This is a genomic window from Corynebacterium lowii (assembly GCF_001412085.1).
In the GTDB taxonomy this organism is placed as follows: domain Bacteria; phylum Actinomycetota; class Actinomycetes; order Mycobacteriales; family Mycobacteriaceae; genus Corynebacterium; species Corynebacterium lowii.
In genome coordinates, this window is the sequence record NZ_LKEV01000004.1 from 115,343 (window position 1) to 217,217 (window position 101,875).

Below are 101,875 nucleotides of genomic sequence, written 5' to 3' on the forward strand. Positions count from 1 at the left end.
CGCGGTGCGCGCGGAGTCCAGTGCCTCCTGGGAGTGTTCCTTTTTCCGGTGCTGCGCGTTTTCCACGTCATCGAGGGCGGAGCTCAGTGCGCGGGCGGTTTCCTCGAAGGAGGAGTTCGTATCCTCAATGCTCTGGCGGCGCACCAGGGCCAGGGTTTCCGTGGTGCGCGCCTGCTGCGCGGAAATCCGGGAGGTGGTGAGCGAATCCCAGGGCAGCGCCGCCTGCTCAAAGCTGCGGTTACCGGCCTGCCAGGTGGCAAAGTTTGAGCCGGAGACCCACAGGATAGCCAGGAACATCATGGCGGTGGCGGCCAAGAATCCCTTGTTGAGGCGGCGTCGAGTAATGCGCCACAGCCACCACTGCGCGATGAGCAGGAAGATCACGGCGGCGATCAAGCCGGAAAGCGGCACCCATTGCGGGCGCATGGCCTGATACTGCTGGGCGGAAACGTTATGGCTGGCGCGATCAAAGATCGCGGAGGCGTCCTCCAAAATCTCATCGCGCATGAGCGCGGAGGCCTCCGCCATATAAGAAACGCTCACGGGATTGCCCTGGCGATTATTGGACCGCGAGGTTTCCACCAGGCCTGCGTACACGGGGAGTTGGCGCTGCACCCTGGCGATGAGTTCTGCCGCCTGGGCGTCCTCGCCAATGCCGGCCGCCACCTCGGAGGCGGCGGTGGAGGCGCGGTCGAGCGCCTGGTAATACGTGCTGAGGGATTCCTCCGGCATCACCCCGGATTGCACCATGCCCGTGGTGGCCATCGTATCGGCCAGGGAAAGGGAGGTGTAGAGGTTATGCGCCGCGGAGCTCGTGGGCTCGGTGGTATCGAGCATTTCTGTGAGGGATTGCTGCCGGGCGGCGGAGTAATCGCTCATGGAATATCCGGCGGCAAAGATGGCGGCGGCCAGAATGATGGTGAGGGTGACCATTTTTCCCGGCGTGGTGGAGATGAACCGCCAGATCACCCGCGCCCGGTAGAGCGGCCCGGAGGAGGCGGTAATCCACCACGTTTTGAGGGAGTTGCGCGGGGTGGATTCGGTATCGTCCACTCGATCCAGCCAGTGATCCTCGGTATCGTGAGGCAGTTCCGAGGAGTTGAACAGGGGAGCCTTGCGCTTGGCTAAGGCTCGTTCCCAGGGTCCGCGCAGCCGCTGGCGCAGGTATCCCTTGGGGGAGTGTCCCGCATCACCAGTCATTTCTTTAGGATAACGCCTGAGCCCACGGTCTGGCTAGCACTAGGCTGGTGAGGCATGAAGGGCGATGGCAACGGATGGGCGGCGGGACCGCACGGCAGCACGTTATGGGGGCGCTTCGGGGCGGCGGGCCTGATGCTCGTGGCGCGCCGGGAACGCACCGTGCTCATGCAGCATCGCGCCCTATGGACTCACCACGGTGGAACCTGGGCGCTGCCGGGAGGAGCGCGGGATTCCCACGAGACGGCTACCGACGCCGCCCTGCGCGAGGCTCACGAGGAAACGGCTATCGACGCCACCTCGCTCCGCGTGGTTGGAGAATACCTCACCGCTGGCCCCTTCCCCGGCGATCCCGAGCGCCCGGATTTAGCGGAGCAGTGGAGTTATACCACCGTGCTTGCGGAAACCCACAGCGGTTGTTCCCTGTCCAGCCAGCCCAACGAGGAATCCGCGGAGCTGCGGTGGGTGCACGTTGATGAGGTGGAGAACCTTTCTCTGCTGCCAGCCTTTGCTTCCGCGTGGCCGCGCCTGCGCCGGGAAATTGTGGCACGCTTGTGGCGTGATTGAGGCAAAGGGACTAACTAAGCGCTATGGCGGCACTCTCGCCGTGGACGATCTCAGCTTCTCCGTGCGCCCTGGGGTGATTACGGGATTCCTCGGCCCAAATGGGGCGGGGAAATCCACCACCATGCGCATGATCGTGGGCCTGGATCGACCCAGCGCGGGCAGCGCCACCATCGGCGGAAAAAACTACACGGAACTCACCCACCCGCTACGAGAAGTAGGGGCGCTGCTCGACGCCAAGGCGGTGCACCCTAACCGCTCCGCGATCAACCACCTGCGCTGGATCGCCGCTGCCAATGGCATCCCTCGCTCCCGCGCCGAGGAGGTGCTGGCTACGGTGGGGCTTAGTGACGTCGCTAGTAAAAAGGCCGGGGGATTCTCCCTGGGCATGGGGCAGCGCCTGGGCCTGGCCGCCGCGCTGCTGGGCGACCCGCACACGTTGATCCTCGACGAGCCGGTGAATGGCCTTGACCCCGAGGGAATCCGCTGGGTGCGTAACTTCCTGCGCGCCTTTGCCGCGCAGGGGCGCAGCGTGCTGGTGAGCTCCCACCTGCTCTCCGAGATGGCTCTGACCGCCGATCACCTGGTGGTAATTGGCCGCGGAAAGTTGATCGCGGATACCTCCACCACGGACTTTGTGCGCCAGTACTCGGGCACTAACGTGCGGGTGCGCGTGGCCTCCGAGGACCTTGAGGCCCTGGCGGGTGCGCTGCGAGCCCAGGGCTACCAGGTAGAGGGTGGGCGCGATGAGGAACAGCGCGCCTATCTTGCGGTGCAGGGGGCAGAAACCGATGAGGTGGGGCGGCTGGCCTTTGACCACGGCATTGCGCTGAGCGAACTCACAGCCCAGCAAGCCTCCCTGGAGGATGCCTTTATGGAAATCACCGGCAATGCCGTGCAATACCGCACCGGCGGGGAAGGGGAATAGTAATGGAAACAATGCTCAATGCCTGCCGGGCGGAATACTTGAAGCTGCGCACCACGGCCTCGCTGTGGTGGACCAGTGGCATTTTCCTGTTGCTTGCCCTCTCGGTGCCCACCCTTCTCGGTCTAACGATCTCTCCGGCGGAGACGGATGCTGAATACCTTACGTCCGTGGCGAACCCGGAGATGATGCTGGGCACTATTCCCTTCATATGCCTACCCGTGGTGGTGGTTCAGGCCGCCATGACGGTGAGCACGGAGTACCGCTACGGTATCCAGGCCACGACCTTGCTGGCCACCCCGCGCCGGGGTGTGGTGGCCGCCGCAAAATGGCTGGTGTACTCGGCGCACGTCGCCGTGCTCACCCTGATCGCGGTGTTTCTCACTTACGTGATCTTTGGGGCACTCACCACCGGTATCTCCCCCTCTACCTTCCTAAGCGATGGCCACGCGCTGAGTTACCTTCTGGTGATGCCGCTCGGCATGATTCTCATTGTGACCTTCACCCAGGGAATCGCCATGTTGGTGCGCAATACTGCGGGGGCCGTGGTGCTCGTGCTTGCCTGGAAGTTGGTCATTGAGTCCGCCCTGGAGTTCCTTCCGAAGATCGGTCACGTGGTGGCGGACTACCTGCCTTTCAAGCACTTTGATCTGTTTATCGCGCAGAGCGAGCTGAGTGAGTGGGGAATGTGGGGTGATGGCGCGTACTTCACCCTCTGGGCCGTGGTGGTGTGGGCCGTGGGTTTTGCGTCCTTTGCCCGCCGCGACGCCTAGCGGGTAGCGGTTTCAGGAAAGCGTAACCCATACCCCCAGGATGAGCGCGGGAACCGCGAGGTAAGCCGCGATGAGAAACCCCAGCGTGGCTAAGGCGCTGCGCTGGGCCAGCCGGGCGCTCAGCGAAGCTAGAACGATAAGGCCGCGGTAAGCCCCGGGGACGATGAGGACGAGCGCCACCCCGAGGACATTAAAGAAAATGTGAATGAGCGCCGCCTGAATAGCAAAGGCATTGAGCTGGCTTTCCGGGAGGGCGAAGGAAGCCAGCAAGGCCCCCACCGTTGTACCCGCATTGGCTCCCAGGACCAGGGATAGAGCCTCGCGCCGTTTGAGCGTGTGCGTGGCGGAAAAGGGCAGCAGGGAAACAATGGTGATGGTGGAGGATTGAATAACCGCCGTGCCCAATGCACCCGTGGTGATTCCCACTGCGGTAGAGCCACCAAACATATTCTCTAAGGCGCTTAGCGTGGTGGCGGCAAAAAGGGAGCGCAGCAGGAGGCGCATGGCGCGCAATCCCAGAAACATCAGCAGCGTGCCGATGATAAAACAGCTCAGGCCCGTGGTGGAAGAGTTCATCCAGCCAATGAATCCCTGCCGCCCAATGGCCTCCACGAGGGGCTGGAAAAGCAACTCTATGGGCAGGAGCAGGGCCACCATGAGGGTGTTAAACCAGAAGTGGAGAAAAGCCGTGGTTAAGGTGCTGCGCAGCGCCCGAGGATCGCGGGCATAGCCCAAAGCGTCGGCGAGGGCGGTGAGCGTGGTGCCGATATTGGAGCCCATGATGAGAGGGATGGCCACGGGAACGGTAATGACCCCGGTGCCCACGGCGGTGACGGTCAGGGCCGTGGTGGCGGTGGAGGATTGTAGCAGGGCGGTGGCGAGAATCCCGATGACGAGCCCCAGGATGGGGTGGGTGGCGGCCTCAAAGATGCGTTGGGTGTAATGAGCGTTCATCCCGTACATGCCATCGACGATCAAATAGAGGCCCAGGAAGATGGCGAAGATGCACGCGATGACCCCGGCACATCGCAGGAGTTTTCCCGCGGTGGAGAGCATGACCATGTCCTCACGCTCGGGGATTTTCTTGGGATTCATAAAGTGCTGGGTACCCAAGAGAGAGGAGAGGCTGTGGTGGCGCTTACGGTCGTGGGATAAGGGGGATTGGGATACCACGACACCTCCGGAAAAGCAGACCAACCAGCAAAAGTTTGCGCACTGTTTTCTTAAAAGTAACCTAGCAGTTACTTGGGGGGAGAACGTAATCAAAAAAGTCTTACGCCCCACTTTTGTGTGGGGCGTAAGACTTAAAGAATGATATAGGCAGTTAATTACCAGAAACGCTGAACAGCGTAGGTGCCCTTCTCGGGGTCCTGGCTCCAGCCCACGCCGATGATGGAGACGTCGGAATCCAGCATGTTCGCGCGGTGACCAGGAGATTCGATCCAGTCATTGACCACCTGGTTCGGGGTGGCTTTGCCGCCGCGCCAGTCGATATTCTCGGAGAAGTTTCCGCCGTTGTAGTGCTCAAATTCGCCGGTTTTGCGCATGTGATCGGCCCATTTCTGGGAGTCCCTGGTCATGCTTTCATCGCACTCTACGGCGCTCAGGCCGTTGGTGGCTCGGTATTCGTTAGTGAGGCGCACAACATCGGAGATGTTACTGTCGGAGCAGCTAGCGGCTGAAGCGGCGTGTGCGGGGGTGGCTATGAGGGCGGCGGTAAGGGCGGTAATGGAGAGGGTCTTGGTGGCGGTGCGCAGGGAGAACATGGGGCGGCCTTTCGGTATGGGGTGTTGTCGCTTTGTTGTCCCCAACGTTATGGGGTGAAGGGGGAGTGCGCGAGTTGTGCTGCTTTGGTGCGAGATCATACATATTGCTGAAATTAGTAAAAGTTATAAAAAACCGTTCACTCACCTTACGTCGGAGGTGAGACCTCCCATGAAAAAAGGTCTCACATGTGGCAAATTGTGCACATCGTACGTCGGCTAACCGGCAAAAAGTGCGGAGGTAGGTCAACTGACGTGGGGTCAAAGGTATATTTTAGTGATACTAGACACATTTTATGGTGAACTAAAATCCTATACCTTTTTCTGTCCGCTCACCTTAGTTTTGCCCTCTGGCCTGCTATTTGTTGGTGGTACGTCTGAGGTGCTACGTCTGAACCTATTGGGGGTCAAAGGTTACCGCTGGTGGTATGGCTGATCGGATGTCTGCACAGCCTGTGATAAGGGAGGTTTTATTGCAGCGCGGAGGTCAAACGCATGACGTTATCCACGTAGCGCCTCATAAAACCGCGCTGATTCCAGTGGCGTAGCGTGAGCTCCGTAGAAACGGATTGGTAGGCCGTGGTGAGCTCGCCCAGTTGCGTGATGAGATCACCGCGCACCACCATGAGGGAGACCTCATAATTTAGGCCAAAGCTGCGCATATCCATGTTGGAGGAGCCGAGAACGGCGATGGGATCGCCGTCTGTGGCATCGGGATCGGCCAGCAAATACTTGGTGTGCATGACGTAGGGGGCGGGGAACTGGTAGATATGCACCCCGGCCTCTAAAAGAGCCTGGTAATAGCTGGATTGGGCGTGGTGCACCATGAACTGATCTGCTTCCTCGGAAACCAGCAGTTCCACCCGCACCCCTCGGTAGCAGGCCGTGGTTACGGCGGAAAGCAACGATTCATCGGGGATGAAGTAGGGGCTGCACAGCACCAGTCTTTCCTTGGCGTGATGCACGATGGAGGTGAACATGCGCAGATTGGGCTCGGTGGTATACCCCGGCCCCGAGGGGAGTACCTGGGCCACATTGGTGGAGGAGGAAGGCAAAGCGGAAAGGGGTGCGGGGTGCGTGGTGTTATGAAGCTCCAGGTCCTCGCCCGATTCTAAGTACCAATCCACCGCAAAAATCATCTCTAGGGAGTCCACAATGGGGCCTTCGAGCTCCACCATTGCATCGATCCACTGGCGCCCCTTCTTGATATTGGCGGGCATGAGATAAGAGCGGTCGATGGCGTTCATCGAACCCATGAAACCGATCTTGCCGTCCACCACCAGAATCTTGCGGTGATTGCGCAGATCGGGGCGTCGGAAGCGGCCCTTCCAGGGCTGCAAGGGCAGCATGAGCTGCCACTCCACGCCGATCTCGGTGAGCCTCTTACCTAGCTTGCGGTAACCGGGATATTTGTGGCTGCCCACGTGGTCAAAGAGCAGGCGCACCTGCACCCCGCGCTGGACGGCCCGCTCGAAGGCGCGGAAGAGCACGTCGGTGGTGTCATCCCAGGCCATGATGTAGATTTCCACGTTCACGTGTTCCTGGGCCTGATCCACCACCTCGGCCATGCGGCGCAGCGTGGCATCGTAATCCGTGTGCAGCCCGGCATTGACGGCGGGCACGGCGGGGAAGTTCGTGAGGCTGCGGTTGAGGCGGATGAGCGAGGTGATCTCGGGGGAAAGCGTCGCGTTCGGGGGATAATCGGGGGCGCTTTCCTGAATATCCTCGATCATCGCGTTGGCCTCCTGCTGAATACGGTGGCGGCGGCGATTGATATAGGGGCTGCCCATGAGCAGGAAGAGCGGCAGGCCCACCACCGGGAGGAGGAGAATAACGAGCAGCCAGGCCGTAGAGGAACTGGGTCGGCGGCCCTCGGGAACGTAACCGATGGCGATGAACTTGATGGTGTAATCCACCACCAGGCCGATGAACTGCCAGGTATCCAGGTTGAAGTTAAAAGAAAGCACGTTGTTCTGCCGGGGGTTTAGCGCACGCTGTCAAAATCTGGTCCGAGGGAGTAATCCACCACCACGGGGGCGTGGTCGGAAGCTCCCTTGCCGGAGCGTTCCTCCACGTCCACGAAGCCCGCCGTGGCGGTTTCAGCCAGCGCGGTGCTCGCCAGCTGAAAATCAATCCTCATGCCCTCGTTCTTGCCAAAGCGCCCGGAGGTGTAATCCCAGTAGGTATAGCGGGTATCCTCCGTGAATTGGCGGGTGACCTCGGTAAGTCCCGCCTCCTCTAAGCCCTGGAAGGCGGCGCGCTCCGGCTCGGTCACGTGGGTGCGGCCCTCAAAGAACCCCATATCCCACACGTCCTCATCGCGCGGGGCGATATTGAAGTCCCCCATGAGCAGCAACTTTTCCGCCGGGTGGGCGGCGAGGTGTTCGCTGACCTGGTTGCGCAGCGTCCACAACCAGCGCAGCTTGTAGTCATAGTGCCGATCGGCAATCTCGCGGCCATTGGGTACGTACAGGCTCCACACCCGCACCCCGCCGCAGGTGGCTCCCACGGCGCGGGCCTCGCGTTGCTGCTCAGCAGAGGGGTCCTTATCAAAGCCCGGTTGGTGCTCAAAGTGCGTGGATACGTCCTCTAGACCCACGCGGGAAAGGATCGCCACGCCATTCCACTGGTGATAGCCCACGTGGGCCACCTCGTAGCCGATCTCCTCAAAACGGGAGTAGGGGAACTTATCGTCGGAGCATTTAGTTTCCTGCACAGCCAGCACGTCTACCTCGTGGCGGAGGAGGAAGTCCGCCATCCGATCCGCGCGGGTGCGCGCGGAGTTTACGTTCCAGGTGGCTATGCGCATGGCTACGAGGATAGCCGGTAGCGCGCGTATCGGTGCCGATGGTGCTCGATGAAGCCCTGGGAGGCGTAGAGCCCCACCCCGGCGTCGTTGCTTTCGAGTACTTGAAGATAGGCCTGCTTCGCGCCCTGGGCGGCACCCCAGCGCAGCATTTCCCGGCCCAGCCAGGTGGCCAGCCCGCGGCGTCGATAAGCGGGAGCGACCTCCACGGCGGAATACCCCAGCCAGGTGCGCCCATCGGGGGAGGAGGTGATGGTGCCCCTGGTCACGGCCACGGTGCGCCCCGCGGTATCGAGCAGGCGCCCAAAGCCCAGGGTGCCCTCGATGGTGGCGCTGAGCAGGCGCAGCGCGCGCGGGGGCAGGGGAGTGCCCCGGAAGTGATACATGGCCAGCCAGGCATCATCGGGGCGATCATCCACGCGGAAGGAGAATCCGGGCACGGGGCTATCGACGCCCTGGGAGTCCTCTACGGAGGGAATATCCCTGGTCATCACCAGAATCTCCGGGCCACGTTCCCACTGCGGGCCGGTACACAGGGCCTCGGCGGGGCGGCCGATGCGCTCGGGTATGTGCAGCCGCACCGGCATGTGGTGGGCGGCATAAAAGGCGGCGATCTCTTCCAGAGGCACGGCACCAAGCCCCGCGCTGGCACCCAGCGGGGTGGCGGAGTTGGAGCGTTCCGTGATCCCATCGCCGGCGCGTAGCAGCCATTGGCCGTCCTCGCTCCACCGGTGCTCCAAACCGGGAAAGGCGGCGGCGGTGGCGTATTCAATGGCGCGAATATCGGAGTTGAGCACGCGCCGGGGGGAGAGTTTGCGCACCACCTTGATCTGGGCGGCGGGAATCTCCACGGCGGGGGCCTGGGAGGGCAGCCCGCCTACTTTTTGCGGGCGCACCGTCAGGGGGTCAAGGTGGAGCACATGGCCCACCACGTCGCTGAGGTGGCCGGGGGTATCCGGCAGGGTGCGGCGCACCACCACGCGGTCGCCCACCGCAATCTGCTGGCTGCGGAACCACCTGCTCATGGTGGGTGCTACTCGGTGTCGCCAGCCGGGGCGTCGGCAGAGGCATCATCGTGACCGAAGGGGTCCGGGTCCACGCCGGGCATCCAGGTATTGCCCGCGGTATTCCATTCGTGGGCCTTGATGGCCTTCTTGGCCTGGCGCTTGTAGCGCCCGATGAGGGTATCGGTGTACACGTAACCGTCCAGGTGCCCCACCTCGTGTTGCAGGCAGCGGGCAAAGAAGCCGGTGCCCTCCACCTCGATGGGGTTCCCGTCCAGGTCCACCCCGGTGACCTTGGCCCAGTGGGCGCGTCCGGTGGGGAAGCCCTCGCCGGGCACGGAGAGGCAGCCCTCGTCGTCGCTGCCGTCGTCGGCGGGCATGGTGGTGGGAATCTCGGAGGTTTCCAGCTGCGGGTTAATCACGTAGCCGCGGTGCCAGTGGCCCTCATCGTCGGGGCAGTTATATACAAAGAGGCGTAAACCCAGGCCGATCTGATTGGCGGCCAGCCCCACACCGTGAGCCACCTCCATCGTCTCAAACATGTCCTCGATGAGGGCTTCGTGCTCGCGGTAGGGGGCGGGTACGGGCTGCGTGGGGTTATGCAGCACCGGGTCGCCGTAGATCATAATGGGGCGCACAGTCATGAAATACAGTGTAGGCATGAGCCTGAGTGACTTCGACGCCCGCCTGCTGAACTTCGCAGAACGGGCCCCGCGCTCCCTCGGCGCGCGGGAGGAGGCTATTCGGGCGGAGCTGGGGATCAGCCCCGTGCGCTACTACCAGCGCCTCAACCTGCTTATCGACGCCCCCGAGGCCCTGGCCGAGCACCCCTTGCTGGTGCGCAGATTGAGCAGAATCCGGGAGACCCACGGGAAATTGTAATTTTTGATATGTAAAGTGGCTAGTGTGTCTGATGTGAATAAAGATCAAGATAGCTACTCCTCCTACGACGAAGAGCCTTATGAGGACTCCTACGACGACGCTTATGCCGCGGGTGCGGCTGGCGCCGCCGGTGGCGCGGAGATAGAAGCCGCCGAGGATTCCGAAGAAGGCAGCGGTATCCCCCTGCGCGGCCTGGCTATGGTGCTGGTAGCCGTGGCTATTCTGCTGGCTATATGGGGCGTGTGGGCCCTGGTGGGTGGCAGCGATGATGATTCCTCCTCCAACTCCGAGGCCTCCACCGAGGCGAGCGCGCCGATGACCCAGCCCGCCGTGCCCAATGCCCCGGCGCAGCAGGGCCAGCAGCCCGCCGTCACGGGTGCCCCGCAGCAGGTACCCACCGAGCAGCGGCCCAATGAGGTCAACGGCGTCGTGGGCGATAACCAGGCCACCACGCCTGCGGCTCCGGCCCCGAACGATCCGGCGGCCGCTCCCAGTGCTGCGGCCCCGGCCTCCGGTGAGGCCGCGCGCCCCGCCGGCGATAACGCGGCGGCCAATACCGCTGCGAACAATGCGGATAATGCCAACGGCGCTAACAACGCGAACAACGCCCAGGCGGGCCGCGTGAACGTGCTGAATAACTCCACCGTGCAGGACCTCGCGGCCAATACTTCCCGCCAGCTCGAAGGCCAGGGCAACCAGATCGGCCAGGTGGGCAACCTCCCCGAGGAGCAGTACAAGGTCGATGAGACCACCGTGTTCTACCAGCCCGGTGGCGAGGAGCGCGCGCGTCGATTGGCTGAGCAGCTGGGCGGCGTCGCTCGCCCCTATGATCCGAACCTCCCGGATAACACCGCGGGCCAGGGTGACCTCACCGTAGTGTTGGCTGGCGCTGTGGCGGCCCCCACCCGGTAGGATGCTTTCAGGTCCACCTCCCCAACCCTGAAACGGAGGCAAGCGCCCGCTATGCCTGAGATTCCTTTTAAACGCTCACCGCACCCCACCCTGGGCGTGGAATGGGAGGTGGCGTTGATCGACCCCGCCACCTATGACCTTGCGCACAAGGCCGCCGAGGTCATAGAGATCGTGGAGCGCGAACACCCCGAGATCCACCTGGAACGCGAGTTCCTACAAAACACGGTGGAGCTGGTCACCGGGGTATGCGAGAGCGCCCCCCAGGCCGTAGCCGAGCTGGAACAAGGCCTGAGTGCCGTGCGCGAGGCCGCCGCCAGCCTGGGCCTGCGCGTGTGGTCCTCCGGCTCCCACCCCTTCTCCGACTTCCGCGAGAACCCCGTGTCCGTCAAAGGCACCTACAACGAGATCATCGAGCGCACCCAGTACTGGGGCTCGCAGATGCTCATTTGGGGGATACACGTGCACGTGGGCATCAGCCACGAGGACAAGGTGTGGCCCATCATCAACGCGATCATGACCAAGTACCCACACCTGCTGGCACTCACGGCCTCCTCCCCCGGCTGGGACGGCGTGGATACCGGCTACGCCTCCAACCGCACCATGCTCTACCAGCAGCTTCCCACCGCCGGCATGCCCTACCAATTCGGCTCCTGGCAGCAGTGGGAAGAATACATGCACGATCAGGGCATATCCGGGGTGATTAACCACACCGGCTCCATGCACTTCGACGTCCGCCCTGCCGCCAAGTGGGGCACCATCGAGGTACGCATCTCCGACGCCACCTCCAATCTGCGTGAACTCTCCGCCGTGGTGGCGCTTACCCACTGCCTCGTGGTGCACTATGACCGCATGTACGAGCGCGGCGAGGAGCTACCCACCTTGCAGCCCTGGCACGTGGCGGAGAACAAGTGGCGCGCCGCCCGCTACGGCATGGAGGCCCTGGTGATTACCTCGCGGGCCACCGATGAGGCCTGGGTGCGCGATGAACTCGCGGGCCTGGTGGAAGAACTCATGCCGCTGGCCGAGGAACTGGGCTGCGCGGAGGAACTGGCCCTGGTGAGTGAGATTCTGGAACGCGGGGCGGGCTATGCCCGCCAGCGCGCTCTCTACCAGGAGACCGGATCCTGGGTGCCCGCCGTGAAGGCGGCCTGCGATGAGATGGATGGGTTACTGCCGGGGTAGGAGGTAGGCGCGGTTGCGGCTCGTGGGCGGGGCCGTGGCGAGGACGAAACCGCTATCGACCAGATCGCGGAGCAGGGGGCGCAGCGAGCCGAGGGAGCGCTGCGTGGCGGCTGCGATCTCTTTACTAGTCATGGGGGTGTTCTGGGAGAGTGCGGCCACGATCTCCCGCTCGGCGGGGCTGAGGTGATCGCTGGGCTCGGGCAGACGGAAGTGGTCGGGGGAGACTTCCACGAGTAGCCCTTTCTCTTTGAGCGCTGTGAGCTGTTCTCGAATGTCGTCGCTATCTTGCCCCGTTTGTATGCGTATGTCCTTCGTGTTCACCGCGCCGAGGTCGCGGGCGAGCACGAGGGCTATCCCATCCGTGGTGCTATATCCCTCACTGAGCAGACCCGTAAGCCACTCATTGGTCTCCGGGTCCATGAGCCCAAAGCGCTTGAGAACAACCCGCACTTGGGCGATGTCCACGTGATACTCCGGAGTGGGCAGCCCAGCCTCCCGCATGGCGGAGAACATGCGCGGTATGCCGGAGCCATTACTTTCCGCGAGCACACCACCGCCTTCGCCCGGCCACGGCACCTCCGCCAAGAGGCGGGTGAGCAGGCGATTCTTGGCGGCGGGTATGCCGTCCATCAGAGCCTCGGCATGAGAGGGCTTCGCGCCGGGAAAGCCACCGGGGCTGATGATCTCCACGCGGTCCTGGTAAATATCCACGTGAATTGCTCTGCCCTGAGCATCGGGTGCGTATTCCCGGTGCATGATGGCATTGGCGACGGCCTCGCGCAGGACGTCCTCGGGAATCTCCAGCAGGTCTCGCCCCTGGGTGCCGGAGATAACCCGCCGCACGCGCAGATTCTTCCGAATGGCGTGTAGGCAATCCTGCGTCATGGCGAGGAGATTGCCGTCGCATATCCTTCTATCGAGAAAGCGTGCATTGGAGGTTTCCCCTTTATTGATTCCGGGGTGCACCGCAACGTCAATGAGAAGTTTAGGAAAGTACTGCTGCGGGTACGTGCCTAGGGCCAGCAGCCCGGCGAGGGTGAGTTCGCCGGAGTCGGTGGTGATATTGAGGCGGCGCAGCCATTGATTCTCGGCGCCGGTGAGTGCGCGGCTGCCTATGGCCCGAAGGTGCCCTTTTACAGACTCAAGCAACTCCGGGTCCAAATCCTCAATGCTGCTATTGGGCACGGGAGTGGCGTCAATAGTTAGTTGGTCAAAGCGGTGTTGAAGCTCGTAGATTTCCAGTTGGCTGAGGTGGCGATCCGCCTCCCACACCCTTTTGTAGCTGCCTCGGGCTACTCCCTTGGCGGTGACGTAGCAGGGGCCATTAACGCTCAGTGGCTGCACCACCATGATGACCACGGGGGAGCCGTCAAGGTATTCGGTGGTGACCTCATAAGGAGGAACTGGCTGTACTTTGAGCCCGGCGGGGTCGGAGGCATTAAGGCCTTGGTGAATCTGCTCTATCACCTCACCGGGGCGGAAACCGGGGGTGGGTGTGAAGCCGGTATCTTCGCTCAATCCCAGGAAAAGAAGCCCGCCCTTGGTGTTAGCGAAGGCGCTCACGGTTTCCCACACGCTCTTGAACTCGGGAGACGTTCTTTTTCCCTCGGGCAGAGCTAATGCCTTTACCTCTACCTGGTCATCATCGGACTTTTGACTGCGTAGCCGACGCAGATGAGCGTGAAGGATGGAGTCCATGCCCCTCAGTGTACTTCACTGAGGGGCTCACTATATACAGTGACGGCCTCACTTTCTTCACTGAGGGGCTCAGTATATGTAGTGAGGATTCACTGACGCCGCTCTATCGACACCGCCTACCGCCGCTTGTTGAGGGAGCGGTCCGCCGGGGCGTCGTTACGCGACATCCGATCCTTCTCCGCATACAGCCCCTCACGGCGGGCCACGCGGCCGATGCGCTGCGCGGTGACGGGGGAGGTGAGGAAGGAAAAGACGATGAGGAGCACCAAAACTCCCATGTCGCCGCGTTCTCCGGCGCTCAGGTGGGGGCTGCCCGCCACGCGGATAATGGCCCCCACGATGGTGAGCACCAGGCCCGCCGTTTGGGGTTTAGCCACCGCGTGAATACGCGACATCGTATCGCCAAAGCGCACCAATCCCACGGACCCGGCGAAGGAGAGCACCGCGCCCACCAGAATGAAGATGAGGGAGATAATGTCGGTGATGAGTTGAATATTCATATTAAGAGCCGTCCCTTTTGCGGAAGCGCGCCACGGATACCGAGGAGATGAATCCCAGGAGTGCAATAACGAGCATGGCGTTGGACACCGTGGTATCCAAAGTCCAGCAAATATATACCGCGAGCGCGCATTGCATCATGGCCACGAGGCCGTCGAGCCCCACCACTCGGTCGAGGGAATTGGGTCCGGCGAGAATGCGCCAGCTCGTGAGCAGAAAAGAAGCACAAAAGAGTATGGCCGCCACGGTCAAGATGGCATCGTAAATAGCGGGATTCATTGGTTATCTCCCCTCAAAAATGTCGATCATGCTCTGCTCTAGGGAGCGAATCTTGCTTATCTCATTCTCGATTGCCTCGGGGGTGGGGGCATTGACGAGGTGAATTGTCCACATGCGGTTGGCAATATCAATATCGGTAATGGAACCGCCCGGTTGCAGGTTATATAACCCGGTGGCCAGGCTGAGAATGAACTCATTATTCACCCGCATGGGAGCCTTAATAATGGCGGTTTTGGGCAGGTTTTCCGGGCGCAGCGCCAGGGCGGCCACCTTGAAGCTGGATCTAAAGAGTTCACCCAGCCAGGCCCAGAGGAACTTATTGAGGGCCTTCCACTCCACGGTGAGGTGGGCGATGGGCAGCCGGGGCAGCGGCAGGGTAAAAATCACGCCCATGCCCACAAGGAGGCCCGCGATCACGTTGGCCCATGTGACCTCGCCCATGAGGCCGCACCACAGCAGGGTGATCCACAGCAGGGTGAGGGGGCGCATTCTATTGCGTGCACCTTGGTACATTTAGCGCTCCTCCTCGGTCGCGGTGGCGGTTGCGGTTTCTGTCGCTGCATCCTGGTCCGCAGGCGCTGCACCCGCGTCCGCAGTAGCCGCCTCGGAGGTACTGGCCGTGCGGCTTTCGTAACTATCCTGCCCCTCATCCAGGCGTACGGAGGGGTCGAGGGTGCGGCTGGGGTTGGAGTAGTCGCTGCCGAGCACGGCGGAGCGATAGATGCTCACGTCCGAGGCGGATTCCGCCGCCCGCTGAGCGACGCCCACTAGTGGCCCGGCAAAGACCGTGAGCCCCAGGGAGGCCACCACCAGCAGCGCGGTGGATTCCACCATGCCGATGGGTATGCGCCCCACATCGTCGCGCTCGGTCATCTCCACCTCATCGGTGACGTCCACCAGCGGGGCGGGCCGCGCCATCGCCAGGTGGCCCTCGGGGGCATCCTTACGGTCGCGCCAGAAGCCCTTGGACCACACAATCACCATCACGTAGAGGGTGAGCAGGGAGGTAGCCACTGCGCCGCCGATGAGCAGCCAGGCCATGAAATCTCCGCGCTCGGCGCCGGCCTGCATGAGCATGATCTTGCCGATGAAGCCGGAGAAGGGTGGGATACCGCCCAGGTTAATGGCCGGAATGAAGTACAAGATGGCGATGAGCGGTGTGGTGTAGAGCAGCGAGCCCAGGCGGCGCAGCGAGGAGGTGCCCGCCTGGCGTTCGATGAGTCCCACCACGAGGAAGAGGGCCGTTTGCACCAAAATGTGGTGAATGGCGTAGAAGATCGCGCCGGAAAGGCCTTGGGCGGTGCCCAGGGCGAGGCCGAAGATCATGTAGCCGATGTGGCTCACCAGCGTGAAGGAGAGCAGGCGCTTAATATCACTCTGCGCCATCGCGCCCAAGATACCCACGAGCATGGTGGCTAGGGCCACCCACAGCAGCAGGGTATTGAGCGAACCATCGGTGAAGATCACCGTTTGGGCGCGGATGATGGAATACACACCCACCTTGGTCAGCAGGCCCGCGAACACAGCGGTCACCAGGGAAGGCGCGGTGGGGTAGGAATCGGGAAGCCAGGCATCGAGGGGGAATACGGCGGCCTTAATGCCGAAGGCCACCAGCAACACCGCAAAAATCGCCGCCCTGGTACCCGAGGGAATGTCCTCCATGCGCATGCCGATCTGCGCCATATTCAGGGTGCCCACGGAGGCGTACACCAGGGCGAGCCCGAAGAGGAAGATCATGGAAGAGACCATCGAGACCATCACGTAGCCCACGCCCGCGCGCACGCGGGAGGCCGAACCACCCAGGGTGAGCAGCACGTAGGAGGCTACGAGGAATACCTCGAAGCCCACGTAGAGGTTGAAGAGATCCCCGGCCAGGAAGGAAATGTTAATTCCCATCGAGAGCAGCAGGTAGGTGGGGAGGAACACCGCCACGGGGTCCTCCTCGCTGCCATCACGCACACCCTGGGCAATCGCGTACCACATCACGGCAAAGAGGACGAGGCCGGAAACACTGAGCATGAGGGTGGAGAGGCGATCGGCCACCAGGGTGATACCCACGGGGGAATCCCAACCGCCGATCTGGAGGGTGTGCGTGCCCTCCTGGTCCACCACCAGCACCATGAGGGCGGAAACGGTGATGGTGCCCAGTAGGGAGAAGAAGGCCACCAGGCGCTGTATGGGGGCGAAACGAACGAGCACGAGGGTCAAGGCCGCCGCCACCGCCGGAGCCAGGATGGGCACGGCGATGAGGTAGGGCATGGCGGGGGAGAGGTGCGAGGCGAAATCAGTCATCTTCCTCCCCCTTCACCGGAGACTCAAAGGAACGCAGGCCAAAGCTATCGCCCTCGGAGGTCATGCGGCCGGTGGCGGGATCATTCGAGGCGTCGTGATCCGGGGCCGCCGAGGCCACGGTGGGGCGCGCGACGATCGCGGCATCCTCGCTATCGTCCTCGATCACGTCGGCCGCGCGGTAGCGGTACTGGCGGTAGGCCAGGGTGAGGATAAAGGCCACCATCGCCATAGAAATCACGATGGCCGTGAGGATCATGCCCTGAGCCAGGGGGTCGGCAATCTGTTCCCCGTGCAATTCCGATTCGCGGCCAATGATGGGCGGGGAGCCCGCGGCACCCCCGGCCTGAAGAATGAGCAGGTTCACCCCATTGCCGATGAGCATGAGGCCCAGCATCATTTTCGTCATCGCGCGATCTAGTACCAGGTACACCCCGGCGGAGATGAGCGTGCCTGCCGCGATGAGCAGGAAGAGATTAGCAACCATTCTCAGCGATTCTCCTTTCCGGTGGCAGAGGCGGCGGCCGCAGGCTTGCGACGCGCCATCGAGCGGGCGCGGTCACGCGCGCGCTGGCGGCGGGCGGCCTCGTCCTGGTCGATCTGCCCGCCCAGGGAGGTCAAGATGTGCATGATGAGGCCGATCACGATGAGGTACACCCCGGCGTCGAAAAGCAAGGCGGAGGGCAGGTGCATCTCGCCCACGAGGGGAACGTGAAGATCCCATACCTCGGTGGTCAGCGGCGGGCGGCCCAGGAACATCGGCCAGATCGCTGCGAAGGCGGAGAGCAGCAGGCCGGAACCCAGGAGGCGCCCGGCGTCGATGGGCAGCGCCGCCTCTAGCTGCGGTTACCCGCCTGCCAGGTAGCGCAGGCTCAGCGCGAGGGCCGCCACGAGGCCACCGGCGAAGCCGCCGCCGGGGGCGTTGTGGCCCACGAAGAAGAAGTACATGGAGAGCACGATCATGGAGGGGAAAGCCACGCGGGTAATCACGTCCACCATGAGGGAACGGTTCTGGGCCTTCTCCGAGTCAATTTCTGCGGAAAGCCAGCGCCTTCCCACCGCACCCAGGGTGGGCCTGCGCGAGGCGCGAGCAAAGGAGCGCGTGCCGTAAATCAGGGAGGCCACGCCCGTGGCCGCGATGACGAGCACGGATATTTCGCCCAGGGTATCCCAGGCGCGGATGTCCACCAACAGCACATTCACAGCGTTGGCCCCATGCCCAATCTCATAGGCCAGATCCGGGATGTATTGGGCTATCGACGTCTCCTGCCGGGCGTTGATGGCAAAAAGCGAGATGATGGTGATGGAAAGACCCACGGCGATGGAAAGCCAGGCTCGGTTGCGGTTGCCCTTGGGGTTACCGCGCCATTCCGTATGCGCGGGGAGTTTACGCAGCACCAGCATGAAGATCACCATGACGATGGTTTCCACCAGCACCTGAGTAAGGGCGAGATCGGGCGCGCCATGCAGGGCGAAGATCATCGCCAGGCTGTAGCCGGTCACACCCACCATGATGACGCCCGAGAGGCGATTATGCGTGAGCGTGGCACCAATGGCCATGACCACGATGATGGAGGCCAGCACCGCCTGCCACGGGGTGCCCCAGAGCTCCATGCGGATGTCATTGCGCTCTCCCATAATCAGCGCGGTGAGGGGCAGCAGGGTGAGAACGACGAAGATGATTCCGAGGTTCACCATGAGGGAACCGCGCTGCGTGGAGGCGGTGAGCCGCAACGAGATGCGGCGGAAGAAGTCCAAGACGGCGTCGTAAGCATCATTGGCGTTGCCCAGCGCGGGCTCTTCCAGCTGGAAGTGCCGCAGCAGGTGACGCTGCCAGAAGAGGATGGCCCCCAGGCCCACGATGATCGTGGAGAGCAGCAGCGGTACGCCGAAGCCGTGCCACAGCGCGAGGTGTGCCACGTATTCACCCTCCGGAACGGGGAAGGCGGCGTCCAAGTATTCATCAATGAAATCACCGATGAGCGAGGGGTATAGACCCAACGCGATGGTGAGCGCCATGAGAATGGTGGGTGCGGCATAGAGCTTGGGGCCAATGGAGTGCATGGCCGCCACGGCGGGCGAGGTGCCGCCACCGCTGAGGTGCTGGTGAGGCTTGGTAGCAAAGGCGCCGTAGAGGAAGAAGCAACTGTAGGTCATCGTCAGGACGGAACCGAGCACCATCCCTAAGAGCATGAGCTGGCCGGGCATGCCCACCAGAAGTTCCTCATGCAAGATGGCCTCCAACGCGGCTTCCTTGGCCACGAAGCCGAAGAGCGGAGGGATACCGGCCATCGAGGCCGCCGCTAAGACCGCGATGGCAAAGATATAGGGCTGCTTGCGCCACAGCCCGGAGAGTTCCTGGGTATTGCGGGTGCCCGTGGTGTGGTCAATGGCGCCCACCACCATGAACAAGGTGGCCTTGAACAGGGAGTGTGCACAGGTCAGCGCCAGGCCGGCCATCGTAGCCTCGCGGGAACCCACGGAAACCACCGCCATGATGAAGCCCAATTGGGAAACCGTGCCATAAGCCAGAATGAGCTTGAGGTCCTTTTGCCGCAGCGCCACCCAGCCGGACATCAGCATGGTGAAGATACCCACCGGGATAATCACCAAATGCCACGTTTGCACCACGTGCATATCCGGGGCCAGGCGCGCCACCAGATAAATGCCGGCCTTGACCATCGCGGCGGAGTGCAAATAGGCCGATACCGGCGTGGGGGCGGCCATCGCGCCGGGAAGCCAGAAGTGCGCCGGGGCGATGGCGGACTTGGAGAGCGCACCCGCCAGAATCAAGATGATGGCGATGGTGATATGAGGCACCGCGGTGAGATCGGGCACCGAGCCCAGATCGGAGAAGTACCACACCCCCGAGGACTGGCCCAGCAGAAGGAAACCCACCAACATGCACAGCCCGCCCAGGGTGGTGACCATGAGCGCCTGGCCCGCCGAGCGGCGGGAAGAGGCGCGCTCCCCGTAATAGCCGACCAGCAGGAAGGAGAGCACCGAGGTGATCTCCCAGAAGATGTACATGAGCAGGAAGCTATCGGCGGTGACCAACCCGAACATGACCATAGAAAAGGCCACCATCTGCGAGCCGAAGAGGGCTAAGCGGCGCGGGTTGGAATCAAAATAGCCCCAGCAATAGAGCAGAACGAGGGCCCCCACCCCTAGCACGATGAGGCTAAAAATACCGGCCAGGCCATCCATGCGGAACACGATGTTCATGTTGAGCGAGGAAAGCCAGCCGGTATGGGAAACGAGGGTTTCGCCCCGGCTGAGGGGGCCGCTGAGGAATTGCTTGAGCACCCACGCGAAACCGGCGAGGGGCACGAGGGCAAGGAGACCAAAGGCGGGGCGGCCCAAAGCCCTAATGAGCGGTGGGGCGAGGACAGAGGCGAGGGTGAGGGCGCCCAGTATAACTAACACGTGGTGGTCGCTCTCCTTTGTGCTGTGAGCGGGCAAGGGCAAAGGTGGGCGCCCCTTCATCTGCCCGTTACTGCACTACCAGCACATTCGAAATACGGGTGCGCTGTGTACCCCTCAAAGTGATGATGGTCGAACGCGCTGGGCGGTAACGCGGTGCACTGATAGGAGGCAACCTCGTATAACAGCGGCATCTATGGGTGCGGCCAACAACGTAGAGTCTACCTATTAATCATGCCGGGCGGTAGCAGCGCGGTAGCCGGATGCTCGCTGTGCTGCACATAGGACGCGCATAGGGGAGAGGTAGCGGAGACTAGTGGCGGGTGATCCATTCCTGGATGAACCCGGCCACTTCTTCCCAACCTGTTTGGCGCACGATGTTGTGCGTGCGCCCGGCGAACTCCTCGTAATCGCACACGCTGCCGGCATCCGTATAGGCCTGGTGATTCTTTTGGTTGATGATGGCGGGCTGGGAGCGGTCCTTGGAGCCGGCGATGAAAAGAATCGGGGGATGGGGCTTGGTGAAGTCGATAACCCCATCCTCTCCGATGGACTTGGCCACGAGTTTGCTGGATTCGATGCAGTGCTGATCCATGAAGGCCACGGTCTCCTCGTAGCTCATCTCATTGGTCACGTACTTGTGGTACCAGGTGGGCGGCATGAGAACCAGGGGCTTCTTATCCAGGGGGTTGAGCATCTGGCCGTTAGAGACCAGCCAGTCCTTATTAAAGGCCGCAATCCCCTTGGGTGGCCCGCTGGTGAGGCACACCGCCATGCTGCCGTAGCCCTGTTCCAGGAGCTTTTGCACGATGACCCCGCCGAGGGAGTGGCCGATGAGGATGGGCTTTTCCGGCAGGGAGTCGATGAGCTCGGTATAGCCCTTGAGCACATCGCTCAGGGTGATCTTTGCGCGCTCCTCCGGGGCGTCGTTGTGGGTGTGCCCCACCCAGGTGGGGGCGTGGCAGGTGTATCCGCGCTGTTCAAAGAAGGTGACCCACTCGGAGAAGGTATCTCCGGTGGTCATAAAACCATGAACAAAAACGATGGTTTGTGTCATGGGGGCGACACTACATGTGCAGGCGTGCCGCCGCGCAGCTCAGCGCCTGTGCCAGGGAGGACTCCGGGGTGGCGCCCAGCCCCACCGCCCACTCGGTGCGGCTGCCGTGGTGGCCCAGGATGAAGGTGGCGGTGGCCTCAAAAAGCGAGTGCTGGTGGAAGCACAGAATCTCCACCGGATAGCCCTCCTGGGCCAGTAGCGTGGAGCAGGCCCCCGCCGGGCCGGAGGCGGTGATGGCGTGGGTACCGCGCTGCGGCGGGTGCGTCTTGGAATGGCGCGTGGTGGTGAGCGTGTAGCGGAACTCGCGGTAGTTGAGCTTGGTCTCGCTCAGCGAGGTGATGGCCAATTCCGGGGTGGGGTTGTAGGTGGCGCGAAAGAGATTCCAGCTCATTCCAGTCGATTCCTCGCGCAGGCCGCGCGGCAGCAGGTTCAGGCCGTAGCGGCGCTGGAAGGGATCGGTGGTCTGGGTGGAAGAAAGGTGGAGGGTACGCATCGGAGTTCGGTCCTATCCGGGAGGGGATTGATGGGGGTGGACCGACTCTCTTCAAGGTGCGGGTGGATTAACGACTACTTCCCCAGGTGCGGGGGTCAGTCCCTATCCCGCACTGGGGTACGTAGCCTTGGCTACTCGCTGAAGAGATACGTTGATGCGAAGCATGTGGCACAACTTACATCATGTTGTGCGGGGTTGCAAGCGCTACTGTGCGTAGCGCAACAAGAACAGCGCCTCCGCGATGGCGATGTGCTCGATTTCCGTGGGGTCTACGGACTCATCGGCGGAGTGGATGAGGCACTGCGGCTCCTCCACGCCAAAGAGCGCGATCTCCGCCTGGGGGTGCGCCTCGTGCAGCTTGGTGGTCAGCGGAATGGAGCCGCCGGAGCCCAGCGTGGCGGAGTGCTCGGTGCCGTAGGCCTCCGCCAGACATTCGCGCAGCAGGCTCAGTGCGGGAGCGTGGACGTCGGTGGCAAAACCGTCGTTCACGTCGTCAATCTCCACCTCGATGTGCGCGTCCCAGGGCACGTGGTTACGCAGGTGCTCGGCCAGGGCGTTGGCGGTATCGGCGGCGGACATCGCGGCGGGCACGCGCAGGTTGAGCTTGGCCTGGGCCACGGGGGCCACGGCATTGACGGCCTTATCCACCGGGGTGGAGGTCAGGCCGGTGATGCTGATGGCGGGGCGGGTCCACAGGAAGTCCGCGGGGGCGTCGAGATCGCTGCCGCTGAGCCGCACCCCGTCGAGCACCCCGGCATCTTTGCGGAAGTCCTTAGGCGTATAGGGCTCCCCCTCCCATCGAGCGGAGGTATCCACGCCCTCGATGACGGTGCGGCCGTCTACATCGCGCAGGGAGTTCAGCGTGCGCAGTAGGGCAAAGGCGGCGTCGGGAGCAGCCCCGCCAAAGAGGCCGGAGTGTACGGGGGCTTCCAGGGTGCGCACGGTGACGGTTAGCTGTGCGCCGCCGCGTAGCGACGTCGTGAGTGTCGGCGTGCCCACGGCGGCGTTGCCGGTATCAGCGATCATGATGGCGTCGGCGGCAAAGAGCTCGGGGCGCTCCTCGATGAGGGTGTCCAGCCCCTCGCCGCCCTTTTCCTCGGAGCCTTCGACTACCACGGTGATGCCCACGCCGCTGCCTCCGGCGGCGGCCACGGCGCGCAGGGCGGCCAGGTGCATGACGAGGTTGCCCTTGCAGTCCGCCGCGCCGCGTCCGTACCAGCGCCCCTCGCGCTCGGTCAGCGTGCAGGGGTCGTTGGTCCAGGCGGCGGGATCGCCCGCGGGAACGACGTCGTGGTGGCAATAGAGCAGTACGGTGGGCTGCCCCTCGGCGGGCTTCCGAGTACCGATGAGGGCCACGGAACCATCGGCGGTGGTGATGGCCTCGACGTCGAGCCCGGCTTCTTCGAGCGCTGTGTGGACCCAGGAGGCGGCACCGGCGGCCTGCTTGGCTAATTCGGGATCGCCATGCACGGAGTGGAAGGAAACGATCTCGCTGAGTTGGCGGAAGATGGTGGCGCGATCGCCCAGGACGCTGCTGCGGACGGCTTCTGTATTAATCATGGCCCCCAGCCTAACGCCCTTGCACTCGCGGGGGCAGACTGCTAAAACGGGATCTAGCACTTCCGCTTGGTGAGTGCCAGAAATAAACAGAGCGCATCCCCGGGTGAGGGTGGAACACACTCACCATCCGTGCCGTCGCGGGCGCCCGCCGAGATGTGTTGACGAGGGTGTCGTCCCTAATAAAACGCGTTAAGGAGTAACCGCATGTCTAAGATCATCGCTTTCGATGAGGAAGCCCGCCGCGGGCTGGAAAAGGGCCTCAACACGCTTGCCGACGCCGTGAAGGTCACCCTGGGCCCCAAGGGCCGCAACGTTGTCCTGGAGAAGTCCTGGGGCGCGCCGACCATCACCAACGACGGTGTTTCCATCGCTCGTGAGATCGAGCTGGAAGATCCTTATGAGAAGATCGGCGCCGAGCTGGTCAAGGAAGTAGCCAAAAAGACCGATGACGTAGCGGGCGACGGCACCACCACCGCCACCGTGCTGGCGCAGGCCCTGGTCAAGGAGGGTCTGCGTAACGTGGCTGCGGGCTCCAACCCGATGGGCATTAAGCGCGGTATTGAGAAGGCCGTGGGCGCGGTGACGGAGAAGCTGCTGGCCTCCGCCAAGGAAGTAGAGACCGAGGAGCAGATCGCCGCTACCGCCGGTATCTCCGCCGCCGACCCTGAGATTGGCAAGCAGATCGCCAAGGCCATGTACGCCGTGGGCAATGGCCAGGTGAACAAGGATTCCGTGATTACCGTGGAGGAGTCCAACACCTTCGGCGTGGAGCTGGAAGTCACCGAGGGTATGCGCTTTGATAAGGGCTACATCTCCGGTTACTTTGCCACCGACATGGAGCGTCAGGAGGCCGTGCTGGAGGACCCGTACATCCTGCTGGTTTCCTCCAAGATCTCCAACATCAAGGACCTGCTCCCGCTGCTGGAGAAGGTCATGCAGTCCGGCAAGCCGCTGCTCATCGTGGCCGAGGACGTCGAGGGCGAGGCCCTGTCCACCCTCGTGGTGAACAAGATCCGCGGCACCTTCAAGTCCGTGGCCGTGAAGGCCCCCGGCTTTGGTGACCGCCGCAAGGCTCAGCTCCAGGACATCGCCATCCTCACCGGCGGCCAGGTTATCTCCGAGGAGGTGGGCCTCTCCCTGGAGACCGCGGACCTGCCGCTGCTGGGCACCGCCCGCAAGGTCGTGGTGACCAAGGACGAGACCACCATCGTGCAGGGCGCTGGCTCCTCCGAGCAGATCGAGGGCCGCGTGAAGCAGATCCGCGCCGAGATCGAGAACTCCGATTCCGACTACGACCGCGAGAAGCTCCAGGAGCGCCTGGCGAAGCTCGCCGGTGGCGTGGCCGTGCTCAAGGTGGGCGCCGCTACCGAGGTGGAGCTTAAGGAGCGCAAGCACCGCATCGAGGACGCCGTGCGCAACGCCAAGGCCGCCGTGGACGAGGGCATCGTGGCAGGTGGCGGCGTGGCTCTCTTGCAGGCCGCCCACGTGCTCGACGGTGACCTTGACCTCAGGGGTGACGAGGGCACCGGCGTGAAGATCGTGCGCGAGGCGCTGTCCGCCCCGCTCAAGCAGATCGCCTTCAACGCCGGCCTGGAGCCCGGCGTGGTGGCCGATAAGGTTGCTGGCCTGCCCGCCGGCGAGGGCCTGAACGCCGCTACCGGCGAGTACATCGACCTCATGGCCGCTGGCATCAATGACCCGGTGAAGGTGACCCGCTCCGCCCTTCAGAACGCGGCCTCCATCGCCGCGCTCTTCCTCACCACCGAGGCCGTGGTGGCCGATAAGCCGCAGCCGGCTTCCGCCGCCGCCCCCGGTGCCGATGAGATGGCGGGCATGGGCGGCTTCTAAGCCCCCTCGCTTTTAGTGCCGATGAATCTGGCGCTGGCAAAGAAGAGCCCCCGGTGCTGTGTTGAAAAACAGCCACTGGGGGCTCTTTTTTGCGCTCTTATTGCGCCGCTAGATCGGCGCGCAGCCCCTTGAGCAGCAGGTCAAGCCCGGTGTGGAACTCCCTATCCAGGGGCAGGGGGAGCATGCGTGCGGTGGCGGCAATGCGGGGGAAGGCCGCGGGATCGACCTCGCGCAGGGTGGTGCCAGCGGCGGCGGAATCCTCCTGGGCGGTGGGCATCTGCATGGCAAAGCCAATGGTGTAGCGCGCGAGCGTGGCCATAGCGTAGGCCGCATAGTCCGGGGGGAAACCCGCGCGCAGCAAAATATCGAGCAGCAATTCCCGCAGGGCCATGCCCTTGTGTCCGGTGGGAATCGTATCGATGAGCAGGCGCGCGGCGTGACGGTGCTGATAGAAGGTCTCAAAGATCGCGGTGAGCACTCCCCGGCATGCCTCCTCCCAGGGCAACTCCGCGCTGGGTTGCGCCTGTTCCAAGGCCTGACCTAGCAGGTGCTCAATGACCATGCCGAGGAGTTCGCCGCGCCCGGAGACGCGCCGATACAGCGTGGAGGTGCTTGATGAAAGGCGATCGGCCAGGTTGCGCAGGGATAGTGCTTCGGCCCCCTGCTCATCAATGATCTCTAGCGCGGTGAGCAGGATTTTCTCCTGCGGCACGGGCGGGCGGCCGGGGCCTTTGCGCTGGGTGCTCATGGATTACGTTTCTCCTGCTGTGCTGGCGGTTGTGGGTTCGGGCCAGCCGATCCACTGCGAGATTCCCCGGCCCAGTACAAACTCTAGGTCATCGGCGCTGAGCCACGGCAGTTCCCTCATCATGTCCAGGGCTTCTGCCCAGGAACAGTGCAAGCGCGTGATGTCCGTGCCCCAGAAGGTGCGCTGCGGACCAAAGGCCTCCACGGTGCGGCGCAGTATGAGGTGCGTGCTGCGAAAAGGGTAAGCATCCGTGGCCATGCTGGGAACCCCCGTGGCCTTGACCGCCACGTTCGGAAAACGCGCCAGGCGAAGCAGCCCGTCCAGGTGTTCCGCCGCGCGCGGTAGGGTGAGGTGCGGGCCAATGCACAGGTGATCGAGCATGAGCCGCATATTCGGATAGCGCTCCGCAATGCGCTCGACGGCTCCGAGGTGTTCCGGCATGACCATCAAGGCCACGGGGAGGCCCCGCCGATGAGCGATCTCCCAGAGACAATCGAGCGCCCCGGATTCAAGAGCCGCGCCCCCGCGCGAGGAATAGAGCACAAAGCGCAGCCCCAATACTCCGGGTTTGCTCAGAGTGCTTTCGACGCGCTCCGGGCCAGCCTTATCGTCCAGGGGAAACCATCCCAGGGTGGCAAAGCGCTCGGGGTGCGCGCTGGCGGCCTGCGCCGCGTAGTCGTTAGCCTGATCGTCCCAGATCGCGGGGCAATTGACGGCGCGATCAATCCCGGCGGCGTCCATCATGGCCAACGCCTCGTCAATGCGCAGCGGGCCGCGATGATGGGCCGGGGCTTGGTCGTTTTCCCAGAGGTGAATGTGGGCGTCGGTGATAAGCATGGGCACTAGGCGTGGGGAAGCATGGTGGATAGAACATCGTCGGAGGCCACGTAGCCATCGGGACGAATGAGAATCTGCGCGGTGGGTTCGGTGACCCCGTAGGTGCGGCAGAGTTCCTGGTTGCGCGCCGGGTCGAGGTGGAGGATACGCAGTTCGGCTCCCTCGTTCGGCCAGGTGGGGCGGTAGGCATCACCGATGGTGAGGAGGGTGAAGTGAGGGCCGCGCAGGGCGTCGAAAAGCGTGCCGGTGCTGCCATCGGTGGCGGTATAGGGGGCATCCGGGGCGCGGTCACCGGGGCGTACCCTCTCTCCCTCGGCGGCGGGGGCCAGCGGGCCGCCGCGGTAGGTGAGGGTAAGTTGGCGCTCCTGATCGCCGCGCGACATCGAGGCGATGGGGTTCGTACTGGTCTCGCCGTAGAGCTTGGCGGCCAGGCCCAGCACGCCCGCGGCCACGGGGCGTCGCTCCGCCTCGTAGGTGTCCAGGAGGGCGTCGGGAGCACCAGCGAGTACCTGCGCGAGCTTCCAACCCAGGTTGTAGGCATCCTGCGTGCCGGTGTTGAGCCCCTGGGCGCCGGTGGGCGGGTGCACGTGGGCGGCATCACCAATGAGGAAGGCGCGGTCCTTGCGGTATTGATCGGCCAGGCGGATATTCGGGCGCCACACCGAGGACCAGTGCACCTCGCTCACGTGGATCTTGGAGGTGCCGGAGTAGGCGTGAATCCTCTCTTCCAGGTGCGCGGCGCTCATGGTCACCTCGTCCTCGGGGCGGATCTTGTACATGAGCTGGAACTTTCCATCGGGCAGGGGGCACAGCGCCATGAAGTGGCCGCGCAGACGGGGCCAGATGTGCCAATGCTTGTCGGAAAGGCCGGTGAGGGAGAGATCGGCCACGATCATTCGGTCGGACTCATCGGTGGTGCCGGTGAAGCCGATTCCGGTCTGCTTGCGCACCGCGCTGCTGCCTCCGTCCGCGCCCACGATGTAGCGCGCGCGAATCTGCCGCGTGCCTTCGGGGCCTTCCACCTCGGCGGTCACGCCCTCCGCATCCTGGGAGTATCCGAGGAGTCGGGTACTGCGTTCGACGCTCCCCCCGAGTTCTTCTAGCCGGGAAGCAAGAGCGGCGTCGGTGGCGTACTGGGGTACGAGCAGGGTGTTGGGGTGAGGGATGTCCGAGGTGGGTTCGTGCACCTCCATCATGCGGCGGGGAATGGTGACGGGGCCGAAGTGAAGGCCAAGCGTCGGGTAGAGAGTGCCCGCGCTTTCGATGCGGCCCCGCACGCCGAGGTCGTCGAACACTTCCAGGCTGCGCGGTTGGATGCCCTTGGCGCGGGAACCTTCAAAGCTGTGCGCGGCGGCGTCGATAAGCAAGTACTCGACGCCGCGACGCTGAAGATCGCAGGCCAGGGTGAGGCCGGCGGGGCCGGCGCCGACGATGAGGACGTCATGAGTGTTCATGGTGGAACCTTTCTTCCTGTGTGGCGGGCACCGGGTGTGCCGCGTCTTAATTACGGATACAGTGTATCCATAATTGGGGAAAGCGTGCAACACGAGCATGTGAGCAGGGGAAACGAGGAGGGCGTGGGGTGGGGAGGGGGTAGGGAAAGGGATATTTTTTCCATACCAAGCCGTGCCGTGAAATAGCCGATAAAATGGGGAGTATGGCTGAGCACATTGAGGACGACCTGCCCGTTATCGACCTGGCAAAAACCGAAGGTTATGTTGTGGACGATTCCGACGAGGACGATCCGGCGCTGATTCGCCCCGACGGAACCCCCGTGGAGACGTGGCGCGAGAATTACCCCTACGATGAGCGCATTACGCGCGAGGAGTATGACCACATCAAGCGCTCCCTCCAGATTGAGCTGCTGAAGTGGCAGAACTGGACGAAGGAAACCGGGCAACGCCACATCATCCTTTTTGAAGGCCGCGACGCGGCGGGTAAGGGTGGCACCATCAAGCGCTTTAACGAGCACCTCAACCCCCGTGGAGCCCGCACCGTGGCTCTAGAAAAGCCCAGCCCCAGGGAATCGACCTCCTGGTATTTCCAGCGCTACATCCAGCACTTTCCGGCGGCGGGAGAGATCGTGTTCTTTGACCGCTCTTGGTATAACCGCTCCGGTGTGGAACGGGTGATGGGCTTTTGCACGGAATCGCAGCACGCGGAGTTCCTGCGCGAGGTGCCCATGCTGGAAAACATGCTCCTGGCTTCCGGTATCTCGCTCACCAAGTTCTGGTTCTCGGTGAGTAAGAAGGAGCAGCGTACCCGCTTTGCTATTCGGCAGGTAGACCCGGTGCGCCAGTGGAAACTCTCTCCGATGGATCTGGCCTCCCTGGATAAGTGGGATGATTACACCCGGGCCAAGGAGGAGCAGTTCCGCTACACGGATACCGATGAATCTCCGTGGATCACTATTAAGTCCAACGATAAGAAGCGTGCGCGCATCAATGCCATGCGGTATGTGCTGAGCAAGTTTGATTACACGGACAAGGATTATGAGCTGGTGGGGCAGCCCGATCCGAAGATTGTGCTGAGGGGGCGCGATCAGATCGGAGACTAAAATCCGTGCGGCTGGTCAAAGAGAGGGCCTTCTGTGATGAGTATGTCACAGAAGGCCCTCCATCTTTTTAGGTAGATGTAGAACATCCGACGTCGTAGATGCTTTTCTCCTGGTGAGAGATTTGTACAGGAAAAATCCGTATTTTAAAGGTCTAAGATTTTTCCGGGGTTCCTATATGTGACACAAATCATAAAAAGATACCTTCGTCTATCTTTCTTTTGAGAAACTATTGCGGTTCGGGCGCAAAACGGGGACGTATGATGAGTGTCACCCTGTGGTTTTCATGTCCGAGGGTGTGGGAAACGGGGGTGCGGGACCTGTCGGGCGGTTTTCGGATAGGTTTTGCCTATTTTATATATTGTGTATTGTATATACTATTAAAGGTTCGGCTGGAATTTAGGGAAAACGCTGTTAGGGTAAGCCTCGAACTGATTGAGGGAATACACAGAAAGGCGTGCATCATCATGGCTCGCAATCGTATCGGCGCGAAGGCACTGGCAGCTAGCACGGTGTTGGCTTCCGCTTTCATTGGCGTTTCCGCCCAGGCTGCGCAGGGTACCGACTGCACCGATGAACACGTTGTGAGTGTCGTGCGGTTGACCAACGAGGAGCGCACTTCCCGTGGGCTGACCGAGGTGCACTGCGATGACCACCTGGTGAAGGGCTCTCAGGAATGGGCCGATCACATGCGCAAGACCGGCGAGTTTGAGCACTATGATGGCGGTAACTTCTCCGAGAACATCGCTTGGCGCAGCAACAAGGCCACCCCGAACCAGATGGTGAAGGATTGGATGGATTCCTCCGGCCACCGAGCCAACATCCTGGATTCCGATGTCTCCATCATGGGTGTGGGCTGGAGCTACAGCGAGAAGAACGGCACCTACGCCGTCCAGCGCTTCTGGTAAGAAGAGAAAACTAAGGCCTCCGCGCAAAGCAATGCGCGGAGGCCTTAACTTATGTGTGCCTGTGGTTTTGAACCAGCTTGCGGGGGTGGGAGTTACCTCTGAGTCCGAGCCTTAGCACCCTCTGCCCTGAGAGCGCGTGCTGCCCACCACGCCGCGCTCACCGTGGCGGCAACGATCAAGATATTGCGGAGGCTGGCGATAATAACCACGCTGAGGTGGGAGGCCAGGAACCCCTCGAAGAATACCGGGTAGACCAGGCAGGTAAGCCCCGCGGCGCCCAAGAGAAAGGCGGCGCACCAACGCAGGGCTCGGGAAGAATCCAGAGCCAGCATGACGGCCAAGAGTGGCCCCACCCACAGCAAGTACTGGGGCGAAAAGACCTTGGCGCTCACCAGAATCAAGAGCACCGTGAGCAGCCAGAAGGCGCGGGTGGCGGTGGGGTCATTGCCTCCGGTGAAGAAGAAACGCCAGAGCGTGATGCCGATGAGTAACAGTGCCGTTGCCCCCACCATGATGGTTGAGGCGAGGAGCCCTATGGAGACACCGGGGCCAAAGACCTCGTAACTTTGGGATTCCGCGTAGTGGATACTCCACCGATCGGGGTTAAAGGCGCGCAGCCACAGGAAGGGGGTGGCGGCGATGGTCTCCGATTGCAGTCCGCGCTCATCCTGGTACGTCAGCGGGGAGAGCACCCGCCACCACCCCTGGGTGAGGGCGCTCAACAGGGATAGGGCGATTATGGTGCCGCCGAACCACGCGAGCCGTATCCAGGTGCCTGCCGAGCGCACATGTCCCACGAGCCCGGAGGCCAGCGCCAGCGGCCAGAGTTTGAGCGCTGTGGCCACGGCGAGGAGGGCGGAGGCCGCCCGCGGGGAGCGGCCCAACCATAATGCTGCGGCCGCTACGGCGAGGCCCGGCAGAATATCGAGGCGTCGGGTAAAGATGGGGGCCAGGGCCAGCCCAAAGAGGAGCCAAAAGCCGAAAGCCCACCAGGCGCGGCGGCGCGCGAGGCCGTAGGAGAAAAGGGCATCCAAGCTGAGGATGAAGAGCAGGAGTGCCACGGCAAAGGCCTGTTTATCCTCACCCACGAGGAAGTGGAGGAAGCGCAGGGGAATGACGGAGGCGTCGGGATACTCGGTGAGCGCGCGCTCACCGGCTGCCTCCGCAGCGAGGCCGCGAAAATAGTAATCGACGTCCCCGCGCGGCACGGGCTGGTGCACCGCATAGAGCAAGAGTGCCACGCGGGTAACCCACCAGGCCGTCACCGCGCGGAAAGAAGAGGAGGAAAGCACGGGGGCGATTCTAGTGGATAGGTCAGCGGCTATTCGTCCTCCACCGCGATGATGGATTTGGCGAGCTTACGCAGGTGCTTGAGCTGCTTGGAGGTGGATTCATCCAGGGCGGCGTCCTCCCCCTGGGCCACGAGATCGGCCATTGCGGTACGGGCTTTACGGCCCTTTTTGGTGATCGCCACGATCTGGCGGCGGCGGTCCTTGGGGTCGCGCTCGCGGGCGGCCCAGCCCTGATTTTCCAGGGAATCTACCAGGCGAACCATGTCAGAGGCATCAATCATCAGCATGGAGGAGAGATGAGACTGACTGGCGGCGTCGCCGGAATCTAAGCAGGTGAGCACCCAGTACTCCCGGAGGGTGGCCTGGGCCTCCCCGAGGCGGCTTTCCACTTCGTCGCGCGTGCGACGCCGCAGCCGCTCTAGCTGAAACGAGGGTGATTCCAGCAACGCCGTGGGGATGGCGGAATGGTCTATTTTAGAGGCCATATCCCCATCATACGCAGCCTTCTGCGCGGCGAAATGATGGGATCATTCCACCATAGGAAGGGCCTGCTCACGCCAGGCTTCCGTGCCGCCCTCCACGTTGATAACGTGCTCGCCGCCGCGGGCCTGTTCCAAATACTCGCCGCACTCGCGGGAGCGGCCGCCGAGCTTGCAGATGAGGTACACATCGCGCTCGGTGTCAATCTCCCCGATGCGTCCCACGAACTCGGACATGGGGATATTAACCGCGCCACGCGCGTGGCCCGCGGCGAACTCGTCGGGCTCGCGGACGTCGATAAGCTGGGCGTCGGCGGGCACCTCGGTGACGTTGACGGAACGCATGATTACTTCCCCGCGCGCTCGATGGCCTCGGCCAGGATCTTCTCGGCCTCGTCCTTGCCGGCCCAGCCGGAACCCTGGACCTCCTTGCCGGGCTCCAAATCCTTGTAGTGCTCGAAGAAGTGGGCGATCTCGTCCTTGGTGAAGTCGGAGATGTCGGTGATGTCCTGGAAGGCGTCGTAGCGCACGTCGTCGATCACGCAGAGCAGCTTGTCATCGCCGCCGGCCTCGTCGGTCATCTTGAATACGCCCACGGGACGGGCCTTGACGATCACGCCGGGGAACACGGACTCGGGCAGGATCACCAGGGCGTCCAAGGGGTCGCCGTCCTCGCCCAGGGTGCCCTCGATGAAGCCGTAATCGGCGGGGTAGGCCATCGGCGTGAACAGGTAGCGGTCAAGGTAAACCTTGCCGCTTTCATGGTCCACCTCGTACTTGTTGCGGGACCCCTTGGGGATTTCGATGGTCACTTCCACGGACATTGCCTACTCCTTCATCCATGACAAACGGGCGTTGAACTCCACCCATCCTAGCGGGATAGCTAGGGTGATAAGCGATGGTGATACACGATGAGTAAAAAGGCATGGATAGCTGCGGCCGCTGCCGTAGCTGTAGTGGTGGCGGGCGTAGCCGGAACGGGAGTGGCTTACCAGGATAAGTATTCCTCCCTCAGCCACGCCCCGGCACTAACTATCGACGCCCCCGCGCCGCTGCTGGAACCCGCCGCGGCTTCCGGCCCCGTGGACAATACCGCCCTGGGCGCGCGGCTGGCCTCCCTCACGGAGGAACAGAGCAAGGCGCTGGCGGACTTCGGCGCCCAGGTGACCGACGCCGTGACGGGGGAGAAGGTGTGGAGCCATAACGCCACCACGGCCCTGCGCCCGGCCTCCTCCACCAAGGTGCTCACCGCCGCCGCGGCGATCGCGGCGCTGGGCCACGACGATCGCATCACCACCGCCGTGGTGCGCGGGGAATTGCCCGGCACGGTGGTCATCAAGGCCGCCGGGGATGTGTGGCTTACCCCCGAGCGCATGGATGACCTCGCCGCGCAGATCAAGCAAGCCATGCCGGAGGTCAGTGGGGTATTCATCGATACCTCTGCGTGGTCGGGGGAGGCGATCTTGGAGGGCTGGAATCCCGAGGATGTCGATGCCGGATTCGTGGCCCCGCTAGAGCCCGCCATGATCTATGGCGCGCGCCTGGGGGCCACCACGGGCGATGTTCCCCGCAGCCACACCCCGGCCCTGGACGTGGCCCAGGCCCTCGCGCAACGCCTGGGAGTGAGCACGGTGGGCCAGGCAGAGGCTCCCGCCAAGGAGGAGAAGGTGGCGGAGGTTAGCTCCCCCACGCTGGTAGAGCGCATCGCAGCGATGATGGAGGATTCCGATAACGTCATGGCCGAGGCCATCGGGCGCGAGGTGGCCCTGCACCGCGGCTACAAGGCCGACGCCGCCGGTGCCACCCAGGCCACGCTGGCGACCTTGAAAGAGCAGGGGCTTAATACCGCCGGGGTGGAGATTTTTGATAACTCCGGGCTCTCGGTGAAAAACCGCATTACTCCGGCCCTGCTCGACGCGATTTTGCACGAGGCCGCCGCCGAACCCCTCCTGCGCCCCATCGTGGCCTCTCTCCCCGTGGCGGGAGGCACCGGCACCCTGGCCGAGCGCTATGGCGATCTCCCCGGCCGTGGCTGGGTGCGGGCCAAGACCGGAACGCTGGATGAGACCTCCGCGCTCGCCGGGGTGGTCACCGCCACCAGCGGGCGGGTGTACTCCTTTGCCATGATCTCTAACGGCTCGGATGTGCTGGAAGCCCGCCGCGCGATGGACACCCTGGCGTCTGCGATCAGAGAGAACTAGAGCGTGGCCCCTCGCCTCGGCGCCTTCGACGTCCCCCACGACCCCCCGCACTTTCTGGTGCTGCGCCGGGCGCTGCGCCGCCACATTGCCGCACACCTGCGGCCCGGCGAGCAGGTGGTGGTGGGACTTTCCGGGGGAGCGGATTCCACCGCGCTGCTGCTGGCCTGCCTGATGGAGGGGCTGCGCGTGCACGCCGTGGTGGTGGACCACGGGTTGCAGCAGGGTTCGGCCGCCGTGGCGGGGGCCGCCGCCGATACCGCGCTGCGCCTGGGGGCCACGTGCTCGGTGTTGCGGGTGCAGGTCACGGGTGCTGGGGGCATGGAGGCCGCCGCCCGCGAGGCCCGCTATCGAGCGCTTGCCGACGCCGCTGGTGCTGCTGCTGGCGGTGCCGGGGCTGCCCAGCCCCGCCCCATCCTGGTGGGGCATACCTGCGAGGACCAGGCGGAAACCTACCTGCTGGGAGCCCTGCGCGGGAATCCCGCGGGAATGGAACCCGTGACGGGAAACATTCATCGGCCCCTGCTGCGGGTACGCAGGCGCGATACCCAACTTGCCTGCCGGGAATGGGGAATCACCCCCTGGCAGGACCCCCACAACGAGGATTCAGCCTTCCGCCGGGTGGCGGTGCGCCGCGAGGTTATTCCCGGCCTCGCCACGGCTACCGGCATCGACGACCCCGTTCCCGCCCTGGCCCAGGCGGCAGCGAGGGCGGCGGCGGATAATGCCGCCTTGGAGGAGTGGGCGCGCCGGGTTCACACGGATTCGGCGGTGGACCTCGCGGGCCTTCCCGCCGCCGTGCGGGGACGGATATTGGCCCGCATGGTCCACGAGGCCGGGGGGCGGGCCACCGGGGCGTCTATAAGCACCCTGGACGCCCTGGTGACGGATTGGCACGGTCAGGGGCCGGTGGCGGTGGGGGCGGGGTTGGTTGTGACACGCGCTAATGGCAAACTTACGGTGACAAGGGAGAAAGGGGTGCGCGATGCACGATAAAGAGGATTTCAACGTTCCGGACGGGCCTTATGGCTCCGATGTGGCCTCCGTGTTGGTGACGGAGGAGGAATTACAGGCCCGGATTCAGGAGATGGCGGATATGGTCTCCGAGCGTTACCAGGACGAGGAAGAGGACCTGCTGCTGGTGGGAGTGCTCAAGGGGGCGGTGTTCTTTATGACGGACTTTGCCCGCCGCCTGAGTATCCCCGCGCAAATGGAGTTCATGGCCGTTTCCTCTTACGGAAACTCCACCACCTCCTCCGGGGTGGTGCGGATTCTCAAAGATCTGGACCGCGATATTTCCGGGCGCAACGTGCTCATCGTGGAGGACATTATTGATTCCGGTCTCACGCTTTCCTGGCTCATGCGCAACCTCAAGCACCGCAACCCGAAGTCCCTGGAAGTGGTCACGCTGCTGCGCAAGCCCGAGGTGCAAACCGCCAAGGTAGACCTGCTGGACGTGGGCTTTGACCTGCCCAATAAGTTCCTCATCGGCTACGGGCTGGATTATGCGGAGCGCTACCGCGACCTCCCCTACGTGGGAATCCTCAACCCGGACGTGTACGCGCACGAAAAATAGGGCCAAAGTAGGGCCTCGGTGCTCTCGGGGCGGGCTCGCTCAGGGAACGAAAAGGCCGCGCCCCACGTTATGTGGCAAGAAGTTATGTGACAAGAACGTGCTTATGGGGCGTCACCCCAGGAAGATCGAGAAAGGGTTTGAGCTAGGTGCCCGCAGTTATGGTGCCTAGCCTGCACATATGAAAAACAAGCGCATCCTTAGATTCGGCGTCATCGCCGCCGTTATCCTGGTCACCTTCTTTGTGTTCTCCCTGCTCACGGACGATACCCGGGGCTATCAGCGGGTGGACACCTCCGTGGCCATGAAGCAGCTGGACGATAAAAACGTCAGCAGCGCGCAGATCGACGACCGCGAGCAGCGGCTCCGCCTCACCCTCAAGGAGGGCATTGAGGTGGATTCCCGCGAGGGGGTCACGGAGATTCTCACCCAGTACCCCGCGCGCACCTCGCCGGATATTTTCGACGCGGTTAATAACGCCGAGGTCGATGAGTTCGATACCAGGGTGACGCAGGAGAGCTTCCTGATGTCGATGGTCAGCTTCCTGCTGCCTATGCTGCTGCTCTTCGGCCTGCTCATGTTCTTCCTCACCCGCATGCAGTCCGGCGGGATGTTTGGCATTGGGGCCTCCAAGGCCAAGCAACTCACCAAGGACATGCCCACCAATACCTTCGAGGACGTGGCCGGCGCGGACGACGCCGTGGAGGAGCTTCAGGAGATCAAGGACTTCCTGGAGGACCCCACCCGCTACTACGAACTGGGTGCCAAGATTCCGCGCGGCGTGCTGCTTTACGGCCCGCCTGGCACGGGTAAGACTTTGCTGGCCCGCGCCGTGGCCGGTGAGGCCGGGGTGCCCTTTTACTCCATCTCTGGCTCGGACTTCGTGGAGATGTTCGTGGGCGTGGGTGCCTCCCGCGTGCGCGACCTCTTCAAGCAGGCCCGCGAGAGTTGCCCCTGCATCGTGTTCATCGACGAGATCGACGCCGTGGGCCGCCACCGCGGCAGCGGCATGGGTGGCGGACACGACGAGCGCGAACAAACCCTCAACCAGCTTCTGGTGGAGATGGACGGCTTTGGTGACCGCGAGGGCGTGATCCTCATGGCCGCCACCAACCGCCCCGATGTGCTCGACCAAGCCCTGCTGCGCCCGGGCCGCTTCGACCGCCAGATTCCGGTGACCAACCCCGACCTCGCGGGCCGTGAGCAGATCCTCAAGGTCCACGCCAAGGGCAAGCCCTTTGCTCCCGACGCCGACCTCAACGCCCTGGCCAAGCGCACCGCCGGCATGTCCGGCGCGGACCTGGCCAACGTACTCAACGAGGCCGCGCTGCTCACCGCGCGCATTGGCGGCAACGTGATTACCGCTGACGCCCTGGAAGAGGCCACCGACCGCGTGATCGGCGGCCCGCGCCGCTCCACCACGGTGATCTCCGAGAAGGAAAAGAAGGTGACCGCCTACCACGAGGGCGGCCACACCCTTTCCGCCTGGGCGCTCAAGGATATTGAGCGCGTGTACAAGGTGACCATCCTGGCGCGCGGGCGCACCGGCGGACACGCCATGACCGCCGCCGAGGACGATAAGGGCATGTACAACCGCGACGAGCTCTTTGCCCGCTTGGTCTTTGCGATGGGTGGCCGTTCCGCCGAGGAACTGGTGTTTGGCGAGCCCACCACGGGAGCCAGCGCCGATATTGAGCAGGCCACCAAGATTGCACGCGCGATGGTGACGGAATACGGAATGTCGCCCACCCTGGGCACCGTGAAGTACGGCGCGGAGCAGGGCGATCCCTTCTCCGGGCGCGGCGGTGGCGGTACCCTGGAATACTCCCCGGCGGTGGCGGCCAAGATCGACGAACAGGTGCACTACCTCATTGATAAGGCGCACCAGAAGTCCTACGAAATCCTTTCCCGCCACCGCGATTACCTCGACCGCCTGGCCGAGAAGCTGCTGGAAAAGGAGACCCTGCGCCGCCCCGATCTGGAAGCGCTCTTTGATGGAATCGAGCCGGTTTCTGCCGGTGAGGTGTTCCCCGAGGAATCGGCGGAGTTCCCGCTCCAAGAGGGGCGCGACCCGGTGAAGACTCCCACGGAATTGGCTCTTGAGCGCGGCGAGGAACCGCCCAAGCCCTTTAGCCTCCTAGAGGCCTCCCGTGCCGCGCGCGCTAAGCGCCTGGCGGAGAAGAAGGATAAGGAGAAGCAGGGCCTACCGGGCACGGCGGGCTCCCAGGGCTCCGATTCCCAGGCGGCCCCGCGCTACGCGGGCACCCCGCCCCCGGAGGGATGGACGGTGCCGGGCTGGCCGCCGAAGGACTCCGAGAAGAAGGGTGCCGCTAACGCCGAGCAAAAGGACGTCGAAAAGCAAGGTGCTGAGAAGCAGCCCCAGGAGATGATCGGTTTCCGCCTGCCCGAGCGCGAGCGCCCGGACCACCCGGAGCGTGAAGAGAAGCCGGGCGAGACCGAGCAGCCGCAGCGCACGGTGGGCCCGGAGCACATGGAGCAGCCGCAACAGGAAGAAGGCGAGCAGGGTGAGCGCTGAGAAGAACTTTGACCAGGCGCGCGCCGAGGCCGCCGTGCGCGAACTCCTCCTGGCCGTGGGTGAGGACCCCGACCGCGAGGGCCTGCGCGAAACCCCCGCGCGGGTGGCGCGCGCCTACCGGGAAACCTTTGGTGGCCTGCACGCCGATCCCACCGAGGTGCTGGATAAGGTCTTTCATGAGGACCACCAGGAGCTCGTGCTGGTGCGCGATATTCCGGTGTATTCCACCTGCGAGCATCACCTGCTGCCTTTTCTGGGAAAGGCGCACATCGGCTATATCCCCAATAAGCAGGGCATGGTCACGGGACTTTCCAAGCTCGCCCGCCTGGTGGACCTCTACGCCCGCCGCCCGCAGGTACAGGAGCGCCTGACCTCCCAGGTGGCCGATGCCCTGGTGGAGAAGCTGGGTGCGCAATCGGTGATCGTGGTCATCGAGTGCGAGCACCTGTGCATGGCCATGCGCGGTATCCGCAAGCCGGGGGCGGTGACCACCACCTCGGCGGTGCGCGGGGGGTTCAAGGCCTCCGCGGCCTCCCGGGCCGAGGTGCTGAGCCTGCTGAAGGGGTAGACGGCGATGTCCCTGCGTGTATCCGATCTCACGGTGCCGGGCCGATGCCTGGTGATGGGGATTCTCAATGTCACCGAGGATTCCTTTTCCGACGGAGGCCGCTACCTGGACGTGGACAAAGCCCTAGAGCACGCCAGGGGGTTGGTGGCTGCGGGGGCGGACATGATCGACGTCGGCGGCGAGTCCACCCGCCCCGGCGCTACTCGCGTGGACGCCGAGGTGGAGCGGCAGCGCGTGGTTCCCGTGATTCGGGCGCTGGCCCGGGAGGGGATTGTGACCTCCGTGGACACCATGCGCGCGGCCACCGCCGAGGCCGCCGCGGGGGCCGGGGTGTGCATGATTAACGACGTCTCCGGGGGCCTGGCCGATGAACGCATGTTGCCGGTGATGGCGCAGGCGGATATTCCCGTGTGCCTCATGCACTGGAAGGCGGTGCGCTTTGGCGACGCCGCGGGGCAGGCTCAGCACGAGGGCGGCGTGGTGGCCGATGTGCGAGCCACGTTGAACCGCCTGGTGGAGCGGGCCGTGAACGCCGGGGTGGATACAGGCAATATCGTGCTCGATCCGGGCCTGGGCTTTGCCAAATCGGCGGAGGATAACTGGGCTCTTTTGGGCGCCCTGCCGGAGTTCATCGCGGGCGAGTTTCCGCTGCTGGTGGGCGCCTCGCGCAAGCGGTTCCTCACCGCAGTGCGGGCGGAACGGGGATTGAGCGCCACTCCCGTGGACGCCGACCCCGCCACCGCCGCCGTCACCGCCATCTCCGCTCAGTTGGGTGCCTGGGGTGTGCGGGTGCACGAGGTGGGGGTATCGCGCGATGCCGTGGACGTGGCCGCGAAGTGGCGGGCGGCGGCCCTCGATGAGATAGCACAAAGTGAGGGAGAAGATGGCCGATAGGATCGTGCTCACGGGCCTGCGCTGTTATGGCTACCACGGGGTATTCCCGGAGGAAAAGCGTGAGGGCCAGGAGTTTTTGGTGGACGTCACCTGCTGGGCGGATCTCCGCCCGGCAGCGGAAAGCGATGATCTCAGCCTCACCCTCAACTACGCAGAGCTGGCCGAGCTCGCCCACCAGGTGCTCACCGGGCCGCCGCGCGATCTCATCGAGACGGTGGCCGCCGAGGTGGCCGAGCGCGCGATGGCGCAGTTCCCCCTCCTGCATGCGGTGGAGGTAACGGTGCACAAGCCCCAGGCCCCCATTCCGCTGAACTTTGGTGATGTGGCCGTGGTGGCGCGGCGCTCCCGCAAGAACATGGGGAGTGCCCGTGACTAGGCTGCGCGCGGTGCTCTCGATCGGCTCGAATATGGAGGATCGCTGGGCGCTCCTGCGCACGGTGGCCCGCGAGTTCGCGGCCGAAACCGTGGCAGCCTCCCCCGTGTATTCCACCCCGCCCTGGGGAGTGGAGGACCAAGAGGAGTTCCTCAACGCGGTGCTGATCGTGGAGGTGGAGGCGGAGCCGATGGAGTTGCTGCGGCGTTGCCAGCGCCTAGAGGAGGCCGCCGAGCGCGTGCGGGTGCGCCGCTGGGGGCCGCGCACCCTCGACGTCGATGTGGTGCAGGTACACCGCGAGGGCACGGAGGTGCTTTCCGACGACCCCGTGCTCACCCTCCCACACCCGTGGGCACACCAGCGTGCCTTTGTGCTCGTGCCCTGGGCGCAGGTGGACGGGGAGGCGCGGTTGCGCGATAAACCGGTGGCACAGTGGATTGAGGCGCTGCCGGTGGAAGAGGTGCGCCAGATCGTGCCGCTGGGGCCTCTGGTGGAGCCCCTGGTGCAGAGCCCTTTGGCGGAGCAGGAGGAAAGCTAAATGAAAAGGACCTCCCTGAAAGCCCTCGGCGCGGCGGGCGTTTTCGTCGCGGCGCTGGCCGCCATTGCCACGTGGCGCTTTTATGGGGTGCTGGGAGCAATCCCGGTGACCGTTTCCGTGACCCTGTGGGTGATGGCGGTGGTGTGCCTGTACTTGGCGTTGAAGGTGCGCTCGCGGCGCAAGGACGGGCGCATTGGCATGGATCGCAGCCAGCTCAATCCCGTGATGGTGGCGCAGTTTTTGGTGGTGGGCAAGGCCTCCGCGTGGACGGGTTCCTTAGTGGGCGGGGCGTATGTGGGAATGGGAATCTATATTCTTCCCCAGGCCGGGCGGCTCGTGGCCGCCGCCAACGATGTTCCTGGGGTGGTGGCCTCCGCTCTGGGCGGGATAGCGCTGGCGGCGGCCGGAGTATTCTTGGAGCGCAATTGCGAGGTGTCGCCTCCCCCTGGTTCTGAGGGCGTTAGGTAAGTTAGACGGCATGAGTACGCCGCAGTCGGACCGTCGCCAGGAACCCACTACGCGCCGCGCCGCCTCGCACGGGGCAGGCAAGCGCCGTCAGCACGGTGGGGGCGAAGGCTCGGGGACCGATGGCGGCCAGATTCTCTTGGTGGTCCTGGTGGTGCTGGCTTTGGCGGCCAGCGTGGTCATGCAGCTCACCGATTCCAATGCGGCGTTAAAAATCGCTCTTCTGGCGGCCCTGTGGGCCTCCATCATCGGGTTCTTTCTGGTGAGCCGGTATCGCCGCCAGGTGCAGCGCTCCCGCGAGCAATTAGCCTATGAGCAGCGCTTGCACCGCTCCGAGATGCGCGAGGCTCAGGCCCGCGCCGAGGCTGCGGGAGCTCAAAACCAGCAACCACGCACCGGGGGCGGCCTGAGTGAAGAGGACGTGGCGCTCCTCAGCGAGATTCGCGCGGGATTAGACGAGGTGCGCAGCCAGCTGGAGGATCTTCAGGGCCGGGCCTTTGAATACGAGCCCGCCGCGTTGCGCGCACAGGCCTGGCGCCTCCAAGAGCTAGAGGAGCGCACGGAATCCGTGGAGGCTCCGGAGAAAACCGGCCATATCGCCGGTGCCCCCTCCTTGGACGCCGTGGCGGGCCGCCTGGGCCAGTCGGAGCGCGGCGCGGAAAGCCCGCGTTCCATTTCCCCGGAATTGGCGCATTTGCTGGAATCGGAGGAGGGCCACCACCGGGGCAGCCACCGGGCCGATGATCGGTGGGAGCAGGCGGAACCCGCCGCTGCGAGCACCCCGAGCGTGGAAGATACCGCCGAGATCGCCGCGGTGGCCCCCGAGGTCCCCGAGCCCGTGGAGCAGGAGGCCCCGGCGCCGCGGCGGGGGCGTCGCCGCGCCGATGAGCACTCCACGGGCCTTTCCGTGGCCGAGCTGATGGAAAACATGAAGAAGGGCACGCGGTGAAGCCACCGCGCATGCGGGTGGGGGTATTCCACGGCCCCGGCTATGCCGGGCGCATGGCGGAATACGTTGCCTCGCTTTTAGAGAAAGCGGGGCACACGGTGGTGTCTCTTTTTGAGCCCTCCGAGGTGGCCGAGGTGCAGGCCGTGGTGTTGGGGACGGGGGATGTGCCTGCCCTCGTGGAGCAGGTGAAGGGCCATATCCGCCCGCATCACATCGTGATGCACGTGCTGCCGGGGCAAAGCCTGGAACCGCTGGCACCGTTGTGCGGCGCGGGGGCCGTGGTGGGCAGCGTGGTGCCGGTGTGGGAAACGCGCTGGGCCGTGGAATACACCGATGAGGTGAGTCAGACCGTGCTGGAACTCCTGGTGCGGGAATGTGGGGCGGAGGCGGTGCTGGTTCCGGCGTCGAAACGCGCCCTCCTGGCCACGGGGCTGAGCTGGTTGCGCTTTGCCGAGGACGTCGGGGCGGAGGCCTATGGTGCGCTGAGCGCGGCTTTGGAGGATACTAATTTGGGTGACGGGCTGCGCCGGGAGCGACGTACCATGAGGGTGCTTGCCGACGTCCCGGTTTTAGAACAACAGCGCGCCGGTATCGTGGACCCCGGAAAGGCGCGTATTTTCAGGCAGCTCGCGCGCCGCGCGGCGGAGCAGGATGGAAGAGAAGAAGTGGAGCTGTGGGCGATGCAGGAGGAGGAGCGTTAATGTTCCAAAGAGGAGAGGCCACCGAGGTACGTTCTGCGGAGAAAGTGGCCACCATCGCGCGGGCCTTCCGTAAGACCGGGAAGCCCGTGGTGCTGGTGCCCCTGGGTTCCGCGATTCACGCCGGGCACATCTCTCTGGTGCGCACGGCGCGCCGAGTGCCGGGAGCCGTGGTGATCGTGGCGGTCTCGGGCAAGGTGGATCGTTCCCGCCTCGCGGTGCTGGACACGGACGTTCTGTACCGCTATTCCGAGGAGGACCTGCACCCCCAGGGCGTGCGCACCGTGGTGTATCCGCGCGATTGGGGCTTGGAGTTCGTGGACGATTTGGCCATTGATCTCACCCGCATCGTGATTCTCACGCAGATCACCCAGGCCACCGATGTGATGGTGGGTGAGAAGGATTATGAGTTGGCGGTGTGCGTGCAAACCGCCATGACGGACTTCCACATGGGGGTGCGGGTGCACGGCGTTCCCACCGTGCGCATGCCCGATGGCCTGGCGGTTTCCCTGCGCAACGTGCGCGTGCCGGAAAAGGATCGCCCCAAGGCTCTGGCTCTTTCCGCGGCGCTGACGGCGGGCGCGCACGCGGCCGAAAAAGGCGGGGAGGCGGTGCTGCAAGCGGCCCGCGATGTGCTCGACGCCGCCGGGGTGACGCCGGAATACCTGGAACTGCGCTCCTTGGGAATGGGGAAGGCGCCGGAGAAGGGCGACGCGCGCCTTTTGGTGGCGGCGAAGTTTGGCAAGGTGCGGTTGATTGACAACGTGGGGGTGCCGGTGGGCATCGGTTTCCGCAACCTGGAGGCCCACGCGCAGGAAGAAGAGGACGCCAGCGGGAAGCACGCGCGCCAGCAGGGCGCGCACGACGTGCTATCGGCTACCCTTGACAACCGTGACGAACGCTAAGGACAACAAGGATCACGTGGAACTTCCCGAGCAGGTACGCATCCGCCGCGAAAAGCGCGAGCGCCTGCTCAGCCAGGGCCGGGAGCCCTACCCGGTGGAGGTGGATCGCACTACCTCCATCCGCGACCTGCGCGCCGGATACCTGGTGAATACTGGCGACGCCGCGGTGGAGGCGTCGCCAAGCGTGACGGTGCTGGCACCGGGCGATGAGACGGATAACGAGGTGGCCGTGGTGGGTCGCCTGATGTTCATGCGCAACACCGGCAAGTTGTGCTTTGCCACCCTGCAAGAAGGCGATGGTTCCCAGATTCAGGCGATGCTCTCCCTCGCGGTGGTGGGCCAAGAGGCCCTGGATTCCTGGAAGTCCGATGTGGATTTGGGCGATTACGTGTCCATCCGGGGGCGCGTGGTGGCCTCGCGGCGCGGGGAGCTTTCCGTCATGGCCGATCGCTGGGCGATGGCCTCCAAGGCGCTGCGTCCGCTGCCCGTTTCCTTCGCGGAGATGGCCGAGGATACCCGCGTGCGCCAGCGCTATACCGACCTCATCATGCGCGAACAGGCGCGCACCAATGCTTTGACCCGCATTAAGGTCATGCGGGCGCTGCGCAATTACTTGGAGGGCCAGGGTTTCTACGAGGTGGAAACCCCGATGCTGCAAACCCTGCACGGGGGCGCGGCGGCCCGCCCCTTCATCACGCACTCCAATGCCCTGGATATTGACCTCTACCTGCGCATTGCCCCGGAGCTGTACTTGAAGCGCTGCGTGGTGGGCGGCATCGAGCGGGTTTTTGAGGTGAACCGCAACTTCCGCAACGAGGGCGTGGATTCCTCCCACAGCCCGGAGTTCGCCATGCTGGAGACTTACCAGGCCTACGGCACCTACGAGGACGGCGCGCGCCTGACCCGCGAGCTGATTCAGTCCGTGGCTATGGAGGTCTTTGGCTCCACCACCGTGACCCTGGCCGATGGCACCGAATATGACCTCGGTGGACAGTGGCAGGAAATGGAGATGTACCCCTCGCTCAACGAGGCCCTGGCGCGCAAGCACCCCGGCCAGCCGGAGGTCACGGTGGATTCCACCGTGGAGGAACTGCGCGCGCTTGCCGACGCCATCGGGCTCGCCTGGCCGGAGAAGGGCGGCTGGGGCCACGGCAAGTTCGTGGAGGAGATTTGGGAGCACCTATGTGCCGATCAGCTCGAAGGCCCGGTGTTCGTTAAGAACTTCCCCGTGGAGACCTCCCCGCTGACCCGCCAGCACCGCAGCCAGCCGGGAGTAACCGAGAAGTGGGACCTCTACGTGCGCGGCTTTGAGCTGGCCACCGGCTATTCCGAGCTGGTGGACCCGGTGGTGCAGCGCGAGCGCTTTGAGGATCAGGCGCGCCTGGCTGCGGGCGGCGATGATGAGGCGATGGTGCTGGACGAGGACTTCCTGGCGGCGATGGAACAGGGTATGCCGCCCACCTCGGGCACCGGCATGGGCATTGATCGCCTGCTCATGGCGCTCACGGGGTTGGGCATCCGGGAGACGGTGCTCTTCCCGATGGTCAAACCGGAGGCTTAATGAGCTAAATACTTATAAGGACCTCTGCCCGCGCGGGCAGAGGTCCTTTATTGTGCGGTTTAGGCAGCGGCCTCAACCGTGGTCTCAACCTCGGCCGCGTTATCCTCCTTGGGCTTGCGCAGCTGGCTGGCGGCCAGGCAGAGGAGCCCGAACCCGGCCCAGCAAGTTAGGGCAATCCACGCGGAGGTATTCGAGGCCTCGGGGAAGTAGCTCAGGTTGCGCAGCAGCACCTGGGTGGCACCGGGGACGAAGCTCTGCCCGATGACATCGAAGTGCCAGGGAAGGAACTCGAAGGGCATGGCGCTGCCGGAGATGGGGTTACCGATGAACATGGTGGTGATAGCACCAAGGGCGATACCGGGAGTGCCGAGCAGGCTGTGCAGGCCAATGACCAGGCTAGAGGTGGCGCCGATGCTGAGGGCAAAGGCGGCCCACAGGGCGAGGCTGGCCGTGGGGAGCAGGGCGAACCAGGTGTGCAGCACGAGGAGGATCATGCCGGCTGCCGCGGCGGCGTAGACGACGAGTGCGCCGAGCTTACGCCACGCGCCGCGCACGGTGAAGCTGATGAGCACGCCGCCGATGATGCCGCCGAGGGTGAGCGGAAGGGCCGCAACGCCGAGCCCGGCGCCTTGGGGATCATCCTGGGAGAGGGGAGCCACGGCGGTGATGGTGGGGCCTTCAAGGGCCTGCTGAGTCAGAGCGGTGAGCGCCTGGGGATCGGTGACCTGACCGCTGGCGAGGGCCGTTCCGATCTGCGCCCTGTACATCCCAGTACCGGCGGTGGTGAGCATTTGGGTAATGGCGTTATTGGCCGCCGGTGCCGTGAGTATTTCTAGGCTCTGGCCGGGTTGCGCGGGCAGAACGAGCGCGCCGTAGGATTCGCGCTGCTGAATGTGGGCGGTGGCCTCTTCCTGGGAGTCCACGCGGTTGAAGAGGAAGGGGCTTTCTTCTCCCGCCTGTTGAGTGAGGGCGTCGAAGGCCTGTTGCTCGGCCACGACGTCCACGGGGACGTCCTTGGGCTCCGAGGTGACGGTGGGCCAGGAGAAGGCCAGCAATGCCAGGGTGACGATGGTGGTGGCCAGGAGGCTGATGGTCAGCGCGCGGGGCCAGGGGGTGCGCTGTGTGTTCTCAGGTATGATCTTCCTTCCGATCTATGGAGAATGTTCGTTCTGTATGGCAATGATGTACCCGTTCGTGAAACTTGTCAAACGGAATGTTCATTTTTTATTATTGGCCCATGCCAAAACTCAGCAAGGAACGCCGCCAGCAGCAAAGACAGCGCATTATCGACGCCACCGTGGCGATGGCTCTAGAACGGGGCATAGCCAATGTGTCGATGGCGGACATCATCAAGGCCTCGGGAATGTCTGCTGGGGCTATCTACGGTTATTTCCCCAGCAAGGAAGATGTTTTTCTGGCTATGGCGGAGCAGGTTCTGCGGCACAGGAGAATGGCCTTGAACGACGTCATGGAGCAAGAAGTCATCCCCTCCCCGCAGGAGCTTTTTCCCACTATGGTCTATAACCTCGTGGAATCCGGTGCCGGGTTGGTCCTCCAAGTATGGGGTTATGCGCTGGGGGACGAGAGAATCCGCGAGGTGGTAGGTGGGCTGCTCAATGAGGGGCTGGAAGCCCTAGAGAAGTACCTTGCCGCCTGGTACCGCCAGGAGGGGAGGGAGGATATGGCGGCGTCGGCAGGTGAACTCGCCTCCGCGGCTTTTGCGATGGCGCAGGGAATGTTGGTGCAAAACGCCATCGGAGGAGTGGACCCCACGAACATAGAATTGGGGCTGAAAAAAATGCTAGAGTAGCGATTTTTGGTTTAGTGTTCTTAGAAAGGATCGTCCTTTGGTATCTAGCGATTCCCCTGGTGGACCTCACCGCAGCCCGGAAGGAACAACCGAGGAAACCTCGGCCGAGGAGGCGAAACTCCCTGGCTCCGTGATCGTGGTGCTGGTGCTGCTTGTTTTCGCTGCCATGATGATGTTTCTCAATGAGACGATCCTCTCCGTGGCCCTGCCCGCCATCATGGCGGACTTTGGCATCACCGCAGACATCGCCCAGTGGCTCACCACCGGGTTCATGCTCACGATGGCCATTGTTATCCCCACCACCGGGTACCTGCTGCAAAGGCTGAGTACCCGCACCATCTTCTTCACTGCGCTGAGCTTCTTTCTTACCGGTACCGTGGTGGCGTCGATAGCCCCCGCCTTTGGGGTACTGCTGGCGGGTCGCGTGCTTCAGGCGGTGGGCACGGCGCTCATTATGCCGCTGCTGATGACGGTGGCCATGACCGTGGTGCCCCCGCAGCGGCGTGGCACGGTGATGGGCACCATCTCCATCGTGATGGCCGTGGCCCCGGCGCTCGGCCCCACAATCTCCGGGCTGATTCTGGACGTGCGCTCCTGGCACTGGCTCTTCCTGGTGATGATTCCGCTGGTGGTTGTGGTGCTGATCTGCGGCATGATTTTCCTGCGCAATATCGGAGAAACCGCCAGCACCCCGCTCGATGCCCTCTCCGTGGTGCTTTCCGCCGTGGCCTTCGGCGGTCTCATCTATGCGTTGAGCTCCCTGGGCGAGCTCTTCGATTCCCAGAGCACCCAGCGCGGCACGGTGCTGGCGATCCTCGCGGTGGGCCTGGCGGCGCTGGTGGCCTTCGTGCTGCGTCAGCGTTCCCTGATTCCCTCCGGGCGGGCGCTGCTCGACCTGCGCGTTTTTGTGCTGCGCGATTTCACCATTCCGGTGGTGGTGATTCTCATGGTCTTTGGCGCCCTCCTCGGCGCCGTGACGGTACTGCCCATCTATCTGCAAACCTCCTTGGGCTTCTCGGAAAAGACCACCGGCCTGATCCTCCTGCCCGGCGGCCTGCTCAATGGCCTGCTGGCTCCCTTTGTGGGGCGGATCTTTGACCGGGTGGGGCCGCGTCCGCTGCTGCTTCCCGGCGTGGTGCTGCTGGTGGGCACCCTGGCCTGGATGACCACGCTGAGCGAGCACACCTCCCTGGGCACGGTGGTGACCATGCACGTGCTCTTCTCCATGTCCCTGGGCCTGGTGCTCACCCCGCTGATGACCACGGCGCTGGGTGCCCTGCCCGCGCACCTTTATGGGCATGGTTCGGCCTCCCTGAACACTCTGCAACAGCTGGCCGGTGCGATGGGTACCGCGCTGCTCATCATGGTGCTCAGCCGGACTTCACAGTCGGCGCTGGAAAGCGGCAAGGCCGTGGAGGCGGCCACGGCCCAGGGCACGCACAATGCCTTCCTTTTGGCTACGGTCTTTGCGGTGGTGGCCCTGGTGCTGGCTTTCTTTGTGCGCCGGGTGGGCGCGGAGCAGGGCACGGCACCGGGATCGCAGGGTACAGCGCAGGGCTCGCAGGACGCGGCACCGGGTGAGTAGGGGGCGTCGGATAGCGCTCCGGGGGCTCCGGCTGGGCACTGAGCCGCCGGGGTGCGTGCGGGGGATTTAGTCAGGTTTTGAGGGCTGTTCGCTACCGGCGTACAGCCCTTTGAACTGGGCATATGCCGCTTTTTCGGGGGTTTGCGGGGTCTGGGTGGTTCCAGGTGCATTTTTTCGCCCCACCTGGGCGTTACAGTGGGTGCAACAAAAGAACGAGTAGCAAGGGGTTTAGTACATGTTCGAGAGGTTTACGGATCGCGCCCGCCGCGTGATCGTCCTGGCGCAAGAAGAAGCCCGGATGCTCAACCACAATTACATTGGCACCGAGCACATCCTGCTCGGCCTCATTCACGAGGGCGAGGGCGTGGCCGCCAAGGCCTTGGAGTCGATGGGCATTTCGCTTGACGACGTCCGCCGGGAGGTCGAGGAGATTATCGGCCACGGGACGCAGCCGCACACCGGCCATATCCCCTTTACCCCGCGCGCCAAGAAGGTGCTGGAACTTTCCCTGCGCGAGGGCCTGCAAATGGGCCACAAGTACATTGGCACCGAGTTCCTGCTGCTGGGCCTCATCCGCGAGGGCGAGGGCGTAGCCGCGCAGGTGCTGGTGAAGCTGGGCGCGGATCTGCCGCGCGTGCGCCAGCAGGTTATCCAGTTGCTTTCCGGTTATGAGGGTGGTCAGGGTACCAACCCGGAGAATAGCCAGCCGAGCAATTCCGGCCCCGTGGGCGCGGGTGCTGCCGCTGGTCCCGGTGGTGGAGGCGGCCGCGGTGGTTCCTCCGGGGATCGCTCTAATTCCCTGGTTTTGGACCAGTTTGGCCGCAACCTCACCCAGGCCGCCAAGGACGGCAAGCTCGATCCCGTGGTGGGGCGCGAGAAGGAAATTGAGCGCGTGATGCAGGTGCTCTCCCGCCGCACCAAGAACAACCCGGTGCTCATCGGTGAGCCCGGCGTGGGTAAGACCGCCGTGGTGGAGGGCCTGGCCCTGGACATCGTTAACGGCAAGGTGCCGGAGACGTTGAAGGATAAGCAGCTTTATTCCCTCGACCTGGGCTCCCTGGTGGCGGGTTCGCGCTATCGCGGTGACTTCGAGGAGCGCCTGAAGAAGGTGCTCAAGGAGATCAACCAGCGCGGGGACATCATCTTGTTCATCGATGAGATTCACACGCTGGTGGGTGCCGGTGCCGCCGAGGGCGCTATCGACGCCGCCAGCCTGCTCAAGCCCAAGCTGGCTCGCGGTGAGCTTCAGACCATCGGCGCTACCACCCTGGACGAGTACCGCAAGCACATCGAAAAGGACGCCGCCTTGGAGCGCCGCTTCCAGCCGGTGCAGGTGCCGGAGCCCTCGGTGGAACTCTCCGTGGAAATCTTGAAGGGCCTGCGTGATCGCTACGAGGCGCACCACCGCGTGTCCATCACGGACTCCGCGCTAGAGGCCGCCGCCCGGCTTTCCGACCGCTACATCAACGACCGCTACCTGCCCGATAAGGCCGTGGACCTCATCGACGAGGCCGGTGCTCGCATGCGCATCAAGCGCATGACCGCCCCGGAGGGCCTGCGCGAGGTGGACGAGCGGATCGCCGCCGTGCGCAAGGAGAATGAAGCCGCTATCGACGCCCAGGACTTCGAGAAGGCCGCGGGTCTGCGCGATAAGGAGCGCAAGCTGGGTGAGGAGCGCTCCGAGAAGGAGAAGCAGTGGCGCGACGGCGACCTTGACGAGATCGCGGAGGTGGGCGAGGAGCAGATTGCCGAGGTGTTGGGCAATTGGACCGGTATCCCGGTGTTCAAGCTCACCGAGGAGGAGTCCTCGCGCCTGCTGAACATGGAGGCGGAGCTGCACAAGCGGATCATCGGCCAGGACGACGCCGTGAAGTCCGTCTCCCGAGCCATTCGCCGCACCCGCGCCGGGTTGAAGGACCCCAAGCGCCCCTCCGGTTCCTTCATCTTCGCCGGTCCCTCCGGTGTGGGTAAGACGGAGCTGTCCAAGGCGCTGGCGGAGTTCCTCTTTGGTGAGGAAGATGCCCTGATTCAGATTGATATGGGCGAGTTCCACGACCGCTTCACGGCCTCGCGCCTCTTCGGTGCTCCCCCCGGATACGTGGGTTACGAGGAAGGCGGCCAGCTTACCGAGAAGGTGCGCCGCAAGCCCTTCTCCGTGGTGCTCTTTGACGAGATCGAGAAGGCCCACAAGGAGATCTACAACACCCTGCTCCAGGTGCTTGAAGAAGGCCGCCTGACCGACGGCCAGGGCCGCGTGGTGGACTTCAAGAACACCGTGCTTATCTTCACCTCCAACCTGGGTACCCAGGACATCTCCAAGGCTGTGGGCATGGGCTTCACCGGCTCCTCGGAGAACGACGAAGCCGCGCAGTACCAGCGCATGAAGAACAAGGTGCACGATGAGCTGAAGAAGCACTTTAAGCCCGAGTTCTTGAACCGCATTGATGACACCGTGGTGTTCCACCAGCTCACCCAGGATCAGATCGTGGAGATGGTGGAACTGCTCATCGGGCGCGTGGAGAAGATGCTGGCCGCCAAGGACATGGGCATCGAACTCACTGAGAAGGCCAAGGCCCTGCTGGCCAAGCGCGGCTTCGATCCGGTGCTGGGTGCCCGTCCGCTGCGTCGCACGATCCAGCGCGATATTGAGGACGCGATGAGTGAGAAGATCCTCTTTGGCGAGCTGGGCGCCGGGGAGATCGTCACGGTGGACGTGGAAGGTTGGGATGGCGAGTCCAAGGAGACTCAGGACGCCAAGTTCACCTTCACTCCGCGCCCCAAGCCGCTGCCGGAGGACGCCTTTGCCGAGGTGGAAGAGGAAGTTCGAGAGGTGACTCAGGACGCTAAGTAATTTCCCCTGGTAAACAGGTAGGGGTGAAGAACTTAAGCGACCTACACAAGGAACTCACCCGTCTTGATGGCAAGCCCTACGGGGCTTACCGCGATCTCACGGGTGCCACTTACGATCTGGGCGCGGGGGTGGAGTTCACTCTCGACCGCGCCCAGGTTGATCCCTATGCGCCGCCTTCGCTAGCGCATCTGCACGTGCCCTTTGACCTGAGTGCTTATCAGGAGCGCGGGGAGAAGGTGGCGGCTGCGGATTACTTCACCCGCGCCTTTGACCGCGCGGCGAAGAGTAGCCGGGACATCAACATTGGCCGGATTGGCCAGCAGGTTCTAGAGCGCACCACTGCCGAGGTATATGAGGATCACCTTCTTCTGCGCTTTACCGTGGGCCTTCCGGCGGCGGGGCGCCGGATTAAGGGTCACCTGGCCGCCTCGATCCTCACCGAGACGTTGCCGGAGGTGGTGGAAGGCGTCCGGGGCGTCGATAAGCAAGCCCTGGAGCGGCACGTGGTGCTCTACCGTGACCAGGAGTGGCTGCGCGCGCAGCTGCCGGAACTAGGGCTGGTGGCCTTCGTGGGGGAGGGGGCGGTGTTGCCGCGCCGATCGGGGGATAGCGATGAGCCCCTGGCCGAGGCCGTGCCCTTTGCCGCCCCGCCCACGCTGCGCCGCGAGGTGACCTTGCCGAGTGGGCGCACGCTCACCGGTATGGGGGTGCCGGAGGGCGTGACCGTGATCGTGGGCGGTGGTTACCACGGCAAGTCCACTCTCTTGCGCGCCATTGAGCGCGGCGTGTACCCCCACATCGAGGGCGATGGGCGCGAATGGGTGGTCACGCGGCCTGCGGCTGTGTCCGTGCGCGCTGAGGACGGGCGCGCGGTCAGCGGTGCGGACATCTCCGCCTTTATCAACAACCTGCCCTCCGGGGAGGACACCACGGCCTTTTCCACCACCAACGCCTCCGGCTCCACCTCCCAGGCGGCGAACTTGGTGGAGGCCATCGAGGCAGGGGCGGATGCCCTGCTCATTGACGAGGACACCTCCGCCACGAACTTCATGATCCGCGACGAGCGCATGCGCGCACTCATCAGCGCCGACCGCGAGCCGATCACCCCCTTCGTGGATACCGTGCGCGCCCTCTACCGCGACGCCGGGGTATCCACCGTGCTCGTGGCGGGCGGCTCCGGGGCCTTCTTTAGCGTGGCCGATCACGTGATTGCCCTCGACGCCTACCGCGTAGCCGACGTCACCGAACGCGCCCACGAACTCGGCGGCGAGCCCCCGCAGGAGGCCGGCGAGTTCCGCCCCGGCGCCCCGCGCGTGCCCACCGGGCTCAGCGCGCCGGGCAAGCGCAAGCCCGCCGGGGCCAAGGGCCGCACCCTGATCCGCTATGGCAAGACCGGCATCGACCTCGGCCCGGCGGAACAACTGGTGGACCAGGCCCAAACCCTCGGCATTGCTCACGCCATCGACTACCTGGAAGGCGTGCTGGGGGAGGTGCCCCTGCGCCGGGCGGTGGAGGAACTAGAGGCGCTTATCGACGCCCAGGGCCTCGCCGCACTCTCCCCGCGCAAGGGGCACCCGGGGCTTTATGCCCGGCCGCGCCGCCACGAGATCATGGCGGCGGTGAATAGGTACCGGGGGTTGGAGGTTCGCTAAAAGCCCTCCGGCACTCGCGCCGGGCCGCTAGTATTTCTTGCCATGATGAGAACGCTGCGGGGCTTGGAGGGCTTTGGCCGATTTTGGGCCGCGCACACTGTTTCCGTTCTGGGCACTAATACTGGCTTGATTGTTATTCCGTTGCTTGCCCTGAATGTGGCCGGGGCCTCGGTATTCCAGATGGGTTTATTGGAGGCCGCGGAATCTCTGGCGGTGCTTTTCTTTGGGCTTTTTATTGGCCGCGTGGCCGATGAGATGGGAGGTGACCGCTCCATCATTGCGGCCAACCTGCTCCGGGCGCTGTTGCTCATCACCATTCCCGTGGCCTATGTCCTGGGCAGCGTGAGTTTTATCCACATATTCCTGGTGGTCTTTGCGCTGGGCGCGGCCTCGCTACTCTATGAAAGCGCGATGTCCACCATCGTGGTGCGGAGATTCCCCAAGAAAGCGTGGCCGCAGGTCAATTCCGCCGTGGAGGGAAGTAACTCCGTCACGGAGGTGGCCGGGCCTGGAATTGGTGGGCTTCTGGTACAGGCGGTGGGGGCGCCGCTGGCGGTACTCCTGGACGTGTGTACCTACCTGGTGAGCAGTTTTCTCTTTTTCCTGGGGCGGGGTGCGGGGAGCTCTCGTACCGAGGATTCGGGGGAATCCTCTGGCGGTGCGCTGAGTGGTCTGCGCCTGGTGTGGCAGGATAAGGGGCTGCGGGCCATCTTCCTCTCTGCGGCGCACTTTAACTTCTTTGCCGCGGGATTCTCGGCGGTGCTGACGTACTACATGGTGCGCGACCTCGGCTTTAGCTCAGCGTTAGTGGGCCTCGCCAGCGTGGGTTCGGGAATATTCGGCGTGGTGGCCACGCTGGTGACCAGCCGCCTCATGGCTCGGTACCCCACCCCGCTGCTGTACTTCCTCTCCTACGCGCTCGCGGGGGTCTTTGCGCTGCTGGTCCCGGTGGCCTTTGTGGTTGAGGGAACCGCAGTGCGGTTCCTCCTGGTATCCCTGGGACTGGCCGGATGGGCCTTTGCCATCGTGGTGAACCTGGTGATGAGTGAGACGATCAAGCAGCACAACACCCCAGAGACGATGATCGGGCAAGTCTCCTCCGCGATACGTTGGGGCACCCTCGGCGTGGTGCCCTTCGGAGCGGTGGCGGGTGGTTACCTCGGTGGAACCATTGGTTCGACGGCCTGCCTTATCGTTATGTGCTTCGGGCTCATAGCGGCCGTGACCTGGCTTTTCATCGGCGGTGACATGCGAAAAGTAGATATTCGTACCCTGGGATAGGCGGCTGCCTTTGGTAGGGTTCGAGGATAGATTCTTTCCGCACGCAAAGAGGAGATGAGCGCGATGGGTCTGCAATACCGCCAGCGCAAAAAGACGGGCAAGAACAGCTGGATCAACCTCTCCGGTTCCGGGGCCTCGGCCTCCACCAAGATCGGCCCGGTGACGGTGAATAGCCGGGGCGGCTTCTGGGTGAACCTGCCCGGTGGATTGAACTTCAGGGGGCGCTGGAAGTAGGGGAAACCTTCGAGTGAGCCTACAAGCTCACTCGAAGGTTTCCATTCCGCTGTTGGAATATTGATTTTATAATTTCTTCTGAAGAATATTTAACGCGCTTTCCTTTTGATGCTCCTGCTGAGAGCTGTAGAGGATGAGGGTTGAGTGTGGATCGCTCAGTAGGGTTGCGGTCTCGAAATTGAGGATGAAATTTCCTGTGTCTGGGTGGTGGAACATTTTTGTCCCACTCTTATGGTAATAAACGTTATGTGTTTGCCAGCGTTCATTGAACTCATGCTCTTGGGTTAGGTGTTCTAGTAACTTTCTGAGTTGATCGCTGTGGGGATTTTCTCCCGATGCGCTTCGGATTAGGCTGACGGTATCGTTTGCCACTTCATCCCATTGCGGGAATAAAATACGGGATTCGGAATCCTGAAAGAGGAAACGGGCAAAGTTATTTTCCCATTCCTGGTTTTTGAATACGGGTTTGTATAGTTCGTGCCCCAATGGGTTTGTTTGCTTTATGTTGAGGAGCGGGTCGAGAATTATTGCAGCAACTCCTGTCATCTGGCCGAGTATATGGCCAAAGTTTTTATTCTTTTGTCTTGCCTTGACAGGTTCTTGATTTGCACTGCGGGCAAGGTTGTAAAGATGAGACTTTTCATCTTCATTAAGTTGTAGGGCCTGGGTGAGTGATTCGAGAACGCTGTTTGATACGCCGCGGAGTTCTCCTCTTTCCAAACGTCCATAGTAATCGGCGCTAATTCCGGCAAGCATGGCAACTTCTTCTCGGCGGAGACCTGGGACTCGTCTGCGTTCTCCGTATGTGGGCAGGCCGACATCAGAGGGCGTGATTCGAGAACGACGAGATATGAGGAAATTATGGGCGTTAGTTTCATTGTTCACGGAGGTCAGCATAGCCGATGGTGTCGCTCGATAGGGTGGTCTGTCAGTACATGGTTTGGTAAACCCTTACTGGATTGTTTTTCTTGCCTTACGCTCGTTTGGAGTGTTGCTGAAAGCGGCACGCCTTGATGCTCATGAGGGTGTTTGAGGAAGAACTTTGTGGTCTTAGGAAGGCTGAGAGTGAAGGAAGAAGTTTCTTTTCCGAGTGCGGGAATAACATTGTCGGGAATACTGTTCAAGCCAGAGTCGGGCGTGAATGAGAAGTTTCCCGCTATTGTGATTGGTCATCCCTTCGGAAGCGTCAAGGAACAAAGCCCAAGTAACTATGCGGAACAGTTGGTAAAGCGAGGCTTTGTGTGTCTGGTCTTTGACGCTGCCTATCAGGGGGAGAGTGAAGGGGAGCCTCGGCTTCTGGAAAACCCTTGGCAGCGCTCCGAGGATGTGAAAGCGGCGGTGACGTACTTGAGCACGCGTGCCGATGTGGATTCTGGGAAGATTGGAGCGCTCGGCATTTGCGCATCGGGCGGTTACGTTCCTTTTGCTGCACAGACTGATCTTCGAATCAAGGCTGTGGCCACCGTTTCGGCTGCCGATATTGGTCGGCTTTACCGCGAGGGGATGGGAGGAGGGCAGGATCCGGCTATTTTGGCTGGCATGCTTGCTCGTGCCGGGGAGCTCCGAACCGCTGAGGGGCGTGGTGAAGAGCCGCATTTGGAGCACGGTGTGCCAAATACGGCAGATGAGGCAAAAGCATTTCCTGAAGGTTCTATGTACAACGAGGCATACGACTACTATCGGACGCCTCGTGGGGAGCATCCGAACTCGCCAAACTGGTGGATATTCCGCAGTGTGGACATGATTGCCCAATTCGATGCCTATACTCTCATTAACATGATCGCTCCGCGGCCCTTACTGATGATTGCTGGGTCCAAGGCGGATACGAGATACTTCAGTGAAGAAGCGATTGCTAGTTTCAGAGGTCCGGCTGAACTGGAGATTCTTGAAGGTGCAACTCATATTGATCTGTATGATAAGCCGGAGTATGTAGTTCCGGCTTCTGAAAAGATCGCTGATTTCTTTCAATGTAGCTTTGGTGCAGAATAGGGATTTCACACAGTTCGGACAGTAGGGTGTTTGGCGCTATGCGATGGATTTAGTTGTTCTAAAGAACATCGCGTAGCCGCTAGGTGGCGGTGGGGTACGGGGGATTAGCGACGCCGCTCCACGAGTCCGGCCTCCGCAGGGCATTATCCTGCGCGACGATGGGGAGGTCTTGGGGTTCCCGGTCGCGCACGCCTCAGGCAATGATGCCTCCCTCGGCGTTGGCAAAGTCCACGAATGTCTTGGATAGATCTTTTGGCTTGGTTTGGAAAGGTTTGCGGTAGCATCGCTGATCTTCGGTCCGGGTGAGGCTCCGCGAAACTACTTGAAAACTTTTCAAGTAGTTTCAAGTAGATGATAAAACTGCTGGTGGGGGTACGTTTTTGCTGGCAATTCTGCTTTCAAGTAGCTTTCCAGTAGCCGTTTAGAGGGCGTCGCGTAGCCTCCATGTGGCGCGGGGGTCACGGGGAGATTGACCGTGCCACTCCACCAGCTCTGCATCCCGCAGAGCATTGAGTGCGTTGCGGGCGGAGGGTCTGCTCATCTTCACTAGTTCTGCGATGTCTCCCGTGCTGAGGGGTGAGCCGATTCTTTGCATGGCGGCCAATACCGTGGCGGCTCCTGTAGGGAGGAAGGCCAATTGCTGTTCGCTAATCCTGTGCGTGGTATTTAGCGTGAGGGTGACGGTGCCGTTGGTCTGGGTATAGGCGGGGTCGCTAAAACCCACGGCGCGCATTTCCGAAAAGATACGGCGTATTCCCTCGCCTAATTCCTGTCCAATGCGTAGTTCCGAGGCCACTCGTGCGATGGTGGGGTTCCGGGCAAAGCGGCTAATGCTTTCGGGGCGGCGCGGGTCGGCCAATCCGGGGAAACGTCCGGGATTGGTGATTTCTATGCGGTCGGGGAATATCTCAAAGCGGATATGGTCGCCGGTGAGGCTATAGGACCTATGAATAACAGCATTGACTAATCCCTCTAGCCAGGCGTCGGTGGGAACCACGGGTTCGTGTATGAACTTTCCCGATTCCCCAAGGCGGGAGGCGTGTGGAAGGAGGGAAAGAATATATTGCCGGGCTTCTTCTACCTGTGTGGGCAAGGGGCCTTCAAAGTGACGGTCGGCTTCGAGGAGCTGGTTTCTGCCCGCGCCGCGATTCTTTTCCCGCCATTTGAGCACGCGTACGGTGGCATGGGGGAAGAACCCTTGGGGGTCGTTGCCGAACATGAGAATGGCGCCCACGGTGGCGTCGCCCTTATGCGTGAGTAGGTGGCGGGCCTTGAGGGCGTCCTCGGGGCTGCGGGAGCCAATAGTATTTGCGTAATTCTCTAGGGCTGTATGGGAGAGGTCGGCCATGTCGGTGCGGGGTACGCCGGTGGAATCGTGCGTGCGTTCGCCTTTGGAGTAGGCGAGTTCTTGAATGTCCTCAAAGTTTTTGAGCTGCCGCGTTTCATCTCCAGCGCGAAGCCAACATTCGCCATTGGTGAGATAATGAACCCTGGGGCCGGGGGTCACGCTCAGGAGGAAAATCTGGGCAGGCTCTCCGCTAGGGGTGGTTGTTTTCAGTATTTCCCAGCGCACCTCCACGGTGGGGTCGGTGAGTTCCAGGGCGGCCTGGCGCAGAGCATTATCCTGCGCGGTGGTGGGGAGGCCTTGGGCTTCGCGGTCACGCACACCCCAGGCAATGACGCCTCCCTCGGCGTTGGCAAAGCCAACGAACGCCTTGGCTAGGTCTTTGGGCTTGGTTTGAAAGGATTTACGGTCAAACCATTGGTCCTCGGGTCGGGTGAGAACTTCGTGAACAGGCAGGTGCTCCATGCTCCGCGATTCTACTTGAAAACTTTTCAAGTAGCTTCAAGTAGATGATAAAACTGCTGGTGAGGGTATATTTTTACTGGCAACTCTGCTTTCAAGTAGCTTTCCAGTAGGCGTAAGGATTTGATCTGGAAACGTCCCGCCCCACCCCGCCATCGCGCGTGAAAATCTACTTGAAAACTTTTCAAGTACTTTCAAGTAGTCGTTAAAACACCTGGTAGTAGCACCTTTCTACTAGCAATCTTGCTTTCAAGTAGCTTTCCAGTAGTCCTCACCGAGGCAACCGGAAGGTGCCGTCGTCGAGTTGCTCCGCGAGGCCGTCGTCAAGCAAACCGAAGAGCGCGCGGGAGCGCTGCGCGGCGTCGGGCCAGGCGGCGTCGATCTGCGCCATTGGTACGGAGGTGGGGGTGTTACGCAGCAGGGCCATGATGGTGCCGCGGGCGTGGCGGTCGGTGCCCTCGTATTTTTGGGTGCGGCGGCGTTTCTTGTCCTCCTCGCTCGGCTGCGGGCAGCCCGCTTTTTGCCAGGCACAGCGCGAGAGTAGCGGGCAGCGCGGGCAGTCGGGGGAGGCGGCGGTGCACACGAGGGCGCCGAGTTCCATGAGGCCCACGGAGAAGGTCGGCCCGTCGATCTCGGGGAGGAGCGCGGCTACGTGGCCGAGTTCTTTTTTGGAGGCCGTTCCGGCGAGGAAGTGCCCTTCAATGGCGCGGCGATATACGCGGCGCACATTGGTATCTACCACGGGTACATTCTTTCCATAATGAAAACAAGCCACGGCGCGCGCGGTATATTCCCCAATTCCGGGCAGGCTGAGTAGTTCTTCTACTTCGGCAGGCACGGTGCCCTCGAATCTCTCCACGATCTCGGCGGCACATTCGTGGAGGCGCAGTGCGCGCCGGGGGTATCCCAGGCGGCCCCAGGCGCGCAGTACCTCGTCGCGCCCGGCGTCGGCAAAGTGTGCGGGGGTGGGCCAGCGCTGACGCCACTGTTCCCAGATGGGAATGACGCGGGCCACGGGGGTTTGCTGGCTCATTACCTCGGAGAGCAGCACCTCCCAGGCGGTAGTGCCGGGGGTGCGCCAGGGGAGGTCGCGGGCGTGGGTGCGATACCAGGCGATCACGGCGTCTTGGAGGGTGTTCACGCACCGCAGTATAGAGGGTGAATTATATAAGATGTTTCACATTATGACTCTCTATTCTGATGCCACGCCCCAGTCCGTATGGGAAGCCTTAAAAGCCGGTAATAAGCGTTTCTGTGCCTCCCAGGAAAAGAACCCCAACCGCGATGATGAACGCCGCGAGACGCTGCGCTCCGGGCAGAACCCCGCCGTCGTAGCGCTGGCCTGTTCCGATTCCCGCGTGCCGGTGGAGCTCATTTTCGACGCCGGCTTTGGCGACATCTTCGTGATCCGCACTGCGGGCGAGATCACCGATCCCGCGGTGCTGGCCTCCCTGGAATACGCCATAGATGGCCTGGGTGTGCCGCTCATCGTGGTGCTGGGTCACGAGAATTGCGGCGCCGTGGGTGCGGCCACCAAGGCTTTGGACGAGGGGGCCATTCCCGAGGGGTGGCAGCGCATCCTGGTGGAGCGCGTGACCCCCTCGGTGCTGGCGGCGCGCCGGGAAGGCTGCCACGAACAGAGCGATTACGAGCGGATTCACGTTACCGAGACCATCGGGCAGATCATGCACCGCCTGCCGCACCTGCCGGAGCAGATCGAGGCGGGCAGCGTGGGGCTGGTGGGCTTGCGCTATTTGCTTGCCGACGGCAGCGTGGAAACCGTGGCCACCTATGGGGTGAGTTGAGGCGATGAAGCGCGCGGAACTATGGAGCAATCTGCTCACCGGCACCTACGATTACCTGGCCCCGTACTATAACTTCCGGGAGTTCTTCCTTGGCGTCATGCTCGCCAGCCTGGCCGGTGCCACGGGAGCAGCCGCCTGGCTCTATTCCTCCGGCTGGTACGTCACCTTTATGACGGGCAATACCGAGCGCATGGTGCTAGAGCCTCTTCAGGGCAGCACGGGCGCGGGGCTGGCGGCGCTGAGCGCGGTGCTGGTATTCGTGATCGGGGCCTTTACCGCCACCCTGGCCCGCATTTATCTATGGTCGCAGGCCCGCCACGGAGCGATGGTGGTGACCACCCTGGCTATCATCGCGGCCTTCCTTTCCGATCTATGGCTGGGTGCGCAGCGCAATGAGCTCACCCCGATTCCCATTCTCTTCCTCGCCTTCGGCCTGGGGGCACTGAATACCTCTATTAGCAGACGCGGCCAGGTGGTCATGCCCCTTTCCTACGTCACCGGAACCCTGGTGAAGATCGGCCAGGGCGCCGCGCTGCACGTGGCGGGAAAGCAACAGTGGATGTGGTTCCCGCAGCTGGCCACGTACCTGGGCTTTGTATTCGGGGCCGTGCTGGGCGGGGTGGTATTTCACCGCCAGGGCGTTGATGATGCCCTCTTCCTCCTCGCCATCGGAGCGATGGTGATGACGGCGGTGACGTGGCGCGTGGATCACCCCTCCTTCTTACGCAAGGACGGGCACTAAAGCGGAGTGATTCCCGGCGTGGTTTCCGCTCCTGGGCAGCACCAAGCGCATAGAGTGGGAAGGCGTGAGCCCGCAACAACATGGTCGTCTCTCGGAAGAGATCTACGTGCGACGTCGCGTAGCCGCCGTCGTGGTGGTCATCGTGGTCGTAGCCGCCCTGATCTGGGCCGCCGTGGCTTTGGGCGGCAGCGGTGAAGAGAAACAACAGCCCACCGTGGCCCCGGCCGCTACCTCGGCGGTCCCCACCTCCGCCGAGGCGGAGAGCACGGGGGAGGAAAGCACCTCTGCCGAGGAGCAGGAATCCGAGGCCCCCACCGAATCGCGCAGCGAGGAACCCAGCGCGGAGGCCACCACGACAGCCGTGGCGGCGAACAAGCGCACCTGCGAGCTCAATGACCTAGAGATCACGGCCTCCACCTCCCAGGCCACCTTCAGGGCGGGGGATAAACCCACCTTCTATATGACGGTGAAGAACCCCACGGCTGCCGATTGCGAGATCAATCTGGACCAGGAGACCCTGCGCTTTGAGGTGTACTCCATGCGGGATAACTCCCGCATCTGGGCCGATGTGGATTGCAACCCCTCCGAGGGTTCGGGCAAGCGTACCTTCCCCAAGGGGGAGGAGCGCCACTTTGAATCCGTGTGGTCACGCACCACCTCCGCACCGCAGAAGTGCGAGGCCCGCTCCCCGGTGGAGGCCGGTTCTTATTACCTGCACGCGGTGATCGGCAATCACGCCTCCCCGGCGCAGCCTTTTAATCTTGCCTGAGAACCTCGCCTGAGTTTTACGCCTCCGTATCCGAACCAGTATCCAACCCCGCCGCTGCGATGGCCTCCGCCAGCGTGGTAGCGGGGTTGATGCGTAGGCCCGGCACCGTGATCTTTTCTCCGGCGGGCACCACGGCGCGCTTGTAGCCCAGGCGGGCGGCCTCCTGGAGGCGTCGCTCCAGCGAGGGCACGCGGCGTAGCTCCCCGGCCAGGCCCACCTCCCCGATGAACACGGTGCGCTGGGGCAGGGGCTTTTCCCGAATGGTGGATACCGTGGCCATCGCCACCGCGAGGTCCGTGGCGGGCTCTCCAATCCTCATGCCGCCCACCGTGGCCACGTACACGTCCTTGGTGTGGGTGCTGATGTGCGCCCTGGCGGTGAGCACCGCCAGCACCATCGGTACGCGGGCAGAGTCGAGGCCGGTAACCACCCGGCGGGGATTCTTTGCCGGGGAATCCACGGCCAGGGATTGCACCTCGGCCAGGATGGGGCGCACGCCGTCCATCGCCACGGTCACCGCGGAGCCGTCGGGGGTGTGATCGCGGTGGGAGAGGAAGAGCCCGGAGGGGTCGGGTACCTCCTGGATTCCCTCGGAGGTCTGCTCAAAGCAACCCACTTCATCGGTGGCACCAAAGCGATTCTTGATGCCGCGCAGCATGCGCAGGCTGGAATGGCGATCGCCCTCGAAGTTCAGCACTACGTCCACCAGGTGTTCGAGCACGCGAGGCCCGGCCACGTTGCCATCCTTGGTCACGTGCCCCACGAGCAGGATGGGAATGCCGGTGCTCTTAGCCAGGGTGGTGAGCGCGGCGGTCACCGCGCGGGATTGAGCCACGCCCCCGGCCACTCCCTCCACGCCATCGGCCTGCATGGTCTGCACGGAATCCACGATGAGTAGGGAGGGTTTTACCTGTTGGACGTGCCCGAATACCACGTCCAGATTGGGCTCGGCGGCCAGGAAGAGGGTATCGCGCACCGCGCCGGTGCGCTCGGCGCGCAGGCGCACCTGGCCCACTGATTCCTCGGCGGTGACGTAGAGGGCGGTGCGGGTGCTACCTTCCCCGCCAGCGCCTTCCGCATTATCGACGCCCCCTTCTCCCACCGGCTGCGCCGCCCACCGGGCCGCCACCTCTAGGAGCAGCGTGGACTTACCCACGCCCGGTTCTCCGGCCATGAGCACCACGGAACCGGGGACGATGCCGCTGCCCAGCACGCGATCTAATTCCCCAATCCCGGTGGGAATAGTGCGCGTGGCGTGGGCATTAATGGTGGTCATGGGTGCGGCGGGCGCGGTGGGCGTTAGTCCCACGACCCCGGAGGAAGAACCTCCACTGAGAGAAGCACTCCGCCCCCGCGTGGCCCCCGCCGCGCTCAGTGGTGCCGCCGTGACCTGCATGGAGCCCCAGGCCCCGCACTCGGGGCAGCGGCCCAACCACTTGGGGGAGGAGTAGCCGCACTCGGTGCAGGTGTGGATGCTGCGCGCTTTTTTCGCCATGCTTTAGCACCTTAGAGCATGGCCGTGGCGGGGCCGTGGCAGCGCTGTGACCACCGCTTTTAGCATAAGAAAACCGGGAACATCGTGGCGTGTTCCCGGCTGTGCTTTTAATGGGTTTTAGTGCTCCGCGTGCTCCGGGGCGTTCTCCCCGTAGCGGTCAAAGTCGCGGGAGACGGTGCCGGAATCCAGGTTGGGGGCGGAGATGGTAGCGGTGACGGGAATGGTGGTGGAATCGAATACGAACTCCACGTTGGTGTTGCCACCGGGGGCGAAGTTATCGTTCGCCAGGGAGGTAGCGGTGTAGTTGATGCAGCCCGCCCCGGAGTCCTTGTTCAGATCAGCGATACCGGCGGCGGAATCGGCCACCAGGCTGCACCCGGAATCAAGAGCCGGGGTCTGCTCCACGCGCACCGGCTTGCCGTTCACGCTCACGGATTGCAGGGTGTGGGCAACCCGGTTGGTGTCCTGATTGATGGCGGTGAACTTCAGCGCGGCCTCGCCATTACCGTTCTCGGGCACGATCACGGTGACATCGCGCACGGCCACGGTATCTTCTTCATTCTGAGCGGAAGCACCGTCAACGGCGGCAACCTGATCCGAAGTTTGGGTCACCTGGCCTGCGGAGCAGGAAGCCAGCACCAGCGCGGAGAGAGCGGCAGCGGAGATGACACCGCCGCGCCGGGCGGCGGACTTCAGGGGCTTCACGGGATTGTCCTCCATGCGATCTTGCGGAAAAACACAGTTAATACCCTCCACCCTAGCCTTTCTCACAGGCACGTCCTAGTTGAGTGAGGTAAGCAGGGGTAGCCATTGTGCGGAGAATCAGGGCGATGCCTGCGTGCTAATATGGTGTTTCTGCTATGCCCTCGCGGGGATCGCCTTCACGCGCGTTGCCCTCGGGCGCGCAATCTGCTCGCGTTTACCTCAGATACCTCAAGGAGTGGGGAATGGATTTTAAGGCCGGGGATGTCGTTGTTTATCCGCACCACGGTGCCGCTGTTATTGAGAGCATTGAGCAGCGCGAGATTGGTGGGGAGACGCTGGATTACCTCGTCCTCAAGATCAACCAGTCCGATCTGGTGGTGCGCGTTCCGGTAAAGAACGCCGAGCTGGTGGGCGTGCGCGACGTCGTGGATGATGAGGGTCTGCGCACCGTTTTCGGAGTGCTGCGGGAAACGGACGTGGAGGAGGCCGGTAACTGGTCTCGCCGCTACAAGGCCAACCAGGAACGCCTGGCCTCGGGCGATGTGAACAAGGTGGCCGAGGTGGTGCGCGATCTGTGGCGCCGCGATCAGGACCGCGGCCTTTCCGCTGGTGAGAAGCGCATGCTGGCCAAGGCCCGCCAGATTCTCGTGGGCGAGATCGCCCTGGCGGACACCGAGGATAAGGAGAAGGCAGATTCCTTCCTCAAGGAGGTGGATGAGGCGATTAAGCGCCACAAGGAGGCTGCCGGTATCTCCACCACGGACGCCGAGGTGAAGGACGATGACCTCGATGTGAACCTTGACGACCTCAACTTCGATGATGAGGACGAGGATTAAAACGCGCCGCAGGGTTACCGCCCTCGTCGCCGCGGCGGGCAAGGGGACGCGGCTGGGGGCGTCGATACCCAAGGCTTTTGTGACGCTGCGCGAGCGTTCGCTCGTGGAGCGTTCCGTTACTTCGATGATGACCTCGGGGATGGTGGACGAGGTGATCGTGCTCGTCAGCCCCGATATGGAGGATTACGCCGCGCGCCTCTTGGAGCGCCGGGGTTTGCTGCGTAACGGCGAGGTTCCCGTGCGCCTGGTGCACGGCGGCGGGGAGCGCGCCGATTCTGTGTGGCAGGGTATCCAGGCCATCGAGGAAAACGAGGGCGTGGTGCTCATCCACGATTCCGCCAGGGCGCTCACGCCTCCGGGGTTGGTGGCGCGGGTGGCGCGGGCCGTGCTGGCGGGCCACCCTGGGGTGATCCCGGTGCTGCCGGTGGCCGATACGATTAAGCGTATCGACGCCCCCGCGGGCTCGTCGGTAGTGGAAACCCCCTCGCGGGCGCTGTTGCGGGCGGTGCAAACCCCCCAGGGCTTCGATCTGGGGGTGCTGCGGGAGGCGAACCTCGCCTATTTTGCGGAGGAGAACCCCTCTTTTGAGGCCACCGACGATGCCTCGCTGCTGGAATGGCATGGATACCCGGTGCTGTGCGTGCCGGGCGATCCGATGGCCTTTAAGGTGACCACGCCGATGGATATGATGCTGGCGCGCACCATCGTGGATGAGGCGGAACCCACGGTGTTTGAGGTGCCGGGAGGAGTGCGATGATGATTCCCCGCGTGGGTATTGGTACGGATGCTCACCAGATTGAGGAGGGCAAGCCCTGTTATATTGCGGGGCTGCTTTTTGAGGGTGCTGCGGGCTGCGAGGGGCATTCGGATGGGGACGTGGTGAGTCATGCCCTGGTGGATGCGCTCCTTTCTGCCGCCGGGCTGGGTGATATTGGCACCCTGGTGGGTGTGGGTCGCCCGGAGTACGCGGGGGCCTCGGGAGTGCGTTTGCTGCGCGAGGCTGCGGCGGCGATTGAGGGGGCCGGATATACGATCGGCAATGCCGCCGTGCAGATGATCGGGCAGACCCCCAAGATGGGGCCGCGCCGCGAGGAGGCGCAGCGGGTGCTCTCTGAGGCGGTGGGTGCTCCGGTATCGGTATCGGCCACCACCACCGACCACATGGGTTTTACCGGGAGCGGTGAAGGCCGCGCGGCGGTGGCCACGGCGGTGGTATGGAAAGCCACTGAAGGGGCATAAGGAAAACTGCTTAGTTCCCAGAACTATATTATTTTGTTTAGCGGGGAAACGATTATGTGGGATTGTTCTACAATCCTGTGAACAGCGGCTGGTGGGAGATACTTTCGCGTATGTAGGAGTTTGATTGTGGTAGCCGTGCGGTGCTGTGGGCAGGATTTATATTCTTGCGCGGTGTTCCGAGGGGGCGCTCCGATAAGGTGTATGCAGATGCTATTTCCTGTGGGTGCAGGGCGTTTTCCGGGGCTTCTCCCCGAATAGGATGACGCAAAGTCAGGGGGGGGGGGGCTTTCGTGGCAGTAGTGGTATTAATTTTCTTCTTCCGTTATGCTTTGGTGTATAGCGTCAGACATCTGATTAGGTGGAGGCTGCAACCTATTACACTTAGGTTTGGCTCCCGCAAGTAAGTGAAAGAGTGTTAAGCAATGCCCCTGACCCTGCATGCCAGGACCCCTTCCGCTGCGCTGACTGCAATGGAGGGGATTAAGGAATATATCCGTTCTAACCAGCTCGCTCCCGGTGATGTGCTGCCCTCCGAGGCTACGCTGTGTGAACAGTTGGGCTACTCCCGCTCTTCCATTCGTGAGGCAATGCGTATTCTCGCCACGCTCGATATTGTTGAGGTGCGCCACGGCTATGGCACCTACGTATCGCAGATGTCACTGGAACCGCTAGTCAACGGCCTGATCTTCCGCACGGTATTGGAAGCAGAGCGTTCCTTTGACGGCCTGATCTCCCTGGTGGACGCCCGAGAGGCCTTGGATATATCCCTGGGCCGTCAGCTCATCGCGGCCTTGGACGAGCAAACGGAGCGCAAGCTGCGCGTGCTCGTGGATACGATGCGTGAAAACAATGACGGCGATGTCTCCTTTGCCGAGCAGGATCAGGAGTTCCACAACCTCCTCATGGCTGGAGTATCGAACCCCCTGATCCAGGAGCTCACCGAGGTATTCCGGCGTGTGCACACCGCCGTGGCTCCCGCCCTTGGTCTGGATCACAGCCATAGCGTGCAGAACACCGCTGATACGCACGTGGAGATTCTCGATGCCCTCCATGATGGAGACGTGTTGGTCTATGAGGAGGCCGTGCGCAAGCACTACCAGCCGCTGCGCACGATGATCGAGGAGCAGGCGAAGGCGCGGGGATTCTCCCAAGAAGAGCCCTAAACCCGTGAGAGCCGTGCGGGCTACAGTACGGGTATGACTCAACCAGCGGGCCTTGTAGGCCGCATCATTACCGCCGAGCGGGAGTATCCCCACGCTCGGCTCAGGTGGGATAACGGGTGCGTCGAGAGCATTGAGGAGCTTTCCGGACCCGCCCCACGCGATTGCCCCACGGTGATTCCCGGATTGGTAGACGTGCACAATCACGGCGGGGCGGGCGGGGCCTTTCCCACGGGAAGTAAGCAAGAGTGCCTGCGCGCCGCGCGTTTTCACCGCTCCCAGGGCACCACAACCATGCTTGCGAGCTTGGTTTCCGGGCACGAGGAGGAACTGCGCCGCCAGATTATCCTGCTGCGTGAAATGGTGGAGCAGGGGGAAATCTACGGGATTCATCTTGAGGGGCCCTTCATCAACTCCGCGCGTTGCGGGGCGCAGGCCCCCAGCCGTATTCAACCGGGGGACCCCGCCATGCTGCGCCGCCTCATCGCGGAGGCGGCGGGCACTATCCGGCAGGTGACCCTTGCCCCGGAGACGGACCACGCGGCAGAACTCATGGACATCTGCGCGGCACACGGAGTGATCGTCTCCTTTGGGCATACCGACGCCCCCTATGAGGTCGTGCGGGAGGCCATAGCGCAGGCTCGGGGCAAAGGGGCCACCGTGACGGCCACGCACCTCTTCAACGGCATGGCCCCGCTGCACCATCGCGCGCCGGGGGCGTCGGCAGCCCTGCTTGAGGCCGCCGCCCGCGGGGAGGCCTGGGTGGAGGTGATCGCGGACGGGGTGCACCTGCACGAGGGCACCGTGGATATGGTCACCGCGGCGGCACCCGAACGTACCCTGGCGGTGACGGACGCGATGGAGGCCGCCGGAATGTCCGATGGCACCTATGAGTTAGGCCCCCTGACCGTGGAGGTGAGCGGCGGCGTGGCGCGCCTGGAAAGTACTGGGGCGGAGCCCGGAGCGATCGCGGGAGGAACGAGCACCCTGCTGCAACAGTTTTTGAGCTACCGGGAGCGCCACGGGGCCGTGGCCGCCGTGCGTTTTACCTCCACCCATGCGGCGCGGGTTCTGGGGCTGGAAGATCGCGCGGGGGACCTGCGCCCCGGCATGCCCGCGACCTTCGTGGTGCTCGATGAGTCCGAGGGCATCGCTACGCAGGTGTGGTGTGAGGGGCGGCGCAGCGTCTAGAAAATCGCGCTAAAAATGTAGGGGCAGGATAGATTCCGAGTAAAGGAGCCATTCATGGAAATCCTCATGAGGGAAACGCCCCAGGAAGTAGCCCAGCAGGCCGCTGACATCATCGGCGGCTACGTGCGGGAGGGTTCCACGCTCGGCCTGGCCACCGGAGCAACGCCGCTGGGAACCTACCGCGAGCTTATCCGGCGGCACCGGGAAGAGGAACTGAGCTTCGCGCAGACTCAGATGTTCCTGCTCGATGAATACATCGGCCTGCCCTATGACCACCCGCAGAGCTATCACGCCACCATTCGGCGCGAGTTCACCTCGCACATTGACGTTCATGATGAGCACGTGCACGCCCCCGCCGGCATGGCCGAGGACGTTATTCGTGCCACGGCGGACTACGAACGCGATATTGAGGCCGCCGGAGGTATTGACCTCCAAATCCTGGGCGTGGGCACCAACGGGCACATCGGCTTCAACGAGCCGGGAAGTTCGCTCAATTCGCTCACCAGAATCAAAACCCTGCACCCGCAGACGGTGGCGGATAACGCGCGCTTCTTTGAATCCCAGGAGCACGTGCCCGCCCAGGTCATCACGCAGGGGCTGGGTACTATTCAGCGCGCCCGCCACCTGCTGCTGCTCGCCACCGGCAAACACAAGGCTGAGGCCGTCAAACGCCTGGTGGAAGGGCCGCTGGCGGCCTCCTGCCCGGCGTCGATACTGCAATGGCACCGCCACGCCACGGTGCTGGTGGACGCGGAGGCCGCAACGCTGCTTCACGACGCCGCCTACTACCGCTACGTGGAGGCGCACAAGCCGTCTTGGCAGCGCTACTGAGGCGTTACACTGAAAGGCGTGACTTTAAGCCTTTATGACACCGGTACCCGCAGCCTACGAGAGTTCACCCCCTTGCGCGAGGGAAAGGCCAGCGTGTACCTGTGTGGTGCCACCCCGCAGGCGCAGCCGCACATCGGGCACGTGCGCTCCGGCGTGGCCTTTGACATTCTGCGCCGTTGGCTGCTGGCCCAGGGCTATGACGTGGCCTTTGTTCGCAACGTCACGGACATCGACGATAAAATCCTGACCAAGGCCGCCGAAAATAATCGCCCCTGGTGGGAGTGGGTGAGCACCTACGAACGTGAGTTCACCTGGGCCTATAACCAACTGGGCGTGTTGCCCCCCTCCGTGGAGCCGCGCGCCACCGGGCACGTCACCCAAATGGTGGAGTACATGCAGCGGCTTATCGACGCCGGTTTTGCCTACGCCGCCGAGGGCTCCGTGTACTTTGACGTGGCGGCCTGGGTGGCCGCCGAGGGCTCCGATTACGGTGCGCTTTCCGGCAACCGGGTAGAAGAAATGGAGCAGGGGGAGACGGAGAACTGCGGCAAGCGCGGCCCCCGCGACTTCGCCCTGTGGAAGGCCGCCAAGCCCGGCGAACCCGCCTGGCCTACTCCGTGGGGTGCTGGCCGCCCCGGCTGGCACCTGGAGTGCTCCGCGATGGCCACCTATTACCTGGGCGGGGAGTTTGATATTCACTGCGGCGGGCTGGACCTGCAATTTCCGCACCACGAGAACGAGGCCGCGCAATCCCACGCCGCCGGTGATGGATTTGCTCGCTACTGGCTGCATAACCACTGGGTGACGATGGCGGGGGAGAAAATGTCCAAATCCCTGGGCAACGTGCTCTCCGTGCCGCACATCCTCACCCTGGTGCGCCCCGTGGAACTGCGCTATTACCTGGGCAGCGCGCATTATCGCAGCGTGCTGGAATACTCCGAGGAGGCCCTACACGAGGCCGCAGCCGGTTACCGCCGCATTGAGGACTTTCTGCGCCGCCTGGGTGAGGTGGAAGCGGGCACCCGCCCTGAGACTTTCGACGCCGCCATGAACGAGGACCTTTCCGTGCCTCGCGCCCTGGCGGAGATTCACACCGCCGTGCGCGCCGGGAACTCCGCCCTGGCCGCGGGGGAAGAGGAGCGCGCCCGCGAGATCGGCGGCCAGGTGCGGGCCATGACCTCCGTGCTGGGCATTGACCCCTACGACTGGGCTGAGGGGCAGACGGGTGCCGGTGCGGAATTGCACGAGGCATTGGATATTCTTGTGCAGGCAGAATTGGAGAGGCGCGCCCAAGCGCGCGCCGAGAAGAACTGGGCCGTGGCCGATGAGGTGCGCGATCGCCTTGCCGCCGCTGGCGTAGAGGTGACCGATACCCCCGAGGGGCCGCAGTGGTCACTGCGCGCCCGGAACTAAACGGAGGAATACATGGCTGGAAACGATAAGCGGCGCGGCGCCCTGCGCAAGAGCAACAAGAAGGGCGCCACCAAGGGCTCCGGCGGTCAGCGCCGCCGTGGCCTGCGCGGCAAGGGGCCTACCCCCAAGGCGGAAGATCGCGTGTACCATGCCGCCCACCAGCGCAAACTAGAGCGCGAGCGGCGTAATTCCGGGAGGCACGTGCGGGAGAACACCACCGAACTGGTGGTGGGCCGCAACCCCGTGGTGGAGTGCCTGCGCGCCAAGGTACCCGCCACGCAGCTGCTGGTGGCGATGGGCACCGGCCACGACGATCGCCTCTCCGAGGCCGTGGCTATTGCCAACGCGCGCGGTATCTCCGTGGTGGAGGTGCAGCGCCAGGAGCTCGATAAGCTCACCGGCAATACCCTGCACCAGGGCATTGGCCTGCAAATACCGCCCTATGAGTACGCGGACGTGCACGATCTCATCGCGGGAATCAAGCAGACCGGGGAGCCCGGCATGGTGGTGATCCTGGATAACATCACCGACCCCCGCAACCTCGGCGCGGTGATTCGCTCCACGGCGGCCTTTGGCGGCCACGGCGTGATTATCCCGGAGCGCCGCTCGGCCTCCGTGACGGCGGTCACCTGGCGTACCTCTGCGGGCACGGCGGCCCGGCTGCCGGTGGCCCGAGCCACCAACCTCAACCGCACCATCGAGGAGTTCAAGCGCTCCGGCTATCAAATTGTGGGCCTGGAAGCGGGCGGCGAGCACACCCTGGACACCTACGATGGCGGCACCGATCCCGTGGTTATCGTGATCGGCTCCGAGGGTAAGGGCCTTTCCCGCCTGGTGCGGGAGAACTGCGACGTACTGATGTCCATTCCGATGGAGAAGTGGGTGGAATCCCTCAACGCCTCCGTGGCGGCGGGCGCGGTGCTCTCCGAGTTTGCCCGGCAGCGGCGTGTGGCGGGGTCTAACTAAGAGCGCTCAAACCAAAAAACTCCGCCGCCACCTCAGCCCCCACCACGGCGGTGGTGCCGGGGCCGAGTGTGGCGGGCGCCTTCTTCGGGGAGGGCACCACGTGGCCCACGCCGTGAAGAGTCCACAGCTGCACGGGTGGGTGAGCGCCGTCGTCCCAGGTATCCACGTCCACTCCGGGATGTGGGTGGGAGGTATCGGGGATAGCGGTGCAGCCATTGAGCCCGGCCCAGTAGGCCGCCCCGGCAAAGGCGGGCATCATCTCGCCCCGGGCGGAACCTTGAAGTTCCACCCGCCCGCCCTCGTAGGGGGTGATGGGGTCGGCGGTGCCGTGCATGAACATCACGGGGGTGGACCGGTAGGCGGCCGTGGAAACCATGAGGTTGGACGGTGCCGGAGGGGCGGCGGAGAAGATAGCGGCGGCGGTGAGCAAGCCCGGGGCGTCGAGAAGCAAACGCAGCACCATGTGGCCGCCGTTGGAGTAACCGCAGGCGAAGGTGCGGGCGGGGGCGAAACTATCGACGATCGCGCGCAGGAAGGCCACATCATCCACGGCCTCGCGGCGGCACTGCTCGTCGAACTCGCGGCGGGCGTCGTTGAAGTGATGGCCGATGCCGTCTGGGTAGACGAGGATGGTGCCGGTGCGCTCGGCCATTGCGTCGAAGGTGTGGGCGGTGAAGTGTGGGGAAACGCGCCCCGACTGGCGGGAGCCGTGGAGGTAGAGCAGGAGGTCGGCGTTAACCGGGGTGCTCTTAGGGAATACCACGTGGTAGCGGCGCTGCTGGCCGTGAACGTCGAGGGTGCGGGCTTCCATGAGCCATGATTTTAAGCCTGGTGACGGCACCCTTCTAGCCGAGCGGAAAAGTTTTATTCCTCCCCACAGTGGTGAGGGGAGTAATCCTGGGCGCGCACCTCATCGCGCTGCACGCGGCGGCCCTGCCACCAGCCGATAACGCGGCAGAGGAGGTAGATGGCAAAACTGATGCCCGTGACGAATACCGAGACCGGCAGGCCCGGAGCCAGGGAGAGCACCAGTCCGCCCACGGCGGCGATCTCCGCGAACACCACGGAGAGCACCACGGCACGCAGCGGGGAGGCGGTGACCTGCACGGCGGCCGCGCCGGGGGTAATCAGCAGCGCCATGACCAGCAGTGCGCCCACGATCTGCACCGATTGAGCGGCGGCCAGGCCCACGAGCACAGCAAAGCCCACCGAGACCAGGCGCACTGGAACCCCGCTGGCGGCGGCCATGATGGGATCGGCGCTGGCAAAGAGCAGCGGGCGCCACCACAGCGCCACCGCGCTCACCACCAGGGCGGTAATCAACCCCAGCGCCCACACCGAGGCCGAGGAAACCCCCACGATCTGCCCGGTGAGCAGGGTGAGCGCGGTGGAGGAATTGCCGGGGTAGAGGTGGATGAAGAGCACCGAGAGCCCCAGGCCAAAGCTCATCACCACGCCAATCGCGCTATCTTGCTGCCCGCGCAGGCCCAGCACCGCGAGCACCACCGCCGCCACGATGGAGCCCACCACGGCCCCGGCCCCGATATTGAGCCCGGCCAGGAGCGCGGCGGAGGCACCCATCAGGGCTAACTCGCTGGTGGCGTGCACGGAAAAAGACATCTGCCGCACCACGATGAGTGGGGCCATGACCCCGGAGAGTAGCCCCAGGAATGCGGCGGCTAGGAGGGCCTGCTGCACGAAGTCCACGCTGAGCAAATACTGAGTATCGGCAAGAAACATTTACATCACCACCAGGCGGCCATTGACTTCCACCACGTCCACGCGCGAACCGTACAAAGCGCTCAGGGTCTCCGAGCGCATCACCTCCGCCACCGTGCCTACCAGGTGCCCATTGGGGGCGAGGTAGAGCACCCTATCGGTCACGCTCAGCACCGGATTAATGCTGTGCGTGACAAAGACGATGCCCGCGTTATGCTCGCGCCGGTAAGCATCCAGGCGCGCCACGGTGGCGGCCTGGGTGGCGGGGTCGAGGCTGAGCAGGGGTTCGTCGGCAAGCACCACCTGGGGCTCACCCGCCAACGCCTGGGCCTGGCGCACCAGTTGTTGCTGCCCACCGGAGAGGTGCCCCACGCGCAGCTCCGCCAGCCCCGCCGCACCCACGGCGGCTAAAGCCTTATCGACGTCCCCGCGCCGCGCACTGCGCCCACGCACGGTGCCGTGGGCCATCGCCAGGGAGACGAGATCGCGGGCGCGCAGCGGGAGATCGGAGGGGAACATGCGCTGCTGGGGGATGTACCCCACGCGGCCGCGTACGTCCACGCTGCCCGCGCTCAACGGGCGGGTGCCCATGATGGCGGCGAGCAGCGTGGACTTACCCACGCCGTTAGGACCGAGCACGGTGAGGAACTCACCGGGGCGCACGGCGAGGTCCAGCCCCTCCCATAACGGGGAGACGGCGGCGCGGGAGAAGGCGAGAAGGTCAGACAACGAGCATCACCGGAATAATCACAATCTTGTACACGAGGGCAATAGCAAAGGTAGCGGTATAGCCGGACATGATGCGAGAATCCGACGCATTTTGGAGCGCGTATTGCAACACCGCAGGTTGGCCCAGCAGCCCAGACATGCCGCCATTGGCGCGGGTGGAGGATTGCCCCATAGCCCAAGCCATGAGAAGGAAGGAACCCGCACCCATCAAACACACCGCGGCGGCCAGGGCGATGGCGCGCAGCCCATCCATGCTAAAGGCCGTCTGCGCGAAGGCCGGGCCGGAGGCCGTACCCACCGCCGCGAGAAAGAGCATGAGACCAAACTGCCTCAAAGTGTAATTGGCGGTGCGCGGCAACTGCCAGGCGGTGCGCCCGGTGCGTCCCAGGGAGCCGAGCAGAATACCGGCCAGTAGTGGCCCGGCAGCGGCACCCAGGGTAAAAGAGGAGCCACCGGGCAGCGGAACCTCAATGAGAGCCAGCAAAAAGCCCACCACCAGACCACCAGCGGCGGCGATCCAATCCAATTCGGAGAAATCCTGAATGGAATCACCAAGATAATTGCGCACATCTTCTGCGCGCGAGGTAGGCATGACCATTTCCACAATATCCCCGGCCTCTAAGGTGCTCTCATCGGTGGGGAGCAGGGTTTCATCGCCGCGGCGAATACGCACCACCTGAGCCCGGTGCTTATCATAAAGCGGAAGATTAGCAATGGTATTACCGGCAATGTCCTTATTGGATACCCGATAATGCTGCACCGTGAGATTACCGCCCTGCTGGGTGGAGACGGGGCCTAACCTACGCCCCAACACCGCGATGAGGTGCGGCAGGGAGGCCTTGGTGGTGAGCATCACCACCGTATCGCCGCGCTCGATGGTGGTGGGGTCGGTGGCCACTTTGGTGCGGCCACCGCGCCGGATGGTGCACAGGCGGAACTGATCGGCCCATTGCTCATCGAGGGCGCTCCAATCCGGCTCCTTGGTCACGGAGATACGCACCAGGCGCAGAATCTTCTCATCGGGGTTTTCCTGATCGCGCGAGGCCCGCCAATTGCTGCCGATGGTGAAGGCCACCAGCAAGATCGCCAGGATCACTCCGGTGGGATAGCTCAGGGAATACCCCACGGCGGGGCTATCGGAACCCGTTTGCTCCTGGGCCAGCGAAAGGGAGGGCGTGGAGGTGAGCGCTCCGGCAAAGACGCCCAGGGCCACCTCACGGGCAATGCCCAGCAGGCCGGAGCCGACGATCGCGGTAACAGCGGCGAGGGTCACGGCAATCAGGGAGGCGAACATCATGCCGAGTTGTTCGCGCATATCCCTAAAGAAGGTCTCGCCTGCCTCTAGGCCGAGCATATAGACGAAGAGGCCCAGCCCTAATTCCTGGAAGAGGGCGAGGGATTCGGCGGGGACATCCACGAAGGGGCCGATGGCCAGGCCCATGAAGAGCGCTCCGGCGGCCCCGAAGCGCAGCGGGCCAAAGGGAATGGCACCGAAGGCCGTCCCCACCGTAATGACGATAAAGAGGGTGAGCAGTACGTGTCCGTCGAGAAAATGTAGCACTGCTTAATACTAAATCAGTTCAAAGTTATTGACCGCTTGGGTAAGAAAGTCTAGGGTATCTTGGTTTTCGGCGGGAGTTTCCGATACCTCTACAATTATTATACCTTTATCCTCGGCGGCCTGGCGGATGCGCTTGGTCATATCCGTGGCGGTTTGTGGGTTATAAACTAAAGCGTCAATTCCGCCCTCATTAATAAGGTCGAGGAAAGCTGCGAGGTCGGCGGCGGAGGGTTCGCTCTCTGCCAGGGTGGCGTGGCGATACCCCTCGGGAGTGACCTCTTGGAGGGGGGAATCCTCAATGAGGTAATCGGCAATGGGTTCGGTCTGGGCCACGCGGGCATTGGGTAGGGCTTCTAGCCTTTTCTTGAGCTCCGCCAGCTCGGACTGGATGGGGGCGGCATTGGCCCCATCCACGCGCTCCGCAATCTCCTGGGCCACCTTGGAGAGGGAATCAACGTCAAACCAAATGTGCTCGTTTTCTATCTCCTCGCCCCCGTGTTCCTCCCCGTGATCGTGGGAGTGGGCGGTCAGTGGCAGGGCGTGGATCACCTGGGCGTCGTCAAGCCCCTCGTAGAGCCAGGCATCGTAGCCCCCGCCGCCCACGACGGTGAAGGTGGCGTTGTGAGCGCGCGCGAGATCGGCGGCGCTCGGGCTGAAGTGGTGGGGGTCGGTGACGTTGCCGGTGATGATCGAGGTGACCTCGGTGCCGGTGCCCTCGGTGACGCTGCTCGCCAGGCTGCCCCACACGGAGGTAGAGGCCACGATGGAGGTGGCGCCGGAATCGTCGGCGTTCTCAGTGTTCTCGGCGGCGCAGGCGCTCAGGGTGAGGAGGCTTAGGCTGGCGAGGGGGAGAGTAAGGCGGCGGGAAAGCATGGGATTTAGCTAACCCTTATTGCAAACGGATGTCAATATGGGAATCTGTTGAAAATCCTACGCTGTGCGGTGCCGCAGCAGAGAAACCCCAGAGACGGCGGCCGTACCCGCTCCCGCCAGCAGCAACGTAGCGGTGGGGCCGAGTACTCCCATCACGGGTGCGCCCACGATATAACCGAAGAGCATGGCGGAGGTATTGATCGAGCCCATCGAGGAGAGCGCCTTGGGCTGCACTTCCTGCGGGACGTGCTGGGAGACGGTGAGCCGCAGCGCCGCCACCTGCACGGCATTGCAGGTGCCCGCGATGAAGAAGCCCATGGCAGCAATCACGATATTTCCGCAGACAGCGGCCACAAAGATTCCCGTGCCCATCACCAAACCGCAGAGGTTGAGCGTGCGCAGGTGACTACCCCGTGCGGGGTCGTTGCCCAGGCGGCCCGAGACCCGAGCCCCGAGGATGCGCCCCACGATGAAGGCCTGCATGAGCACCGCATAACCCAGGCCACCGGCGTGGAGTACATCGACGGCGAAGAACACCAGGGCGACGTTATAGAGCGAGGTGAAGATGATGGCGAACCACAGGGATTGCAGGGCCGCCCTGGTGGTGCGATTGCGCAGGAGCAGGGCGGGGGCCTGAGCCACCTGGGCGAGGAAGCTGGGTTTCTTTGCTGGCGACGCCCCGGGCTCTACGGGAGCTGCTGGGAGAGTTGCCGCGGGAGCTGCCGGGGGCGTCGGCGGCGGGGTGGCAGAGGTGAACGCCATGAGGATCGCCATGCTCACCAGGCAGGCCGCCATCTCTAGCAGAAAGGCGCCGCGCAGCGAGAACACCTCCACGAGGAGACCACCTAGGGCGAGCCCGGCGAAGTTTCCCGCCAGGCGGCCGGTATCCATGCGGGAAAAGGCCACCGCCGCACCCTTGGCCTCCAGCCCCTCGGCCAGGGAAAAGAGCGCGGGCACGGCCACGCCCGCCGTGGCGGAACTGATGAAGGTGCCCGCCACCAGAAGCACGGGCTGCGGCCAGGCGATGAGCACGAACAATACGGCCATATCCACGCAGAAGGAGGCCAGCGCGATGTGCTTTTGGGGGTAGCGGTCAAAGAGCGGCGCCAGGAGCGGGGCGGCAAAAATCTGGGCGACGGCCCCGGCCACCAGCGTCCCGGTGACCGCCCAGGCCCCCACCCCTGTGGCGGCAAAGTACACCGCCACGGCTACCGAAGTGATGGAACCGCAGAGCGCGCTGAGAAAGTAGGCGCTGGCAAGGGCGAGGGGAGCGAGGCGGTGGGGCATGGGGTTGGTTTTTCGGAGAGGGGATAGATAAGGGGGAAGTGTAAACGGGCGCGGTGGGCCGCGCTGGCGTTTGAGGAAAAAGAAAACGCCCCGTCCCGCCCCCGTGCTAGCCTTCCCCTATGCCCCGCCGGAATACCTCCAAGGCCACCTTGGCCTCTATTGCTGCTGAATTGGGGGTTTCCCGCACCACTGTTTCCAATGCCTATAACCACCCCGAGCAGTTATCCCCCAAGCTCAGGGCGAAGATTCTGGCCGTGGCGCGGGCCAAGGGATATAGCGGCCCCGACCCCACCGCCCGCAGCCTACGCAGCGGGCACGCCGGGGCCATCGGCGTGGTGCTCACCGAGGACCTCACCTACGCCTTTGACGATCAACCCTCCGTGGACTTCCTCGCTGGGGTGGCGGAGGCCTGCGCGGATTCGGAGACCTCGCTCACCCTCATACCCGTGGGCGCCCATGCCCCGCGTCGCACGAGCCTGGTGGCCGGGGCCTCCGTGGACGGCTTCGTGGTCTATTCCGTGGCCGAGGACGACCCCGATTTACGCGCCGTGCTCGCCCGCGGTTTGCCCACCGTGATTTGCGGCCAGCCCACCACCATTGAGGACGTGCCCTTCGTGGGCATCGACGACCGCCGCGCCATCCGCCCTGCCGCCCAGGCCCTCGTGGAGGCGGGGCATAGGCACGTGGGAATCCTGGCGATTCGCCTGCACCGTGACCCCGTGGACGGCTTTATCGACCAGGCCGATCTTGACCGCGCGAGCCTTCACATTCAGCGCGACCGCGTGCTCGGCGCCCTGGACGTTTTTGCCGAGGCCGGGCTGGATACCGCCGCGATTCCCGTGGTGACCAGGCATATTAACGACGCCCCCCGCGCCTACCAGGCCGCGCAGCAACTGCTCGAAACCCACCCCGAACTCACCGCCGTGCTGTGTACCACCGACTCGATGGCCCACGGGGTGCTCGCCTATGCCGCCGACCACGGCCTGCGCGTGCCCGAGGACTTATCCGTGACGGGCTTTGACGGCGTGGCCGCCGCCTTGGAACGCGGACTCACCACGGTGATCCAGCCCAACCGCATGAAGGGCGTGGCGGCGGGAACAGCCCTGCTCGAACAAGTGAGCACGGAGGCGAGCTGGGAACACACGGCGGGAGAACCCCAGCGAACCATCCTGAGCACGGAGTTCTATCCCGGCCGCACGGTGGCACCGCCGCGCCACTAGCCGAGGTAGGTGCGCGCCCCCAGAGCCATGGCGAGTTCCCGGCTGCGCTGAAAAATCTCCGGGCAGAGATCTTGAGCAAGAAGCCGGGCAAAGGCGCTATCCTCCCCGGCTGCCTCCACAGCCGACGCCGTGGCGGCGGTGAAGCGCGCCCACGCTTGGGAGGGGTGGGCGGCCTCGGCGGAGATGAGCGGGGCGAGCAGATCGCGGGTGTGGGCGTCCCACTGCTCCGGGGTGGCCTGCACTAACACGGCGGCCAGTTCCGCCGCCGCGAGGTGGAAGTGCTGCGCGGGGTTGAGCGTGGCGACGTCGATACGCTCGGCGCGGGCGCGCGCCAGGGCGTCGAGAAGCTCCCCGACTTCTTGAATATCGGCCACGCGGGTGTTCGCGGCGGTGTCGCCCTGGCCGACCTTGACGGAGAGATCGCCGCTGCCCATCACCTCAAAGCCGTGTTCATCGGTGGTGTCATCGCCCAGGAACACCGTGGCCTGGGGCTGCCAGCGCTCCATCTCGCCGCGCAGCCAGGTGCCCTTGGTGGCGGTGGAAACGGAAAACTCCACCACGCGCTTGCCCCAGGTCACGTGTGTGCCGCGCGGATCGAGTTGGGAGACCTCATCGAGCAGGCCGCGCATGACCTCCTCGTCACGCACCCGAATGTAGTGGAATACCCGCTGGTAGGGCTTGTATTCCACGAAGGCCCCCTCCACTCCCTCGCAGAGGGCTTCCAGCTCGGCCGCCAGGGCGTCGAGAGCCGCGCGCTGCTCGGGGCTGAGCTCCGCCTCGTGGCGCTCCGGCTCCGCGCCGTGGGAGCCCACCCGCGCGATGGGGGGCTGCGTGGGGCATACGACGTCCAGTTGGGCGAGGTTGCGCCCGCTCAGAATCACCACGCGGGTATCCGGCATACCGGCCAGCGCTGATAGCGCCGCCACGGAGGTGCGATTAACCGGGACGTTCATGGGGTCCTCGCTGATACCGGCGAGGGTGCCATCAAAATCGCTGACGACGAGCAGGCGCGGGGCCTGGGCTGCGGAGGAGACGGTGTTGTGGAAAGACATGCGCCCCACGCTACCTTTAGGCGGCGTTGGTGGTGAGCCGGATGGCGGGGGCGTCCACCTCATCGGAGCGCTGCGTGAGCACCAGCTCCGCCTCCGAGGGCTGGGCGATGGTGAAGTCCCCGCGCAGCAGATCGCGCAGCGTGGCATCCGTATAGGCCGCCCCGCCCTGGCAATCCTCGCTGCGATCCTCAAAGTCCACCTGCTCAAAGGCCACGGTATCGGCGTCCTGGGCGGGGGAGGATTCCCCATCCTTGGTGAAGTTCACGATGCCCTGGATGCGGGAACACCCCGTGGAACCCGCGATGGTGCCCTCCCCGAAGGAGAACATCGCCAGGCCCGCCGCGCTGGCGGGGAGATCGCCGCTTTCTGTGGGATCGAGATACAGGCCGGTGACCTGCCAGGTGGGACCCACGACCGCGCTGTGTTCCTGGGCACAGGCAGCGAGAGCGGTCGCGGCGATGGTGGCGGCGAGGGTGGCTGCCTTTGCAGGGTGCTTCTGTCTCGTCTGCTTCATCGCGGCTCCGCGGTGGGGGTTGGGGTGGTTGCTTGGGTGCCGTGCTCTTGTGCGGCGGCCTCGTCTAGGCTGCTCAGGAAGGCACGTGCCCACAGGTTGACATCGTGCGTGTGTACCTGCTGGTGCATGGCCTCCATGCGGGCGCGGGTCTCCTGCGGTGTGGTGCGCAGATCGCTGGCGGCGCGGTGGATGCTGCGCTTGATCGCCTCCAAGTCAAAGGGATTGCACAGGTAGGCCTGGGGAAGTTCCTCGGCGGCCCCGGCAAACTCGCTGAGCACCAAGGCGCCGCTGCCATCGGGGTGCGCGGCCACGTACTCCTTAGCCACCAGGTTCATGCCGTCCTTAAACGGGGTGACCAGCATAATATCGGCTGCCGCATAGTAGGTGGCCAGCGTGGACTTGGGCACCGAGCGGTGCAGGTACTCCACCACGGGTCGCCCTGGAGTGCCGTGCTGGCCGTTAATCCGGCCCACCGCCTCTTCCACCTTGGAGCGGGTGCGGCGGTAGTGCTCGATCCGCTCGCGCGAGGGCGTGGCGATCTGCAAGAACACCGTCTTGGGTGGTAGGGCACCGGCGGCCAGCAGTTCCTCGTAGGCGCGCAGGCGCTGCAAGATGCCCTTGGTGTAATCCAAGCGGTCCACGCCCAAGATGATGAGGTCGGGCTCTCCCAGGTCGCGGCGCAGCGCGGCAACCTTTTCGGGCTCGGGTTGGGGCACGGAGGCGACGTCGATAGAGATGGGGAAGGCACCCACGCCCACCTGGCGGCCGTCGGGAGCCGTGACATGGGCGTTGATTGCGCGGGTGGCTACCTCGCCGCGAATATGCAGGGTATCCGGCTGGCCCGTGTGCGAACCGGCGGCACCGGAAACCTGCGCGGCCAGGGTGAGGAAGTTCCGCGCATTGTCCTCTAGATGGAAGCCGATCACATCGGCGCCCAGCAGCCCGCGCACCACCTCTTCGCGCCAGGGCAATTGACGGAAAAGATCGGGGCTGGGGAAAGGAATGTGGAGGAAGAAACCGATGGTGAGGTCCGGGCGCATCTGGCGCAAAATACCGGGTACCAGCTGCAATTGATAATCCTGCACCCACACGGTAGCGCCCTCGGCAGCCACGTGCGCCACGGCCTCCGCGAACTTGAGGTTCACCTCCCTATAGGCGGCCCACCACTCGCGGTGGAACTCCGGGGTAACGATGAGATCGTGATACAGGGGCCACAGGGTTGCATTAGAAAAGCCCTCGTAGAAGTCCCGATAATCCTCGGCGGAAAGCGTGACCGGGTAGAGCAGCACTCCCTCATCGGTGCGGAAGGGCTCGGGGGCCTCGTCAATCACCCCAGGCCAGCCCACCCAGCAGCCCTGCTGGCTCTCTAGCACCGGGGAGAGGGCCGCCACCAGACCGCCGGGGCTGGGAACCCAGCGCGGCGAGCCGTCCTCCGCCCGCTGCATATCCACCGGCAGGCGGTTAGCCACCACCACAAAATTATTGTTGCTTTCACCCATGCGTTTAAGGCTAGTCGCTTTTGCTCAGCCCCGCCCTATGAGGTGGCGGCTTCGATGAACCTCTTAGGAGGTTTTCTTTGCCGTCTTTTTTGCGGTGGTCTTTTTGGTGGACTTCTTAGCTGTGGTTTTCTTTGTGGTCTTTTTGGTTGTCTTTTTTGTAGTTTTTTTGGTGCTCTTCTTAGCCGCAGTCTTTTTGGTGGTTTTCTTCGTGGACTTGCGGGTGCGCTTGGTGGCCTTCTTCGGCTCCGGCTCCTTGTACTCCTCCGCGAACTTGCGGTGCACCAACCCCGCGGGCTCCACGCCCAGCATGGACATCAGCGTCACGCCGTCAAGCATATTTTCGGCATAACTCGCCACAATGCGGCGGGCGGCAGCGGCCGTCTCCTCCTCGACCCGGTGCAGGGTCTCGGCGCTTGGGCGGGTGTCAGTAACCTTGGGCGGCACGAATCCTCCTGGTGCGTGGGGCTAAATACTCAGGCACATCATTCTACGCTATGGGCGGGGCACGTGCCCTTATCGGTGTTTGCCGGGGCTTATCGACGCCACTTAGCGACGCCGCGCGCCCCGGCGTCGCAACTGTTGCCGGGCCTGCTGAGCCTGTTGGAGCGTGGCCCGGCCTGCGACCTTGAACCCGCGATAGGGGTTGAAGCGTTGCGGACGGCGCACGCGCCGCGCGATCCATTCACCAAACACCACGCCCGCTGCCAGACCACAGGAGATAGCCAGCGCCGTGGCGATATTGGTGAAGCCCACCAGCATTTGCTCATTCAAGGCGGCGTACATACCGCGATATACCGCCAGGCCAGGCAGCATGGGCGTAATACCGGCAATCGCGATAATCAGCGGCGGCACCTGGAAACGGCGTGCCAGAAGGCCACCGGCAAAGCCGATAATCACGGCGGCCATCGAGCCGGCCATCACCGTGGAAACGCCCATCGGCACGAAAAGGAAGTAATAGAACACCGAACCCGTCATGGCGGTAATGCCGGAAAGCAATACCGCCGACCACTCCGCATAACAGGCAATGGCAAACCCCACGGAGGCCGCCGTACCCGCGAGAACCCTCACCCCCGGCGAGGCCGGATTAGGGGCAGCCACCGATTCCATCGGTGGCAAAGAAATACCCACGTAGGAGGATAATTGCAGGCCAATAGCCACGCCCGCCACGATGGCGCCAGTGAAAAGGAGGGTTTCAAAGAAGTGCGCGCTGGCCGTCACCGGGGCGCCGGTAATGCCGTCTTGGAGAGATTGCACGAGCGTTAAACCGGCCAGCATCACGATAATTCCCGAGGCCACAATCTGGCTGGGCCGCAATTCCACCCCAAACTCCGCCGCTGCGGCGTAGGAAAGAGCCGCGGGAATAGTGGCCATAACGCCGCCAATGACGTTTTGGAAAAACACCGGTAGGTGGTGCTTGGTCAAAAAAAGGCTCATCGACATGATGACGATGGAGGTGATAAAGGAGATAACACCCACCAGCGGAGTACCGCCCAGCAGCATCGACACCGCGCCACCCATGAGGCCCCAACCAAAGATCGAGGTCGCCGGGCCATAAGCCGTGGGCTGGGCCTCGATTTCATCGAGAATCCGCTCCGCGACGTCGGGAGGCGTAGCACCCGCCTGAATGGAACGGATCAGCCGGTCCACCGCCGAGAGCTTGGAAAAGTCCGTGGTCAGCGTGCGCACCACGCGAAACACCGTCACCGGAGACTTCCTGGTGGTGCCGATGTGCGTGGAAACGGTGATGTTATTCATCGTGATGTCCACGTGGCACCACCACAGGCCATAAGCCGAGGTCACCGCGTGCATCTGCGCCTTGGTATCGCTATTCGACGTCCCGGAGGACAACAAAATATCCCCAATGCGGGCGGCAAGGTCCATCACGCCCGCCACCTGGTTATAGTCCGTGAGATCCACGGGGGCCAGGGGGGAGGGCGGGGGAGCGGCCTTGGCGGTATCAATCGTGGCTGCGTGCGGGGACTGATTGCGCCAGTTGCTCAGACGTTCGCGGATATTTGGCACGCTCACACAACCTTTCTGGGCTCACGGGTGGTTCATGGGTGCTAGGTGCTTGCAGAGCGTGGTGGTGAGACCAGTGCGCAAGCGACGGTGGAAGAAACTTTAGCGGGGCACCGGGGCGGCTGCATAGGGGCAGGTGAGATGGGTAAAAGGGGTGTGGGTAGAGAGGTGGACTCGGCTATCCTGTACCATCTTCCACAACGCTGTTGCCGAGAGTGCTCGGCGGTGTTGTTGCTGGAGTGGCGCAATTGGTAGCGCAACGGTCTTGTAAACCGTAGGTTGCGAGTTCAAGTCTCGTCTCCAGCTCCAAGGGGGAAGCCAGGGGAGCTGAGGGGGAAATTATGCCTGGTAGTAGAAAAACATTGGGGGAGAACGTTGTAGTTGAAGAGCCGACATGGCTTAGGTGGATTGCGTCATGTCCACAGGCACTTCCTCCACTGCTGATGAGTTTGGCGGCTATTCCGGGTGCCTTTATTCGTGAAACTGATGGGCACCTTGATTGGTGGTGGCTGGCGCTAACGGGGCTGATGATAATTACAGGTGGAACTCTCACGGCTATGAGAATGGGGCGTGAAGAGAAAGTGCAGAAGAAAATGGATGAGGAAACTCGAAGGCGCCTCATGGAAGAAGGGGAAACGTATGAGTTCTATCTAGAGCAAATAGGTGTTGCGATATATCTACTGGTTAATGGTCTCATGGCGACCACTCCATCATCTTTGAAGGTGCAGATGGAGATTGTACGTAAGTCTATTCTTGGCTTGATTCGGAGTTATCTTGGCCCGGAGACGGTAGGGGTGCGAGCCAACCTCTTTATCGTCGATCGCGTGGACCCTCCGCGCCTTGTGGCCTGGGGATGGGGCCATGAAGGTGGTAGTGGAACCCCGTCGCGGAGAGTATTTGAGCCGGGGGATAAGACCTTTGACTTAGCCCTTCGGAAGTATGAACGATATGAACCCGATACCGCCCACTTGCCGATGGCGGAGCGCTCTCATCGGGGATATGGTTCGTTCGCTACATATCCAGTTTCAAGTAATGATAAATTGTTTGGAATCGTGACGATAGACGCGCCGCGCGCTAATGATATTCAACCATTAGACGTGGTTCTTCTGGGATACTATGCGGGAATGTTGGCAATTACTTTTTCTGTTGTGAAAGATACACCTGCAATAGATCGCAGGTTGGGGTGTATGATGTGGGGCACTGGTCGTGACGCAGAGGAGGGCAACGGCAATGCGTAAACGCTATAGGGGAACGGACGCGCTGTACACGGAGAAGGTGCTTCTGCTTCAGGCAGACCCGGAACGATACTTCAGGGAAAATCCCAAACCGCAGTCAGGGTCTAGGGGTGCCCATTGGTTCTACAAGGAGGAAAGCTCCGAGGTGAGCCGATAGTCCCGGTGGCTCACCCCGCTAAGTCGCCTTCACTACCCACTCATACAGCCCCTCCCACAGGTCCTTGCTCTTGCTCCTAAAGAAGCCCATGTGCCCAATCTCCTTGGCTCCAATAGAAGCCGGGCTAATATCCCGCTTTTCCACGCTGGCTCCGGTGAGGCGACGCAGCAGAACGTCGGAGGCCTCCCTGGTGGCCCAGGGGTCGTCGTTCAGCACAATAGAGAGCACGGGCGCGGTGACCTTGGCAAAGCGCTGGGGGAGCGGGGTGCCTTGGTCGGGGAAGTTCGGATCGTCGAAGAAGTATTGGGGCATGCGCGTCCAGTGTCGCCATTGGAGCATGATGCCGGCGGGTACGGGCTTGCCCATGCCGATCTTGTCCACGGGAACGTAACCCAAGAAGCGGGCCGTGAGCGGGGTAAAGACGTTGAATACGAACCCCACTTTGAGTCGTTCTGGGAGGGGCGGAATGAGCCGCGTAATTCCGGCGTGGCTGGCCACGAGTGCGATGGCGTCTACGGGCTCGTCCTGGAAGGAAACGAGCTGGCCGTGTCCGCCCACGGAGTGTCCAATGGCGACGATTTTGCGGTCGGGGTAGCGTGAGCGCAGGAAACGGTTGGCGGCGGGGACGTCGCAAAGCATCCAGTCGCTCATGCCGATGTTTTTATCTTTGTAGTCGCTGGGCAGGGCGGATTCGTTGGTGCCGCGATAGTCGTAGGTGAGCACGGGGATTCCGTGGTCAGCGAGGTATTGTGCGCAGGCGGCGTAGAGGCCCTTGTGGACGCCGGTGGCGGGGTGAATGACTACGGCGGGCAGTGTAGTGTCCTCGTGTTCGGGGAGGAAGAGTTGGGCACTGAGTTCGCGGTTGTCTGAGGTTGGGATGGAAGCGCGCATGGCCTGCATGTTATCAGAATCACTAAATATGGGAGAGAGTTTCGCCCAGCACACTGGGGATGTACTAGACGCGAGCTAAAAGCACCTTTGCTACCGTTGGGCACAAGAAACCACGGGAGTGCGCGCGCCGCGCACTGAGAGGCCCCAGCGCAGAACGCGCATGGAACGAGGGGCGACCGTTTGAACCTGTCCGGGTCATGCCGGCGAAGGGAAGGAGCCTTTTCATCATGCCTGCGCGCAGCACCAACAACAGCCAGAGCAACCCCAGTACGCACACCATCACCACCGGCCCGATCTACCGCAGCCACAAAACCTACCGCCAGGTGGAACACCGCAACACCGATGGTTCCAGCACCACCCTGCGCCTGCCCGCCCGCGCCATTGAGCTCACTACGGGGGAGAACTTCGAGGTCTATGACACCTCGGGTCCGTACACGGAGGCCCAGCCGGAACTGAACCTGGAACGCGGCCTGCCGCGTACCCGCGATGGGTGGGAGAAGCCCGCCGCAGCCCCGGCCAGCGAGCAGCACCCGGAGATAGCGGTGCAAACGCAATTGTCCTGGGCACGGGCGGGAATCATCACCCCGGAGATGACCTTTTGCGCTCACCGCGAGGGCATGGAGCCGGAGTTTGTGCGCCGGGAGGTAGCGGCGGGCCGCGCGGTGATTTGCGCCAATAAGAATCACCCGGAAATTGAGCCCATGATTATTGGCAAGGCCTTTGCCGTGAAGATCAATGCGAATATGGGCAATTCCGTGGTTACCTCCTCTATCTCGGAAGAGGTGGAAAAGATGGTGTGGGCCACGCGCTGGGGCGCAGATACCATCATGGATCTTTCTACTGGCTCCGATATTCACGAGACCCGCGAGTGGATTCTGCGTAATTCCCCGGTGCCGGTGGGTACCGTGCCCATTTACGAGGCCCTGGAAAAGGTGAAGGGCGATCCCACCAAGCTCACCTGGGAGATCTACCGCGATACCGTGATTGAGCAGTGTGAACAGGGCGTGGATTACATGACGGTGCACGCCGGAGTGTTACTGCGCTACGTTCCCCTGGCCGCCGAGCGGGTAACGGGCATCGTCTCTCGCGGTGGCTCCATCATGGCGGCCTGGTGTCTCAAGGAGCACCGCGAATCCTTCCTTTACACCCACTTTGAGGAATTGTGCGACATTCTTGCGCGCTACGACGTCACCTTTTCCCTGGGTGATGGGCTGCGCCCCGGTTCCATCGCGGACGCCAACGATGAGGCCCAACTAGCCGAACTGCGCACCCTGGGCGAACTCACTGAGATTGCCCGTTCCCGCGGGGTACAGGTGATGATCGAGGGGCCGGGGCATGTGCCCCTGCACAAGATTCCGGTGAACGTGGAGTGGGAGGAGGATTGGTGCCACGGCGCGCCCTTCTACACCCTTGGTCCCCTGGCTACCGACATCGCGCCGGGTTACGACCACATCACCTCCGCCATCGGTGCGGCGGTGATCGGTCAGGCGGGCACCGCCATGCTCTGCTACGTCACCCCGAAGGAACACCTGGGCCTACCCAACCGCGATGATGTGAAAGTGGGCGTGATTACCTACAAGATCGCCGCGCACGCCGCCGATCTTGCCAAGGGGCACCCGCGCGCCCAGGAGCGTGACGATGCGCTTTCCAAGGCCCGCTTTGAGTTCCGCTGGCACGATCAATTCGCCCTGGCACTCGATCCCGATACGGCGCTGGAATACCACGATGAAACCCTGCCTGCCGAACCCGCCAAGACCGCTCACTTCTGTTCCATGTGCGGGCCGAAGTTCTGTTCCATGCGTATCTCCCAGGACGTGCGCGATTATGCGAGGGCGCACGGGTTGACCTCCGTGGAGGCCATTGAGGCGGGTATGGCGGAGAAATCACAGGAGTTCCACGAGGGCGGAAACCGCCTCTACCTGCCGCTCACGCCGCAAAGCCCCAGCGCAGAGAGCACAGGCAGCACAAGCCCAGCAACGCCGCAAGCCCGGCAAGCTCAAACAACCCCTCACACTACAAAGCGGTAACCCATCCCCGCCTCGGTGAGAAAGTGCTCGGGGTGGGAGGGATCGCGCTCTAGTTTCTGCCGTACCTGGGAGAGGTACACCCGCAGGTAGTTGGTCTCCCGCTCGTAGGAATCCCCCCACACGGCCTTGAGCAGATCGGCCTTGCGCACCAACTGCCCGGCGTGGCTGGCCAGGTGGGCCACCACTCCCCATTCGTGCGGGGTGAGGTGCACCGGCTGGCCGTGGTACCGCACGAGTGATTGGGAGAGGTCGATGCTCAAAGCGCCGTCGGCGGTGGTGACCACGGGGGAGGCGGCTTCGGTCTGCGGGCAGCGCCGCAGCGCCGCGCGCAGGCGGGCCAGCAATTCCCCGATGGAAAAGGGTTTGGTCACGTAATCGTCCGCGCCCTCGTCAAGGGCATTAATTTTGCCCTCGTGGTCGTGGCGGGCGGAGATAATGAGCACCGGCACCCCGCTCCATGCCCGCAGGGAGCGCAGCACGGTGAGCCCGCTGGCGTCGGGAAGCCCAAGGTCAAGCAGCAGGGCGTGGGGCTGCCACTTCCGCGCGCAGTCGAGGGCCTGGGCGGCGGTGGTAGCCACGGTGACCTCGTAGCCTCGGGCGCGCAGGTGTATGAGGACCACGCGGGCCAGCGAGGCGTCGTCTTCTACCACGAGGATGCGGGTGGCATCACTCATCGCTGCCTCCTGTCGCGGCGGGAAGGGAAAGGATCATGGTGGCTCCGCCACCGGGGGTATCGTCCACGCGAATGTCCCCGTGCATGGCCTCGGCAAAACCGCGCACCACGGCTAGGCCGAGCCCCAACCCCGTGCCGGTATCGTTGCGGTGCACGAAGGGGGTAAAGAGGGTTTCGCGCTGATCCTCGGGGATACCGGGGCCGTGGTCAATCACCTGAATCTCCACGGTATCTTCCACGGCCACGGCGCGCATCAGCACCGGGGCTTCGCCGTGCAGCAGGGCATTGCGCAGCAGGTTCGCCAGGGCGCGTTGCAGCAAACCGGAGTCGCCCAGCAAGGCGGGAAGTCCCTCGCTCACCTCCACCCGGATGTGCTCGCGCAGTTCGGGTTGCTCCGCGAGCACGGCCTCGATGATCTCGGCGGCGCGCAGGCGGCGCTGGTGTACGGCGATGGTCCCGGAGTTGAGCCTGCTCATATCCAGCAGATTGCCGATTACGGTTTCTAACCTATCGGCGGATTCCTCAATGCTTTCGATCAGTGCGGCGTGCGCCTCGGGGGGCAGGGGGACGTCGCCAAGCATGAGCCCGGAGACCGCGGCCTTGATACTAGCCAGCGGGGTGCGCAGATCGTGGGAGACGGCGGCGAGCAGGGCCGAACCCACCCGATTGCTGGTTTCTAGGGCGGCCGCGGCGCGGCGCACGGCGTCGATCTCCTGGCGGTCCAGGATGGCGGTAATCCGTGCGCCGCGAGCCTCGATCATGGTGCGCTGCTCGGGGCGAATCTCCGGGCCCGCCATGCTCAGGCGCAGGCGCGGCCCCAATTCCACCCGCTCCCCGGCCTCCGGGTCCCACTTATCGACGAGCCCGCGCGGCGAGGTGGATTCCAAGGTCACCCATTGGTGGCTTTCCGGCGCCCAGCGCTGCAAATCCACGCGGTGCAGGGAGAAGGTCTGCTGGATACGCCGGAGTAGGGAGGGGAGATCGTCGCCCTCGTGAATCGCCCCGCGCGCGAGGTCGGCCAGCACAATTGCCTGGGCCTGGCGCTGTTGCGCCTGGTGGGTACGCTGTGCTGCCACGTCCACGATCCAGGCCACGCACACCGCCACGATGAAAAAGAAGAGAATACTGATGAGCGATTCCGGCTCGGTGATGGTGAGGGTGTGCTCCGGGGTGGTGAGGAACCAATTGACCAGCAAGGAACCGGAAAGCACCGCGAGGATCGCGGGACGCAAGCCCCCGGCTAGGGCGGCAAAGACCACGATGGTCAAGTACCCCAGCAGCACGGCCCCCACATAATCCGGGCTGGGGTGAAAGGCGGTGAGCGCGAGCGTTACCAGCGGGGGCGCAACCGCGGCCACGCCCCAGCCCACCGCCTTGCGCCCGGTGCTTAGGTAATTGCGGCGGGCTTGGGCGGGGGCTTCCGACGCCACCCCGGCACCCGTTCCCTCAGCCGCCACGATGTGCACGTCCACGTGCCCGGCCTGGTTGATGATTTGCTTGCTCAGCTGCGTGGCCCCGAGGCGGTGGCGCCGCGTGCTGGCCCCCAAACCAATGACGATCTGGGAGGCATTGAGCGTGCGGGCAAAACCCAGCAGGGTATCGGCCACCTCATCGCCGGCGATCACCCGCCACTGGCCGCCTAGATCCTCGGTGAGTTTTTGCAGGCTGCGCAGGGAATCGGGGGGTCGTCGGGAAAAGCCATCATCCCGTGCCACGTGGACTACCACCAGCTCGCGGTCGGCCACCCGTCCGGCGATCCGCGCGCCGCGGCGAATGAGCACGTCCGAGCCGGGGGAACCGGAAACCCCCACCACCACGCGCTCGCGGGTGGGCCAGGAGGCGTGAATATCGCGTTCGGTGCGGTACTGCGCCATGCCCTCTTCCACCTTGTCCGCCAACCACAGCAGGGCGAGTTCCCGCAGCGCGGTGAGGTTACCCAGGCGGAAATAATGATCGAGGGCGCGCTGGGCGGTATCGCCCTGGTAGATCAGCCCGCGCGCCAGGCGCACGCGCAGGGTATCGGGGGAGAGGTCCACTAGCTCGATCTGGTCGGCCTCGCGCAGCACCCTATCCGGCAGGGTCTCGCGCTGGCGCACCCCTGTGATGGCAAAAACGACGTCGTTAAGCGATTCCACGTGCTGAATATTCAGCGTGCTCAGCACGTTAATCCCGGCGTCGAGAAGCCGGTGCACATCCTGCCAGCGCTTAGCGTCGGGGGCCTGGGCGGAGCCGAGCACCGTGTGGGCGAGCTCATCTACCAGCACGGTATCCGGGTGGGCGGCGAGCACGGCTTCCACGTCGAGTTCTCCGTACATGGAACCGTGTTCGTAGTGGCGGGGCAGCACCTCTAGGCCCTCCACCAGGGCGGCGGTGCGGGGGCGGCCATGATCCTCCACCACGCCCACGAGCACGCTGCGCCCCTGGGCCACTAACTCGTGGGCCTCGTTGAGCATGGCGCAGGTTTTCCCCACGCCGGGGGCAAAACCCAGGTAAATCTTCAAGCGCCCGCGCCGGGGCTGGCCTGTCGGAGCGTTGTGTGCCTCTACCAACCGTTGTTCCACCAAGAATCTCCTACTACCCGGAATGTCGCGCGGCTTCCGCCACGGCGGCATTGAGCGTGGTGACGTTCACCGGAGGCCCATCGGCAGAACCATTGAGCGCAAAGGGCTGCTGATTCTGGGCGATGAGGCGGCGCAGCGTCCCCTCGGCCAGGCCCGTATTGCGAGCCACCCGAGGTACCTGCATCTCAGCATAGGTCCGAGAAATATGGGGGTCGAGCCCCGAACCGCTGGCGGCCACGGCCTCGGCGGGAACCTCCTGGGGAGCCACCTGCTCGCGCTCGGCCACCTCCACTCGCCGTTGCTCCACCAGGGCCGCATAAGCGGGATCGGCGGGGGACATATTCGAGGCCTGCCCCTCCCCGGCGCTGGGACGCGGATAAAACCACCCCGCATGCTGGGGCTGTTGCTGCTGCGGTTGCTGAGCCAGCAAGGCGGAACCGCGCACCTGCCCGGAGGCATCGTAGAGGGGAGAACCCGCCGCCTGATGCGGCAGGGCAATCATTCCGATTCCCACCAGGGTGAGCGGATAACACAGGCCCAGAATGACGGTGAAAAGCCCCACGGTAACCAGGGCGGAACGCGCGGTGCGCAGCACGGTACGAGAGGGAATCACAGGAGACCTCCGGGAAGAGCGCTAAGAATCAGATCAATGGCCTTGATACCCAAGAAGGGAACGAGCACCCCGCCCAGGCCAAAAACGGCGAGGTTGCGCCGCAGCAGGGTGGCCGCCCCGCTGGGGCGATAGCGCACCCCGCGCAGCGCCAGGGGAATGAGCGCCAGGATCACTAGGGCGTTGAAGATCACCGCAGAGAGGATGGCCGTGTGCGGGCTGTGAAGGTGCATGACGTTGAGCACCGCTAGGCCGGGAAAGGCACCAATAAACATCGCGGGGATGATGGCAAAGTACTTGGCTACGTCGTTGGCGATGGAGAAGGTGGTCAGCGCCCCACGGGTAATGAGCAGCTGCTTTCCGATGTGCACGATGTCGATGAGCTTGGTGGGGTCGCTATCGAGGTCGATCATGTTCCCGGCCTCCTTGGCCGCCGAGGTGCCGGTATTCATCGCCACCCCCACATCAGCCTGGGCCAGGGCGGGGGCGTCATTCGTGCCATCGCCCGTCATGGCTACCAGGTGCCCACCGGCCTGCTCGCGGCGAATCAGCGCCAACTTATCCTCCGGGGTGGCTTCGGCCAGAACATCGTCCACCCCGGCCTCGGCGGCGATGGCGCGGGCGGTCAGCGCATTATCGCCGGTAATCATCACTGTGCGAATACCCATCGCGCGCAATTGCGCAAAGCGTTCCGTCATGCCGGGCTTCACCACGTCTTTGAGGTGAATCACGCCCAGCACCACGCCCGCGGTGGGCTCCCCGGTGGCGGGATCGCAGTCAAGGTGCGCCACCACCAGAGCCGTGCCTCCCGAGGCACTGATCTCCTTCACGATCTGAGAGGTCAGCGAGGCAACGGTGCCACCCAGGCTTTCGACGAGCCCGCAGACCTCGCTGGCGGCACCCTTGACGATCCGCTCGCGCGGATTGATCTGAGCCCCGCTCATGCGGGTCTGCGCGCTAAAGGGAAGGAAGGTCAGCCCGCTATACTCCTGGGGATTCACCGCGCGGGTGCGCGTATCCGCCAGCGTGACCACGGAACGCCCCTCCGGGGTTTCGTCGGCCAGCGAGGCCAGCTGGCAGGCCTTGGTGAACTCCGCAGCCGAGGTGGTACCCACCGGAATCAGGTCCACGGCGCGGCGATCACCCACGGTGATCGTGCCGGTCTTATCCAGCAAGAGGGTGGATACATCCCCGGCGGCCTCCACCGCGCGCCCGGACATAGCCAGCACATTGCGCCCCACCAACCGATCCATGCCCGCGATACCGATGGCGGAGAGCAACGCCCCGATGGTGGTGGGAATGAGGCACACCATGAGCGCCACGAGCACCACGGGGGACTGCTCCGCGCCGCGGAAGGCCGCCATCGGAGCAAGGGTGAGTACCACCAGCACAAAGATCACCGTGAGCACCGTCAGCAACATACTCAGAGCCAGCTCATTGGGGGTTTTCTTGCGCTGCGAACCCTCCACCAGGCCGATCATGCGATCCATGAAGCTCTGCCCCGGCTCGCTGCTCATGCGCACGATAATGCGATCGGACAGCACCCGCGTACCGCCCGTGACCGCGCACCGATCCCCACCCGATTCCCTAATGACGGGGGCAGATTCCCCCGTAATCGCGGACTCGTCCACGCTCGCGGCCCCGGCCATCACATCGCCATCGGCGGGAATGACCTCGCCCGCCAACACCAGTACGTGATCGCCCTTGCGCAGGGACTCGGAACCGATGATCTCCGCGGTGTCCGCGGGGGCGTCGATAAGCGTATCCGAGGGAACGCGCCGGGCGGTGGTGCTGCCGCGCGAGGCGCGGAGCGACGCCGCCTGGGCTTTGCCGCGCCCCTCTGCCACTGCCTCAGCCAGGACGCCGAAGAACACCGTGGCCCACAGCCAGGCGGAGAGGAAAAGGGTGAAGAAACTGGGTTCAACTATCCCCATGACCAGGGTAAAAGCCGCCCCGATCTCCACCAGGAACATCACCGGAACCCGCACGAGGCGGCGGGGATTGAGCTTGCGCAGCGCCAGGGGAAGGGCGCCGAGAATAACGTGCTTATTCATAGGGAGAAAGCCTCCGCGAGCGGGCCGAGAACGAGGGCTGGAAGGAAAGTGAGCGCGCCCACGATGAGGGCGACCCCAACGAGCAGCCCCACGAAAAGCGGGCGATGAGTGGGCATGGTGCCCGAGGTAGCCGGAATGGGCTTTTGCGACGCCAGCGAACCGGCCAGCGCGAGCACCATCAGCATGGGAACAAAGCGACCCAGCAGCATCACCACCCCCAGGGCGGTGTTCCACCACGGGGTATTGGCGTCCAACCCGGCAAAGGCAGAGCCATTATTATTGGCCGCGCTGGCCAGCGCATACACCACCTCCGTGAAACCATGAGCACCATCCGTGGTGGTAGAAAGCGTGGCGCGCGTGCCGGGAAGCACCACCGAAAGAGCCACCCCGCCCAACACCAAGGCGGGCATGACCAAGATGTACAGGCAGACCTTGACCATCTGCGGCACCCCAATGCGCTTACCTAGATACTCCGGGGTGCGGCCCACCATGAGCCCGGCCAGAAACACCGTGAGCAGCGCCAAGATGAGCATGCCGTAGAGCCCGGAACCCACCCCACCGGGGGAAACCTCCCCCAGTAACATGTTCAGCAGCAACATTCCGCCGCCCAAGGGGCTATAGCTGGAATGAAAGGAATCCACCGCCCCCGTAGACGTCATGGTGGTAGACACCGCAAAGAACGCCGAGGGCACCGTGCCAAAGCGTAACTCCCGGCCCTCCAGGTTGCCGCTTTCCGCGAGCAACACCACGGCCAAGGAAGCCACGAAAAGCACAGACATGGCGCCCAGCAGCGCCCAGCCTTGGCGACGATCCCGCACCATCACGCCGAAGGTACGGGTGAGGCTCACCGGTATGAGCAGAATGAGGAAAATCTCTAGCATGTTGGAGACCGCAGTGGGATTTTCCAAGGGGTGCGCAGAATTGGCTCCAAAATAACCACCGCCATTAGTGCCCAACTCCTTAATGGCCTCCTGGGAGGCCACCGGGCCGCCGGGAATCATTTGGGTACCGCCGGTGAATGGGTGTACGGCAATGGCGGGGTGGAGATTCTGAATGACTCCCTGGGTGAGCAGGAGCAGAGCGGCAATTCCCGCTAGAGGCAGCAAAATACGCAGCACGCAGCGGGTGAGGTCCACCCAGAAATTACCAATCCGCCCCTGGGCGTCCCGGCAGGCGAGACCGCGAATAAGAGCCACCGCCACGCTGATACCCACCGCGGCAGAAAGGAAGTTCTGCACCGCCAGACCCATCATCTGAGTGAGCGGGCTCATGGTGGACTCCCCGGAATAGGACTGCCAATTGGTATTGGTAACAAAGGAGGCCGCCGTATTCCACGCCTGCCCCGGAGAAACCGCCGCGAAACCCTGGTGAAGCGGCAAAAATGCCTGGCAGCGCTGCATCGCATAGAGTGCCACGAGGGAAAAGATAGAGAAGAAAAGAACCCCGGAGGCGTAGCGCGTCCACCGCTGAGACACATCGGGATGGACCCCCATGAGGCGATACAAAGCGAGTTCAAAGAAGGTATGGCGCGGGCTGGAAAACACGCGCGCCATATACGAACCCAAGGGAAGATAAACCCCGGCGAGAGCCAGGAACACCGCCACGATGGGAAAAACAGCGTTAAGCGTGGCGCTCATGCGAAATCCTCCGGACGCAGCAAAGCAACCAGGAGATACACCAGGGAGGCCAAGCCCAGGAACAGGCCCACGGCGCAATCCGACGTCACAGCGCATCCACCCCCTTGACGAGGAGGAGCAGGCAAGAAAAAACCGCGCCCGTGACGGCGAGGTAGAGAAGATCACTAACCATGCGCAACAACCTAAGCCCGGTGGGTGGGGATTGAGCTCGATCTTGACGGAATCTTGACGGGGTGTCATGAGGGGAGCAGGCTGGGGCTATGGCGGCTCATAGCACTCGAAGGGACTTCCTCGACTTCCTGCGGCGGCAGTGCAGTCACGTGGTGGAAGAAAACGCCGAGGGGCTGGTGGTGCACGATGAGGAATTGGGGGCGATTCCCGTGGTAGCCACCGAGGCGGAATGGGAGGAATACCGGGTGGGCTGCGCGGAGTGGGATACGCACCCACTCTCGCTCATGGGGATACATCTGGATGAGGCCCTGGCGAATATTCACTTCCGAGGGCTTTCCCACGCGGGAATAGTGATAGATCGCGGAGGATTCACCTGGGCACAGTACGTGACGGTTCACCAGCAGGCCAGGAAGGTGAAAAGGGAGTTCCACGCCTACGTGAACGATTCCTGGTTTATGCGGGAATTGGGGTTAGACGAAGAACACGGGGATATATGGGTGGAGGGGCGGCGGCGTATTCCCCTTACTGGCAGTGATGAGCAATGGGTAGCCTGCGCGCGGAATTATCAGGGCACCGAACACTCGGAGTATTTGCTCATGCTCATGGCACTCGATGAACTGCTAGATCGTAGTCAGAACCCCGTTTGTGTTGCTGTGAGCGGTGAAGGCTTTGCCATCCCTAGATAAACTTTGTGGTGGGATCAATCCGAGCGCTAGCGAGCGCCCCGAGCTTTAGGGCGTAGAGGGGAACGGAGGCTCCGCGCAGATCGGCTCCGTTGAGGCGGCAGGCCTCGATATTGGCGGCATAGAAGAGCGCGCCGCGTAGGTCCGCCCCGCTAAAGTCCACCTCTTCAAAGGTGGCCTCGGTGAAGTCTGCCCCGCGCAGGGAACAATTGCGGAAGTTCACCTGATGGAACTCCACCCAGACGGATACGAGCTCATCGAGGTTGAGATCAGAAAAATCCTCCCCGCGTATTGGCGTATTGACTTCTAGGAATGGAGTTCCATCGGGGAGGATATGAAATAGCGGGGAGGACATATGGAACCTAAGGGGAACTGAGAGGGAGTTTGCGAATTATCTCACGCGGTGGGGAAGTCGGCTCTACCCGGTGGAAGAGATTGCCGAGAGGTTTGTGCTACGTGATGAATAATTAGACGTAATCCCTGTGGTGGTTAGCGAAGGGGAATGGGAAGAATGTGGGAGAAATTATGGGAAATATATACATACTCACTTTCGCTTATTGGTATTCATTTTGATGAAGCCGTGCGGAGTGTTGGTAGCTGTGGGCTGATCTGTGCGGGGATAGTGATTAACCGAATGTCTGCTCATTCTTATCTTATGTGGCTTGATGAACTATGAGAAAATATGAGTGGACCTAGTGCTGTGCGTAGGTGATGAGGGCTGTTCTCGCTCCTCTGTCCTCGGGGAGGTAACGCCCGGGCAGGGCTTGGCATGTGCCGATGTGGTCTAGGGCGTCCGCAAGGGTAGGCATGATGTGGGGCGCATGTGGCTGGCGCAGTGTACTGGAGGGGTTGGTGTGGGGGAAGGATTGAAGCGGTCGATGCCCAATGTAGTGTGCTTGTGAATATAAAACATTTACAAAATGTTTCTGCTGTGACTAGTGTGACTCTCCACTGCAAAAGGACTAGGAAATATGGAGGTATGCAGTGATAAAGCAGATAGCACGCTTCAGTATCGGGGTTGTGGGAGTCATGTCTGTGTCTGGTGTGTCGATGGCTCAGGCGGCACCAGTGGTGGATGCGGTGCCGTGGCCGGCTGCTCCCTTTGGTGGGGAGAAGCCCCTGGAGAATCGGTATGTGGAAAAGACCACCGAGGATGGTTGGGTGCTCCACGCAGAGAAGAAAGATGAGACGATCAATGTGGCACCGCCCTTGGATTCGGCGGTTACCACGGGGGAGAGCTTTGGCAGCTTGAAGGCCAAGGTGTGGATCACCGGCCAGGGAGAACCAGAACTGCGTGGTGCTGTCTTTGAGGCTGGCTATCAGGTGGGTTGCGGGGTGGACATCTCTACTGGTGTGGATTATGAGGTGGCCGGAACAGTAGGTGTTGCTCCGCGGGTCAGCGGTGGAGTGGAAGGCGGCCCGAGCGTTTCCGGTGGAGTTGAGGGTGGTCCGAGTGTCTCTGGTGGGCTAGAGGGTGGTCCGAATGTGGGTGTTGGTGGTGAGGCTGGTCCGAGTGTTTCGGTGAGTCTGCCGGAGGGCAATGTGCAGGTAGGGGCAGACGGAAAAGTTAAGGGGGAGGCCGGGGCCGATGCCACGGGCAAGGTAGAAGGTGGTGCTGACGCGACCGGCAAGCTAGAAGCCGGAGCGGACGCTACCGGCAAGGTTGAGGGCGGGGTTGATGGTAAGGCCGAGATCGCTCCGGCGATTAAGGGGCATCTGGATCCTGGCAAGATCACCAATGTTGCTCTGGTTTCCATGCCTATTGATAAGGAATATAAGCGTGCTGCGGGTGGTTTCACCGGGGCTCATCTTCAGGTCAATGGGTGCGCGGGGCCGGTGACGGTGCGTTCTTACGTGACGATTTCTACCGTGAGCCCCACGTCTGTGGATGCTGTGAACGTATACGGCGATCCGCAGCGCATCCGATAGGAAGGAAAGCACAATCATGACACAGGCAGAACAGCAGGAGTATCCGGTGGAGGTCTCGAAGGCAACGGCGCAGGTACCGCGCAAGCAGCCGTTATGGATTCCCATTGCCAATTTGGTTATCGGCGTTGCGGTGGTACTAGGAGCGCTGACGTGGTCGCAGTATCTTGACGAGCCGATTGCACAGTATGGCTATGTGAAGGTGATGTTCTTTTACGTGGTGCTGATGATTATTGGCGGTGGTCTGATGGTGTCAGGGTTTACTACGTTGTGGGTTCGGGGAACGTCGCGATAAAGGGAACCATGATGAAGAACCAAAAGAGCAAGGTGTGGCGGCGCTATGGAGCGGCGATTGCTGCCGGTACAGTGATGGTGCTGGTGACGCCGCAGGCTGGGGCGGAAACCCCAGAAGAGCGGTGTGCCAGGGAAACCGCTGCCCATAATGCCACGATGGAAGCATTATGGCGTGCTTCTCATCCTGGCCAAGAGCCAGGTCCTGGTGCGTGGCCTCCCTATGTGTGCGTTGGTGGGCCAGAGGGAAATAATGATACCGGAGGGCAGAATACGAATCCTGCTCCCCCTGCCGGAGGACAGCAGGGTGCTACTGGTGGTCCTACCGGTGGTGAAGAGGATTCTGCCCCTCTGTATGGGCGAGACCACCGATGGGATGAGGATACTACTGGTGGTCATGAACGTACCCATCAGTGGGACGATAGCGATGGGACTGGAACGCAACGTACTCACCAGTGGGATGATTCAGGGCGCACTCCTTCGCAGTATGAACAGGATATGCAGTTAGGCCCATTAGGGGACGCTCGCAGGAGTACTGGGCAAACTGGTGGCAGTGGGCAGGGGGATCGTCGATCTGCTGCTGATAGTGCGCGGTCGAATGTTCCTACGGTACCGGTATGGGAAGAACAGGTGCGTGGAAATGATGGACAGCAGCGTACGGTGCGCGTGGCTGATCTTGGCAACGGTGTGCAAGCGGTGGTTGATGATACTGGGCGCGGTACCGGTGAGGTGGTACGGGTAGACCCTGCCACGGGGGAGAAAAGTATCGAGATTCACGATGATCTCGCAGGTGAAAGCCTTGTTGTAGACCCTAGCGAAGAAAGAGAAGAGGCTGCGCCTGCAAGCGCTGCGCCGGGAGAGGCGGAGAGTACACAGACTTCCGCTATCCCGGAGGCACCAGTAGTACCGGTGGAGGGAGAAACCGGGGATACTCGTGGTGATGATGGGGGTGAGCCTGTGGGGCCGTTGGGTGCTGTGGGCGCTGCTATTGGTGGATTAGGTGTCTTGGAACGCCGGCGACGTCGTGATCGTTCATGGCAGGGTGATATTGATTGGGGGGAGGGGCGTGAGCAATCGCTGATTGTGCTCGAAGGTCCGGAGTCTCCTCGGGAATATCGCTATGACCTTGATGTTCCTCCTGGTGGGCAGGTTGTAGAAAACCCGGATGGCTCGGTGGATGTCCTTGATGCGCAGGGTAACGTGACGAAACATGTCAAGGCCCCGTGGGCCTATGATGCCGCTGGGCGGGAAGTGCCTACTTATTTTGAGGTAGACCCGGAAACCGGTGAGTTGGTGCAGGTGGTGGATCCGGAGCGTACGACGGTGTTGCCGATTGTGGCGGACCCGGATAAACGCACTATGCCTGAGTATGAGAGCGATGATATGTCGCCGTCAAGGGCGGCGCAGGAGAAGGCTCGGCGAGAGAAAGAGAAACATAGTGCAACGAAGCCTGCGAGTGATAATCCTGCGAAAAATCCGGAGAATATGACGAAAAATCCGGTGACGGGCAGCGTTCCTGGGAATTGAATGATGGGCGCATTGTGACGGAGCATCCGCGTGAGGATGATTCTGGACGTACGGATTGGACTTTGACGAATAAGGATGGAACAAAGCAGGAGTCGCTGTCGCAGGTTCAGTCGGATGTGGATGGAAGTCCCACGAATCTTAAAACTATTGATAATTCTGAGGTAGATTTACCGCAGCAGGATCGTCAGGATTGGGCGAATCGTACGGGAACTCGTGAGGGTTCTAATGTGGATAATCACCCGTTTAATAATGGTGATGCGACGTTTTCCGATCCGACGCAGGGGACAGTGGTACCAGGTTATTATAACCGGGAGTTGGATAAGCGTTCCTTTGCTGATGGTGAAGGTGGGTATGTCACTGAACATCCTAATGGGGATGGTACGTCGGATTGGACGCATAATAATACGGAGGGGCAGCAGGAGGCTGTGGCTTCGTTGGAATGGAAGGATGAGGGTGGCCTAGATAATGCCACGATGATTGATGATACGTTGGTTACTTCTCCGCCGGAGACAGGAGAGAACGATCAGACGTGGTACAACGGGACTGTTACTCAGGATCCGTATGATGGGATGTTCCAGGATGAGCAGGGGCGTTGGCACGATGGTGCTAAGAATCATGAAGGTGCAGATACACCAGCTTACCGCTTAGAAAATGGAAATATTCTGTATGGGGTCAATGCGGAAGATGGTCATACCGATTGGGTGACGGAAAATAAAGACGAAAAAGTTTCTGCTGTTCGTGAACTAGAATGGGACGATAATGGTGACCCTGTAGTTAAGAGGCAGGATGGGTATATATCAAAGAAAGAATACGAATCGAAAAAAGGAGGACCTTTTTCCGAAACGGACATTGCTGGTGGTGTTTATAATGTAGGAACTGGAGCTTCTTTTGGTGCTGCGGAAAAAAGTGCATACCTTGCTAAGGAAGCCGGAGAAAAGGTTGATGATTTAGCGAAGGCTGCTAAATATGGTGGACGTGGAGCGAGTGGTTTTGGTGTAGCCGCTGGGGCAATGATGGATATTGAACAAGGAGGGATGGATCCTACTAAGGCTTGGACCACAAATGCATTAGGTGGGGCGGCAGCTCTGGGTGTGGGGCTGTTTATTGGTCCTGGTGCTCCGGTAGCCGCAACAGTAGCAGCTACGTATGCAGCGGGACTGTTAGTAACTAAGGTATCTCAGCAGTTTTGGAGGGATCCAGTTGAATAGTAAGTCTGCAATATTGAGAATCTTCTATTCCGCATATAGAGTTTTTATGTTCCTTGTTCTTTTTGTTCTTCCTATCTATGCGATTATCATTGGGTGGCATGAGGAAAATTATGTAATGGGACACTTAATTCCCATTGGGGTCATCCCTCTGGTGATTATTT

At 63.0% G+C, this 101,875-nt stretch carries 97 protein-coding genes, 1 tRNA gene and 1 pseudogene (1 of these 99 only partly in view); 50 read left to right on the plus strand and 49 right to left on the minus strand.

Going from position 1 to position 101,875, the window contains the following annotated elements; all coding sequences use genetic code 11:
• Window positions 1-1,200, minus strand: partial view of a hypothetical protein gene (locus Clow_RS07235; protein WP_055178121.1) — the 5' portion only. Its footprint begins 312 nt before the window's first position; the window shows 1,200 of its 1,512 coding nt (coding positions 1-1,200); it begins with the start codon at window positions 1,198-1,200; its stop codon lies beyond the left edge, outside the window.
• Window positions 1,201-1,254: 54 nt separating this feature from the next.
• Between Clow_RS07235 and Clow_RS07240 the strand changes: the two genes are divergently transcribed.
• The 3 genes from Clow_RS07240 to Clow_RS07250 are packed head-to-tail and all read left to right on the plus strand — an operon-like array spanning window position 1,255 to window position 3,459.
• Window positions 1,255-1,764, plus strand: coding sequence for an NUDIX domain-containing protein (locus Clow_RS07240; protein WP_055178122.1), 510 nt, complete (start codon window positions 1,255-1,257; stop codon window positions 1,762-1,764).
• Entirely contained in the window at window positions 1,757-2,689 is a 933-nt protein-coding gene (locus tag Clow_RS07245; protein WP_055178123.1) for an ABC transporter ATP-binding protein, read from the plus strand. Before Clow_RS07240 ends, Clow_RS07245 begins: the two co-directional genes overlap by 8 nt.
• Window positions 2,690-2,691: 2 nt before the next feature.
• Complete coding sequence (locus tag Clow_RS07250) at window positions 2,692-3,459, plus strand: hypothetical protein (RefSeq protein ID WP_156334752.1); 768 nt, start codon at window positions 2,692-2,694, stop codon at window positions 3,457-3,459.
• Between the two features lie 12 nt (window positions 3,460-3,471).
• Here the strand turns inward: Clow_RS07250 and Clow_RS07255 are convergent, their stop codons facing one another.
• From Clow_RS07255 to Clow_RS07280, 6 genes are all read right to left on the minus strand, one after another.
• A complete protein-coding gene (locus Clow_RS07255; RefSeq protein WP_156334755.1) occupies window positions 3,472-4,554 on the minus strand; it encodes a Na/Pi symporter in 1,083 nt (360 codons plus the stop codon).
• 233 nt (window positions 4,555-4,787) lie between these two features.
• Window positions 4,788-5,225 (minus strand): CAP domain-containing protein, encoded by a 438-nt coding sequence (locus Clow_RS07260; RefSeq protein ID WP_055178126.1) that lies wholly within the window; start codon window positions 5,223-5,225, stop codon window positions 4,788-4,790.
• 467 nt (window positions 5,226-5,692) lie between these two features.
• The gene (cls, locus tag Clow_RS07265) at window positions 5,693-7,189 is read right to left on the minus strand and encodes a cardiolipin synthase (RefSeq protein ID WP_055178127.1); all 1,497 of its coding nucleotides are present in this window, start codon (window positions 7,187-7,189) and stop codon (window positions 5,693-5,695) included.
• Window positions 7,190-7,206: 17 nt separating this feature from the next.
• Window positions 7,207-8,031, minus strand: a complete 825-nt coding sequence (locus Clow_RS07270) for an exodeoxyribonuclease III (protein ID WP_055178128.1) — start codon at window positions 8,029-8,031, stop codon at window positions 7,207-7,209.
• A gap of 2 nt (window positions 8,032-8,033) precedes the next feature.
• Complete coding sequence (locus Clow_RS07275; RefSeq protein WP_055178129.1) at window positions 8,034-9,053, minus strand: N-acetylglutamate synthase, CG3035 family; 1,020 nt, start codon at window positions 9,051-9,053, stop codon at window positions 8,034-8,036.
• Between the two features lie 8 nt (window positions 9,054-9,061).
• Entirely contained in the window at window positions 9,062-9,676 is a 615-nt protein-coding gene (locus Clow_RS07280) for a peptide deformylase (RefSeq protein WP_055178130.1), read from the minus strand.
• 16 nt (window positions 9,677-9,692) lie between these two features.
• On the opposite strand from Clow_RS07280, the gene Clow_RS07285 reads away from it, so the two are divergent.
• The 3 genes from Clow_RS07285 to Clow_RS07295 are packed head-to-tail and all read left to right on the plus strand — an operon-like array spanning window position 9,693 to window position 12,008.
• On the plus strand, window positions 9,693-9,914 hold the full coding sequence (locus Clow_RS07285; RefSeq protein WP_245625727.1) for a DUF3263 domain-containing protein: 222 nt from the start codon (window positions 9,693-9,695) through the stop codon (window positions 9,912-9,914).
• A gap of 33 nt (window positions 9,915-9,947) precedes the next feature.
• Complete coding sequence (locus Clow_RS07290) at window positions 9,948-10,826, plus strand: LytR C-terminal domain-containing protein (RefSeq protein ID WP_156334757.1); 879 nt, start codon at window positions 9,948-9,950, stop codon at window positions 10,824-10,826.
• A 51-nt stretch (window positions 10,827-10,877) separates the two neighbouring features.
• Complete coding sequence (locus Clow_RS07295; protein WP_055178133.1) at window positions 10,878-12,008, plus strand: glutamate--cysteine ligase; 1,131 nt, start codon at window positions 10,878-10,880, stop codon at window positions 12,006-12,008.
• Here the strand turns inward: Clow_RS07295 and Clow_RS07300 are convergent.
• The 10 genes and pseudogenes from Clow_RS07300 to Clow_RS07345 all read right to left on the minus strand — a co-directional run bounded on the left by Clow_RS07300 (window position 11,994) and on the right by Clow_RS07345 (window position 23,305).
• Window positions 11,994-13,706 carry an ATP-binding protein gene (locus Clow_RS07300; protein WP_055178134.1) on the minus strand — a complete coding sequence of 571 codons (1,713 nt, stop codon included), beginning with the start codon at window positions 13,704-13,706 and terminating at the stop codon, window positions 11,994-11,996. The genes Clow_RS07295 and Clow_RS07300 overlap by 15 nt on opposite strands.
• Window positions 13,707-13,822: 116 nt before the next feature.
• Window positions 13,823-14,206 (minus strand): monovalent cation/H(+) antiporter subunit G, encoded by a 384-nt coding sequence (locus Clow_RS07305; protein ID WP_055178135.1) that lies wholly within the window; start codon window positions 14,204-14,206, stop codon window positions 13,823-13,825.
• 1 nt (window position 14,207) lies between these two features.
• Entirely contained in the window at window positions 14,208-14,483 is a 276-nt protein-coding gene (locus Clow_RS07310) for a monovalent cation/H+ antiporter complex subunit F (protein WP_055178136.1), read from the minus strand.
• A 3-nt stretch (window positions 14,484-14,486) separates the two neighbouring features.
• Window positions 14,487-14,996: a Na+/H+ antiporter subunit E gene (locus Clow_RS07315; RefSeq protein ID WP_055178137.1), complete on the minus strand. Its 510-nt coding sequence runs from the start codon at window positions 14,994-14,996 to the stop codon at window positions 14,487-14,489.
• A complete protein-coding gene (locus Clow_RS07320) occupies window positions 14,997-16,775 on the minus strand; it encodes a Na+/H+ antiporter subunit D (RefSeq protein ID WP_055178138.1) in 1,779 nt (592 codons plus the stop codon).
• On the minus strand, window positions 16,768-17,259 hold the full coding sequence (locus tag Clow_RS07325; protein ID WP_055178139.1) for a Na(+)/H(+) antiporter subunit C: 492 nt from the start codon (window positions 17,257-17,259) through the stop codon (window positions 16,768-16,770). The genes Clow_RS07320 and Clow_RS07325 overlap by 8 nt, the downstream gene beginning before the upstream one ends.
• 2 nt (window positions 17,260-17,261) lie before the next feature.
• A pseudogene (locus Clow_RS07330) lies at window positions 17,262-20,198 on the minus strand (Na+/H+ antiporter subunit A).
• Window positions 20,199-20,508: 310 nt separating this feature from the next.
• The gene (locus Clow_RS07335; protein WP_082418591.1) at window positions 20,509-21,252 is read right to left on the minus strand and encodes an alpha/beta hydrolase; all 744 of its coding nucleotides are present in this window, start codon (window positions 21,250-21,252) and stop codon (window positions 20,509-20,511) included.
• Between the two features lie 10 nt (window positions 21,253-21,262).
• On the minus strand, window positions 21,263-21,745 hold the full coding sequence (locus tag Clow_RS07340) for a hypothetical protein (RefSeq protein ID WP_055178141.1): 483 nt from the start codon (window positions 21,743-21,745) through the stop codon (window positions 21,263-21,265).
• 204 nt (window positions 21,746-21,949) lie between these two features.
• Window positions 21,950-23,305, minus strand: coding sequence for a dipeptidase (locus Clow_RS07345; protein ID WP_055178142.1), 1,356 nt, complete (start codon window positions 23,303-23,305; stop codon window positions 21,950-21,952).
• Between the two features lie 204 nt (window positions 23,306-23,509).
• Here Clow_RS07345 and groL point away from each other — a divergent pair, with 204 nt between their 5' ends.
• Window positions 23,510-25,153: a chaperonin GroEL gene (groL, locus tag Clow_RS07350; RefSeq protein WP_055178143.1), complete on the plus strand. Its 1,644-nt coding sequence runs from the start codon at window positions 23,510-23,512 to the stop codon at window positions 25,151-25,153.
• A gap of 97 nt (window positions 25,154-25,250) precedes the next feature.
• Here groL and Clow_RS07355 read toward each other — a convergent pair whose 3' ends face one another.
• From Clow_RS07355 to Clow_RS07365, 3 genes are read right to left on the minus strand one after another with little or no spacing between them, the layout of a single operon-like run.
• Complete coding sequence (locus Clow_RS07355; protein WP_055178144.1) at window positions 25,251-25,901, minus strand: TetR/AcrR family transcriptional regulator; 651 nt, start codon at window positions 25,899-25,901, stop codon at window positions 25,251-25,253.
• A 3-nt stretch (window positions 25,902-25,904) separates the two neighbouring features.
• Window positions 25,905-26,738: an amidohydrolase family protein gene (locus Clow_RS07360; RefSeq protein ID WP_055178145.1), complete on the minus strand. Its 834-nt coding sequence runs from the start codon at window positions 26,736-26,738 to the stop codon at window positions 25,905-25,907.
• A 5-nt stretch (window positions 26,739-26,743) separates the two neighbouring features.
• Window positions 26,744-28,192 carry an FAD-dependent monooxygenase gene (locus Clow_RS07365; RefSeq protein WP_055178146.1) on the minus strand — a complete coding sequence of 483 codons (1,449 nt, stop codon included), beginning with the start codon at window positions 28,190-28,192 and terminating at the stop codon, window positions 26,744-26,746.
• A gap of 203 nt (window positions 28,193-28,395) precedes the next feature.
• Here Clow_RS07365 and ppk2 point away from each other — a divergent pair, with 203 nt between their 5' ends.
• Entirely contained in the window at window positions 28,396-29,295 is a 900-nt protein-coding gene (gene ppk2 / locus Clow_RS07370) for a polyphosphate kinase 2 (RefSeq protein ID WP_055178147.1), read from the plus strand.
• A 464-nt stretch (window positions 29,296-29,759) separates the two neighbouring features.
• Window positions 29,760-30,200 (plus strand): CAP domain-containing protein, encoded by a 441-nt coding sequence (locus Clow_RS07375; RefSeq protein WP_055178148.1) that lies wholly within the window; start codon window positions 29,760-29,762, stop codon window positions 30,198-30,200.
• A gap of 92 nt (window positions 30,201-30,292) precedes the next feature.
• Here the strand turns inward: Clow_RS07375 and Clow_RS07380 are convergent, their stop codons facing one another.
• The 4 genes from Clow_RS07380 to Clow_RS07395 are packed head-to-tail and all read right to left on the minus strand — an operon-like array spanning window position 30,293 to window position 32,795.
• A complete protein-coding gene (locus tag Clow_RS07380) occupies window positions 30,293-31,492 on the minus strand; it encodes a hypothetical protein (RefSeq protein WP_055178149.1) in 1,200 nt (399 codons plus the stop codon).
• Between the two features lie 29 nt (window positions 31,493-31,521).
• A complete protein-coding gene (locus Clow_RS07385) occupies window positions 31,522-31,977 on the minus strand; it encodes a MarR family winged helix-turn-helix transcriptional regulator (RefSeq protein WP_055178150.1) in 456 nt (151 codons plus the stop codon).
• A 42-nt stretch (window positions 31,978-32,019) separates the two neighbouring features.
• Window positions 32,020-32,316 (minus strand): rhodanese-like domain-containing protein, encoded by a 297-nt coding sequence (locus Clow_RS07390; protein ID WP_055178151.1) that lies wholly within the window; start codon window positions 32,314-32,316, stop codon window positions 32,020-32,022.
• A gap of 2 nt (window positions 32,317-32,318) precedes the next feature.
• On the minus strand, window positions 32,319-32,795 hold the full coding sequence (locus tag Clow_RS07395; protein ID WP_055178152.1) for an inorganic diphosphatase: 477 nt from the start codon (window positions 32,793-32,795) through the stop codon (window positions 32,319-32,321).
• A gap of 87 nt (window positions 32,796-32,882) precedes the next feature.
• Between Clow_RS07395 and dacB the strand changes: the two genes are divergently transcribed.
• From dacB to lysS, 13 genes are all read left to right on the plus strand, one after another.
• A complete protein-coding gene (gene dacB, locus Clow_RS07400; RefSeq protein ID WP_055178153.1) occupies window positions 32,883-34,172 on the plus strand; it encodes a D-alanyl-D-alanine carboxypeptidase/D-alanyl-D-alanine endopeptidase in 1,290 nt (429 codons plus the stop codon).
• A gap of 3 nt (window positions 34,173-34,175) precedes the next feature.
• Window positions 34,176-35,165 carry a tRNA lysidine(34) synthetase TilS gene (gene tilS / locus Clow_RS07405; protein ID WP_082418592.1) on the plus strand — a complete coding sequence of 330 codons (990 nt, stop codon included), beginning with the start codon at window positions 34,176-34,178 and terminating at the stop codon, window positions 35,163-35,165.
• Window positions 35,155-35,745, plus strand: a complete 591-nt coding sequence (hpt, locus tag Clow_RS07410) for a hypoxanthine phosphoribosyltransferase (protein ID WP_055178154.1) — start codon at window positions 35,155-35,157, stop codon at window positions 35,743-35,745. The genes tilS and hpt overlap by 11 nt, the downstream gene beginning before the upstream one ends.
• Before the next feature lie 178 nt (window positions 35,746-35,923).
• Window positions 35,924-38,278 carry an ATP-dependent zinc metalloprotease FtsH gene (gene ftsH, locus Clow_RS07415; protein ID WP_055178155.1) on the plus strand — a complete coding sequence of 785 codons (2,355 nt, stop codon included), beginning with the start codon at window positions 35,924-35,926 and terminating at the stop codon, window positions 38,276-38,278.
• The gene (gene folE / locus Clow_RS07420; protein ID WP_055178156.1) at window positions 38,268-38,846 is read left to right on the plus strand and encodes a GTP cyclohydrolase I FolE; all 579 of its coding nucleotides are present in this window, start codon (window positions 38,268-38,270) and stop codon (window positions 38,844-38,846) included. The genes ftsH and folE overlap by 11 nt, the downstream gene beginning before the upstream one ends.
• A gap of 6 nt (window positions 38,847-38,852) precedes the next feature.
• Window positions 38,853-39,740 carry a dihydropteroate synthase gene (folP, locus tag Clow_RS07425; protein ID WP_156334759.1) on the plus strand — a complete coding sequence of 296 codons (888 nt, stop codon included), beginning with the start codon at window positions 38,853-38,855 and terminating at the stop codon, window positions 39,738-39,740.
• Window positions 39,730-40,116, plus strand: a complete 387-nt coding sequence (gene folB, locus Clow_RS07430; protein WP_055178157.1) for a dihydroneopterin aldolase — start codon at window positions 39,730-39,732, stop codon at window positions 40,114-40,116. The genes folP and folB overlap by 11 nt, the downstream gene beginning before the upstream one ends.
• A 1-nt stretch (window position 40,117) precedes the next feature.
• Window positions 40,118-40,651 (plus strand): 2-amino-4-hydroxy-6-hydroxymethyldihydropteridine diphosphokinase, encoded by a 534-nt coding sequence (folK, locus tag Clow_RS07435; protein WP_055178219.1) that lies wholly within the window; start codon window positions 40,118-40,120, stop codon window positions 40,649-40,651.
• Window positions 40,652-41,119, plus strand: coding sequence for a DUF3180 domain-containing protein (locus tag Clow_RS07440; RefSeq protein ID WP_055178158.1), 468 nt, complete (start codon window positions 40,652-40,654; stop codon window positions 41,117-41,119).
• A gap of 10 nt (window positions 41,120-41,129) precedes the next feature.
• Complete coding sequence (locus Clow_RS07445; protein WP_055178159.1) at window positions 41,130-42,065, plus strand: DUF6779 domain-containing protein; 936 nt, start codon at window positions 41,130-41,132, stop codon at window positions 42,063-42,065.
• Entirely contained in the window at window positions 42,062-42,766 is a 705-nt protein-coding gene (locus tag Clow_RS07450; RefSeq protein WP_055178160.1) for a 6PGD fold domain-containing protein, read from the plus strand. The genes Clow_RS07445 and Clow_RS07450 overlap by 4 nt, the downstream gene beginning before the upstream one ends.
• Window positions 42,766-43,668, plus strand: a complete 903-nt coding sequence (locus Clow_RS07455) for a pantoate--beta-alanine ligase (protein WP_055178161.1) — start codon at window positions 42,766-42,768, stop codon at window positions 43,666-43,668. Before Clow_RS07450 ends, Clow_RS07455 begins: the two co-directional genes overlap by 1 nt.
• Window positions 43,655-45,229, plus strand: coding sequence for a lysine--tRNA ligase (gene lysS / locus Clow_RS07460; protein WP_055178162.1), 1,575 nt, complete (start codon window positions 43,655-43,657; stop codon window positions 45,227-45,229). The genes Clow_RS07455 and lysS overlap by 14 nt, the downstream gene beginning before the upstream one ends.
• Before the next feature lie 59 nt (window positions 45,230-45,288).
• Here the strand turns inward: lysS and Clow_RS07465 are convergent, their stop codons facing one another.
• Window positions 45,289-46,380: an ABC transporter permease gene (locus tag Clow_RS07465; RefSeq protein WP_342669481.1), complete on the minus strand. Its 1,092-nt coding sequence runs from the start codon at window positions 46,378-46,380 to the stop codon at window positions 45,289-45,291.
• 86 nt (window positions 46,381-46,466) lie between these two features.
• Between Clow_RS07465 and Clow_RS07470 the strand changes: the two genes are divergently transcribed.
• The 6 genes from Clow_RS07470 to Clow_RS07495 all read left to right on the plus strand — a co-directional run bounded on the left by Clow_RS07470 (window position 46,467) and on the right by Clow_RS07495 (window position 54,642).
• Window positions 46,467-47,039: a TetR/AcrR family transcriptional regulator gene (locus tag Clow_RS07470; RefSeq protein ID WP_169786575.1), complete on the plus strand. Its 573-nt coding sequence runs from the start codon at window positions 46,467-46,469 to the stop codon at window positions 47,037-47,039.
• A gap of 37 nt (window positions 47,040-47,076) precedes the next feature.
• Window positions 47,077-48,624 (plus strand): MDR family MFS transporter, encoded by a 1,548-nt coding sequence (locus Clow_RS07475; protein ID WP_069724595.1) that lies wholly within the window; start codon window positions 47,077-47,079, stop codon window positions 48,622-48,624.
• Between the two features lie 235 nt (window positions 48,625-48,859).
• Window positions 48,860-51,475, plus strand: a complete 2,616-nt coding sequence (locus Clow_RS07480) for an ATP-dependent Clp protease ATP-binding subunit (protein ID WP_055178166.1) — start codon at window positions 48,860-48,862, stop codon at window positions 51,473-51,475.
• Between the two features lie 23 nt (window positions 51,476-51,498).
• Window positions 51,499-53,127 carry an ABC-ATPase domain-containing protein gene (locus Clow_RS07485; RefSeq protein ID WP_055178167.1) on the plus strand — a complete coding sequence of 543 codons (1,629 nt, stop codon included), beginning with the start codon at window positions 51,499-51,501 and terminating at the stop codon, window positions 53,125-53,127.
• 42 nt (window positions 53,128-53,169) lie between these two features.
• The gene (locus tag Clow_RS07490; protein ID WP_082418593.1) at window positions 53,170-54,408 is read left to right on the plus strand and encodes an MFS transporter; all 1,239 of its coding nucleotides are present in this window, start codon (window positions 53,170-53,172) and stop codon (window positions 54,406-54,408) included.
• Between the two features lie 63 nt (window positions 54,409-54,471).
• Window positions 54,472-54,642, plus strand: coding sequence for a DUF4236 domain-containing protein (locus Clow_RS07495; protein ID WP_082418600.1), 171 nt, complete (start codon window positions 54,472-54,474; stop codon window positions 54,640-54,642).
• Between the two features lie 66 nt (window positions 54,643-54,708).
• Here the strand turns inward: Clow_RS07495 and Clow_RS11195 are convergent, their stop codons facing one another.
• Window positions 54,709-55,527: a helix-turn-helix transcriptional regulator gene (locus Clow_RS11195; RefSeq protein ID WP_069724599.1), complete on the minus strand. Its 819-nt coding sequence runs from the start codon at window positions 55,525-55,527 to the stop codon at window positions 54,709-54,711.
• Window positions 55,528-55,707: 180 nt separating this feature from the next.
• Between Clow_RS11195 and Clow_RS07510 the strand changes: the two genes are divergently transcribed.
• On the plus strand, window positions 55,708-56,631 hold the full coding sequence (locus Clow_RS07510; RefSeq protein WP_055178172.1) for an alpha/beta hydrolase: 924 nt from the start codon (window positions 55,708-55,710) through the stop codon (window positions 56,629-56,631).
• A 421-nt stretch (window positions 56,632-57,052) separates the two neighbouring features.
• On the opposite strand, the gene Clow_RS07515 is transcribed toward Clow_RS07510, so the two are convergent.
• Together Clow_RS07515 and Clow_RS07520 are read right to left on the minus strand one after the other, a co-directional pair.
• A complete protein-coding gene (locus Clow_RS07515) occupies window positions 57,053-58,441 on the minus strand; it encodes an ATP-binding protein (protein WP_055178173.1) in 1,389 nt (462 codons plus the stop codon).
• A 268-nt stretch (window positions 58,442-58,709) separates the two neighbouring features.
• Window positions 58,710-59,579, minus strand: coding sequence for an HhH-GPD family protein (locus Clow_RS07520; protein ID WP_055178174.1), 870 nt, complete (start codon window positions 59,577-59,579; stop codon window positions 58,710-58,712).
• Window positions 59,580-59,622: 43 nt separating this feature from the next.
• Here Clow_RS07520 and Clow_RS07525 point away from each other — a divergent pair, with 43 nt between their 5' ends.
• The 3 genes from Clow_RS07525 (at window position 59,623) to Clow_RS07535 (ending at window position 61,754) form a co-directional block, all read left to right on the plus strand.
• A complete protein-coding gene (locus Clow_RS07525; RefSeq protein ID WP_055178220.1) occupies window positions 59,623-60,243 on the plus strand; it encodes a carbonic anhydrase in 621 nt (206 codons plus the stop codon).
• Window positions 60,244-60,247: 4 nt separating this feature from the next.
• Entirely contained in the window at window positions 60,248-60,985 is a 738-nt protein-coding gene (locus Clow_RS07530; RefSeq protein ID WP_055178175.1) for a YoaK family protein, read from the plus strand.
• 64 nt (window positions 60,986-61,049) lie between these two features.
• A complete protein-coding gene (locus Clow_RS07535; protein ID WP_055178176.1) occupies window positions 61,050-61,754 on the plus strand; it encodes a hypothetical protein in 705 nt (234 codons plus the stop codon).
• Window positions 61,755-61,770: 16 nt separating this feature from the next.
• Here Clow_RS07535 and radA read toward each other — a convergent pair whose 3' ends face one another.
• Together radA and Clow_RS07545 are read right to left on the minus strand one after the other, a co-directional pair.
• Complete coding sequence (gene radA / locus Clow_RS07540) at window positions 61,771-63,249, minus strand: DNA repair protein RadA (RefSeq protein WP_055178177.1); 1,479 nt, start codon at window positions 63,247-63,249, stop codon at window positions 61,771-61,773.
• 117 nt (window positions 63,250-63,366) lie between these two features.
• A complete protein-coding gene (locus tag Clow_RS07545; RefSeq protein ID WP_055178178.1) occupies window positions 63,367-63,969 on the minus strand; it encodes a hypothetical protein in 603 nt (200 codons plus the stop codon).
• 227 nt (window positions 63,970-64,196) lie between these two features.
• Here Clow_RS07545 and Clow_RS07550 point away from each other — a divergent pair, with 227 nt between their 5' ends.
• The 8 genes from Clow_RS07550 (at window position 64,197) to rlmB (ending at window position 71,590) form a co-directional block, all read left to right on the plus strand.
• On the plus strand, window positions 64,197-64,790 hold the full coding sequence (locus Clow_RS07550) for a CarD family transcriptional regulator (RefSeq protein ID WP_055178179.1): 594 nt from the start codon (window positions 64,197-64,199) through the stop codon (window positions 64,788-64,790).
• Window positions 64,774-65,547, plus strand: a complete 774-nt coding sequence (ispD, locus tag Clow_RS07555; protein ID WP_055178180.1) for a 2-C-methyl-D-erythritol 4-phosphate cytidylyltransferase — start codon at window positions 64,774-64,776, stop codon at window positions 65,545-65,547. The genes Clow_RS07550 and ispD overlap by 17 nt, the downstream gene beginning before the upstream one ends.
• Window positions 65,547-66,029 (plus strand): 2-C-methyl-D-erythritol 2,4-cyclodiphosphate synthase, encoded by a 483-nt coding sequence (ispF, locus tag Clow_RS07560; RefSeq protein ID WP_055178181.1) that lies wholly within the window; start codon window positions 65,547-65,549, stop codon window positions 66,027-66,029. Before ispD ends, ispF begins: the two co-directional genes overlap by 1 nt.
• A gap of 422 nt (window positions 66,030-66,451) precedes the next feature.
• On the plus strand, window positions 66,452-67,192 hold the full coding sequence (locus Clow_RS07565) for a FadR/GntR family transcriptional regulator (RefSeq protein ID WP_055178182.1): 741 nt from the start codon (window positions 66,452-66,454) through the stop codon (window positions 67,190-67,192).
• Window positions 67,193-67,225: 33 nt separating this feature from the next.
• A complete protein-coding gene (locus Clow_RS07570; protein ID WP_055178183.1) occupies window positions 67,226-68,380 on the plus strand; it encodes an N-acetylglucosamine-6-phosphate deacetylase in 1,155 nt (384 codons plus the stop codon).
• A gap of 54 nt (window positions 68,381-68,434) precedes the next feature.
• Complete coding sequence (nagB, locus tag Clow_RS07575; protein WP_055178184.1) at window positions 68,435-69,211, plus strand: glucosamine-6-phosphate deaminase; 777 nt, start codon at window positions 68,435-68,437, stop codon at window positions 69,209-69,211.
• 18 nt (window positions 69,212-69,229) lie between these two features.
• Window positions 69,230-70,624 (plus strand): cysteine--tRNA ligase, encoded by a 1,395-nt coding sequence (gene cysS, locus Clow_RS07580; protein WP_055178185.1) that lies wholly within the window; start codon window positions 69,230-69,232, stop codon window positions 70,622-70,624.
• 12 nt (window positions 70,625-70,636) lie between these two features.
• Complete coding sequence (rlmB, locus tag Clow_RS07585; RefSeq protein ID WP_055178186.1) at window positions 70,637-71,590, plus strand: 23S rRNA (guanosine(2251)-2'-O)-methyltransferase RlmB; 954 nt, start codon at window positions 70,637-70,639, stop codon at window positions 71,588-71,590.
• Here rlmB and Clow_RS07590 read toward each other — a convergent pair.
• From Clow_RS07590 to Clow_RS07615, 6 genes are read right to left on the minus strand one after another with little or no spacing between them, the layout of a single operon-like run.
• Window positions 71,583-72,401 (minus strand): CE1 family esterase, encoded by an 819-nt coding sequence (locus Clow_RS07590; RefSeq protein WP_055178187.1) that lies wholly within the window; start codon window positions 72,399-72,401, stop codon window positions 71,583-71,585. The genes rlmB and Clow_RS07590 overlap by 8 nt on opposite strands.
• A gap of 53 nt (window positions 72,402-72,454) precedes the next feature.
• Window positions 72,455-73,330 (minus strand): metal ABC transporter permease, encoded by an 876-nt coding sequence (locus Clow_RS07595; protein WP_055178188.1) that lies wholly within the window; start codon window positions 73,328-73,330, stop codon window positions 72,455-72,457.
• A complete protein-coding gene (locus tag Clow_RS07600) occupies window positions 73,331-74,038 on the minus strand; it encodes a metal ABC transporter ATP-binding protein (RefSeq protein ID WP_055178189.1) in 708 nt (235 codons plus the stop codon).
• On the minus strand, window positions 74,031-75,599 hold the full coding sequence (locus Clow_RS07605; RefSeq protein WP_055178190.1) for an aspartate:alanine exchanger family transporter: 1,569 nt from the start codon (window positions 75,597-75,599) through the stop codon (window positions 74,031-74,033). The genes Clow_RS07600 and Clow_RS07605 overlap by 8 nt, the downstream gene beginning before the upstream one ends.
• Window positions 75,600-75,608: 9 nt before the next feature.
• Complete coding sequence (locus tag Clow_RS07610; RefSeq protein WP_055178191.1) at window positions 75,609-76,472, minus strand: metal ABC transporter solute-binding protein, Zn/Mn family; 864 nt, start codon at window positions 76,470-76,472, stop codon at window positions 75,609-75,611.
• Window positions 76,473-76,529: 57 nt separating this feature from the next.
• Complete coding sequence (locus tag Clow_RS07615; RefSeq protein ID WP_055178192.1) at window positions 76,530-77,759, minus strand: MFS transporter; 1,230 nt, start codon at window positions 77,757-77,759, stop codon at window positions 76,530-76,532.
• A gap of 119 nt (window positions 77,760-77,878) precedes the next feature.
• On the opposite strand from Clow_RS07615, the gene Clow_RS07620 reads away from it, so the two are divergent.
• Window positions 77,879-78,979, plus strand: a complete 1,101-nt coding sequence (locus tag Clow_RS07620) for a LacI family DNA-binding transcriptional regulator (protein ID WP_055178193.1) — start codon at window positions 77,879-77,881, stop codon at window positions 78,977-78,979.
• Here the strand turns inward: Clow_RS07620 and otsB are convergent.
• From otsB to thrE, 5 genes are all read right to left on the minus strand, one after another.
• Complete coding sequence (otsB, locus tag Clow_RS07625; protein ID WP_069724596.1) at window positions 78,976-80,031, minus strand: trehalose-phosphatase; 1,056 nt, start codon at window positions 80,029-80,031, stop codon at window positions 78,976-78,978. The two genes, Clow_RS07620 and otsB, sit on opposite strands and share 4 nt — an antisense overlap.
• Before the next feature lie 16 nt (window positions 80,032-80,047).
• Entirely contained in the window at window positions 80,048-80,545 is a 498-nt protein-coding gene (locus Clow_RS07630) for a hypothetical protein (RefSeq protein ID WP_055178194.1), read from the minus strand.
• A complete protein-coding gene (locus Clow_RS07635; protein ID WP_055178195.1) occupies window positions 80,542-82,044 on the minus strand; it encodes an alpha,alpha-trehalose-phosphate synthase (UDP-forming) in 1,503 nt (500 codons plus the stop codon). Before Clow_RS07635 ends, Clow_RS07630 begins: the two co-directional genes overlap by 4 nt.
• A gap of 63 nt (window positions 82,045-82,107) precedes the next feature.
• Complete coding sequence (locus Clow_RS07640; RefSeq protein ID WP_055178196.1) at window positions 82,108-82,488, minus strand: hypothetical protein; 381 nt, start codon at window positions 82,486-82,488, stop codon at window positions 82,108-82,110.
• 102 nt (window positions 82,489-82,590) lie between these two features.
• Entirely contained in the window at window positions 82,591-84,066 is a 1,476-nt protein-coding gene (gene thrE / locus Clow_RS07645) for a threonine/serine exporter ThrE (protein WP_055178221.1), read from the minus strand.
• Between the two features lie 230 nt (window positions 84,067-84,296).
• Here thrE and Clow_RS07650 point away from each other — a divergent pair.
• Together Clow_RS07650 and Clow_RS07655 are read left to right on the plus strand one after the other, a co-directional pair.
• Window positions 84,297-84,372: transfer RNA gene (locus Clow_RS07650), tRNA-Thr, on the plus strand.
• A gap of 32 nt (window positions 84,373-84,404) precedes the next feature.
• Window positions 84,405-85,301: a GAF domain-containing protein gene (locus Clow_RS07655; protein ID WP_156334761.1), complete on the plus strand. Its 897-nt coding sequence runs from the start codon at window positions 84,405-84,407 to the stop codon at window positions 85,299-85,301.
• Window positions 85,302-85,473: 172 nt separating this feature from the next.
• On the opposite strand, the gene Clow_RS07660 is transcribed toward Clow_RS07655, so the two are convergent.
• Window positions 85,474-86,346, minus strand: a complete 873-nt coding sequence (locus Clow_RS07660) for an alpha/beta hydrolase family protein (protein ID WP_055178222.1) — start codon at window positions 86,344-86,346, stop codon at window positions 85,474-85,476.
• A 227-nt stretch (window positions 86,347-86,573) separates the two neighbouring features.
• Between Clow_RS07660 and thiC the strand changes: the two genes are divergently transcribed.
• Window positions 86,574-88,373, plus strand: a complete 1,800-nt coding sequence (thiC, locus tag Clow_RS07665; RefSeq protein WP_082418601.1) for a phosphomethylpyrimidine synthase ThiC — start codon at window positions 86,574-86,576, stop codon at window positions 88,371-88,373.
• Here thiC and Clow_RS07670 read toward each other — a convergent pair.
• The 6 genes from Clow_RS07670 to Clow_RS11450 are packed head-to-tail and all read right to left on the minus strand — an operon-like array spanning window position 88,355 to window position 95,997.
• Window positions 88,355-89,047 (minus strand): response regulator, encoded by a 693-nt coding sequence (locus Clow_RS07670; RefSeq protein ID WP_055178198.1) that lies wholly within the window; start codon window positions 89,045-89,047, stop codon window positions 88,355-88,357. The genes thiC and Clow_RS07670 overlap by 19 nt on opposite strands.
• Entirely contained in the window at window positions 89,040-91,607 is a 2,568-nt protein-coding gene (locus Clow_RS07675) for a DUF4118 domain-containing protein (protein ID WP_245625728.1), read from the minus strand. Before Clow_RS07675 ends, Clow_RS07670 begins: the two co-directional genes overlap by 8 nt.
• Window positions 91,608-91,620: 13 nt before the next feature.
• Window positions 91,621-92,220, minus strand: coding sequence for a potassium-transporting ATPase subunit C (locus Clow_RS07680; protein ID WP_055178199.1), 600 nt, complete (start codon window positions 92,218-92,220; stop codon window positions 91,621-91,623).
• Window positions 92,217-94,271 carry a potassium-transporting ATPase subunit KdpB gene (gene kdpB / locus Clow_RS07685; RefSeq protein ID WP_055178200.1) on the minus strand — a complete coding sequence of 685 codons (2,055 nt, stop codon included), beginning with the start codon at window positions 94,269-94,271 and terminating at the stop codon, window positions 92,217-92,219. Before kdpB ends, Clow_RS07680 begins: the two co-directional genes overlap by 4 nt.
• On the minus strand, window positions 94,268-95,908 hold the full coding sequence (gene kdpA, locus Clow_RS07690) for a potassium-transporting ATPase subunit KdpA (protein ID WP_055178201.1): 1,641 nt from the start codon (window positions 95,906-95,908) through the stop codon (window positions 94,268-94,270). Before kdpA ends, kdpB begins: the two co-directional genes overlap by 4 nt.
• Window positions 95,905-95,997, minus strand: coding sequence for a potassium-transporting ATPase subunit F (locus Clow_RS11450; protein WP_169786576.1), 93 nt, complete (start codon window positions 95,995-95,997; stop codon window positions 95,905-95,907). Before Clow_RS11450 ends, kdpA begins: the two co-directional genes overlap by 4 nt.
• Window positions 95,998-96,168: 171 nt before the next feature.
• Here Clow_RS11450 and Clow_RS07695 point away from each other — a divergent pair, with 171 nt between their 5' ends.
• The gene (locus Clow_RS07695; protein WP_156334763.1) at window positions 96,169-96,765 is read left to right on the plus strand and encodes a hypothetical protein; all 597 of its coding nucleotides are present in this window, start codon (window positions 96,169-96,171) and stop codon (window positions 96,763-96,765) included.
• Here the strand turns inward: Clow_RS07695 and Clow_RS07700 are convergent.
• The gene (locus tag Clow_RS07700) at window positions 96,758-97,117 is read right to left on the minus strand and encodes a pentapeptide repeat-containing protein (protein WP_055178203.1); all 360 of its coding nucleotides are present in this window, start codon (window positions 97,115-97,117) and stop codon (window positions 96,758-96,760) included. The two genes, Clow_RS07695 and Clow_RS07700, sit on opposite strands and share 8 nt — an antisense overlap.
• Window positions 97,118-97,791: 674 nt before the next feature.
• Here Clow_RS07700 and Clow_RS07705 point away from each other — a divergent pair.
• From Clow_RS07705 to Clow_RS11780, 5 genes are all read left to right on the plus strand, one after another.
• Window positions 97,792-98,691, plus strand: a complete 900-nt coding sequence (locus Clow_RS07705) for an MspA family porin (RefSeq protein WP_245625729.1) — start codon at window positions 97,792-97,794, stop codon at window positions 98,689-98,691.
• A 16-nt stretch (window positions 98,692-98,707) separates the two neighbouring features.
• Entirely contained in the window at window positions 98,708-98,983 is a 276-nt protein-coding gene (locus tag Clow_RS07710) for a hypothetical protein (RefSeq protein WP_055178205.1), read from the plus strand.
• A gap of 171 nt (window positions 98,984-99,154) precedes the next feature.
• Window positions 99,155-99,487, plus strand: coding sequence for a hypothetical protein (locus Clow_RS07715; RefSeq protein WP_055178206.1), 333 nt, complete (start codon window positions 99,155-99,157; stop codon window positions 99,485-99,487).
• Between the two features lie 158 nt (window positions 99,488-99,645).
• Window positions 99,646-100,506 (plus strand): hypothetical protein, encoded by an 861-nt coding sequence (locus Clow_RS11775; RefSeq protein ID WP_156334765.1) that lies wholly within the window; start codon window positions 99,646-99,648, stop codon window positions 100,504-100,506.
• A 62-nt stretch (window positions 100,507-100,568) separates the two neighbouring features.
• Window positions 100,569-101,714: a hypothetical protein gene (locus Clow_RS11780; protein WP_156334767.1), complete on the plus strand. Its 1,146-nt coding sequence runs from the start codon at window positions 100,569-100,571 to the stop codon at window positions 101,712-101,714.
• Window positions 101,715-101,875 lie beyond the last annotated feature (161 nt).

Coding starts and splice junctions, on each gene's coding strand:
- Clow_RS07490 (WP_082418593.1), top strand. CDS start 53,170: ATGATGAGAACGCTGCGGGGCTTGGAGGGCTTTGGCCGATTTTGGGCC.
- Clow_RS07620 (WP_055178193.1), top strand. CDS start 77,879: ATGCCCCGCCGGAATACCTCCAAGGCCACCTTGGCCTCTATTGCTGCT.
- Clow_RS07360 (WP_055178145.1), bottom strand. CDS start 26,738: ATGCTTATCACCGACGCCCACATTCACCTCTGGGAAAACGACCAAGCC.
- folP (WP_156334759.1), top strand. CDS start 38,853: ATGTCCCTGCGTGTATCCGATCTCACGGTGCCGGGCCGATGCCTGGTG.
- Clow_RS07570 (WP_055178183.1), top strand. CDS start 67,226: ATGACTCAACCAGCGGGCCTTGTAGGCCGCATCATTACCGCCGAGCGG.
- Clow_RS07630 (WP_055178194.1), bottom strand. CDS start 80,545: ATGAAGCAGACGAGACAGAAGCACCCTGCAAAGGCAGCCACCCTCGCC.
- Clow_RS07590 (WP_055178187.1), bottom strand. CDS start 72,401: ATGGAAGCCCGCACCCTCGACGTTCACGGCCAGCAGCGCCGCTACCAC.
- Clow_RS07300 (WP_055178134.1), bottom strand. CDS start 13,706: ATGGACTCCATCCTTCACGCTCATCTGCGTCGGCTACGCAGTCAAAAG.
- ppk2 (WP_055178147.1), top strand. CDS start 28,396: ATGGCTGAGCACATTGAGGACGACCTGCCCGTTATCGACCTGGCAAAA.
- Clow_RS07255 (WP_156334755.1), bottom strand. CDS start 4,554: ATGAATCCCAAGAAAATCCCCGAGCGTGAGGACATGGTCATGCTCTCC.
- Clow_RS07660 (WP_055178222.1), bottom strand. CDS start 86,346: ATGCGCGCTTCCATCCCAACCTCAGACAACCGCGAACTCAGTGCCCAA.
- Clow_RS07695 (WP_156334763.1), top strand. CDS start 96,169: ATGGCGGCTCATAGCACTCGAAGGGACTTCCTCGACTTCCTGCGGCGG.
- Clow_RS07355 (WP_055178144.1), bottom strand. CDS start 25,901: ATGAGCACCCAGCGCAAAGGCCCCGGCCGCCCGCCCGTGCCGCAGGAG.
- Clow_RS07270 (WP_055178128.1), bottom strand. CDS start 8,031: ATGCGCATAGCCACCTGGAACGTAAACTCCGCGCGCACCCGCGCGGAT.
- Clow_RS07335 (WP_082418591.1), bottom strand. CDS start 21,252: ATGACACAAACCATCGTTTTTGTTCATGGTTTTATGACCACCGGAGAT.
- kdpB (WP_055178200.1), bottom strand. CDS start 94,271: ATGAATAAGCACGTTATTCTCGGCGCCCTTCCCCTGGCGCTGCGCAAG.
- Clow_RS07375 (WP_055178148.1), top strand. CDS start 29,760: ATGGCTCGCAATCGTATCGGCGCGAAGGCACTGGCAGCTAGCACGGTG.
- Clow_RS07565 (WP_055178182.1), top strand. CDS start 66,452: ATGCCCCTGACCCTGCATGCCAGGACCCCTTCCGCTGCGCTGACTGCA.
- thiC (WP_082418601.1), top strand. CDS start 86,574: ATGCCTGCGCGCAGCACCAACAACAGCCAGAGCAACCCCAGTACGCAC.
- groL (WP_055178143.1), top strand. CDS start 23,510: ATGTCTAAGATCATCGCTTTCGATGAGGAAGCCCGCCGCGGGCTGGAA.
- Clow_RS07530 (WP_055178175.1), top strand. CDS start 60,248: ATGAAGCGCGCGGAACTATGGAGCAATCTGCTCACCGGCACCTACGAT.
- ispD (WP_055178180.1), top strand. CDS start 64,774: ATGAGGACGAGGATTAAAACGCGCCGCAGGGTTACCGCCCTCGTCGCC.
- Clow_RS07445 (WP_055178159.1), top strand. CDS start 41,130: ATGAGTACGCCGCAGTCGGACCGTCGCCAGGAACCCACTACGCGCCGC.
- Clow_RS07260 (WP_055178126.1), bottom strand. CDS start 5,225: ATGTTCTCCCTGCGCACCGCCACCAAGACCCTCTCCATTACCGCCCTT.
- Clow_RS07705 (WP_245625729.1), top strand. CDS start 97,792: ATGTCTGTGTCTGGTGTGTCGATGGCTCAGGCGGCACCAGTGGTGGAT.
- Clow_RS07310 (WP_055178136.1), bottom strand. CDS start 14,483: ATGAATCCCGCTATTTACGATGCCATCTTGACCGTGGCGGCCATACTC.
- Clow_RS07285 (WP_245625727.1), top strand. CDS start 9,693: ATGAGCCTGAGTGACTTCGACGCCCGCCTGCTGAACTTCGCAGAACGG.
- Clow_RS07385 (WP_055178150.1), bottom strand. CDS start 31,977: ATGGCCTCTAAAATAGACCATTCCGCCATCCCCACGGCGTTGCTGGAA.
- Clow_RS07280 (WP_055178130.1), bottom strand. CDS start 9,676: ATGACTGTGCGCCCCATTATGATCTACGGCGACCCGGTGCTGCATAAC.
- ispF (WP_055178181.1), top strand. CDS start 65,547: ATGATTCCCCGCGTGGGTATTGGTACGGATGCTCACCAGATTGAGGAG.
- Clow_RS07610 (WP_055178191.1), bottom strand. CDS start 76,472: ATGCTTTCCCGCCGCCTTACTCTCCCCCTCGCCAGCCTAAGCCTCCTC.
- rlmB (WP_055178186.1), top strand. CDS start 70,637: ATGGCTGGAAACGATAAGCGGCGCGGCGCCCTGCGCAAGAGCAACAAG.
- ftsH (WP_055178155.1), top strand. CDS start 35,924: ATGAAAAACAAGCGCATCCTTAGATTCGGCGTCATCGCCGCCGTTATC.
- Clow_RS07320 (WP_055178138.1), bottom strand. CDS start 16,775: ATGACTGATTTCGCCTCGCACCTCTCCCCCGCCATGCCCTACCTCATC.
- Clow_RS07670 (WP_055178198.1), bottom strand. CDS start 89,047: ATGAGTGATGCCACCCGCATCCTCGTGGTAGAAGACGACGCCTCGCTG.
- Clow_RS07390 (WP_055178151.1), bottom strand. CDS start 32,316: ATGCGTTCCGTCAACGTCACCGAGGTGCCCGCCGACGCCCAGCTTATC.
- Clow_RS07635 (WP_055178195.1), bottom strand. CDS start 82,044: ATGGGTGAAAGCAACAATAATTTTGTGGTGGTGGCTAACCGCCTGCCG.
- otsB (WP_069724596.1), bottom strand. CDS start 80,031: ATGTCTTTCCACAACACCGTCTCCTCCGCAGCCCAGGCCCCGCGCCTG.
- nagB (WP_055178184.1), top strand. CDS start 68,435: ATGGAAATCCTCATGAGGGAAACGCCCCAGGAAGTAGCCCAGCAGGCC.
- Clow_RS07295 (WP_055178133.1), top strand. CDS start 10,878: ATGCCTGAGATTCCTTTTAAACGCTCACCGCACCCCACCCTGGGCGTG.
- Clow_RS07340 (WP_055178141.1), bottom strand. CDS start 21,745: ATGCGTACCCTCCACCTTTCTTCCACCCAGACCACCGATCCCTTCCAG.
- radA (WP_055178177.1), bottom strand. CDS start 63,249: ATGGCGAAAAAAGCGCGCAGCATCCACACCTGCACCGAGTGCGGCTAC.
- Clow_RS07345 (WP_055178142.1), bottom strand. CDS start 23,305: ATGATTAATACAGAAGCCGTCCGCAGCAGCGTCCTGGGCGATCGCGCC.
- Clow_RS07305 (WP_055178135.1), bottom strand. CDS start 14,206: ATGAATATTCAACTCATCACCGACATTATCTCCCTCATCTTCATTCTG.
- Clow_RS07700 (WP_055178203.1), bottom strand. CDS start 97,117: ATGTCCTCCCCGCTATTTCATATCCTCCCCGATGGAACTCCATTCCTA.
- Clow_RS07395 (WP_055178152.1), bottom strand. CDS start 32,795: ATGTCCGTGGAAGTGACCATCGAAATCCCCAAGGGGTCCCGCAACAAG.
- Clow_RS07470 (WP_169786575.1), top strand. CDS start 46,467: ATGCCAAAACTCAGCAAGGAACGCCGCCAGCAGCAAAGACAGCGCATT.
- dacB (WP_055178153.1), top strand. CDS start 32,883: ATGAGTAAAAAGGCATGGATAGCTGCGGCCGCTGCCGTAGCTGTAGTG.
- Clow_RS07440 (WP_055178158.1), top strand. CDS start 40,652: ATGAAAAGGACCTCCCTGAAAGCCCTCGGCGCGGCGGGCGTTTTCGTC.
- Clow_RS07455 (WP_055178161.1), top strand. CDS start 42,766: ATGTTCCAAAGAGGAGAGGCCACCGAGGTACGTTCTGCGGAGAAAGTG.
- Clow_RS07275 (WP_055178129.1), bottom strand. CDS start 9,053: ATGAGCAGGTGGTTCCGCAGCCAGCAGATTGCGGTGGGCGACCGCGTG.
- Clow_RS07250 (WP_156334752.1), top strand. CDS start 2,692: ATGGAAACAATGCTCAATGCCTGCCGGGCGGAATACTTGAAGCTGCGC.
- Clow_RS07515 (WP_055178173.1), bottom strand. CDS start 58,441: ATGGAGCACCTGCCTGTTCACGAAGTTCTCACCCGACCCGAGGACCAA.
- Clow_RS07655 (WP_156334761.1), top strand. CDS start 84,405: ATGCCTGGTAGTAGAAAAACATTGGGGGAGAACGTTGTAGTTGAAGAG.
- Clow_RS07550 (WP_055178179.1), top strand. CDS start 64,197: ATGGATTTTAAGGCCGGGGATGTCGTTGTTTATCCGCACCACGGTGCC.
- Clow_RS07325 (WP_055178139.1), bottom strand. CDS start 17,259: ATGGTTGCTAATCTCTTCCTGCTCATCGCGGCAGGCACGCTCATCTCC.
- Clow_RS07495 (WP_082418600.1), top strand. CDS start 54,472: ATGGGTCTGCAATACCGCCAGCGCAAAAAGACGGGCAAGAACAGCTGG.
- Clow_RS07525 (WP_055178220.1), top strand. CDS start 59,623: ATGACTCTCTATTCTGATGCCACGCCCCAGTCCGTATGGGAAGCCTTA.
- folB (WP_055178157.1), top strand. CDS start 39,730: ATGGCCGATAGGATCGTGCTCACGGGCCTGCGCTGTTATGGCTACCAC.
- Clow_RS07545 (WP_055178178.1), bottom strand. CDS start 63,969: ATGGAGGACAATCCCGTGAAGCCCCTGAAGTCCGCCGCCCGGCGCGGC.
- Clow_RS07365 (WP_055178146.1), bottom strand. CDS start 28,192: ATGAACACTCATGACGTCCTCATCGTCGGCGCCGGCCCCGCCGGCCTC.
- Clow_RS07480 (WP_055178166.1), top strand. CDS start 48,860: ATGTTCGAGAGGTTTACGGATCGCGCCCGCCGCGTGATCGTCCTGGCG.
- Clow_RS07710 (WP_055178205.1), top strand. CDS start 98,708: ATGACACAGGCAGAACAGCAGGAGTATCCGGTGGAGGTCTCGAAGGCA.
- kdpA (WP_055178201.1), bottom strand. CDS start 95,908: ATGAGCGCCACGCTTAACGCTGTTTTTCCCATCGTGGCGGTGTTCCTG.
- Clow_RS07240 (WP_055178122.1), top strand. CDS start 1,255: ATGAAGGGCGATGGCAACGGATGGGCGGCGGGACCGCACGGCAGCACG.
- Clow_RS07595 (WP_055178188.1), bottom strand. CDS start 73,330: ATGTTTCTTGCCGATACTCAGTATTTGCTCAGCGTGGACTTCGTGCAG.
- Clow_RS07315 (WP_055178137.1), bottom strand. CDS start 14,996: ATGTACCAAGGTGCACGCAATAGAATGCGCCCCCTCACCCTGCTGTGG.
- Clow_RS07615 (WP_055178192.1), bottom strand. CDS start 77,759: ATGCCCCACCGCCTCGCTCCCCTCGCCCTTGCCAGCGCCTACTTTCTC.
- hpt (WP_055178154.1), top strand. CDS start 35,155: ATGCACGATAAAGAGGATTTCAACGTTCCGGACGGGCCTTATGGCTCC.